This window comes from Micropruina sp. (assembly GCF_047602085.1).
Taxonomy (GTDB): Bacteria; Actinomycetota; Actinomycetes; order Propionibacteriales; family Propionibacteriaceae; genus Micropruina.
Map to the genome: position 1 here is coordinate 171,540 of NZ_JASGID010000005.1, position 114,253 is coordinate 285,792.

The 114,253-nt window shown below is 68.5% G+C and carries 112 protein-coding genes, 1 tRNA gene and 3 pseudogenes (2 of these 116 only partly in view); 35 read left to right on the plus strand and 81 right to left on the minus strand.

What is annotated here, in order from left to right; all coding sequences use genetic code 11:
* Positions 1-217, minus strand: partial view of a hypothetical protein gene (locus QM721_RS09685; protein ID WP_415121364.1) — the start only. The gene continues 386 nt to the left of window position 1, outside the view; 217 of the gene's 603 nt are visible here — the first part of the coding sequence; its start codon is at positions 215-217; the stop codon falls past the left edge of the window.
* Between the two features lie 236 nt (positions 218-453).
* Here QM721_RS09685 and QM721_RS09690 point away from each other — a divergent pair, with 236 nt between their 5' ends.
* Positions 454-1,044, plus strand: coding sequence for a Clp protease N-terminal domain-containing protein (locus tag QM721_RS09690; RefSeq protein ID WP_415121367.1), 591 nt, complete (start codon positions 454-456; stop codon positions 1,042-1,044).
* 250 nt (positions 1,045-1,294) lie between these two features.
* On the opposite strand, the gene nusA is transcribed toward QM721_RS09690, so the two are convergent.
* Together nusA and rimP are read right to left on the minus strand one after the other, a co-directional pair.
* The gene (gene nusA / locus QM721_RS09695) at positions 1,295-2,263 is read right to left on the minus strand and encodes a transcription termination factor NusA (RefSeq protein ID WP_415121369.1); all 969 of its coding nucleotides are present in this window, start codon (positions 2,261-2,263) and stop codon (positions 1,295-1,297) included.
* A 2-nt stretch (positions 2,264-2,265) separates the two neighbouring features.
* A complete protein-coding gene (gene rimP / locus QM721_RS09700) occupies positions 2,266-2,742 on the minus strand; it encodes a ribosome maturation factor RimP (RefSeq protein ID WP_415121371.1) in 477 nt (158 codons plus the stop codon).
* Positions 2,743-2,823: 81 nt separating this feature from the next.
* Here rimP and QM721_RS09705 point away from each other — a divergent pair, with 81 nt between their 5' ends.
* Positions 2,824-3,768, plus strand: a complete 945-nt coding sequence (locus tag QM721_RS09705; RefSeq protein WP_415121373.1) for a hypothetical protein — start codon at positions 2,824-2,826, stop codon at positions 3,766-3,768.
* A gap of 244 nt (positions 3,769-4,012) precedes the next feature.
* Here QM721_RS09705 and QM721_RS09710 read toward each other — a convergent pair whose 3' ends face one another.
* The 26 genes from QM721_RS09710 to rpsB form a co-directional block, all read right to left on the minus strand.
* Complete coding sequence (locus QM721_RS09710) at positions 4,013-5,416, minus strand: MFS transporter (protein WP_415121375.1); 1,404 nt, start codon at positions 5,414-5,416, stop codon at positions 4,013-4,015.
* A 159-nt stretch (positions 5,417-5,575) separates the two neighbouring features.
* Complete coding sequence (locus QM721_RS09715; RefSeq protein WP_415121377.1) at positions 5,576-6,664, minus strand: ABC transporter ATP-binding protein; 1,089 nt, start codon at positions 6,662-6,664, stop codon at positions 5,576-5,578.
* Positions 6,661-8,295, minus strand: coding sequence for an ABC transporter permease (locus QM721_RS09720; protein WP_415121379.1), 1,635 nt, complete (start codon positions 8,293-8,295; stop codon positions 6,661-6,663). Before QM721_RS09720 ends, QM721_RS09715 begins: the two co-directional genes overlap by 4 nt.
* Complete coding sequence (locus QM721_RS09725; RefSeq protein ID WP_415121381.1) at positions 8,292-9,320, minus strand: ABC transporter substrate-binding protein; 1,029 nt, start codon at positions 9,318-9,320, stop codon at positions 8,292-8,294. Before QM721_RS09725 ends, QM721_RS09720 begins: the two co-directional genes overlap by 4 nt.
* A complete protein-coding gene (locus QM721_RS09730; protein ID WP_415121383.1) occupies positions 9,301-10,014 on the minus strand; it encodes a response regulator transcription factor in 714 nt (237 codons plus the stop codon). The genes QM721_RS09725 and QM721_RS09730 overlap by 20 nt, the downstream gene beginning before the upstream one ends.
* Positions 10,011-10,865 (minus strand): sensor histidine kinase, encoded by an 855-nt coding sequence (locus QM721_RS09735; RefSeq protein WP_415121385.1) that lies wholly within the window; start codon positions 10,863-10,865, stop codon positions 10,011-10,013. Before QM721_RS09735 ends, QM721_RS09730 begins: the two co-directional genes overlap by 4 nt.
* Positions 10,866-10,915: 50 nt before the next feature.
* A complete protein-coding gene (locus tag QM721_RS09740; RefSeq protein ID WP_415121387.1) occupies positions 10,916-11,713 on the minus strand; it encodes a sulfite exporter TauE/SafE family protein in 798 nt (265 codons plus the stop codon).
* Positions 11,714-11,771: 58 nt separating this feature from the next.
* The gene (locus QM721_RS09745; RefSeq protein WP_415121389.1) at positions 11,772-13,529 is read right to left on the minus strand and encodes a proline--tRNA ligase; all 1,758 of its coding nucleotides are present in this window, start codon (positions 13,527-13,529) and stop codon (positions 11,772-11,774) included.
* A gap of 251 nt (positions 13,530-13,780) precedes the next feature.
* The gene (locus QM721_RS09750) at positions 13,781-14,746 is read right to left on the minus strand and encodes a hypothetical protein (protein ID WP_415121391.1); all 966 of its coding nucleotides are present in this window, start codon (positions 14,744-14,746) and stop codon (positions 13,781-13,783) included.
* Between the two features lie 844 nt (positions 14,747-15,590).
* Positions 15,591-16,586, minus strand: coding sequence for a Gfo/Idh/MocA family protein (locus tag QM721_RS09755; RefSeq protein ID WP_415121393.1), 996 nt, complete (start codon positions 16,584-16,586; stop codon positions 15,591-15,593).
* Complete coding sequence (locus QM721_RS09760) at positions 16,583-17,266, minus strand: isochorismatase family cysteine hydrolase (protein ID WP_415121395.1); 684 nt, start codon at positions 17,264-17,266, stop codon at positions 16,583-16,585. Before QM721_RS09760 ends, QM721_RS09755 begins: the two co-directional genes overlap by 4 nt.
* 4 nt (positions 17,267-17,270) lie before the next feature.
* Entirely contained in the window at positions 17,271-18,116 is an 846-nt protein-coding gene (locus QM721_RS09765; RefSeq protein ID WP_415121397.1) for a GNAT family N-acetyltransferase, read from the minus strand.
* 12 nt (positions 18,117-18,128) lie between these two features.
* Positions 18,129-19,280 carry a flavodoxin-dependent (E)-4-hydroxy-3-methylbut-2-enyl-diphosphate synthase gene (ispG, locus tag QM721_RS09770; protein WP_415121399.1) on the minus strand — a complete coding sequence of 384 codons (1,152 nt, stop codon included), beginning with the start codon at positions 19,278-19,280 and terminating at the stop codon, positions 18,129-18,131.
* 202 nt (positions 19,281-19,482) lie between these two features.
* Positions 19,483-20,700 (minus strand): pyridoxal phosphate-dependent aminotransferase, encoded by a 1,218-nt coding sequence (locus QM721_RS09775; RefSeq protein WP_415121401.1) that lies wholly within the window; start codon positions 20,698-20,700, stop codon positions 19,483-19,485.
* A gap of 287 nt (positions 20,701-20,987) precedes the next feature.
* On the minus strand, positions 20,988-22,277 hold the full coding sequence (locus QM721_RS09780; protein ID WP_415121403.1) for a M50 family metallopeptidase: 1,290 nt from the start codon (positions 22,275-22,277) through the stop codon (positions 20,988-20,990).
* Positions 22,274-23,431, minus strand: a complete 1,158-nt coding sequence (dxr, locus tag QM721_RS09785; RefSeq protein WP_415121405.1) for a 1-deoxy-D-xylulose-5-phosphate reductoisomerase — start codon at positions 23,429-23,431, stop codon at positions 22,274-22,276. Before dxr ends, QM721_RS09780 begins: the two co-directional genes overlap by 4 nt.
* Positions 23,432-23,826: 395 nt before the next feature.
* Positions 23,827-24,192: a fluoride efflux transporter FluC gene (locus tag QM721_RS09790; RefSeq protein ID WP_415121407.1), complete on the minus strand. Its 366-nt coding sequence runs from the start codon at positions 24,190-24,192 to the stop codon at positions 23,827-23,829.
* Positions 24,189-24,617 (minus strand): fluoride efflux transporter FluC, encoded by a 429-nt coding sequence (locus QM721_RS09795; protein ID WP_415121409.1) that lies wholly within the window; start codon positions 24,615-24,617, stop codon positions 24,189-24,191. Before QM721_RS09795 ends, QM721_RS09790 begins: the two co-directional genes overlap by 4 nt.
* Positions 24,608-25,144 (minus strand): universal stress protein, encoded by a 537-nt coding sequence (locus QM721_RS09800; RefSeq protein WP_415121411.1) that lies wholly within the window; start codon positions 25,142-25,144, stop codon positions 24,608-24,610. Before QM721_RS09800 ends, QM721_RS09795 begins: the two co-directional genes overlap by 10 nt.
* Positions 25,145-25,200: 56 nt before the next feature.
* Positions 25,201-26,769: a succinic semialdehyde dehydrogenase gene (locus QM721_RS09805; protein WP_415121413.1), complete on the minus strand. Its 1,569-nt coding sequence runs from the start codon at positions 26,767-26,769 to the stop codon at positions 25,201-25,203.
* Between the two features lie 21 nt (positions 26,770-26,790).
* Entirely contained in the window at positions 26,791-28,050 is a 1,260-nt protein-coding gene (gene rlmN, locus QM721_RS09810) for a 23S rRNA (adenine(2503)-C(2))-methyltransferase RlmN (RefSeq protein ID WP_415121415.1), read from the minus strand.
* Between the two features lie 7 nt (positions 28,051-28,057).
* The gene (locus tag QM721_RS09815; protein WP_415121417.1) at positions 28,058-28,936 is read right to left on the minus strand and encodes a phosphatidate cytidylyltransferase; all 879 of its coding nucleotides are present in this window, start codon (positions 28,934-28,936) and stop codon (positions 28,058-28,060) included.
* Entirely contained in the window at positions 28,936-29,490 is a 555-nt protein-coding gene (gene frr / locus QM721_RS09820) for a ribosome recycling factor (protein WP_415122073.1), read from the minus strand. Before frr ends, QM721_RS09815 begins: the two co-directional genes overlap by 1 nt.
* 32 nt (positions 29,491-29,522) lie before the next feature.
* Positions 29,523-30,233 carry a UMP kinase gene (gene pyrH, locus QM721_RS09825; protein WP_415121419.1) on the minus strand — a complete coding sequence of 237 codons (711 nt, stop codon included), beginning with the start codon at positions 30,231-30,233 and terminating at the stop codon, positions 29,523-29,525.
* 81 nt (positions 30,234-30,314) lie between these two features.
* Complete coding sequence (tsf, locus tag QM721_RS09830; protein WP_415121421.1) at positions 30,315-31,127, minus strand: translation elongation factor Ts; 813 nt, start codon at positions 31,125-31,127, stop codon at positions 30,315-30,317.
* Positions 31,128-31,167: 40 nt separating this feature from the next.
* Positions 31,168-32,112 carry a 30S ribosomal protein S2 gene (gene rpsB, locus QM721_RS09835; protein WP_415121423.1) on the minus strand — a complete coding sequence of 315 codons (945 nt, stop codon included), beginning with the start codon at positions 32,110-32,112 and terminating at the stop codon, positions 31,168-31,170.
* Between the two features lie 360 nt (positions 32,113-32,472).
* Here rpsB and QM721_RS09840 point away from each other — a divergent pair, with 360 nt between their 5' ends.
* Positions 32,473-32,670, plus strand: coding sequence for a hypothetical protein (locus QM721_RS09840; RefSeq protein ID WP_415121425.1), 198 nt, complete (start codon positions 32,473-32,475; stop codon positions 32,668-32,670).
* A gap of 163 nt (positions 32,671-32,833) precedes the next feature.
* The gene (locus QM721_RS09845; protein WP_415121427.1) at positions 32,834-33,775 is read left to right on the plus strand and encodes a peptidoglycan DD-metalloendopeptidase family protein; all 942 of its coding nucleotides are present in this window, start codon (positions 32,834-32,836) and stop codon (positions 33,773-33,775) included.
* A 39-nt stretch (positions 33,776-33,814) separates the two neighbouring features.
* Here the strand turns inward: QM721_RS09845 and QM721_RS09850 are convergent, their stop codons facing one another.
* Positions 33,815-34,729, minus strand: coding sequence for a tyrosine recombinase XerC (locus tag QM721_RS09850; RefSeq protein WP_415121429.1), 915 nt, complete (start codon positions 34,727-34,729; stop codon positions 33,815-33,817).
* A gap of 113 nt (positions 34,730-34,842) precedes the next feature.
* On the opposite strand from QM721_RS09850, the gene def reads away from it, so the two are divergent.
* Positions 34,843-35,427, plus strand: coding sequence for a peptide deformylase (gene def / locus QM721_RS09855; protein ID WP_415121431.1), 585 nt, complete (start codon positions 34,843-34,845; stop codon positions 35,425-35,427).
* Between the two features lie 22 nt (positions 35,428-35,449).
* Positions 35,450-35,932 carry a YbjN domain-containing protein gene (locus tag QM721_RS09860; protein ID WP_415121432.1) on the plus strand — a complete coding sequence of 161 codons (483 nt, stop codon included), beginning with the start codon at positions 35,450-35,452 and terminating at the stop codon, positions 35,930-35,932.
* Between the two features lie 229 nt (positions 35,933-36,161).
* Here the strand turns inward: QM721_RS09860 and QM721_RS09865 are convergent, their stop codons facing one another.
* Both QM721_RS09865 and QM721_RS09870 read right to left on the minus strand, forming a co-directional pair.
* The gene (locus tag QM721_RS09865; RefSeq protein WP_415121434.1) at positions 36,162-37,580 is read right to left on the minus strand and encodes a serine hydrolase domain-containing protein; all 1,419 of its coding nucleotides are present in this window, start codon (positions 37,578-37,580) and stop codon (positions 36,162-36,164) included.
* 115 nt (positions 37,581-37,695) lie between these two features.
* Positions 37,696-38,493 carry a TrmH family RNA methyltransferase gene (locus tag QM721_RS09870; RefSeq protein WP_415121436.1) on the minus strand — a complete coding sequence of 266 codons (798 nt, stop codon included), beginning with the start codon at positions 38,491-38,493 and terminating at the stop codon, positions 37,696-37,698.
* 56 nt (positions 38,494-38,549) lie between these two features.
* On the opposite strand from QM721_RS09870, the gene QM721_RS09875 reads away from it, so the two are divergent.
* Positions 38,550-39,527: a bile acid:sodium symporter family protein gene (locus QM721_RS09875; protein WP_415121438.1), complete on the plus strand. Its 978-nt coding sequence runs from the start codon at positions 38,550-38,552 to the stop codon at positions 39,525-39,527.
* A gap of 129 nt (positions 39,528-39,656) precedes the next feature.
* Here QM721_RS09875 and QM721_RS09880 read toward each other — a convergent pair whose 3' ends face one another.
* Genes QM721_RS09880 through fabG form a run of 5 tightly spaced genes read right to left on the minus strand, consistent with a single transcriptional unit; the run spans position 39,657 to position 43,611 of the window.
* Complete coding sequence (locus tag QM721_RS09880) at positions 39,657-40,835, minus strand: SPFH domain-containing protein (protein WP_415121440.1); 1,179 nt, start codon at positions 40,833-40,835, stop codon at positions 39,657-39,659.
* A gap of 5 nt (positions 40,836-40,840) precedes the next feature.
* Entirely contained in the window at positions 40,841-41,293 is a 453-nt protein-coding gene (locus QM721_RS09885) for an NfeD family protein (protein WP_415121442.1), read from the minus strand.
* Between the two features lie 7 nt (positions 41,294-41,300).
* Complete coding sequence (locus QM721_RS09890; RefSeq protein ID WP_415121444.1) at positions 41,301-42,086, minus strand: ABC transporter ATP-binding protein; 786 nt, start codon at positions 42,084-42,086, stop codon at positions 41,301-41,303.
* 17 nt (positions 42,087-42,103) lie between these two features.
* Entirely contained in the window at positions 42,104-42,874 is a 771-nt protein-coding gene (gene fabI, locus QM721_RS09895; RefSeq protein WP_415121446.1) for an enoyl-ACP reductase FabI, read from the minus strand.
* 14 nt (positions 42,875-42,888) lie between these two features.
* Positions 42,889-43,611: a 3-oxoacyl-ACP reductase FabG gene (gene fabG, locus QM721_RS09900; protein WP_415122075.1), complete on the minus strand. Its 723-nt coding sequence runs from the start codon at positions 43,609-43,611 to the stop codon at positions 42,889-42,891.
* 76 nt (positions 43,612-43,687) lie between these two features.
* Here fabG and QM721_RS09905 point away from each other — a divergent pair, with 76 nt between their 5' ends.
* From QM721_RS09905 to QM721_RS09930, 6 genes are all read left to right on the plus strand, one after another.
* Positions 43,688-44,011 (plus strand): DUF3099 domain-containing protein, encoded by a 324-nt coding sequence (locus QM721_RS09905; protein ID WP_415121448.1) that lies wholly within the window; start codon positions 43,688-43,690, stop codon positions 44,009-44,011.
* 21 nt (positions 44,012-44,032) lie between these two features.
* A complete protein-coding gene (locus QM721_RS09910) occupies positions 44,033-44,794 on the plus strand; it encodes an SURF1 family protein (protein ID WP_415121450.1) in 762 nt (253 codons plus the stop codon).
* Between the two features lie 400 nt (positions 44,795-45,194).
* Positions 45,195-45,953 carry an SDR family oxidoreductase gene (locus QM721_RS09915; RefSeq protein ID WP_415121452.1) on the plus strand — a complete coding sequence of 253 codons (759 nt, stop codon included), beginning with the start codon at positions 45,195-45,197 and terminating at the stop codon, positions 45,951-45,953.
* A gap of 19 nt (positions 45,954-45,972) precedes the next feature.
* Positions 45,973-46,788, plus strand: coding sequence for a putative RNA methyltransferase (locus QM721_RS09920; protein ID WP_415121454.1), 816 nt, complete (start codon positions 45,973-45,975; stop codon positions 46,786-46,788).
* A gap of 198 nt (positions 46,789-46,986) precedes the next feature.
* A complete protein-coding gene (locus QM721_RS09925) occupies positions 46,987-47,160 on the plus strand; it encodes a hypothetical protein (protein ID WP_415121456.1) in 174 nt (57 codons plus the stop codon).
* A gap of 69 nt (positions 47,161-47,229) precedes the next feature.
* Positions 47,230-48,432 (plus strand): M20 metallopeptidase family protein, encoded by a 1,203-nt coding sequence (locus tag QM721_RS09930; RefSeq protein ID WP_415121458.1) that lies wholly within the window; start codon positions 47,230-47,232, stop codon positions 48,430-48,432.
* A gap of 146 nt (positions 48,433-48,578) precedes the next feature.
* Here QM721_RS09930 and QM721_RS09935 read toward each other — a convergent pair whose 3' ends face one another.
* The 3 genes from QM721_RS09935 to QM721_RS09945 all read right to left on the minus strand — a co-directional run bounded on the left by QM721_RS09935 (position 48,579) and on the right by QM721_RS09945 (position 52,035).
* On the minus strand, positions 48,579-50,180 hold the full coding sequence (locus QM721_RS09935; protein WP_415121460.1) for an ABC-F family ATP-binding cassette domain-containing protein: 1,602 nt from the start codon (positions 50,178-50,180) through the stop codon (positions 48,579-48,581).
* A gap of 232 nt (positions 50,181-50,412) precedes the next feature.
* Complete coding sequence (locus QM721_RS09940; protein WP_415121462.1) at positions 50,413-50,892, minus strand: MarR family winged helix-turn-helix transcriptional regulator; 480 nt, start codon at positions 50,890-50,892, stop codon at positions 50,413-50,415.
* 159 nt (positions 50,893-51,051) lie between these two features.
* Positions 51,052-52,035, minus strand: a complete 984-nt coding sequence (locus tag QM721_RS09945) for an ABC transporter substrate-binding protein (RefSeq protein WP_415121464.1) — start codon at positions 52,033-52,035, stop codon at positions 51,052-51,054.
* Positions 52,036-52,133: 98 nt separating this feature from the next.
* Between QM721_RS09945 and QM721_RS09950 the strand changes: the two genes are divergently transcribed.
* From QM721_RS09950 to QM721_RS09965, 4 genes are read left to right on the plus strand one after another with little or no spacing between them, the layout of a single operon-like run.
* The gene (locus QM721_RS09950; RefSeq protein ID WP_415122077.1) at positions 52,134-53,117 is read left to right on the plus strand and encodes a FecCD family ABC transporter permease; all 984 of its coding nucleotides are present in this window, start codon (positions 52,134-52,136) and stop codon (positions 53,115-53,117) included.
* Positions 53,114-53,515: an iron chelate uptake ABC transporter family permease subunit gene (locus QM721_RS09955; protein WP_415121466.1), complete on the plus strand. Its 402-nt coding sequence runs from the start codon at positions 53,114-53,116 to the stop codon at positions 53,513-53,515. Before QM721_RS09950 ends, QM721_RS09955 begins: the two co-directional genes overlap by 4 nt.
* Positions 53,503-54,207, plus strand: coding sequence for a FecCD family ABC transporter permease (locus QM721_RS09960; protein ID WP_415121468.1), 705 nt, complete (start codon positions 53,503-53,505; stop codon positions 54,205-54,207). Before QM721_RS09955 ends, QM721_RS09960 begins: the two co-directional genes overlap by 13 nt.
* Positions 54,200-55,072: an ABC transporter ATP-binding protein gene (locus tag QM721_RS09965; RefSeq protein ID WP_415121470.1), complete on the plus strand. Its 873-nt coding sequence runs from the start codon at positions 54,200-54,202 to the stop codon at positions 55,070-55,072. Before QM721_RS09960 ends, QM721_RS09965 begins: the two co-directional genes overlap by 8 nt.
* A 235-nt stretch (positions 55,073-55,307) precedes the next feature.
* Here QM721_RS09965 and QM721_RS09970 read toward each other — a convergent pair whose 3' ends face one another.
* From QM721_RS09970 to QM721_RS10005, 8 genes are read right to left on the minus strand one after another with little or no spacing between them, the layout of a single operon-like run.
* Positions 55,308-55,685 (minus strand): metal-sulfur cluster assembly factor, encoded by a 378-nt coding sequence (locus QM721_RS09970; protein ID WP_415121472.1) that lies wholly within the window; start codon positions 55,683-55,685, stop codon positions 55,308-55,310.
* Positions 55,685-56,140: a Fe-S cluster assembly sulfur transfer protein SufU gene (sufU, locus tag QM721_RS09975; protein ID WP_415121474.1), complete on the minus strand. Its 456-nt coding sequence runs from the start codon at positions 56,138-56,140 to the stop codon at positions 55,685-55,687. The genes QM721_RS09970 and sufU overlap by 1 nt, the downstream gene beginning before the upstream one ends.
* Complete coding sequence (locus QM721_RS09980; protein WP_415121476.1) at positions 56,137-57,396, minus strand: SufS family cysteine desulfurase; 1,260 nt, start codon at positions 57,394-57,396, stop codon at positions 56,137-56,139. Before QM721_RS09980 ends, sufU begins: the two co-directional genes overlap by 4 nt.
* Before the next feature lie 34 nt (positions 57,397-57,430).
* Positions 57,431-58,198, minus strand: a complete 768-nt coding sequence (gene sufC / locus QM721_RS09985) for a Fe-S cluster assembly ATPase SufC (protein WP_415121478.1) — start codon at positions 58,196-58,198, stop codon at positions 57,431-57,433.
* A gap of 6 nt (positions 58,199-58,204) precedes the next feature.
* Positions 58,205-58,537, minus strand: coding sequence for a Rieske (2Fe-2S) protein (locus tag QM721_RS09990; protein WP_415121480.1), 333 nt, complete (start codon positions 58,535-58,537; stop codon positions 58,205-58,207).
* Entirely contained in the window at positions 58,534-59,682 is a 1,149-nt protein-coding gene (sufD, locus tag QM721_RS09995; protein WP_415121482.1) for a Fe-S cluster assembly protein SufD, read from the minus strand. Before sufD ends, QM721_RS09990 begins: the two co-directional genes overlap by 4 nt.
* A complete protein-coding gene (gene sufB, locus QM721_RS10000; RefSeq protein WP_415121484.1) occupies positions 59,682-61,124 on the minus strand; it encodes a Fe-S cluster assembly protein SufB in 1,443 nt (480 codons plus the stop codon). The genes sufD and sufB overlap by 1 nt, the downstream gene beginning before the upstream one ends.
* On the minus strand, positions 61,121-61,831 hold the full coding sequence (locus QM721_RS10005) for a helix-turn-helix transcriptional regulator (protein ID WP_415121486.1): 711 nt from the start codon (positions 61,829-61,831) through the stop codon (positions 61,121-61,123). Before QM721_RS10005 ends, sufB begins: the two co-directional genes overlap by 4 nt.
* A 614-nt stretch (positions 61,832-62,445) precedes the next feature.
* Here QM721_RS10005 and QM721_RS10010 point away from each other — a divergent pair.
* The 4 genes and pseudogenes from QM721_RS10010 to QM721_RS10025 all read left to right on the plus strand — a co-directional run.
* Positions 62,446-64,887 (plus strand): annotated as a pseudogene (locus tag QM721_RS10010) (sodium-translocating pyrophosphatase); the annotation flags it as partial.
* A gap of 326 nt (positions 64,888-65,213) precedes the next feature.
* Positions 65,214-65,915 carry an ABC transporter ATP-binding protein gene (locus tag QM721_RS10015; RefSeq protein ID WP_415121488.1) on the plus strand — a complete coding sequence of 234 codons (702 nt, stop codon included), beginning with the start codon at positions 65,214-65,216 and terminating at the stop codon, positions 65,913-65,915.
* Between the two features lie 61 nt (positions 65,916-65,976).
* Positions 65,977-66,672, plus strand: coding sequence for an ABC transporter permease (locus tag QM721_RS10020; RefSeq protein ID WP_415121490.1), 696 nt, complete (start codon positions 65,977-65,979; stop codon positions 66,670-66,672).
* A complete protein-coding gene (locus tag QM721_RS10025; RefSeq protein WP_415121492.1) occupies positions 66,660-67,529 on the plus strand; it encodes a COX15/CtaA family protein in 870 nt (289 codons plus the stop codon). The genes QM721_RS10020 and QM721_RS10025 overlap by 13 nt, the downstream gene beginning before the upstream one ends.
* 214 nt (positions 67,530-67,743) lie before the next feature.
* Here QM721_RS10025 and QM721_RS10030 read toward each other — a convergent pair.
* A pseudogene (locus QM721_RS10030) lies at positions 67,744-68,631 on the minus strand (heme o synthase); the annotation flags it as partial.
* Positions 68,632-68,837: 206 nt separating this feature from the next.
* Here QM721_RS10030 and tal point away from each other — a divergent pair.
* The 6 genes from tal (at position 68,838) to QM721_RS10060 (ending at position 74,508) form a co-directional block, all read left to right on the plus strand.
* Positions 68,838-69,953, plus strand: coding sequence for a transaldolase (gene tal / locus QM721_RS10035; RefSeq protein WP_415121494.1), 1,116 nt, complete (start codon positions 68,838-68,840; stop codon positions 69,951-69,953).
* 77 nt (positions 69,954-70,030) lie between these two features.
* Positions 70,031-71,491 carry a glucose-6-phosphate dehydrogenase gene (zwf, locus tag QM721_RS10040; protein ID WP_415122079.1) on the plus strand — a complete coding sequence of 487 codons (1,461 nt, stop codon included), beginning with the start codon at positions 70,031-70,033 and terminating at the stop codon, positions 71,489-71,491.
* Between the two features lie 16 nt (positions 71,492-71,507).
* Complete coding sequence (locus QM721_RS10045) at positions 71,508-72,437, plus strand: glucose-6-phosphate dehydrogenase assembly protein OpcA (RefSeq protein WP_415121496.1); 930 nt, start codon at positions 71,508-71,510, stop codon at positions 72,435-72,437.
* Entirely contained in the window at positions 72,434-73,165 is a 732-nt protein-coding gene (pgl, locus tag QM721_RS10050) for a 6-phosphogluconolactonase (protein ID WP_415121498.1), read from the plus strand. Before QM721_RS10045 ends, pgl begins: the two co-directional genes overlap by 4 nt.
* Before the next feature lie 381 nt (positions 73,166-73,546).
* The gene (locus QM721_RS10055) at positions 73,547-73,837 is read left to right on the plus strand and encodes a helix-turn-helix domain-containing protein (RefSeq protein WP_415117914.1); all 291 of its coding nucleotides are present in this window, start codon (positions 73,547-73,549) and stop codon (positions 73,835-73,837) included.
* 41 nt (positions 73,838-73,878) lie between these two features.
* Positions 73,879-74,508: an IS630 family transposase gene (locus tag QM721_RS10060; RefSeq protein WP_415117916.1), complete on the plus strand. Its 630-nt coding sequence runs from the start codon at positions 73,879-73,881 to the stop codon at positions 74,506-74,508.
* Between the two features lie 28 nt (positions 74,509-74,536).
* Here QM721_RS10060 and QM721_RS10065 read toward each other — a convergent pair whose 3' ends face one another.
* The 10 genes from QM721_RS10065 to uvrA form a co-directional block, all read right to left on the minus strand.
* Positions 74,537-74,893, minus strand: a complete 357-nt coding sequence (locus QM721_RS10065; RefSeq protein WP_415121500.1) for an RNA polymerase-binding protein RbpA — start codon at positions 74,891-74,893, stop codon at positions 74,537-74,539.
* Between the two features lie 57 nt (positions 74,894-74,950).
* Positions 74,951-75,214 (minus strand): preprotein translocase subunit SecG, encoded by a 264-nt coding sequence (gene secG, locus QM721_RS10070; RefSeq protein WP_415121502.1) that lies wholly within the window; start codon positions 75,212-75,214, stop codon positions 74,951-74,953.
* A gap of 74 nt (positions 75,215-75,288) precedes the next feature.
* Positions 75,289-76,071, minus strand: coding sequence for a triose-phosphate isomerase (tpiA, locus tag QM721_RS10075; RefSeq protein WP_415121504.1), 783 nt, complete (start codon positions 76,069-76,071; stop codon positions 75,289-75,291).
* A 1-nt stretch (position 76,072) separates the two neighbouring features.
* Entirely contained in the window at positions 76,073-77,284 is a 1,212-nt protein-coding gene (locus QM721_RS10080; protein ID WP_415121506.1) for a phosphoglycerate kinase, read from the minus strand.
* Positions 77,285-77,326: 42 nt separating this feature from the next.
* On the minus strand, positions 77,327-78,331 hold the full coding sequence (gene gap / locus QM721_RS10085; RefSeq protein ID WP_415121508.1) for a type I glyceraldehyde-3-phosphate dehydrogenase: 1,005 nt from the start codon (positions 78,329-78,331) through the stop codon (positions 77,327-77,329).
* Between the two features lie 166 nt (positions 78,332-78,497).
* Positions 78,498-79,484 (minus strand): DNA-binding protein WhiA, encoded by a 987-nt coding sequence (whiA, locus tag QM721_RS10090; protein WP_415121510.1) that lies wholly within the window; start codon positions 79,482-79,484, stop codon positions 78,498-78,500.
* 51 nt (positions 79,485-79,535) lie between these two features.
* Positions 79,536-80,486: a gluconeogenesis factor YvcK family protein gene (locus tag QM721_RS10095; protein WP_415121512.1), complete on the minus strand. Its 951-nt coding sequence runs from the start codon at positions 80,484-80,486 to the stop codon at positions 79,536-79,538.
* Positions 80,483-81,352, minus strand: coding sequence for an RNase adapter RapZ (gene rapZ, locus QM721_RS10100; RefSeq protein ID WP_415121514.1), 870 nt, complete (start codon positions 81,350-81,352; stop codon positions 80,483-80,485). The genes QM721_RS10095 and rapZ overlap by 4 nt, the downstream gene beginning before the upstream one ends.
* A gap of 163 nt (positions 81,353-81,515) precedes the next feature.
* The gene (uvrC, locus tag QM721_RS10105) at positions 81,516-83,462 is read right to left on the minus strand and encodes an excinuclease ABC subunit UvrC (protein WP_415121516.1); all 1,947 of its coding nucleotides are present in this window, start codon (positions 83,460-83,462) and stop codon (positions 81,516-81,518) included.
* Between the two features lie 161 nt (positions 83,463-83,623).
* Positions 83,624-86,554 carry an excinuclease ABC subunit UvrA gene (gene uvrA / locus QM721_RS10110; RefSeq protein WP_415121518.1) on the minus strand — a complete coding sequence of 977 codons (2,931 nt, stop codon included), beginning with the start codon at positions 86,552-86,554 and terminating at the stop codon, positions 83,624-83,626.
* A 197-nt stretch (positions 86,555-86,751) separates the two neighbouring features.
* On the opposite strand from uvrA, the gene QM721_RS10115 reads away from it, so the two are divergent.
* Together QM721_RS10115 and QM721_RS10120 are read left to right on the plus strand one after the other, a co-directional pair.
* The gene (locus QM721_RS10115; RefSeq protein WP_415121520.1) at positions 86,752-87,465 is read left to right on the plus strand and encodes a maleylpyruvate isomerase family mycothiol-dependent enzyme; all 714 of its coding nucleotides are present in this window, start codon (positions 86,752-86,754) and stop codon (positions 87,463-87,465) included.
* 4 nt (positions 87,466-87,469) lie between these two features.
* Entirely contained in the window at positions 87,470-88,084 is a 615-nt protein-coding gene (locus QM721_RS10120; RefSeq protein ID WP_415121522.1) for an MBL fold metallo-hydrolase, read from the plus strand.
* 3 nt (positions 88,085-88,087) lie between these two features.
* On the opposite strand, the gene QM721_RS10125 is transcribed toward QM721_RS10120, so the two are convergent.
* The 10 genes from QM721_RS10125 to QM721_RS10170 form a co-directional block, all read right to left on the minus strand.
* Positions 88,088-89,086 carry a TerC family protein gene (locus QM721_RS10125; RefSeq protein ID WP_415121524.1) on the minus strand — a complete coding sequence of 333 codons (999 nt, stop codon included), beginning with the start codon at positions 89,084-89,086 and terminating at the stop codon, positions 88,088-88,090.
* A gap of 241 nt (positions 89,087-89,327) precedes the next feature.
* Entirely contained in the window at positions 89,328-91,409 is a 2,082-nt protein-coding gene (uvrB, locus tag QM721_RS10130) for an excinuclease ABC subunit UvrB (protein ID WP_415121526.1), read from the minus strand.
* Positions 91,410-91,596: 187 nt separating this feature from the next.
* The gene (gene coaE / locus QM721_RS10135; RefSeq protein ID WP_415121528.1) at positions 91,597-92,226 is read right to left on the minus strand and encodes a dephospho-CoA kinase; all 630 of its coding nucleotides are present in this window, start codon (positions 92,224-92,226) and stop codon (positions 91,597-91,599) included.
* 82 nt (positions 92,227-92,308) lie between these two features.
* Entirely contained in the window at positions 92,309-93,766 is a 1,458-nt protein-coding gene (rpsA, locus tag QM721_RS10140; RefSeq protein WP_415121530.1) for a 30S ribosomal protein S1, read from the minus strand.
* Between the two features lie 291 nt (positions 93,767-94,057).
* Positions 94,058-94,522: an RrF2 family transcriptional regulator gene (locus tag QM721_RS10145; protein ID WP_415121532.1), complete on the minus strand. Its 465-nt coding sequence runs from the start codon at positions 94,520-94,522 to the stop codon at positions 94,058-94,060.
* 18 nt (positions 94,523-94,540) lie between these two features.
* On the minus strand, positions 94,541-95,578 hold the full coding sequence (locus QM721_RS10150; protein WP_415121534.1) for a sulfate/molybdate ABC transporter ATP-binding protein: 1,038 nt from the start codon (positions 95,576-95,578) through the stop codon (positions 94,541-94,543).
* Entirely contained in the window at positions 95,575-96,453 is an 879-nt protein-coding gene (cysW, locus tag QM721_RS10155) for a sulfate ABC transporter permease subunit CysW (protein ID WP_415121536.1), read from the minus strand. Before cysW ends, QM721_RS10150 begins: the two co-directional genes overlap by 4 nt.
* Entirely contained in the window at positions 96,450-97,355 is a 906-nt protein-coding gene (cysT, locus tag QM721_RS10160; protein ID WP_415121538.1) for a sulfate ABC transporter permease subunit CysT, read from the minus strand. The genes cysW and cysT overlap by 4 nt, the downstream gene beginning before the upstream one ends.
* Entirely contained in the window at positions 97,352-98,386 is a 1,035-nt protein-coding gene (locus QM721_RS10165) for a sulfate ABC transporter substrate-binding protein (RefSeq protein ID WP_415121540.1), read from the minus strand. Before QM721_RS10165 ends, cysT begins: the two co-directional genes overlap by 4 nt.
* A 236-nt stretch (positions 98,387-98,622) precedes the next feature.
* Positions 98,623-99,192 carry a YagU family protein gene (locus QM721_RS10170; protein ID WP_415121542.1) on the minus strand — a complete coding sequence of 190 codons (570 nt, stop codon included), beginning with the start codon at positions 99,190-99,192 and terminating at the stop codon, positions 98,623-98,625.
* 165 nt (positions 99,193-99,357) lie between these two features.
* Here QM721_RS10170 and QM721_RS10175 point away from each other — a divergent pair, with 165 nt between their 5' ends.
* On the plus strand, positions 99,358-99,924 hold the full coding sequence (locus QM721_RS10175) for a maltokinase N-terminal cap-like domain-containing protein (protein WP_415121545.1): 567 nt from the start codon (positions 99,358-99,360) through the stop codon (positions 99,922-99,924).
* Between the two features lie 71 nt (positions 99,925-99,995).
* Here the strand turns inward: QM721_RS10175 and polA are convergent, their stop codons facing one another.
* A complete protein-coding gene (polA, locus tag QM721_RS10180) occupies positions 99,996-102,677 on the minus strand; it encodes a DNA polymerase I (protein WP_415121546.1) in 2,682 nt (893 codons plus the stop codon).
* A 142-nt stretch (positions 102,678-102,819) separates the two neighbouring features.
* Between polA and QM721_RS10185 the strand changes: the two genes are divergently transcribed.
* Together QM721_RS10185 and QM721_RS10190 are read left to right on the plus strand one after the other, a co-directional pair.
* Positions 102,820-103,230 carry a PaaI family thioesterase gene (locus QM721_RS10185; RefSeq protein WP_415121548.1) on the plus strand — a complete coding sequence of 137 codons (411 nt, stop codon included), beginning with the start codon at positions 102,820-102,822 and terminating at the stop codon, positions 103,228-103,230.
* Positions 103,220-103,978 (plus strand): putative protein N(5)-glutamine methyltransferase, encoded by a 759-nt coding sequence (locus QM721_RS10190; protein WP_415121550.1) that lies wholly within the window; start codon positions 103,220-103,222, stop codon positions 103,976-103,978. Before QM721_RS10185 ends, QM721_RS10190 begins: the two co-directional genes overlap by 11 nt.
* A gap of 240 nt (positions 103,979-104,218) precedes the next feature.
* On the opposite strand, the gene QM721_RS10195 is transcribed toward QM721_RS10190, so the two are convergent.
* Positions 104,219-104,836: an ANTAR domain-containing response regulator gene (locus QM721_RS10195; RefSeq protein WP_415121552.1), complete on the minus strand. Its 618-nt coding sequence runs from the start codon at positions 104,834-104,836 to the stop codon at positions 104,219-104,221.
* A 108-nt stretch (positions 104,837-104,944) separates the two neighbouring features.
* Here QM721_RS10195 and QM721_RS10200 point away from each other — a divergent pair.
* The 3 genes from QM721_RS10200 (at position 104,945) to QM721_RS10210 (ending at position 105,590) form a co-directional block, all read left to right on the plus strand.
* Positions 104,945-105,027, plus strand: a tRNA-Leu gene (locus QM721_RS10200).
* A 93-nt stretch (positions 105,028-105,120) separates the two neighbouring features.
* Positions 105,121-105,282, plus strand: a complete 162-nt coding sequence (locus QM721_RS10205; protein ID WP_415121554.1) for a hypothetical protein — start codon at positions 105,121-105,123, stop codon at positions 105,280-105,282.
* Positions 105,279-105,590 (plus strand): hypothetical protein, encoded by a 312-nt coding sequence (locus tag QM721_RS10210; RefSeq protein ID WP_415121556.1) that lies wholly within the window; start codon positions 105,279-105,281, stop codon positions 105,588-105,590. The genes QM721_RS10205 and QM721_RS10210 overlap by 4 nt, the downstream gene beginning before the upstream one ends.
* Positions 105,591-105,763: 173 nt before the next feature.
* On the opposite strand, the gene pyk is transcribed toward QM721_RS10210, so the two are convergent.
* The 10 genes and pseudogenes from pyk to QM721_RS10260 all read right to left on the minus strand — a co-directional run.
* A complete protein-coding gene (gene pyk, locus QM721_RS10215; RefSeq protein ID WP_415121558.1) occupies positions 105,764-107,173 on the minus strand; it encodes a pyruvate kinase in 1,410 nt (469 codons plus the stop codon).
* Between the two features lie 228 nt (positions 107,174-107,401).
* Positions 107,402-108,319, minus strand: a complete 918-nt coding sequence (locus QM721_RS10220) for an RluA family pseudouridine synthase (RefSeq protein ID WP_415121560.1) — start codon at positions 108,317-108,319, stop codon at positions 107,402-107,404.
* A complete protein-coding gene (locus tag QM721_RS10225) occupies positions 108,316-108,933 on the minus strand; it encodes a signal peptidase II (protein ID WP_415121562.1) in 618 nt (205 codons plus the stop codon). Before QM721_RS10225 ends, QM721_RS10220 begins: the two co-directional genes overlap by 4 nt.
* Positions 108,906-109,340, minus strand: a complete 435-nt coding sequence (locus QM721_RS10230; RefSeq protein WP_415121564.1) for a TraR/DksA family transcriptional regulator — start codon at positions 109,338-109,340, stop codon at positions 108,906-108,908. The genes QM721_RS10225 and QM721_RS10230 overlap by 28 nt, the downstream gene beginning before the upstream one ends.
* Positions 109,341-109,463: 123 nt before the next feature.
* Positions 109,464-110,540, minus strand: a complete 1,077-nt coding sequence (locus tag QM721_RS10235) for a DivIVA domain-containing protein (protein ID WP_415121566.1) — start codon at positions 110,538-110,540, stop codon at positions 109,464-109,466.
* 95 nt (positions 110,541-110,635) lie between these two features.
* Complete coding sequence (locus tag QM721_RS10240) at positions 110,636-110,926, minus strand: YggT family protein (protein ID WP_415121568.1); 291 nt, start codon at positions 110,924-110,926, stop codon at positions 110,636-110,638.
* Between the two features lie 43 nt (positions 110,927-110,969).
* Positions 110,970-111,488: a cell division protein SepF gene (locus QM721_RS10245; RefSeq protein WP_415121570.1), complete on the minus strand. Its 519-nt coding sequence runs from the start codon at positions 111,486-111,488 to the stop codon at positions 110,970-110,972.
* A gap of 58 nt (positions 111,489-111,546) precedes the next feature.
* Entirely contained in the window at positions 111,547-112,278 is a 732-nt protein-coding gene (locus QM721_RS10250; protein ID WP_415121572.1) for a polyphenol oxidase family protein, read from the minus strand.
* Positions 112,279-112,477: 199 nt separating this feature from the next.
* A pseudogene (ftsZ, locus tag QM721_RS10255) lies at positions 112,478-113,459 on the minus strand (cell division protein FtsZ); the annotation flags it as partial.
* A 181-nt stretch (positions 113,460-113,640) separates the two neighbouring features.
* Positions 113,641-114,253, minus strand: partial view of a cell division protein FtsQ/DivIB gene (locus QM721_RS10260; RefSeq protein WP_415121574.1) — the 3' portion only. The gene runs 113 nt beyond the window's last position; the window shows 613 of its 726 coding nt (coding positions 114-726); the start codon falls outside the window, past its right edge; its stop codon occupies positions 113,641-113,643.

Below are 114,253 nucleotides of genomic sequence, written 5' to 3' on the forward strand. Positions count from 1 at the left end.
GGTCGGCCAGCGTGGACAACCCGATCTCGCCGACCAGGTCGACCAGACGTTCGGTCACCGACGGGTCCTGCGCGGCACGTCCGGTGCGCAGCAGCACCGCCGCGGTCTCGTGCGCGGCGTGTAGTTGGGCAATCGGGTCGGAGCCCTGGCCCATCAACTCCAGCATGGCGGGGTCATGAAAGGCCGGTCGACGGGGCGGACGATTCTCGGTTGGCATCGCAGGTCAGCGTAGTCGGCGAGCACGCCCGGTGACGCTGCCAGCAGCGGGTGGCCCGAGATTCACAGCCCGTCAGAGAAACGTCGATTGTCGTTGGCCGAGCTTGCCGAGACCTCGAGCAGGCCGTCGCGGCAACGGCTTTCGACAGGCTTCCCCAGCGATGGGCGCACTGCTCGCACAGCCAGTCCACAGCGGCCGCGCAGGCTCGGCTCAGGTCGGCCGGGCTCAATGTGACTATGAATAGCAAGCAGAAGACCGGGCTGGCGATCGGCGCGGCCGTTATCGGCGCGGGCGCCGTGTTCGGCGTCTCGTACGCAGTCGGAAGCAACACCGGCCAGGCGCAGAGCCAGCCCACCAGTCAGTCGTCCGAGGGCGGCGGCGGCGAAGGTGGCGGCCCGGGCGCCGGCATGGGTACGAGCAACCTGGCTGCGGCGCTCGCCGAGAAGCTCGGCGTTGACGAGACCAAGGTCTCCGAGGCGATCCAGTCGGTGATGCAGGCCAACCGGCCCAGCGGCGCCCCGAGCGGCATGCCGACAGACCAGCCCACCAACGGTGGCGGTGGCGGTGGCGGCAACGGTGGTGGCGGCAACGGCGGCGGTGGTGGTGGCGGCAACGGCACCCCGGGTGCACGTCCATCCATGGGCGGTGGCGGGTTCGACCAGTCCAGCAACGACGAGGCCATCGCCAAGGCGGTCGCCGAAAAGCTCGGCATCGACGAGGCGAAGGTGACCAAGGCACTCGAAGAAGTGCGCGCCGAGCAGCAGGCCAACCAACCCTCGGGCAACGGCAGCCAGGCACCACAACCCAGCGCGAGCGCCACGGCGTGACCCCCGCAGACCTCAATCCGGCCCTCTAGACCACCCGCCGGCCGCGCCGAAACCCGACCCTTTGGCGGTTCGGCCGCCGATCCCCTCCGGCGGGCCCCACGTGATCACCCGGCACTCGCCGCGACCGAGTGCCGGGTGAGTGGCGCGGGCCGGTCACGTCGTCCACCGCCGCGTGAGCCTGTCGAAACCCCTTGCCAGAGCACGGTGTCTGGGGTCTCGACAAACTCGACCAGCACAATCAGGCGGTTCCCTACGCCTGGGTGTCGGGGCGGATGTCGATACGCCAGCCGGTCAACCGGGCGGCCAATCGGGCGTTCTGGCCCTCGCGGCCGATCGCGAGCGACAACTGGTAGTCGGGCACGATCGCCCGGGCCGCCCGCGCCGTGGCGTCGGTGACGATCACCTGGCTCACCTTCGCCGGCGACAACGCCTCCTTCACGAACCTTCCCGGATCGTCGGAGTAGTCGATGATGTCGATCTTCTCTTCGTTCAACTCATGCATCACCGCGCGCACCCGCTGCCCCATCGGGCCGATGCAGGCACCCTTGGCCGAGACGTCCGGATTGTGCGACAACACCGCGATCTTGGTGCGGTGACCGGCCTCGCGAGCGATCGCCTTGATCTCGACAATGCCCTGCTCGATCTCGGGCACCTCGAGCTTGAACAGCTTCTGCACCAGGTTGGGGTGGGTGCGTGACACCACTACCTGCGGGCCGCGCAGCTCGCGCCGCACACTCACCACGTACACCCGCAGCCGCTTGCCGTGGGAGTAGTCTTCGCCCGGCACCTGCTCGGCCTGCGGCATGATCGCCTCGATGCTGCCCAGATCGACCCGCACGGTGCGCGAGTCACGGTCTTGCTGCACCACGCCGAGCAGAATGTCGCCCTCGACGGCCGAGAAATGCCCGTACTTCTGGTCGTCCTCGGCCTGCCTGATGCGCTGGTAGATCACCTGCCGCGCGGTAGTGGCGGCGACCCGTCCGAAACCGTCGGGAGTGTCGTCGTATTCGCCGATCTTCTGCCCGTCGGCGTCGAGCTCGGGGGCGAACACCGTGACCCGTCCGGTCTTGCGGTCGAGCTCGACCCGGGAACCGGGAACGGCGTGATCGGTCTTCTCGTAGGCGTTGAGCATGGCGTCTTCGAGCGCGCCGACCAGCACGCTCATCGGGATCTCGCGGTCACGCTCCAGGGCGCGCAGCGCCTGCATGTCGATGTCCATGATCACTCCTGTTCGTCATCGAGACTGCGGTTGAGTTCGAGCTGCACCTGGGCGCGTCCGATCCGCTGCAATGGCAGCGTACGTTCGGCGCCGTCCACGTCGAGGGTCAGGTGCTCGTCGGCGACGCGCACGATACGGCCGACCACCCGGCCCTCGTCGGTGGACAGTGCCACCAGCCGTCCGGTGTTGCGGCGAAAGTGCTTCTCTTCGAGCAGCGGACGGCTGGCGCCGCGCGAGCTGACTTCGAGCGTCCAAGGGTGACTGCCCATCGCCGGAGCGTCGTCGAGCACCGTAGAGATGGCGCGGGTCGCCTCGGCAATCTCGTCCAGGGAGGGACCACGCCCCTTGGGGCCGTCACCGTCGAGAAAGATCCGCACGACGCGACGAGTGCCGGCCGGGAGGATCTCGACCCGATCGACCTCCAGTCCGCACGAGGCGACAACGGGGGCCACCAACGAGGTGATGGTTGCCGATTCCATGGGGGCATCCTCTCGATCCGGTTTTTCGGTGCAGTTGTGGCGCACGGGCGCTGGGCAGAGTTTACCCGGTAGCGTCGGTACGTGATCGGACGGCGGGCGCTGCTGCTCAGCAGCAGTCTCACGTTGGCCGGGCTGGCCGGCTGCACGGTGGCGAACGTCACGATGCCCTGGAACCCACCGGAACCCCTGCCGATCGAGACCGCAGCCGAACTACCCGCCCAACTGGCGCGCGCCTCGGCCCTGGCCCGGCAGCTACTCGACCGGGCCGACGACTGGGCGCTCACTGGGCGCCAGGTGGCCTCGCTGAGCTGGTTCGACACCGCCATCGACGCCCATGCCCGGGTGCTGCTGTCGAGCGACCCGGCCCGGCGCCAGCAGGTGACCACACCGCTGCCGTCCGCCGCGCCGGTCACCCAGCGCACCGCGAAAGCAACCTATGCCGCGCTGACCGGTCTGCTGGCCACCCTGCAGCACCAGCACCGGGCCCGGGCGCTGCCGGCCGACGGCCCGGCAGCTCTGCTGTGGGCCTCGCTGGCCGCTTTCAGCGCCACGATGGCGGCGCGGCTGCCGTCCGGCCTGGCCAAGCGAAGCGACGACGACACCGGGCTGACCCCCGACCTGACCGCAACCACCCGCGAGCAGGTGCTGGAACTCAGCCTGCAGGCCGCCTACAGCTACGAGTTGGCGCTCGCCGCACCCTCGCTGAGCGCCGCCGACCAGCGCCGGTTGCAGGAACGGCTGCTCGGCTGGCGCACGCTGCGGCAGGACGTGCTGGCCAGCGCCCCGGAAGCCAGCGCGAGCCCGCCGCCGATCGGGTACGACGTGCGTCCGGCCACCGACCGGACTGGCGCCTTCGCCCTGGCCGTGCAGACCGAGAAGGCGGCGCTGCCGATCATCGGCGCCTGGCTGGCGGGCACCTCGTCGGCCGCCGAGCGCAGCATCGGCGTGGATGCGCTCGCGTCCACCAACACCGCACTGGTGGGCTTCGGCGGCCCGGCGCTGCGCTGGCCGGGCTGGCCGAGCTGAGCGGGGTGCGCCGGATGATCGGCGCTCAGCGGTTCGGCGCCACGTTCCGGCGGTCCTGAGCCGGGCACCCGGCCCGCATCGCTCACGCCAGGCTGCAGGATCAACCCGCGAACGCCGGCAGTTCTCGGCAGGAATGGCCGCGACGCGGCACAGGGCGGGAGCGGGAGCGGGAGCCGAAGCCCCAGGCTCCCGCTCCCACCCTGCTTGGTGGGGTGGAGCGGCGACGAAATGCGGAGGCGAGTGTCTACTCGGCGCCGCTGGCGAGCCGGTGCGACTCCATCAGGCGCTTCTCGTCGGGGGCGATCATGGCCAGCAGCACGATGGCGGCCACGACGCAGCCGGTCAGCACGCCGAAGGTGAGCCCCCAGCCGTAGTGCTGCACGAGGAAACCGACGCCGGTCGAGGCCACGGTGGCACCGATCACGTAGCCGAACAGGCCGGTGAAGCCTGCCGAGGTACCGGCGACGTGCCGGGCGGACATGTCGAGCGCCTGCAGGCCGATCAGCATGACCGGGCCGTAGATGAACGCGCCGTTGAAGAACAGGAACACCATGAGCAGCCAGTAGGGAGTGCCGACCGGGGCCAGCCAGTAGGCGATCAGAGAGACACCGACGCCCACCATGAAGGCGATGCCGGTCCAGGTGCGGTTGCCCTTGAACACCTTGTCAGAGACCCAGCCGCAGGCCAGCGTGCCGATCAGGCCGGCCAGCTCGAACAGCGAGAAGCCCATAATTCCAGCCGTCACCGACGCGTGGTGCACCTCGGACAGGTACGTCGGCGTCCAGCTCAGCACGCCGTAGCGCAGCGCGTAGACGAAGACGTTGGCCAGCGCCAGCAGCACCATGACGCGGTTCAGCAGCACATGCTTGAGGATGACCTGCCAGTAGCCCAGACCAGCCTCGTCGTTCTGGTCGACCTCGACCTTGGCCGGGTCGTTGCGGTACTCCTCGATCGGCGGCAGACCCACCGAGGCGGGAGTGTCACGAATGGCGATGAAGGCGACGACGGCCACCACCAGCGCGATCAGCGACGGGAACCAGAACGCGCTCTGCCAGGCACCCCCGGTGAAGGAGAGGCCGGCCGCGGCTGCGGCGCCGACGCCGAGTCCGCCGACGTTGTGCGCACAGTTCCAGATGGCGGTCTTCCAACCGCGCTCGTTCGTCGAGAACCAGTGCACCAGAACCCGGCCGCTGGGAGGCCAGCCCATGCCCTGCACCCAGCCGTTGACGAACATCATCATGGCGAAGATGCCGACCGAAGCGGTCAGCGCCGGCACGAAGGCGACGAAAAGGTTGACGACGGCTGACAGCGCCAACCCGATCGGCAAGAAGTAGCGCGCGTTCGAACGGTCCGAGACGGTCGCCATGAAGAATTTGGAGAAGCCGTACGAGATCAGCACGGCGTTGGCGATGAGGCCGATGCCCACCTTGTCTAGCTGGCCGTCCTTGAGCAGGATCGTGGCGACCAGCGGGATGTTGTTGCGAATCAGGTAGAAACCGGCGTAGCCGATGAAGATGCCCAGGAACACCTGCAGGCGCAGCGACGGGTACTTGGCGCTGATCTGGTCCTCGGGCAAGCGCGGGGCCGGCGCTGGGGAAGCGAGCCAGGCGAGCCCCTTCGGGCGCTCGGTGGGCAGGGGTGTAGTCACGATTGTGCGCTCCTTTGTGCGTTCGAGACGGGTGACAGTCGGGGTGTCTCCATCACAACCCCGAACGCGGCCGCGCTACGTGAGCGTGGGTCACACTCGGTAACGGTTCGGTTACCTCGGTCGGGCGCGAGCCACCCGCCCGGGGCAGGCCTCAGGACGTCACGGCGCCGGCAGCACCCACGCCCGGGATGCGGTCAGGGTGAGCGTGGCCACCTGATTGACGCGCAGCGGCGGCTCGTCCAGGTCGCCGGTGGCGATCACGCTGCCGTGCTCGGTCTCGACCGAGTACTCCATGCGTTCGCCCAGGTAGCGCACCTGTTCGACGACGCCGAGGTTACCGATCGGCTCGGCCCACGGCTCCGCGGTCACCTCAGCGACCCGGGCGGTCAGGGCGTGCGGCCGTACCAACACGATCGCCGGGCCCGGCAGCACCTTCGGGTGCGCCGGCAGGTCGACCACGGCGCCCAGCAGGCCGACCCGGGCCACCGGCCCGTCCGCACTAGCCCTGACCCGGTCGACAACGGCCTCGAGAAAGGCCGAGCGTCCGATGAACTGGGCGACGAACGCCGAGTCGGGGCGGTCGAACACCTGCCGCGGCGGGCCCTGCTGGGCGATCCGTCCGTTGTGCAGCACCACGATCCGATCGGCCATCGCCAATGCGGCCGACTGATCATGCGTGACCAGGACCATGGCCACCCCGAGCCGGCGCTGTGTGGCCCGGATCAGTTGCGCCCCCTCCGCGGCGAGCGCTTCGTCGAGGCCGGCCAGCGGCTCATCGAGCAGCAACAGCGGACGCCGCAGCACCAGCGCCCGGGCCAGCACCACCCGGCGCTGCTGTCCTCCCGAGAGCTCATCGGGGTAGCGATCCTCAAGCCCGGACAGACCCAGTTGCAGCACGGTGGCGGCGACGGCGTCCGCGGCCAACTCCGGCTCCAGCTCGGCGGCCCGCAGACCGAAGCCGATGTTCTGTGCAACCGTGAGCTCGGGGAACAGCACGTCGCGCTGGAACACCATCGCCGAGCGCGGCCGGTCCCCGGGGTGGACGGCGACCCCGGCCACCTCGATCTGGCCGGCGGCCGGCTCCAGGCCCGCAATGCAGCGCAATAGCGTCGTCTTACCACTGCCGGACGGACCCAGCACGCAGACCAGCTCCGGCTCGCGGATCGTCAGGTCGATGGCATGCAGCACCCTGCGTGCACCGAAGGCCTTGACCAGGCCCGCCACCCGAAGAACCGCAGAGTCGCTCACTGGGGCACCCTTCCGGCCGTGACGACGTCGGGCGTCCGACGCACCCAGTCCCGCTGCCACAACGCGTGCAGTCCGGTCACCGCCAGCACTGCGAGGGCCAGCGTTACGGTGGCTGCGGACGCGTCGCCGAGGCGTCCGGCATCAATATCGGCGAGCACACCGACCGGCAGCAGCGGCACCTGAGAGCTGGTCAGCAGAATCACCGACGACACCGCGGTCAAGACATCGGCGAAGGTGGCCAGCGATCCCCCGGCCAGCTCGGGCCGCACCCGGGGCCAGATCAACTGCCGCGCGACGTCGCGCCGCCGTGCCCCCAGCAGGGTCGCGGTGTCCTGCGCCTGCGAGCCCAGCGACTCCACCGCCAGCAGCGCCGGCAAGGCCCGGCGTGGCACGAACCTCGCCAGATGCACGGTGAGCACGGCACCGACGGCCAGCCACGGCAGCAGCGCGATCGAGAGCCCCCTCCCGAGCAGCACCGGCAGCACCATGGCCATCGTCAGGTAGGCGCCGAGGCCGAGCACCGCCGGCGGCAGCGTCGAGACGGCCGTCAGCACACGGCGCGCCCGGCGCAGCCGTCTGGGTTGCCCGGTGGCCGCAAGCACGATCGCGAACGCCAGCAACGTCACCAACGGGGCCGCCGTCAGGGCCACCAGCAGGCTCATGGCTAGACCACGCTGCTGATCGCCGGCCAGCACCCGGCCCAGATGGTCGAGCGTGAACGCCCCCGAGGTGCTGACCAGCGCGCCGGCCACGATGGCGGCCAGCAGAATCAGGACGCCGCCCGCCACAACCCAGGCGCAGCCCAGCAGCAGCCGGCCCACCAGGTCCGGCGGACGCCGCAGCCTTTGCCCGGCGCCACTGTGGTCGGTCGTCCGATCGCTCAGCCGGGACGCCCCCAGCCACAGCGCCGCCGCGGGAACCACCAGCACCAGCGCGGCCGCCCCGGCGGCGGCCGGGTCGGCCTCGACGGCGACGGCCTCGTAGATCCGGGTGCCCAGCGTCGGGTGGTCGCCACCGATGACCAGCGGGATCGCCACGTCGGCAATGGCGTCGCCGAGCAGAAACAGCAGGCTCGACAAGGCGGCCGGCAGCAACCGCGGAACCATCACCGCCATGGCGATGCGGTAGGGCGACGCGTTCAGTTGGCGGGCCGCCTCCAGCGCCTCGGGGTCGAGCCGCCGGTAGGCCCACGACAGGGCCAGGTAGGCGATCGGGAAACGAGACAGGGTGCCCGCCACCACCAACCCGCCGAAGCCGTATACCTCCAGGCCGGGCAGCAACCGGGCGGTCACCAGCCCGTTGTGCCCGAACAGGGTGATCAGCGCCATCGCGAAGGTGAACGAGGGCAGCATCAGCGGCGCGACGCAGGCGACCCGCAGAACACGATGTGCGCGCACCCGGTAGGTGTGCAGCAGGTGGGCGAACATCCAGCCGAACGCGGTGCCGCAGACCGCGGTAGCGACACCGTAGGCCATGGTGTTGCGCACCAGGCCGGACTGGGTGGTGAGCAGGTTGGCCAGAGCGGCCCAGCCCGACTCGGACAGCACAGGCACCAGCCAGCCCAGCCCCACGATCGCAGCCGGCACCGCGAACACCGTCCAAGCCAGCCATCGTGCACCCGGCCCGATCATCGCAGCAGTTCCTCGCCGAAGCGCTCCAGCAGTTGCTCGCGCGCCTGTGCGGCCTGCTGCGGCGTGTACTCCAGCAGCACGGCGTCCGCTCCGAGCCGTGGGTCAGCGGGCACGTCGGCGCGCGTCGGCAACTGCGCCGCCCAGGCCCCGCCGCCGGCCAACTGGCCCTCGCGCGAGACGGCGTAGTCCACATAGCGGTGAGCCGCCTCGGCGTCGTCGGTTCCGGCGAGCACCGCCACCGACCCCACCTCGTACCCCGTGCCGTCGGCCGGGTAGCTGATCACCAGATGGCTGTTTCCGCCGTCGATGGCGGCGGTGCAGTGCTGGGTGAAGCCGATTCCGACGGCCGCCTCACCGCGCGCGGCGATACCCGCCGGGGCGAGCCCCGAGGCCGTGTACTGCAGCACATTGGCGTCCAGGCGGGTCAAGAAGTCGAGCGCTGCCTGATCGGATCCGAGCCGGACGCGCTGGGTGAACACCAGGGTGTAACCGGTGCCCGAACGAAGCGGGTTGGGCGCCGACACCTGCCTGGAGAGCGCCGGCTGCAGCAGGTCCTCCCACGACGAAGGTAAGCGGGCACCGAGACGCTGCAGCGCGCGGGTGTCGGAGCAGAATCCGAGGACGCCGAGGTAGACCCCCGTCCAGTGGCTGTCGGGATCGCGGTACCTCTCCGGGACGGCGTCGGCCTCGGGTGACCGATAGGGGGCGAGCAGCCCGCGCTGGGCCGCCAGCACGTAGCTGTCGGCAGGCCCGCCGTGCCACACGTCGAACTCGCGGCGCCCCTCGGTGGTGCTCAACCGGGTCAGCGCCTCACCGGTCGACAGCCGGATCATCGTCACCTCGATGCCCGTGCGGGCGCTGAACCCGTTCGCCCAGTCACGGCACAACTGTTCGATCGACGAGCACAGCACCGTGATCGACCGATCCCCGGCTGTGCTGAGCAGTGCCGCAAGGCTGCCCGCCACGAGGCTGAGGTACAGCACCAGTGCCAGCAGGCTGCGCACCCTACGCCGACGGGGTGGCATCGGACTCGTGGTTCACCAGCAGATAGCCGGTGCCGCGCACCGTCACGATCAGTCCCTCGCCATCGTCGCCCAGTGCGTGCCGCAACCGATAGACCGCGGTCTTCACCATGTCGCGACCGCCCGCCAGCTCGGCGGTGTGCCACACCTCGTTGAGCAGCGTGCGCCAGTCGGTGGGTTCACCGGCTCGTCGGGCCAGCGCGACCAGCAGCCGCCACTCGGCGTCGCTGAGCGCCAGCGGACGACCGTGCAGCCGTGCGGTGCGGCGCCACTGGTCGATCACCAACGGCCCCCGGACCAGGTCGGCGGAGTCGGCCGTCCGACCCTGCGTGCGGCGCACGATCGCAGCGGCCCGCAACCCCAGTTCACGCGGCGAGAAGGGTTTGGTGACGTAGTCGTCCGCACCTGCCAACAGCCCCTTGAGCCGGTCGTCCTCGTCACCTCGCGCGGTGAGTAGCATGACCGGCACGTCGGAGCGCGAGCGGATGCGTTCGCACAGTTGCACCCCCGAGGCCCCGGGCAGCATGACATCGAGCACGACGAGATCGAAAGGTTCGGTGTTGAACAGTTTCCAGGCCACCTCGGCGTTGCGCGCGGCGTGCGGTTCGAAACCTTGGGCCTCGAGGGCGAAACTGACGATGCTGACCATCTGGGCTTCGTCATCGACCACGAGCACGCGCAGCGGGCGGGCGCTCATGGCAACGTCCGCGACAGCTCCGGGGCGTCGACCGCGGCGACGGATTCGCGCCACGGGTGCAGGGCGTCCAGCGGCAGCGTCACGAACACGGTGGTGCCCCGGCCCGGAATGCTGTCGACCAGCAGCCGCCCACGGTGCTGCTCGATGATCCGCTCGGTGATCATCATGCCGAGCCCCGAGCCGCCGCTCTCGGCACTTCGGACGAAGGGGGTGAACAGCTCACGGCGCTCGTCCGCTGTCATTCCACCGCCGTCGTCGCTGACGGCCAGGATCCCCTCCCCCTCCCCCCGGGTGGCCGACACCGTGATCGTCGCGTCGGCGCCGGCGTGCCGGCACGAGTTGTTGACCAGATTCCACAGCGCCTGGCCGATCAGTTGCCGGTCGCCATGCAGCACCAGGGGCGCCCCGGTGTTGTTCATCCTGATCGGTACCCGGTGCACCCGCCGGGCGTCGCGGACGGTCGTGCGCACCAGTTGCCTCAGGTCGATGCGTTCGACGTGCATGTTGAACAGGGGCGAGTCGAGCCGCGCCTCGGTGAGCATGTCCTCGGCCAGCCCGATTACCCGGCCGGCATTCGACCCGATGGTGGTGACGAACTCGCGCTGCCGCTCGTTGAGCGGGCCGGGCGCCTCGTCAGCCAGCAATTCGGCCGCCCCCTGAATGAGCGTGAGCGGCGTGCGCACCTCATGTGAGAACACGTGCGGGCGCTCCAACCGGCTGCGGACCAGTTCGCGCAACTGCTCGGCTTCGGCTCGCGCGTCTGCGAGTCGTCGACGCAGAACGACGGCGACGCTCAGCAATCCGGCGCAGATCACGGCCACGATGGCCGAGATCAGCTCCAACGCCGTCATTGCCGCATCATGGCATGAGCTACCTGCTCGCGCGATGAGGACGCGACAAGTCACCCGACGTAGCTCACCCAGGTGTCCCAGGCGAGCTTCAGCGCCAGCGCGCCGACCACCATCAGAAACACCTGGCGGACGAAGCCGTTACCCCTGGTCAGCGCCGTCCGGGCGCCCAGAAAGCCACCGGTCAGGTTCGCCACACCCATCGCCAGCCCCAGCCCCCACAGCAGGTTGCCGGTAATCGCGAACGCCACGATCGCGGACGCGTTCGTGGTCAGGTTCGCCAGCTTGGCCAGCGCGCTGGAGGCCAGAAAGTCGTGCCCGATCACCGACACCAGCGCGATCACGAAGAAGGTGCCGGTGCCCGGGCCGATGAAGCCGTCCCAGGCTCCGACGACCAGGCCGATGGCGGCCATCCGCAGCCGCGCGTCGTTTCCGGTGTGCTTCACCGCGCTGTGCAGCCCCAGGTGCGGCGTGCGCCAGGTGTAGAGCCCGACGCTGACCACCGCGAACAGCACCAGCGGCGTGAAGTGCTGCCGGGGCAGGAAGTGGGTGAGCTGGGCCCCGGTCCACGAGCCCGCGGCGGCCATCAGCAGCAGCGGCCAGGCCAGGCCCCAGTCCACCCTGATGCTGCGCAGGTAGGTGGCGCCCGCGGTCAGCGTGCCCACCAACGACGGGATCTTGTTGGTGCCCGCGATGGTGGCCACCGGGGTGTCGGACGGCAGCCCGATCAGCAACGCGGGCAACTGGATCAGTCCCCCACCGCCCACCACCGCGTCGACCCAGCCGGCAACGAAGGACGCCGCCACCAGCAGCGCCAGGGTGAGCAGCGGCAGTTCCAGGCCGGTGATCATCGCGGGCGGGAACCCGCCAGGGCACCGAGCGGCCGGACGGTGTCCGTGACCGTCCCGATCACGGCTTCAGCAGGGCGATCAGTTCGTCGGCGGCACCCTCGGCGTTCAGCTCGGTGCGCTCGCCGCTGGCCCGGTCGCGCACCTCGATCAGCCCGTCGGCCAGGCCGCGTCCGACCACCACCGCGGTGGGCACGCCCAGGATCTCGGCGTCGGTGAACTTCACCCCGGGGCTGGCCTTGCGATCGTCGAGCAGCACGTCGATGCCGGCCGCCGACAGCTCCAGCGCCAGCCTTTCGGCGTAGTCGACCACCGCGCCGTCCTTGCCGGTCGGCACGATCTGCACGTCGAAGGGGGCCAGTTCGCGCGGCCAGACCAGCCCGCGCTGGTCGGCGCGAGCCTCGGCAACGGCAGCCACCGCGCGCGACACGCCCACACCGTAGGAGCCCATCGTGACGGTGACCAGCTTGCCGTTGGCGTCGAGAACCTTCAGGCCCAGCGCCTCGGCGTACTTGCGGCCGAGCTGAAAGATATGACCCATCTCAATGCCGCGGGCCAGGCTGAGCGGGCCGGAGCCGTCCGGGGCGGGGTCGCCGGCGCGCACCTCGGCGACGTCGATCACCCCGTCGGGGGTGAAGTCGCGTCCGGCCACGAGATCGATCACGTGAGTGTCCACCTGGTTGGCCCCGGTCACCCAGCGGGTGCCGGTGACCACCCGGGGGTCGACCAGGTAGAGCACGCCCGATGCCGACTTCTCCCCCAGCACCTCCGGGCCGATGTAGCCCTTCTTCAGCACCGGGTTCGCGGCGAAGTCGTCGTCGCCGAACGGCTGCGGCTCGGCTGGCGAGACCGCGGCCTCCAGGCGCTTGACGTCCACGTCGCGGTCACCGGGCAGGCCGATCGCCAATGGCGTCCGCTTGCCGTCAGGGTGCTGCAGCATGAACACCACATTCTTCAGTGTGTCGGCGCCGGTCCACGGACGATCCGCCCGCGGGTACTCGGCGTTCACACGGTCGACCAGGGTGGCGATGGTGGGCGTGTCGGGGGTGGGAATGCGCCGCGGAGCAGCCGCGTCGCTGAAGTTGAGCGGCTCGGGCGGCACCACGGTGACCGCCTCGACGTTGGCCGCGTAGCCGCCCGGCGAGCGCACGAAGGTGTCTTCGCCGGAATCTGCCAACGCCAGGAACTCCTCCGAGGCCGAGCCGCCCATGGCCCCCGAGGTGGCCTTGACGATCACGAACTCGAGCCCGAGCCGGTTCATGATCGCGATGTAGGCGTCGCGGTGCTTGTGGTACGAGGCCCGCAACCCGGCGTCGTCGACGTCGAACGAGTAGCTGTCTTTCATCACGAACTCACGGCCGCGCAGAATGCCGGCCCGCGGCCGGGCCTCGTCGCGGTACTTGGTCTGAATCTGGTACAGGCTGAGCGGCAGGTCTTTGTACGAGCTGTACAGGTCTTTCACCAGCAGGGTGAACATCTCTTCGTGGGTGGGGCCCAGCAGGTAGTCGCCTCCCTTGCGGTCCTTCAGCCGAAACAGGCTGGGGCCGTACTCGGTCCACCGGTTCGTCGCCTCGTAGGGCTCGCGAGGCAGCAGCGCCGGGAAGCGCACCTCTTGGGCGCCGATGGCGTCCATCTCTTCGCGCACGATGCGCTCGACCTTGGCCAGCACCTTCAGCCCCAGCGGCAGCCAACTGTAGATGCCCGGGGCGGCGCGCCGAATGTAGCCGGCGCGCACCAGCCAGCGGTGGCTGGCGACCTCGGCGTCGGCCGGATCCTCACGCAGGGTGCGGACGAACAGCGTGGACAGACGGGTGATCACAGCGTGGGTGCCTCTCTGGAAGGACGAGCAGGGGCCAGCCTAGTGGCCCTGTCCCGATCGAGTCACCGGGCCGGTTGTGTCGGGGCGCACCATCGCGGCCGGCTGATGAAAAACTGGAGAAATACCGATTTCCGCGCTCGATCCGGAGCCGAGACGTTTCAGTAGGTGACTGTGACGAACTGAGCGCGGAATTCGGTATTTCTCCACGCGCCGATTTCTGGGAAGCGGCGATCAACGCAACCGACCGCCGCTCAGTAGAGGGTGACGGTGATCTTCGACCCACTGATCAGGGCCTGCACGCCCACGATCGAGACGTCTTTGTACCAGTACCGACTGGAGACCCGGGCGTCCCTGGCGTAGAAGTGCACCTTGGCCGGCGCCTTCGCCTCGATGAGGTTGGCCGAGATCAGCTTCGGCTTCATCGCGGCCCACTTCGCGCCGCTTCGGGTGGTCCAACTGATCGTGCTGGTACGCAACTTGACGCCGGTGGGAATGCGCACCGCGAAACCGCACCCGGACGGCTTGACCGAGTTCTGCTTCAGGCACCAGGAGTACTTCTTCTTGGTCGCACTGATCAGTGCCGACTTGCCCGACGAGCTGAGCGACAGCTTTGCCGACGGCGCGGTGACGTCACCGAGGTCGGCAACTCTGACGCTCGACGTGCTCAGCGCGTAGAACTTGTTGACCGGCTTCACCGGATAGACCCCGGGGAACAACTGCACCACGTCAGCGCCCGGCCGCAGCCCGGCCACGGTCACGGCCACCTCCGACAGCGACGACAGGTCCACCTCCGAGGCGATCTGGGTGAGACGGAACTGGCCGCCGACGTTCTTCACCGCGAAGGTGGCCCGAACCGGCTTACCGCCCAGGGTGTAGCTGGCCGACACGGTGGTGGCGTTCTGATCGGTCACCTCGGGTACCGAGATGTCGGCGAGCTTGCCTGCCGTCGACGTCGCCAGCACCGAGTTGGTCAGCAGGGTCGTGTCGCTCGGTGCGGCTGCGGCCAGGCTCAACGCCGTGGCGGCGTCACCGCTGCCGAGTGCCCGCAGGTAGGCCGTGACCAGGTCAGAGGCCTTCTGGGTGGACACGGAGGGGCCGGGCACGTTGACCGTGGACGACCCGCCGGGCTGCCGCGTGGTCGACTGGTTCTGTTGCACCGCGACGATCGTGCCGCCGATCAGCACCACGCCGACCACGCCGCCGACCACGCCGATCAACGCTTTGTTGGTCTTGCGCGGCTGGTTCGGGGCCGGCTGATACCCCCACGGCTGCTGCGGAGCCCCGTGGCCCGGGTGCTGCCCGTACTGCGGAGGCTGGGCCGGGTGCTGCCCGTAGGGCGGCTGACCCCCAGGCTGGGGTTGGGCACTGTAACCCGGCTGGCCGAACGCAGACTGGCCTGAGTAGCCCGCTTGCGAACCGCCGCCCCACGCGGGCGGCTGACCCTGAGACCACGGCTGACCTTGAGACCACGGCTGACCCTCGGGAGGCGTCGGCTGAGCCTGCGCCCAGCCCGGATTGGCGGGCTGCTGAGGCGGCCAACCTGGGGGTTGCTGGGGCGTCCAACCTGGGGGTTGCTGCGCGGCCGGGCCCGGTTCGACAGGTCGCTCGCCGGCCGGTGGGTACGCCGGGCCGCCCTGCCACGAGGCGCCCTGCTGATTATTCGAGTTGACCGGCGGTTGCTGCGGCTGTGATGTCGGGTCGCTGCCCGGGAGTGATCCTTCGTGGCTCACAGGTACCTTCCTTCCCCCTCGCCGAATTGTACGGGTGCGCCGGTCACGGGCGTCATTCGGCGTGCGGGTGGTCCGACCAGCGGCCTGGGCAGCGCCGCGGCGTTCGCCGGCAGTGCAGGCGACTTTTGCAACGCAGCGATGCCAGCAATAGTCACCACCCGCAGAAATACCACATTCCGCACCTCGCCCCGACGCCGAAACGATGTGCCGTGCCACACCGGCAAACGGAGCGCGAAATCACTGGTCGAACAAGTCGTGCCCTCTGATATGCCGCTGTGGCTAGGAGTTTCGACAAGCTCACCCAGCGGTGGGCGTAGTGATCAGTGCTTCGTCAGCGATTCTCTTGATCTTGCGGCAACACCGCACCCACCTGACGGCGCAACTCGTCGAGCACCTGCATCACCGCGATCGAGTCGTCGAGCGTCAGCCGCGGGCTCTCGGCCAGCCCCTCGCGCACGCAGCGCTCAAATTCGAGCGCCTGAAAGTGCATGCCTCGGGAGGTGCGCTGCGGCTCGAAGGTCTCGACCAGGTCGCGCCGGCCGGTGTAGCGGCGCACGGTGGTCCAGTTGTAGAAGGCGCCCTCGAGTTCGAGGTAGCCCTCGGTGCCGATCACCGCGCCGCGACTCGGCCCCGCGCTCAGCATGGTGGTGTAGCCGTCGCAGCGGGCGGCGCCATGGGTGAGCATCATCGACACCTCGGCGTCGACCCCGGTGTCGGTCAGCGACCCGCGCGCCACGATGTCGGACGGGCGGCCCAGCAGGTCAAGCGCGAACGACACGTTGTACACCCCCAGGTCGAGCAACGCCCCGCCGGCGAGCTCAGGGTTGAACAGCCGCCCCTGCGCGTCGGGGTTCAGCTTCTGGCTGTGGTCGGTGATCACCGCGCGCACCTCGCCCAGCGACCCGTCGGCGATCCGCTGCCGGACGAAATCGGTGGACGGCAGAAAGCGGGTCCACATCGCCTCCAGCACGAACACCCCGGCGGCGCGAGCGGCCTCAGCAACTCGGCGGGCCTCGGCGGCGGTGACGGTGAACGCCTTCTCGACCAGCACCGGCTTGCCGGCCTCGATGGCCAGCAGGGCGTGTTCGGCATGAAAGTTGTGGGTGGTGTTCACGTAGACGGCGTCGACCTCGGGGTCGGCGACCAGCGCCTCGTAGCCCTCGTGCGCGGTCGCGATGCCGAACCGGTCGGCGAATGCCTGCGCCTTGGCCCCGTCGCGGGCCGCGACCGCCTGCACGGTGAACCCCTCGGCGAGCAGGTTCTGGGCGAACACGCCGGCGATGCCGCCGGCCCCGAGCAGCCCCCAGCGCAGGTGGTCGTGCGTCACGGTCGTCCTCCAGGATCGATTCGACACTCAGACCGCGGCGCGGCCAGCTCGGCGAGCAGTTCGGACGCGCTGGCGCCCACGGCGCCGACCCCCAGCAGATCTTGCCACCGCTCCCCGCTGACCCGCGACAGGGCGTCAGAGACCATCACCACGCGGTAGTCCAAAGCTGTGGCGTCCAGAATCGTCGCCCGCGGGCAGTTCGGCAGATTACAGCCGGCCACCACGACGGTGTCGACGCCAAGCCGGCGCAGCCGCGCGTCGAGGTCGGTGCGGTGAAAGGCGCTCCACCGCGGCTTCCAGAGCAGCCATTCGCGTGCGCCGACCGGCTGTGCGGCGCCTGCGAGCAGGGTCTCGACATCGAGCGGTGCCGCGCCACCGAGCAGTTCGGCGGGCACCTCGGCGCCCGCACTGCCGGGCGCGACCGGGCCGCGACCGGCCAGGACGGCTGCGCGGCGCACCAGGTCGACGTCGCTGCCGGCGTACAACCGCACGACATGAAAGATCGGGAGCCCGGCGGCGCGGAAGCCCGACACCAGTCCGGTCAGGGTGGGCAGCACCGCGCTGCTGCCCGAGATCGGGGCAGCACCGCCGTCGAGAAAGTCGGCCTGCATATCGATCACCAGCAGGGCACTGGCATCAAGATGGGGCGTCGTCCACTCGTCGGCTGAGGGTGACTGCACGCGCTCAGTACAGCACAGTGGCGAACTCGCCGGCCACGGTAAAGCCGGTGCGCAGATAGGTGCGGACGGCCCGGGTGTTGAAGTCGTTGACGTACAACGACACCACCCGGTGCGATTCGAGAATCCGGCGGGTCGCCGCGCCCATGGCCGCCGCCGCCAGGCCCTGGCCGCGCAGGTGCGGCGCCAGCCACACCCCCTGCACCTGGGCGATCTCGCCACAACTGATCCCCACGTCGGCCTTGAACACCACCTGCCCGTCGGTGACGATGCCCCAGGCCCGTCCCGACTGCACGGTGGTCTGGCAGTGGGTGCGGTAGCCGGCCCGTCCCCCGCCGGCGAGCGGGTCGACGCCGACCTCTTCGGTGTACATGGCCACGGCCGCAGCGAAGTACGAGTCGAACTCGGCCATGCCGATCTGTCGGACCGGCGCGTCCGGCAGCTCCGACGGCACGGCGCGCGTGAGCATCAGCGGCTGCCGCGGCCGGACCTCTCGCTCGACGGCGTAACTGCGGCTGCGGCGGCGCAACTGCCGGTGCAGGCCCAGCGCGACGCCCGACTCGCCGACGATCGCCTGGCACAGCCGTTGCGGCCCGAGCGCGTCGGCGAAGGCCGCGATCGCGGCCTCTCGCTCACCCTCGTCGCACGGGCCGAACACCGGGGCCAGGTTTGATCCAGCATGCAGCAGGTGCCGCGGATTCTCGGCCGGCCACCCGAACAGCGTGGCCGGCGACCCCGGCCACAGCAGCCCGACCTCGACCCGTGAACTCACGAAGACGTTGGCCACCGGGTCGGCAGCCAGCAGGCTGCGCACCAACGGCGCGTCGCGCGTGCCCAATGACCGCGCGCGCATGAAGGGGCCGGCTCAGCTAACCGAGACCATGGGGGCGCCCTCCGGCGACCCCTCGGGAGCCTGTTCGGCGAGCCGGTTGGCCTCGGCGATCAGGGTCTCGACGATCTGGTCTTCGGGCACCGTCTTGATCACCTTGCCCTTGACGAAGATCTGGCCCTTGCCGTTACCGGACGCCACGCCCAGGTCGGCCTCGCGGGCCTCACCCGGGCCGTTGACGACGCACCCCATGACGGCGACCCGCAGCGGCACCTGCAGGCCCTCCAGGCCCTTGGTGACCTCTTCGGCCAGCGTGTAGACGTCGACCTGAGCGCGTCCGCACGAGGGGCACGAAACGATCTCGAGCTGGCGCGGCCGCAGGTTGAGCGATTCGAGGATCTTGATGCCGACCTTGACCTCTTTGGCCGGTGGAGCCGACAGCGATACCCGGATGGTGTCGCCGATGCCTTTGCCGAGCAGCGCCCCGAACGCGACCGCCGACTTGATCGTGCCCTGAAAGCTGGGGCCGGCCTCGGTGACGCCCAGATGCAGCGGGTAGTCGCAGGCCTCGGACAGCATCTCGTAGGCGCGCACCATCACGACCGGGTCGTGGTGCTTCACCGAGATCTTGAAATCACGGAAGCCGTGCTCCTCGAACAGCGACGCCTCCCACAGCGCCGATTCGACCAGCGCCTCGGGCGTCGGGGCGCCGTGCTTGGCCAGCAGCCGCTTGTCGAGCGAGCCGGCGTTGACGCCGATCCGAATCGACACCCCGGCGTCGGAGGCCGCCTGTGCGATCTGCTTCACCTGGTCGTCGAACTGGCGGATGTTGCCTGGGTTGACCCGGACGGCGGCACAGCCGGCGTCGATCGCGGCGAACACGTACTTGGGCTGGAAATGAATGTCGGCGATGACCGGGATCTGGCTCTTCTTGGCGATGATGAACAGCACGTCGGCGTCGTCCTGGCTGGGCACCGCGACGCGCACGATGTCGCAACCGGTAGCGGTCAGCTCGGCGATCTGCTGCAGGGTGCCGTTGATATCGGTGGTTTTGGTGGTGGTCATCGACTGCACCGAGACCGGCGCGTCACCGCCCACGAGCACCTTGCCGACCTTGATCTGCCGGGTGGGCCGGCGGGGCGCCAGCACGGGCGGCGGCGCGGTTGGCATGCCGAGGTTGACGGTCATGGACTCCTCGTTCGTGAACGCGTGCGCGGCCCGGACGACCGCCGCCAGACAGCCTACTCGTGCCGTGCTGTCGCGGCTTGCACCGGACGAAGCCCGGCGTCGCGACCTCGCGGTTGGCCCAGCCCGGCGATCCCCCGCTGGTGAAGCTCTCCGAGACCCGCTCGCGATTCAGCTCTCGGGCACCCCCACCGGCGAGGACGGCTCAGCCCCGCTGCGTGGCCAGGTGTTCGGCGATCCGTCCGATCGCCTCGGTGAGCACAGCCTCGTCGGGCAGGGTGACCAGCCGGAAGTGGTCGGGGGTGGGCCAGTTGAAGCCGGTGCCGTGGGTGACCAGCAATTTCTTGCTGCGCAGCAGGTCGATCACGAACGCCTCGTCGTTTTCGATCGGGTACACCGCCGGGTCGAGCCGTGGGAAGCAGTACAGCGCACCCATCGGCTCCACGCAGCTCACCCCCGGAATCTCGTTCAATAGCTTGGCGGCCAGCTTGGACTGGTCGTAGAAGCGTCCGCCCGGCACGATCAGCTCGGTGATCGACTGGTAGCCGCCGAGTGCGGTCTGAATGGCGTGCTGGGCGGGCACGTTCGAGCACATGCGCATATTCGCCAGCAGGGTGAGCCCTTCGAGAAAGTCCTCGGCCAGGTGCCGCGGGCCCGAGATCATCACCCAGCCGGCGCGGTAGCCGCACACCCGGTACGCCTTCGACAGCCCCGAGAAGGTGAGGCACAGCACGTCCTCCCCGGCGAAGCTCGCCGCGTGGTGGTGCACCGCGTCGTCGAAGATGATCTTCTCGTAGATCTCGTCGGCCATCACCACCAGGTCATGGCGCCGCGCGATGTCGATCAGCCCGCGCACCGTCTCTTTGCTGTACACCGCGCCGGTGGGGTTGTTCGGGTTGATGATCACCAGGGCGTGGGTGCGCTCGGTGATCTTGGCCTCGATCTCGGCCAGATCGGGGTTCCAGCCGTTGGCCTCATCGCACAGGTAGTGCACCGGAACGCCGCCACACAGCGTGACCGCGCCCGTCCACAACGGGTAGTCGGGGGCGGGCACCAGAATCTCGTTGCCGTCGTCGATGAAGGTCTGCAGCACCAACATGATCAGCTCCGAGACACCGTTGCCGATGTACACGTCGTCGACCGTGGTGTGGGTGAGCCCCTTCGATTGGTAGTACTGCGCCACCGCGGTGCGCGCCGAGTAGATGCCGCGCGAGTCGGAATAGCCTTGCGAATGCGGCAGGTGATGGCCGATGTCGGCCACGATCGCCTCGGGTGCCTCGAAGCCGAACGGCGCGGTGTTGCCGATGTTCAGCTTGAGAATCTTGTGACCCTCGGCCTCCAGCCGCTGAGCCTCCACCAGAATGGGCCCTCGCACGTCATAGCGGACGTGCTGCAATTTCTTCGACTGGACGATGCGACGCATGGGAAGCAGTCTGGCAGCCCGAGTGCCCGGTCGGCCCCGACGACCAGCCGCCAGAACGAAGAAACCCTGCCTGGACTCGACGCGGACGCCTTCAGCGGCGCCAATTCCGTCTTCGTTCGGGTCGGGCTGCCACAGTAACGAATCGCGAGAGTTGGAATGCCTGCGGCAATGCTGGAACGCCGACGCGACCAGTGGGCATGGGGGCAATGTGGGCCTACCCGAGTCGGCGGTCGAGGCCGTGCGTGCATGACGCGATGTCAGAACACGGGATGCCAGAACACGCGATGTCAGAACAGTTGCATCGGGCTGACGATGTCGGCCACGATCAGGGCCCCGCCGCTGAGGATCAAGAAGCCCATCACCGCGTAGGCCACGGGCAGCAGCTTCGCGGTGTCGAAATGCCCCGGGTCGGGGTGCCGGAACAACTTCGCCCAGCCGCTCCGGGCCGCCTCCCACAGCGCGCCGGCGATGTGCCCGCCGTCCAGCGGCGGCAGCGGCACGAAGTTGAACACGGCCAGGAACAGGTTCACCGCACCCAGCAGCGAGCCGAACAGCACCAGCTTGTCGGGCACCGTGATCGCGTCACTGGCCGCCACCTCACCGGCCGCCCGGCTGGCCCCGACGATACTCAGCGGCCCGTAGATGTCGCGCGGCTTGCCCTGCACCAGGTCGGCCACCACGTTGTAGACCTTCACCGGAAACTGGGCGATCGCCACCACGCTCTGGGCGGTCATCGTCCACATCTGCTGCACAGTCTCGACCGGCCCGCCGCGCACCAGCGCCGTGGTCGGGGTGATGCCGAACCAGCCCGCTGCGATGCGCTTGCCGGGGTCGAGGTTGTCGGACACGCCGCTGATCACAGTGTGCACTTCGGTCAACTCCACCCGCTGCCCGCCACGGTCGACGACCAGTTGTGCCGGGCCGTCCAGGTTGGCCCGAATCAGGCCCTGCAACTGGGCGTAGTCGGTGATCGGCACGCCATTGAAGGCAACCACCGTGTCGCCGGGCTGAATGCCCGACTTCGCCGCCGGCGTGTCGGGGGTGGCGCACGAGGTGTCGGGCGCCTGGTTCTCGCGCACGATGCACTGCTGCACGGCAGCCACCGTGGTCTGGGCCTGCCAGCTTCCGTGCAAGCCGAGAATCGCCCAGAAGATCGCGAAAGCGATCAGCACGTTCATCATCGGCCCGCCGGCCATCACGATCAGCTTCTGCCAGGTCTTCTTCTGGTAGAACAGCCGCTGGTTCGCGACATCGTCGGGGGTGATCTCGTGCCACTCATAGGCACGGGCCCCGTCGGCGAACCGGGTCAACCGGTTGCCCGGCCCACCGCGCGGCTGGGCCGGCGGATACATGCCGAGCAGCCGGACGAACCCGCCCAGCGGAATCCACTTGACGCCATACTCGGTCTCACCCCGGCGGGTTGACCACAAGGTAGGCCCAAAACCCACGAAGTACTGCGGCACCCGCACGCCGAACAGCTTGGCCGGCAGCATGTGGCCGATCTCGTGCAGGGCGATCGACAGCAGGATGAACCCGAAGAACAACACCGCGAAGATCACGGTGACCAGGATGTTCATGCCGCTCCCCCGATCAGTTCAGCGGCCCGCCGTCGAGCCCAGGCATCGGCGGCCAGCACCACCTCGACGCTGAGCACGGCGGCAGCGGCGCCGGCCAGATGCTCGTCGACCACGGCTGCGACGGTGTCGACGATCCCGAGAAAGCTCAGCCGGCCCGCGCAGAAGGCGTCGACGCAGACCTCGTTGGCAGCGTTGTACACCGCGGGCGCGGTGCCACCGGCGTGGCCGCAGCGGCGAGCCAGTTCGACAGCGGGGAACGCCTCGGAGTCGAGCGGCTCGAAACTCCAGGTGATCGGCCGGCTCCAGTCGAACCCACGACACACGCCCGGCAGCCGCTCGGGCCAGTTCAGCGCCAGCGCGATCGGCAGCTTCATATCGGGCGGCGAGCACTGGGCGATGGTCGAGCCGTCGTGAAACTCCACCATGGAATGCACGTCGGAGCTCGGGTGCACCACCACCTCGATGGCGTCGAGACTCACCCCGTACAGCAGCGCCGCTTCGAGCAACTCGAGGCCCTTGTTGATCAGGGTGGACGAGTTGATCGTGATGGTCCGGCCCATATTCCAGGTGGGGTGGGCCAGCGCCTGCTCCGGGGTTACGTGAGCCAGCTCAGCCCGAGACCGTCCACGAAACGGCCCGCCGGACGCGGTGAGCACCAGCCGGCGCACCTCGTCGGCGCGACCGGCGCGCAGGGCCTGGGCGAAGGCCGAATGCTCGGAGTCGACGGCGATGATCTGCCCGGGTGCCGCAGCCGAGGTGACCAGTGCGCCGCCGATCACCAGCGACTCCTTGTTGGCCAGCGCGAGCGAATTGCCCGCAGCCAGCGCGGCCAGTGTGGGCTCCAGGCCGGCGGCGCCGGTGATGGCGTTCAGCACCACGTCGCAAGGCAGTGCGGCCAGTCGCTGCGAGGCGTCCGGCCCCGACCAGATCGCCGTGTGCCGCGGCAGCCGGCCATGCAGCGCGGCGGCGGCCGACGGTGTGGGCACTGCCACCACGTCGGGAGCGAAGACCTGCGCCTGCTCGACCAGTAGGTCGAGATTGCCGCCACCGGCCGACAGTCCGACGACCCGGAACTGGTCGCGATGGACGTCGATCACCTCGAGGGTCTGAGTTCCGATCGAGCCGGTGCTACCCAGTAGAACGATGTCACGCACCGAGCCAGGCTACAGGCGGTGCTCACTCACCCCACTGCCCAGCGCGCGCCGGTTCGGTGCGAGACAAGAAGTTGCCAGCCTGCACCGGATCGCGGGCCGCACACCAGCCTCAAGGCCCGGACCGGATGGGGGTACCTGGCCACCATCGACCTGCACTCCCCGCGTAGTGATCGGCTGGTCGATCGCTGACCGCAGGCGCACCGACCTCGTCATCGGCGCCCGCACCACGACCCAGGAACACGACCCCTTGCCGAAGGCGCCTATTCGAAGTCTCGACGCGCCTGACCAGCGGTTAGCCGCGGTTAGCCGGCGTTCCCTGGGGAGTACTGATCTTTCGCCGGTTGAGCCTGTCGAGAGCTCAAACGAAGCGCCCTCGCCAGGGGTTTCGACGGTAGTCACAGCGCCAGCAGCCAGATGCCGAACGCGGCCGCCGACAGGCCGGCCAGCAGCCCGCCGCCGGCGTGCACCAGGCACGCGACCGGACGCCCCGCCCGCAGCAGCCGGACGCCCTCGGCACAGGCGGTACTGAAGGTGGTGAAGCCACCACAAAAGCCCGTGCCAGCGATCGCCACCCAGTCGGGCAGGCCCGACCTGAACAGTAGCCAGCCGGTGAGCAGCCCCAGAATCAGCGAGCCGAGCGTGTTGATGGCCAGCGTGCCCAGCGGCATCCGCGGGCTGTGCAGCCTGGCGATGGCGGCGTCGAGCCGAAACCGGGCCACCGACCCCAGCCCGCCCGCCAGTGCCACCAACAACGCGGTCATGCCCGGGCCCTCGGAACCAATCGCCCCGCCAGCAGCATGCCGGCCAGGGTCGCGATCAGGCCGAGCAGCACGCTGCCCAACGCGTAGCCGAGGCCGGCCAATAACGCGCCGTTGCCGACCAGCCGGACGCTCTCGACCGTGAACGTGCTGTAGGTGGTGTAGCCGCCCAGCACGCCGGTGCCCAGTCCGAGCCGCAGGTAGTGCCGCAGCCCGGTGTCGGGGCCACGCCGGCTGAGCGTCTCGAGCAGCACGCCGAGCACGAAAGCGCCGGACAGGTTGATCAGGAACGTCGCCCACGGCCAACTCCCCGGCTGGGCCGGGTAGGCGGCCTCGAGAGAGGCACGAGCTGCGGTGCCGATCGTGCCGCCGATCAGCACCACGGCGGTGCGCCGGCCGGGCAGCCGGCCGGGTGCGCTCAGGCCCACGGCATCGGCGCCTTCCAGTCGACCACGCTCAGCGGTACCGCCAGCACCGGACGGTGCTGGTGCCGGGCCAGCTTCAGGGCCAACGTGCCGTCGAGAAACTCACGCACCTTGGCATTGTGTTCGGGGGCCCGGTTGCCGACCCCGATCACCGCCGCGTCCACCGCCCGAGCGAGGTGGGTGAGCGCGCGATCAGGGCGTCCGGCCAGGTACCGGAACTCCCACCCGTGCCCCGGGTTGAGCAGTGCCCCGAGTTCGCTGAGTAGTCGCGCCTCGGTGCGCCGCCAGCCCTCGTTGTCGGAGTCGGGGTTGACCTCGCCGTGCCGAACGCTGCCGTCGGGAAACTCCTGTTCGACCAAGCGCTGCTCGTCGACGTAGGCGACGTACAGCCTGCCCCGGGTGGCGCGGGCGAGGTCGGCGGCAGTCAGTGCGACCAGCGGGTCAGTTCCGGGACGGACGCCCGCCACGACAGCCCCGCCCCCGAAGCGGGTCATTCGGTCGGTGTGTGGCTGGGGCACCTGCTGTGGCATGCCGGTCTCCTTACCGTGCGACGCCACGCTAGTGCCGCATCCCCGTTCGAGGAAGATCAGCGCAGCCGCGCCCGGCGCAACGCGACCAAAGCCCGACAGAACAGGCCGGCGAAGCGCTCCTGGGCGCCGCGAGCAACCCCCAGCGAGCCGGCCCGCTGCTCAGCGACGCTCTGCAGCACGGTGAACCGGAGCAGGCCCTCGGCGCCATGCCGTCCACCGGTGCCGCTGTGCCCCCGCGCCCCCATCGCGGCGCCGACCGCACCCCACGAGGCCAGAAAGGTCTCGTTGATGCTCACCGTTCCACTGTGCAGCCGTGGGGCCAGTTGCCGGGCCGCGGCGCGATCGGCGCTGACGATACCGGCGTGCAGGCCGTAGTCGGAGTCGTTGATCAGCCGTACCGCCGCCTCGTCGTCGCTCACCCGGTACACGCTGACCACCGGGCCGAAGGTCTCGGCGTCGCGGACGTCCATCGCCGCCGTCACTCCCTCGAGCACGGTGGGCGCGTACACCCACGGCCCGACGTCCGGACGCGGCCGGCCGCCGGTCAGCACGGTGGCGCCGTGCCGCACGGCGTCGTCCACGTGCGCGCACACCCGGCGCAACTGGTCATCACCGAACAGCGAACCCATGTCGTAGCCGTACCGAAGCGCCACACCCAGCCGCATCGCCTCGACGGCTGGCACGAAGCGGGCCAGGAAGGCGTCCGCGACAGCCTCGTGCAGCACCAGACGCTCGGTGTGCACGCACACCTGGCCGGCACCGGCGAACGAGCTGCGCAGTGCAACGTCGACGGCCAGGTCGAGGTCTGCGTCGGCCCGCACGTACAGGGCATTCTTGCCGCCCAGTTCGAGCGAGCAACCCACCATGCGCTCCGCGGCCACCTGGGCGACCTGCCGTCCGGTGGCGGTCGAGCCGGTGAAACAGACGAAATCGGTGCGCCGGGCTACCGCATCGCCGATCAGGTCACCGTCGCCCACCACCACCTGCAGCACCCCGGCCGGCAGCCCGGCCCCGATCAGCAGCCGCAACCCCCACAGCACCGACAGGCTGGTGCGTGGTTCGGGCCGCAACACGACGGCATTGCCGGCCAGCAGCGCGGCCAGCGCATCGCCCAGCGACAGCGCGAACGGGTAATTCCACGGCGTGATGATGCCTACCACGCCCCGGGGCAGGCGCTGTTCGCGGGCCGTTGCGATCATCGGCATCACTCCGCGCACCCGGCGCGGGGCCAGCAGCGCAGCCGCGGTGCGGGCGTAGTAGCGGGCCACGTTGGCCACCTCGACGACCTCTTCGAAGGCGTTGGCGCGGGTCTTGCCGGTTTCGAGCTGAATCAGGTCGAGCACCTGGTCGCGCGCGGCCAGCAGCCGGTCGTGAAAACCGAGCACCACCTCGGCTCGGCGACGGTGGCCCAGCCCGGCCCACACCCGCAGGGCCGGACGGGCCTGCTGAACGGCTAGCCCGACGTCTGAAACCCTCGACAGCGGCACCTGCGCCAGCAACTCACCGGTGAGCGGCGTAAACACCCGGCGCAACTCGGCATCGGGTTCGGCGACGATGCCGCCGACCAGCCAGGCCACGAGGCTGGAGTCAAGACCCTGACCCTGCTCCTCGACGAACGACCGCATGCTTCACCCTACCCGCGAGGGTCAGCCGGCGGCAGCGGCCGCAGCCAACTGGCCGCACGCCCCGTCGATCTCGCGCCCCCGGGTGTCGCGTACCGTCACGGCGACACCGCGCCGCTCCAGCACCTGCACAAAGGCCTGCTCGTCGCGGCGCCGTGAGGCGGTCCACTTCGATCCCGGGGTCGGGTTGAGCGGAATCAGGTTGACGTGCACCCAGCCGTACCCGCCGTCACGGCGCAGCACATCGGCCAGTCGGGCGGCACGCTCAGGCTGATCGTTCACGTCGCGGATCAGCGCGTACTCGATCGAGACCCGGCGTTTGGTGGCCACGAAGTAGGCGTGCGCGGCGTCCACCAGCTCGGCGACGTTCCAGCGCGTATTGATCGGGCACAACTCGTCGCGCAGTTCGTCGTCGGGGGCGTGCAGGCTGACCGCCAGGGTGACCGGCAGCCCCTCGCCGGCCAGTTGGTTGATCCGCGGCACCAGGCCGACGGTCGACACCGTGATACCGCGGGCGCTGATGCCCAGACCGTGCGGGCCGGGTCCGGTCAGCGCCCGAATCGTCGCCATGATCGCCGAATAGTTCGCCATCGGCTCACCCATGCCCATGAACACGATGTTGTTCACCCGGCCCTGCCCGCCCGGAATCAGCCCGTCGCGCAGCGTCCGTGCCCCGGCAATCACCTGGGCGAGAATCTCGGCGGCGCTCAGGTTGCGCTGCAGGCCGCCCTGACCGGTGGCGCAGAACGGGCAGGCCATACCGCAACCGGCCTGCGAACTGATGCACAGGGTGGCCCGGTTGCGCCCCTTGCCGGACGCCCGCACGCCGGGCACGCCGTAGCGCATCAGCACCGATTCGATCAGCGACCCGTCGTGCAGCCGCCACAGCGTCTTGAGCGTGGTGCCGCCGTCGCAACTGAGCGGACGCACACTGGTCAGCAGCCGTGGCAGGAACGCCGCTGCCACCCGGTCACGATCGGACGCCGGCAGGTCGGTCCAGCCGGCCGGGTCCAGGTCGAGCCCCTCGAAGACGTGCCGGCTGATCTGGTCGGCGCGAAATTTCGGCAGGCCAAGGTCGTCCACCGCGACCCGGCGCTGGGCGACGCTGAGGTCGAGCCAGTGCCGCGGCGGCTTGCCACGCCGCTGCGGGGCCAGGGTCAACGGCACCGTGGCACCGGCCCGCACCCGGTCTTCGAGGGCGGCGTAGGCGCTCACCTCGTCGGGCCGCAGCTCGTCGGTGGCAGGCAGTTGCGCGTCGGCGCGAGGCAGTTGCTCGTCGGTCATGGCCTTCTCAGTTCGGAATCAGCAGGAACATGATCAGCCACGCCACCGGGGCGGCCACCAGAATCGAGTCCAACCGGTCCATGATGCCGCCGTGACCAGGCAAGAACGACGACATGTCCTTGATACCCACGTCACGTTTCACCAGTGACTCGATCAGGTCGCCACAGGTGCCGGCTGCCACGATGCACAGGGCCAGCAGCAGCCCGACCCACCAGCTCGACCCCAGCCACCACACGGTCAGCGGCACGGCAACGGCGCTGGCCAGGCCCACCGAGCCGGCCAAGCCCTCCCAGGTCTTCTTCGGGCTGATCTGCGGCGCCATCGGGTGCTTGCCGAGCCGGGCGCCGACGGCGTAGCCGCCGGTGTCGGTGCCCATTACGATCAACAGGATGACCGCCATCTTCGCCGCGCCGTTCGGCGCGGCCAGGATCAACCCGCCGAACGAGCCCAACAGCGGTATGTAGCAGATGGTAAACATGCTGGCGGCCGCGTCCTTCACGTAGCCGGCCGAGCCGCCCGGCATGCGCCAGATCAAGGCCGCCAGCACCGTGGCACCCAGAAACCCGAGCAGCACCGAGTGCCACGGCAGGGAGCCTTCCGGCACGGTGGCGGCGGCATACGAACCGCAGAGCACGGCGATGGTTCCCGCGCCGATCGGCCACACCGCCGAGTTCATGCCGATGCGCTTGAGCGCATCGTGCACTTCGACCGTGCCCAGGGTGAGCATGGCGGTGATCACCAGCACGAAACCCCAGTGCCAGAACACCAAGGCGAGCACCACGATGGCGGCGAGCGTCACCCCGACCACGATGGCGGCAGGCAGATCCCGGCCGGCGCGTGATTTTCTGGCGGCCGGCTCGACGGGCATCTGCTGCTCGGCTGCCATCAGACCTCCAGCAGCTCGGCTTCCTTGGCCTTCAGCAGCTCGTCAATGCTGTCGACGTACTTCTTGGTGGCGACGTCGAGGGTCTTCTCGGCGCCGTGCGCCTCGTCTTCGCCGATCTCTTTGTCTTTCACCAGCTTGTGCACCGCATCGTTGGCGTGACGACGGATGTTACGCACCGACACCCGGCCCTCCTCTGCCTTGCCCTTGGCGAGTTTGACGTAGTCACGACGCCGTTCCTCGCTCAGTTGCGGCATCACCACACGAATCACGTTGCCGTCGTTGGCGGGGTTGACGCCCAGGTCGGAGTCGCGGATCGCCTTCTCGATGCCGGCCATCGACGAACGGTCGAACGGGCTGATCAGCACGGTGCGGGCCTCGGGCACCTGAAAGGTGGCCAGTTGCTGTAGCGGCGTGGGCGCACCGTAGTAGTCGACCAGCAGCCGATTGAACATGGCCGGGTGGGCGCGTCCGGTACGAATCGCCGCGAACTCTTCACGGGCGTGCTCGACCGCGCCCTTCATCTTGCTCTCGGCATCCGAGATGATGTCGGGAATCATCTGGAGCTCCTTTCGGTGGTTGGGCTCGGTCAGCGGTGAACGGTGGTACCGATCTTCTCACCCTGCACCACGCGCAGAATGTTGCCCTCGACCCCCAGGTCGAAGAAGATCATCGGCAGCTTGTTGTCACGCGCCAGGCTGATAGCGGTGGCGTCGGCCACCTTGAGATTGCGGGCCAGGTAGTCGTCGTAGGTCAGTTCGTCGAAGCGCTGGGCGTTCGGGTTGTGCTTGGGGTCTGAGTCGTACACCCCGTCGGTGCCCTGCTTGCCCATCAGCAGCACGTCCGCGCCGATCTCGAGCGCTCGCTGCGCCGCGACGGTGTCGGTGGAGAAGTACGGCATGCCCGAACCGGCGCCGAAGATCACCACTCGGCCCTTCTCGAGGTGCCGCTCCGCGCGCCGGGGAATATAGGGCTCGGCGACCTGACCCATGGCGATGGCGCTCTGCACCCGGGTCTGCACCCCGGCCTTCTCGGTGAAGTCCTGCAGCGCCAGGCAATTCATCACCGTGCCCAGCATGCCCATGTAGTCGGCACGGTCGCGGTCCATACCGCGCTCCGACAACTCGGCGCCGCGAAAGAAGTTGCCGCCACCGATCACCACGGCCACCTGAATGCCTTCGTCGACCACCGCCTTGATCTGGCGGGCCAGGCTGGCCACCACGTCGGGGTCGACGCCGATGCCGCGGACGCCGCCGAACATCTCGCCGGACAGCTTGAGCATGATGCGGTGATAGGTCATGGGTCTCCTCGGGGCTGATAGCGCCGTGCGCCACGAGTCGATGCTCGTGGCGCACGTCACTCTAGTTGCTATTGCGCGTGGTCAGGCTCCGGCCGAGAAACGCACGAAGCGCTTCACGGTGACGCCGTTCTCCTTCAGAAGCTGGCCGACGGTCTTCTTGTCGTCCGACACCGAGGCCTGCTCGAGCAGCACCACGTCCTTGAAGAAGCCGCCCAGCCGGCCCTCGACGATGCGGGGAATGATCTTGTCGGGCTTGCCCTCTTCCTTCGCGGTCAACTCGGCGATGTGCCGCTCGTGGTCGAGCACCTCGGCCGGGACCTCCTCGCGGGTGACGTACTGCGGCGACATGGCGGCGATCTGCATGGCGATGCCGCGCACGAAGTCTTCGTCGCCGCCGTCGTACTCGACCATCACGCCCACCTGCGGCGGCAGGTCCGAGCTGCGCTTGTGCAGGTAGATGCTGACCTCGCCGTCATAGCTGGCGGCGTTGGCCACCTCGAGCTTCTCGCCGATCTTGGCGGCCAGCTCGGCCACGGTGTCGCCGACGGTCTTGCCCGACGCGAGCACCACTGCGTTGGCGGCGGCCACGTCGTTGGCCCCTGCGCTCTCGACCGCCTGGGCAATCTCGTCGGCCAGGGCCACGAACTCGGCGTTCTTGGCCACGAAGTCGGTTTCGGCGCCCAACTGGATCACGCTCTTGCCGGCGGCGGCGACCAGGCCGTTGCTGGCCTCGCGGTCGGACCGCTTGGCCATCTTGGCCTGGCCGGTCACCCGCAGGATTTCGACGGCGGCCTCGAAGTCACCCTCGGCCTCGGTGAGAGCCTTCTTGGCGTCCATCATGCCCGCGCCGGTGGCGTCGCGGAGCTTCTTCACATCAGCGGCAGTGATTGCCATCTTCTTCAGCTCTTTCGGTTCTGTTCGGTGGTGAATCGCGTCACTGGGCGTCGGACGCGGCGGGGGCCTCGGCTTCGACGGCAGGGGCGACGGTCTCGGCCACGGCGACCTCGGCGGCGTCGGCCACCTCGGCGGGGGCCTCCTCGACGGGGGCCTCCTCGACGACGGGAGCCTCGGCAAGCACGGTCTCGGCCACGGGAGCCTCGACGGCGGGAGCCTCCTCGGTGGCACCGAGCAACTCACGCTCCCAGTCGGCCATCGGCTCGGCCTCTTCGCCGGTGCTGCCGGCGGCGCGGCTACGGGCCAGCAGCCCGTCGGCGACGGCGTCGGCGACCACCCGGGTGAGCAGGGCGACCGAACGGATCGCGTCGTCGTTGCCCGGAATGGCGTAGTCGACCTCGTCGGGGTCGCAGTTGGTGTCGAGAATGCCGACGATCGGGATCCGCAGCTTGCGAGCCTCGTCGATCGCCAGGTGCTCCTTCTTGGTGTCGACCACCCAGACGGCCTGCGGCAGCTTGCCCATGTCGCGGATGCCCGACAGGGTCTTGGCCAGCTTGTCCTTCTTGCGGCGCTGCTGCAGCAGCTCCTTCTTGGTCAGGCCCGAGGCAGCGACGTCGTCGAAGTTGAGCCCTTCGAGCTCCTTCATCTTGCCGATCCGCTTGCTGATGGTGGCGAAGTTGGTCAGCATGCCGCCCAGCCAGCGCTGGTTCACATACGGCATGCCCACCCGGGTGGCCTGCTCGGCGATGGCCTCCTGGGCCTGCTTCTTGGTGCCGACGAACAGAATCTGCCCGCCCCGGGCGACGGTGTCGCGCACGAACGCGTACGCCTGGTCGATGTAGGTCAGCGACTGCTGCAGGTCAATGATGTAGATGCCGTTGCGCTCGGCGAAGATGAATTTCTTCATCTTCGGGTTCCAGCGACGGGTCTGGTGCCCGAAGTGGACACCGCTCTCGAGCAGTTGACGCGTGGTCACGACGGCCATGGTCGTTTCCTTTCTGCGCGGGTCGCGCACCGGCGCGTACACCCGCATTGGGTTGTTCGGGCCGAAACCTTCGGGCCCGCCTGATGCGTCCGTTGCGGCCCAACCCCTTGCGGGGACCTCGGGAGCAACCCGTCGAGCGCGACGGTTCGAGGAGCATGCGAAGTCGACCCAGGTCTGCCGGGTCGCTGGTGCGATTGTACGTCGGGTCGGTCTGGGTTGTCGAAATGACGCCAGCCGGCCGGAAAAACCGTAGTGAAGGGCTCCGGTTGCGGTTGCGGTTGCGGTTGCGGTTGCGGTTGCGGTTGCGGTTGCGCCCGATGATCGAACGGCGGCCACCAACGAATCGACGACTCGCTGCGCGTGCTACCCGAAGCGGACGTTGCCCAGCAGCGGGAGTTCGGTGGCGAGCTTGTCGGCGTCCGGGTCGGGATCGACCCCGCGCGCACCACCGCGGCCCGGTGGTCGCACGTGACCGCATCGGCGAGCACCGGCGCCGGGTCGAACCAGCTGTCAGCCAGCCGGTTGCGGGCGATCGCCTGGTCGTGCAGCAGTACCTGATCCGATCGAGCAATTCCCAGGTGCTGCGCGCCATGCCGACTTCCGGCGAACGACCTCCCGCCGGGCAGGCTGCTGCGGCAGCGATCCCACGCCACCGCACCCCGAGTCGCACGACTTTGAACACTTTCGTCCCTGCGGTCGGTAACTGATGGGTGGAGGGGTGATGAGCATGGTCCGCGAGTTGGCACGAGCGCTGGGGGCACTGGTGCTCGCGGGCGTGCTGCTGGTGATGACCGCGGCACCGGGCCGGGCCTTCGGGTCTGCGCGCCCGGTGCCCGGCCCGGTGGTGCGAGGCTTCGATCCCCCCACCGAAGACTGGCTGCCGGGCCACCGGGGCGTCGACCTGGCCGCCACCGCCGGCAGCCCGGTACGGGCGGCGGCCGCGGGCCGGGTCAGCGTGGCACAGACGATCGCCGGACGCGGGGTGGTGACCATCGTGCACGGCGACCTGCGCACCACCTACGAACCGGTACGGGCCAGCGTGCGGGTCGGTCAACAGGTGCGGGCCGGCGACGTGATCGGCACCGTGCAGGCGGGCCATTGCGCCGGCGGCTGCCTGCACTTCGGGCTGAAACGCGGCGATCAGTACCTTGACCCGCTGGGCGACGAGTTCGGCTCGTCCGGGCCCGTGCGGCTGCTTCCGGCCAGCGCGGTGGCACTGGCCCGCAGGTTGGCCGCGCAACGGGCTGCCGCTTTGGCGTCCGGCGACCACGGGTCTGGGTCGGGGGTACTGCTCAACCCGGTCGGCGGACGCATCAGCTCACCCTTCGGCCGCCGCTTCCACCCGATCTTCCACGAGTGGCGCCTGCACGAGGGGGTCGACCTGCACGCCTCCTGCGGCACCCCGATCAGGGCCGCCGCCGATGGGGTGGTTCGGTCGGTGAGCTATGACTCCTCGGGCGGTCACCGGCTGGTCATCGCCCACGGCGGTGGGCTCACCACGCACTACCTGCACGCCCAGGGCTACAACGTTCGGCGCGGGCAGCACGTGCGGCGCGGGCAGGTGGTGGGCCGTGTCGGATCAACCGGATGGTCCACCGGCTGCCATCTGCATTTGACGGTGAAGGTGAACGGACGCCTGGTCAACCCGTCCCGCTACCTGTGAACTCGCGGATGCCTGATCGCCGGTTGCCTCCGCCATGGGTCAGGCTCGGGGGTGCGCCTGGGTGTACGCGGCCCGTAGCCGTTCGTTCGACACATGGGTGTAGATCTGCGTGGTGGCCAGGCTCGAGTGACCCAGCAGCTCCTGCACGCTGCGCAGGTCGGCCCCGCCCTCCAGCAGGTGGGTGGCCATCGCATGGCGCAATCCGTGCGGCCCCAGGTCGGGAGCATCCGGCACCCGGGCGAGCGTCCGATGAACCAGGCGACGCACCACCCGCTGGTCGATGCGGGCGCCACGATCGCCCACGAACAGCGCGCCCCCCGCCGCGGGCGCAGCCAGCAGGTGCCGCTGGGCGAGCCACGCCTCCAGCGCACGCACCGCCGGCCCACCCAGCGGAACAGTGCGTTCCTTGTCACCCTTACCGCGCACCCGCAGCACCTGCCGGTCGCGATCCAGCGAATCGACATCGAGCCCGCACAACTCCCCGACCCTCATGCCGCTGGCGTACAACGCCTCGACGATCGCGACATCGCGGTGCGCGGCGGCCCGGCCCACACCCTCCTCCTGGCTGAGCGCCCAGGCTGACAACGCCTCGAGAGCCCGTCGGGCCTGGTCGACCTCAAGCGTGGCGGGCAGGGTTCGGTCAGCCTGGGGCGAGCGCAACCCAGCCGCCGGGTCGTGCGGCACGTGCCCCGCGGCGTGCGCCCAGGCGTAGAAGACCCGCACCGCGGCCGCCCGTCGCTGCATGGTCGCCCGCTCGGCCCCGGCCGCGTGCATGCCGGCCAGCCATCGGCGCAAGGTGCGCACGTCGACCTGCTGCAGTCCGCCGCTGCCGGTGCGCTCCAGGTAGTCCGCCAGGTGGTTCAGGTCGCCCAGGTAGGCACGCGTGGTGTGCGGCGACGCGTTACGCGCCACCCGTAGGTGATGCTCCCACTGCGTGACCAGCTCCGGCTGCATGCCGGTGAGCCTATGTCGCTGTCGCACGGGGAAGCGTCCCGACAAGCACGACCAGCCAAATCCTCCTGCGTGGCTCCTGCGGCTAGGCTGGTCGGCCGTAGAGAAAGGTGGCCATGGCTGACGACCTGAGCACCGGCGGGACTGTTCTGCCGATCACACGCTGGGGCACCCCGGTGATGCACGCGGCGACGCGTCCGGTGACCGAATTCGACGACGCCCTGCGCACCTTGGTGCGCGACATGTTCGCAACCATGCACGCGGCACACGGGGTCGGCCTGGCCGCCACGCAGGTGGGCGTCGATCTCGCGGTATTCGTGTTCGAATGCCCCGACGCCGACGAACTGGTGCAGCGGGGAGTGGTCTGCAACCCACGGGTGACGGTGCCCGAAACCCGCGATCGCGCTCTCGACTCGGCCGAGGAAGGGTGCCTGTCGTACCCCGGCGCCTACCAGGTGTTGGCCCGGCCCGACCATGCGGTGTGCACGGGCCAGGACGCGCAGGGCAACCCGGTGCGGGTCGAGGGCACCGGGTTGCTGGCTCGCTGCCTGCAGCACGAGACGGACCACCTCGGCGGCATCGTTTTCGGCGACCGGCTCTCGACCCGTTCGCGCCGGCTGCTGTCACGCCAGCACGAAGAGTTGGCCCACCTGTACCCCGACGACTGGCCGGTGACCCCTCGCCGAACCTCTGCGGGTTGACGTCGACGAAAGGAAAACCACGATGACCATGTTCAACTGGGGCACCTCCGAACCGTCCGGCCCGATTCCGTTCGACAAGGAACGCTGGGACGGCGTGCTGCGCAGCCTGGAGGTCAACTTCGCCATCGACGACGACGGAGACCGGTTCGGCGATTGGGAATCGATGCGCATCTGGTTCTTGGTGGCGGGTGAGCACAACGACCTGATGGCGATTCGCTCCATGTGGGACGTCCGCCCGCCGATCCAGAGCTACGACTTCTTGGTCGAAGCCATCAACACCTGGAATCGCGACCACTTCTGGCCCAAGGCCATCGTCACCCGGGGTGAGCAGTACCTGGGCATCTTCGGTGACCTGGTGATCGACATCGAGACGGGCGTCACCGACGACTTTCTGCGCCAGCAGGTGCGCTGCATGATCGGAATGTCGGCGGAACTGTACAACTACCTGGCCGAGGCCTTCCCCGAGTCGAAGAATTGGTTCAACGCCGGCAATCCGCCCGCATGAACGTTCACCGCGCTCCACTACCCAAACCCCGGGAGCGCTGATTCTCGCTGGTCGAGCCTGTCGAAACCTCAAACAGACCGCCCCCACAAAGGGTTCCGACACGCTCAACCGACGCTGATCGATCCTGTCGAAACCTCGTTCATCACGCTGCGGCAAAGGGTTTCGACGTCAACCAGCGGTAGGCGCCTTGATCAGAACTCGTCGGGTCTCGACTTTCCGAACCACCTCATCAGAACGGGAAAGAGACGGCCTGCAGGGGGTCTGGTCCGGTCAGGGGCTCCATCACCCAGTTCAGCCGCACACTGCCGTCGGCCACCGTCACGGTCATGGTGTGGGGCGTCTCGACCAGCCGCAGCTCGGCGGTGAACGCCTCCCCCTGCCAACCACCCGAGGCCGCAACCGCCAGCGGTTGGCCCGCCGGAGTCGGCCAGGTCGATTCGAGCCACGTGCCGTCGCCGACCACCGTGACCAGGTCGCCGTCGCTGCGGTGCAGCACCAGCCGATGGTGGCCGGCCGTCGTGGTCTGCACGGTGACCGACTGATAGACCGGCGGCAACTGCGACTGCTCATGCCGCGTGGCGGTCAGCACACGGTGCGGCGCCGCACCACCCGACCGGGCAGGGTGTCGCAGAGCGCCCAATCGGTAGTCGAGTTGTTCGTCGGCGTCAGGGTCGGTGGCACCGACCATCGCGGGCAGCAGGTGTGCCCACAGGTGATCCAAGGTGACCTGCATGTCGACGACCTCGGACGTGATGGCAACAGCCACGTCGTACTCGGGCAGCACGATCGCGTACTGGCCGTAAGCGCCGTCGCCGCGGTAACCGTGGCTGGCACCCCAGAACGACATGCCGTAGCCATGGTTCCAATCGCCGAGCATGCCGGACGCCCGCAGCGAGGCCGGAGTGGGTCGGGGCGCGGCGGCGGCGAAACTGGACGGCACGAGCTGCTCCCCCTGCCAACGGCCCCCGTCGAGCCAGGTCTGGGCCAGGGCGAGAATCGTCGGGGTGGTGACGTGCATACCGCTGAACCCGAGATCGCGGCCCTGCGGTGTGCGCTGGGCGCGCGCCGAGTCACCGGTCAGCGGGTCGATCACCAGCCGTCGGACCTGGTCGGTCAGTGACCGTCCGGTAGCCGCAGCGACCGCCTGCGCGACCAGATAGGTGGCCACCTGGTTGTAGGCCCACACCTCACCCGGCTCGCCGTCCGGCACCCGGGTGGTCAGAATCGCACCCAAAATCGGGTCGCCCTCGCCAGCATCCGGCGGCACGCTATCGCCGCGCCAGTCCCAGGCCTCGGCGCTGTGCCCGGCTGTCATCGAGATGCAATGCCTCACCGTCACCCGGCGCCACACCTCATCGACCGTGTCGAGGTCGACCAGGTACGACAGCACCGGGGCGTCCAACTCGATGGCTCCCTGCTCGGCCAGCACCCCCAGCGCGGTGGCCGTGAAGCTCTTGCTGAGCGAGTACCCCAGATGCACCCGATCGCGCGCATACGGCGCCCACCAACCCTCAGCGATCACCGCACCATGCCGGGCGATCATCAGCGAGTGGGTGCCGTGACCCGGCGGCTCCAGGGCGTCCAGCAGCCTGAGCAGGCCACGGGCGTCCACCCCCTGCTCGGACGGGCTACTGCGAGGCATCATCATGCGCGCCACGCTACTAAGGAAGCGCTGACTTTCGCTGATCGAAGCTTGTCGAGCCCTCGGTCACCACACTGCGACAAGGGGTTTCGACAAGCTCAACCAGCGGTGGCCGTATCAATCAGCGCAGCACGTAGCCGGCGATCGCGCTGGCCGCGGCCACGTTGAGCGAGTCGATGCCGGCCCGCATCGGAATCGTCGCCACCACGTCGGCCTGTTCGATCCAGCGCCGCGACAGGCCGGCACCTTCGGTGCCCAGCAGCACCGCGACCCGTACCTGTTCACCCAGCGATGCCGCCACGGCGTCCAGTTCGACGGCGTCGTCGGCCAGGGCGAGCGCCACCACCGTGAACCCGGACGCCCGCAGGGTCGGAACCGCTGTGGCCCAATCGTCCAGCCGTGCCCAGGGCAGCGAGAAGACCGCGCCCATCGAGGTCTTGATCGCCCGCCGGTACAGCGGGTCGGCGCAGCGGGGCGCCAGCAGCACGCCGTCCCAGCCCAGCCCGGCGGCGTTGCGCAGAATGGCACCGACGTTGGTGTGGTCGACGATGTCTTCGCACACCATCAACCGGCGAAAGCCGAGCAGGCCGGTCGCCGTGTGGCGGGTTTCGCGATGCAGCGACGCCAAGGCCCCGCGATGCACGTGAAACCCACTGACCGCCTCGGCGGTCGCCTCGCTCACTCGGTACACCGGGGCCTCGTGCAGGAGATCGCGCAACGAGTCGAGCCAGCGCGGAGCCAGCATGAACGATCGCGGCCGGTACCCCGACTCGATCGCCCGGCGAATCACCTTCTCGCCCTCGGCGATGAACAGCCCGCGCTCAGTCTCCAGATGTTTGCGCAGCGACGAGTCGCGCAGCGCCACGTAGTCGGCCAGCCGCGGGTCGGTCGGGTCTACGACGTCGATCACCTGGGTCACGGTCACAGTCTGGCGCACGTATGGCCGGGCGAGCGGCCACCACTAGGGTGGGCGCCATGGGCTGGCTGAAGCGACTGGACCGATTTCTGCTGGCCATCGTCTCTGCCGCCGTGATCGCCAGCCTGCTGCCCGCCCAGGGCGCGATGGTCACCGTGCTGGACTGGGCCACCAAGGTCGCCGTTGCGGTGCTGTTCTTCGTGTACGGCGTGCGGCTCAAGCCCGACCAGGCGCTCGCCGGGTTGAAGCACTGGCGGCTACACCTGACCATCTTGGCGTTCACCTATGTGCTGTTCCCGCTGCTCGGCTGGGCACTGCAGGTGGTGTCGCCGTGGCTGCTCAGCTCATCACTGTACGGCGGTGTGCTCTACCTGACCCTGCTGCCCTCGACGGTACAGAGCTCGATCAACTTCACCTCGATTGCCAAGGGCAATGTGGCCGGGGCGATCGTCAGCGCGTCGGCGTCGAACATGATCGGCGTGTTCGTCACGCCGGTGTTGTGCTGGGCGCTGATGACCACCTCGGGGGGCATTGCGATCGACCCCTCGTCCATTCTCGACATCATCGGCCAGTTGCTGGTGCCGTTCGTGCTCGGCCAACTGTCCCGGCGCTGGACGGCCGACTGGGTGGCCGCTCGCCCCCGGCTCAAGCTGTTCGACCAGGGCGTGGTGGTGCTCGTGGTCTACTCGGCATTCTCGGCCGGCATGCGCGAGAACATGTGGCAGCAGGTCAGCATCACCGACCTGCTCGGCCTGCTGGTGGTCTGCCTGGTGCTGCTGGCAGTGATGCTCTGGTTCAGTTGGTGGCTGGCCAAACGGCTGGGCTTCAACCGCGAGGACGTGATCGCCATTCAGTTCTGCGGCACCAAGAAATCGCTGGCCACCGGCCTACCGATGGCGAACGTGCTGTTCGCCGGCTCGCCGATCGGTCTGCTGGTGCTGCCGCTGATGGTGTTTCACCAGGCGCAACTGATGGCCTGCGGGTCGCTGGCCGCCCGATACGCCAAGCAGGTGCCGGACGACTCCCAGCCCGGCTGAGCGCCCACCGGCCAACCCCGTCGCCCACCGGCGAACCCCGTCGCCCTGCGGCTGCCGGCGCAGCACGGGTGGGCCGGGGAAGCGCTGATCAACGCGACCCTGCTGCGAATGCCTGGTCCTCGGCGTCGGCTACTGCTCGGCGTCGGTTACCGGCTGCTCCTGCTGCTGGCCAAGCGCAGCGACATCTGTCTGCTCGGACGCCGGGGCGCCCAGTTCGGCCGGGGCGTTGATGCTGGCCCGCCGTGCGGCGCGGCCCTGCTCCAACTGCTGCGCCTCGGCGATCGCCTGCTGCACCGCCCGTCCGGCCTCGCCCTCTGCCTCGATCTTCTGCTGCTCGATCTCGGCGAACACGTCCACCGGCTCGGGCGCCTGAAACTCGCCCGCGGACGGGGTCACGTACCCCGCGCCCGACAGCAGGTCGCCGGCCGCCTTGCCCAGGCCCTTGAGGGCGTCGTTCAGCTCCGACGGCACGATCCACACCTTGTTCGAGTCGCCGCGGGCCAGGTTGGGCAGCATCTGCAGGTACTGGTAGGCCAGCAATGACTGGTCGGGTTTGCCGGCGTGAATCGCCCCGAAGACCGTGGTGATGGCCTGCGCCTCACCCTCGGCGCGCAGCATCTGCGCCTGCCGGTCGGCCTGCGCTCGCAACACCGCCGACTCGCGGTCGCCCTGCGCCCGCAGAATGGACGACTCGCGGTCGCCCGAGGCCGACAGAATCTGGGACTGCCGCTGGCCCTCGGCCAGCAGAATCTGGGCCCGCTTGTCGCGCTCAGCCCGGGCACCCTTCTCCATCGCGTCGCGAATCGTGGCCGGCGGCTCGATCGACCGCAACTCGACCCGGTTCACCTTGATGCCCCACTTGCCGGTGGCGTCGTCGAGCACCGCCCGCAGCTTCTGGTTGATCTCTTCGCGGCTGGTCAGCGTCTGCTCCAGGTCGAGCCCGCCGATGATGTTGCGCAGCGTGGTCATGGTGAGCTGCTCGATGGCCTGAATGTAGTTCTGTGCCTCGTACGCGGCCCGCACCGGGTCGACCACCTGAAAGTAGATCACCGAGTCGATGCTCACCATCAGGTTGTCTTCGGTGATCACGCCCTGCGGCGGGAACGGCACCACCGCCTCGCGCATGTCCATCGTGTAGCGCACGCTGTCGATCAGCGGCACCAGCAGGTGCGGGCCCGGGTCGAGGGTGCGGCGGAATTTGCCCAGCCGCTCGACGATGCCAACCTGCTGCTGTCGGACCACCTTGAGCGACTGGGTCAGCAGCGCCACGGCCATGATGATGACGACGATCGGGACGATGTACTCCATACCGCTCACGGCTCCTTGGGGTAGACAACGACGGTGGTTCCGTCGACTTCGAAGATTTCGACCGCGGTGCCCGCGTCGATCGGCTCGTCGTTGAAGCTGCGGGCGCGCCAGACCTCGCCGGCCACCTTCACCTCGCCGGACCCGCCGTCGATGGCGGTCAGCGCCTGGCCGGTGCTGCCGACCAGGCGCTGCAGCGCCGAGCGATAGCCGGGCGCGTTGCGCACCTTGGCCAACAGCGTCGGACGCAGCAGCAACAGCAGCGCGAAGGCCACCACCACCGCGAGCGCGACGTGCACCAGCACCAGTCCGGGGAACAGCGCCGCCGCGCCCGCGCCGGCCAGTGCGCCGGCGGCGAGCATCAGCAGGGTGAAGTCGAGGGTGAGCGACTCACAGACGGCCAGCAGCGTGGCCGCAATCAGCCAGACTGCCCACCAGTTCGCACTCAGCCACTCCCCCATGCATCCATCATGCCTTGCCGCGGGCGCTCCACCGGCTGTTCGTGCGGGTCACCTCCAGCGGCAGGTCGAAAGTCTCGCTCAGCTTGTCGGCGGTGAGCACCTCATCGATGGGGCCGGCGGCGAGCACCCGGCCCTGCTTGAGCAGCAGAGCGTGGGTGATGCCGGCCGGAATCTCTTCGACGTGGTGCGTGACCAGTACCGTGGCGGGGGCGTCCGGGTCGGTGCAGAGTTCGCTCAGCGTGCCCACCAGCGCCTCGCGTCCGGCCAGGTCGAGCCCGGCCGCGGGCTCGTCGAGCAGCAACAGTTCGGGGTCGGTCATCAGCGCCCGGGCGATCTGCACCCGCTTGCGCTCGCCTTCGCTCAGCGTGCCGAACGTGCGGTAGGCCAGGTGCCCCACCCGCAGTTGGTTCATCAACTCGACGGCGCGTTCGAGATCGGCCAGCTCGTAGTTCTCGCGCCAGCGGCCCATCACCGCGTACGCCGCCGACACCACCACATCGGCCACCCTCTCGCTGCGCGGAATGCGGTCGGCCAGTGCCGCCGACGCCACCCCGATGCGAGGCCGCAGCTCGAACACGTCCACCGCACCGAGCACCTCACCGAGCACCTCGGCGAGGCCGGACGACGGGTGCAACTGGGCCGCGAGAACCTGCAGCAGGGTGGTCTTACCGGCCCCGTTGGGCCCGATGATCACCCAGCGGTCGGCCTCGTCGACGCGCCAGTCAACCCGGTCGACCAAAGTGGCCTCGCCACGGACGATCGAGACCCCAGCCAGCTCAGCAACAACCGCCATGGCGCCAACCTATCCGTTCAGGCTCCCGTGGAATGCAGGCCGCCGTCGACGTGCACCATCTCGCCCGTTGTCGATGGGAACCAGTCCGAGAGCAACGCGACGACCCCCTTGGCGGTGGGGTCGAGATTCCTCTCGTCCCAGCCCAACGGTGCCCGCTGACCCCAGATGTCGTTGAAGTCGGTGGCACCCGGGATGGCCTTCTTGGCAATGGTCTCGAGCGGGCCGGCGGCGACGATATTGCTGCGAATGCCGTCGGGGCCGAGGTAGCGGGCCAGGTATCGCGAGGAGCTCTCCAGCGCCGACTTGGCCACCCCCATCCAGTCGTAGTGCGGCCATGACTGCCGGGCGTCAAAGGTGAGCCCCACGATCGAGCCACCGCGCCCCATCAGCGGCCGGCAGGCCATCGCCAGTGACACCAGCGAGTACGCCGAGACGTGGATCGCGGTCTTTACGTCCTCGGCCGGGGTGGTCAGGAATTTTCCGCCGAGCGCCGTCTCGGGGTTGGCGAAGGCGATCGAGTGCACCACGCCGTCCAAGTGGTCGACGTGTTCACGGACGGCGTCCGCCAGCCCGGCGAGGTGCTCGTCATTGGTGACGTCGAGTTCGATCACCGGCGGTTCGGGGTCGAGACGCTTGACGATGCGCCGGGTGAGGCTGAGTGCCCGGCCGAAGTTCGACACCAACACCGTGGCGCCCTCCTGCTGGGCGATCTCGGCCACCCGGTAGGCGATTGAGGTGTTCATGGTCACGCCTGCGACCAGAATGTTCTTGCCCTCGAGAATCCCCATCTGTTTTACCTTCCTCAGTGACCCATGCCGAGGCCGCCGTCAACCGGAATCACGGCCCCGGAGATGTAGCCCGCCTGCTCGCTGGCCAGAAAGGCCACGGTGGCGGCCACTTCGTCGACAACGCCCAGACGTCCGGCGGGAATGGACGCCCGGTACCCGGCCACCACCTCGTCGGGCAGCACCGCGGTCATCTCGGTTTCGATGAAGCCCGGCGCCACCACGTTGGCGGTGATGTTGCGGCCCCCGATCTCACGGGTCAACGACCGGGCCATGCCGACCAGAGCCGCCTTCGACGCCGAGTAATTTACCTGGCCGGGTGAACCGTACAGGCCCACCACCGAGCCGGTGAAGATGATCCGCCCCCAGCGGCGGCGCAGCATCGAACGGCTGGCCCGCTTGGCGCAGCGAAAAGCGCCCTTGAGATTGGTGTTCATCACCAGATCCCATTCGGCGTCGTTCATTCGCAAAATCAGGGTGTCTTTGGTGACCCCCGAATTGGCGACCAGGATCTCGGTGGGGCCGTGCGCGGCCTCGGCGGCCTTGAACGCGGCCTCGACCTGGTCACCGTCGGTCACGTCACAGGCGATGCCCAACACGCCCTCGGGAGCGTCGCCGCCGCGTGAGAAACTGGCCACCCGGTGGCCCTGCGCCAGGAGAGCCTGCACGATCGCGGCACCGATCCCCTTGTTGCCGCCGGTGACGACGGCGCTACGGCCGCTCACGGCTTCGGTTTCGATCACGCAGCAGACCCTAGCGGAGGAGGCCGAGTGGCGGCGCCACGACATACAGTGTCTGTGTGACCGGGGTGTACGCGTGACGGGCTCACGGGGGCAGGCCGCCCGCCGTCCGGTGCTGATCACGAGCGCGCACCGGGCCCGGTCGCTTGATGCCGAGCAGCGCAACAAGCGCTATCTGGCCACGATGGCCGTGCGCGTGGTGTGCTTCCTGGGCGGCGTTGTCGCCCCGACACCGTGGAACTGGGTGCTGTTCGTCGGCGCCGCGGTGATTCCCCCGATGGCGGTGATGCTGGCCAACGCGGTCGACCTGCGCCGGCCGCCCGACAGTGACGACGAGCCGGCCTCGGATCGTCCGGCGATCGAGCAGGGCCCCGTGATTCACGGCTCGGTGGAGGACTGAGCGGTGCCAGTGCTGGGCACGATGGGCCAACCCCGCCCCGGACGGCTGTGGGTGCGCTGGGTCACCGTCGGCGTGATCGTCGCCTGCCTGGCCGTGGCCTTCGTCAATCTCGGCCGCTGGCAGCTCGACCGGCTGCAGCAGCGGCGCGACAACAACGGCGTGGTGGTGGCCCACGAGAACGCGCCGGTGCTCGACTGGACGACAGTGTTCACCCACGTGCTCACCGACGCCGACCAGTGGCAGCGGGTCACCGTCACCGGCACCTTCGATGTGGATCACTCGTTCGTGGTGCGGTATCGGTCCAATGCCGACGCCACCGGCTGGGAGATCGTGACGCCGCTGCGCACCGCGGCCGGCAATGTGCTGGTGAGCAGGGGTTTCGCGGCCCGTCCGAGCAACCAGGACTTTCCGCGGACGGCGCCGACGGCACCGGCCGGCGAGGTGACCGTAGTCGGCTACGTGCGGCGCAACGAGCAGGGCGGCACCGACGCGATCACCCCGGTGGACGGTTCGATGCGGCTGATCAACTCCGACGCAGTGGCGTCGGTGGTGGGCTACCCGCTGGTCAACGGCTACATAGGCGCGGTCACCATCACGCCGGTCCCGACGGACGCCCTGGTACCGGTGGACCCGCCCGAACTCACCGAGGGTAACCACTTCAGCTACGCCCTGCAGTGGTTCGCGTTCGCCGGCATCGCGGCGGTCGGGCTGGTGGTGCTGATTCGCTCCGACCTGCGCGACCGGCGCCGGGCCCAGGCCGAGACAGGCGCGCCGGCCTCGTGAAATGACGACGGATCGGGCCGTCTGCTTGCTCGGGGAGCGTTCGGCATGCCCACATCGGTCGTCATTTCGCGACCCGGGGCGTCCGAGGGGGTCGACCTTGATCACAGGCACGGGGTCAGCAAAGTCTTTTCCGAACGGGTCGCAACAGGCCGCGAGAGCTGGTGGTGGCTGGCCCAGGGCCGGCTCACACCAGCCCGCGCCCGCTGAACCGGCCGGAAGCGTCCCGTGAGGAACGCTGATCAATCGTTGATCGAGCGTGACGAGACCTCAGATGTACCGCGGCGGCCAGGGGCGCCATGATCGAAGTCTCGACAAGCTCGACCAGCGAAAAGTCGGCCTTTCCCTGAACCAAGCGGAACCGTCCCCTGAACCAGGCGGAACCGTCCCCTACGCTGGCGGCATGGACCTGGGACTGACCGATCGAGTGTTCGTGGTCACCGCGGCCAGCGGCGGGCTCGGACGTGCCGCCGCCCGGCAACTGGTTGCCGAGGGCGCTCGGGTGGCGCTGGTCGCCCGGCGGGCCGACGTGCTCGCCGAGACCGTCGCCGAACTGGGGTCCGCCCAGGCCGTTGGGCTGGCTGCCGACCTCGGCGACGCCGGCACCGCTGCTGCGGCGACCGACCTGGCCCTGCGCACCTTCGGACGCCTCGACGGCGCCCTGATCAGCGTCGGCGGGCCGCCGCCGGGCGGCGTGCTGCACAACTCCGACGAGCAATGGCTGGCCGCCTTCGACTCGGTGTTCCTGGCCGCGCTGCGCACGATTCGCTCGGTGCTCGCCTCGGCCACCGGCCCAGCGGCCCTCGGGGTGGTGCTGTCCACCTCGGTGAAGGTGCCGATCGCCGGCCTGGCCATCTCGAACGGGTTGCGGCCGGGCCTGGCCATGCTGCTCAAGCAACTCGCCGACGAGGTCGGACCCGACGGCCACCGGGTGTTCGGCCTGATGCCGGGCACGGTGCTCACCGAACGGATCAGCTTCCTGCATGGCCGAAGCGGCGATCCCACAGCCGCCCGGCAGGCCGCCGAGGCGTCAATCCCGCTGCGCCGCCTGGGCGAACCGGACGAGTTCGGCCGGGTCGCGGCCTTCCTGCTGTCGCCGGCCGCGTCCTACGTCACCGGCTCGGTGATCGCAGTCGACGGCGGCGCACTGCGGGCACTGTGAGCCCCCACTCGGCCGTCCGATGAGCCTGCACGCCGCGCACGACCTGCTGCGCTGCCCGCACTGCGCCGCCGACCTGACCGCCGACGGCCCGCGCTGGCGCTGCCCCGCCGGCCACTCCTTCGACGTGGCCAAGCAGGGCTACCTGAACCTGGCGAACGGCCCCGAGCCGGCCAACGCCGACACCCCCGCGATGCTTGAGGCCCGGGCGCGGGTGCAGGCGTCCGGGCTTTTCGACGTCGTCTCCGAGGCCCTCGACCAGCAGGTTCCGCTGACCGGGGCGACCACGCTGCTCGAGGCCGGGGCCGGCACCGGCCACTACCTGGCCGGCCTGGTCGAGGGACGACCGGGTGCCCGTGGCCTCGCCCTCGACGTGTCACGGGCGGCAGCCAGACGAGCGTCCCGCGCGCACCACCGGGTGGCGTCGGTGGTCGCGGACGTGTGGCGGGGCCTGCCGGTGCGCACCGCCTCGCTCGACGTGGTGCTGTGCGTCTTCGCGCCCCGCAATCTCGCGGAATTCGCCCGGGTGCTCCGGCCGGACGGCACGCTGCTGATCGCCACCCCCACCGCCGGCCACCTGGCCGAGCTGCGCGAGCGGTACGGGCTGCTCGGCATTGATGACGACAAGCACGACCGGCTGCTGGCGGCGGCCTCCGAATATTTCGCTCACGAACACACCGCGGTCGCCAAGAGCCTGACGAGCCAGGTCGCCGCGGCGGTCGTCGACGACCTGATCGGCATGGGCCCCAACGCCTTTCACAACCCACCCCGGGCAGCGGGCGCCGAGACCGTCCGGCTGGCGGTGCGGGTCTCGCGATTCACCCCGCTCGCCGCCTGACGCGAGCAACACTGTTTGTCACTGGTCGAAGCTGCCGAGACCTCGGACCGCAGGGTGGCGTTGATCAACACAGCCAGGAACGCCGCGGCGTCGAAGCCACGACGCCGGACCAAGCAGTCGTAGCGGACGAGCGCGCTGGCTGGGGGCGCTGCGTCGGCGCGCTGGCCGCAACCAGCGCCACCACGCCGATGGTGGCCTTTGACCCGTGGGCAGACCGGACCACCCGTCCGGCCACGGGCGCCCGCCGGGACGACGCTCGACGAGGTCTTGGCCGTGCTCCCGGGCTGGGCCCTGATCGCCGACGAGCTGATGCCGGACGCCCACCGTCCGGTGCCGCAGCCCGCGCACTACTACCGGCTGGGGAGAGGCTGAGCATGTCGGCCGGTCCCATCCATGGCCGTCGCGCGACACCGTAACAAGGAGGCCGTAAACTCCGGCACCGTGACGTCCGCCTGGCCCACCCCTGCAGCAGCAGCCCTGATCGAGCAGTTCATCAGCGGAATCGACGCCGCGCTCCCCCAGGCCCAGGCCCTGCGCCGAGCGATCCACTCCGACCCCTGCGTCGGCGGTTTCGAGCAGCCCACCGCCGACCTGCTGCGGGCCGCGCTGGGGCGTGGGACCACACCGGTCGCTGACACGGGCTTCTTCACCAGGCTGGGCCCGGCGGGCCCGTGCGTGGCGGTACGCAGCGAACTGGACGCCCTGCCGATCAGGGAGAAGACCGGCGTCGACTGGGCCTCCGGCAACGGAGCGATGCACGCCTGCGGGCACGACGTGCACATGGCCGCGGTGTGGGCGTTGCTCAAAGCGGCCGAGACCATCGAGCTACCAATCGGGCTGCTCGGCATCTACCAGCCTCGGGAGGAATGCCAGCCGTCCGGGGCGCCGGACGTGCTGCGCACCGGCCTGCTCACCGACCAGGACGTCCGCTGCGTGATCGGCGCCCACGTGCAGCCTCGGGTGCCGGCGGGCTTGATCAGCAGCGGCATCGGCGGGGTGAACGCGGCCGCGGATGCCTTCGACATCGTGGTGCGCGGGCACGGCGGGCATGGTGCCTACCCGCACGTGACCATCGACCCGGTGCCGATTCTGGCGTCCATCGCCTCAGGGCTGTACGAACTAGTCGGTCGGCTGATCGACCCGACCCACGCCGCCCTGATCAGCATCGGACGCCTGGAGGCCGGCGCCACCCACAACATCATTCCCGACTCGGCGATGCTGCAGGGCATCATTCGCACCATGCACGAGGGCGACCGGAAGGTGCTGCACGCCGAGGTTCGCCGGTTCGCCGAACACACTGCCGCCGCCCGCGGCGCTGTCGCTGAAGTGTCGCTGCTGCGTGGCGACCCGGTGCTGGCCAACGACCACGACCTGGTGGTTGCCCTCGACCCGCTGCTGCACGCGGCCGGCCTGCCGGTGGCCGAGGAACCGTTCCGATCGCTGGGCGCCGACGACTTCAGCCACTTCGGCCAGCACGTGCCGATCGCGATGATGTTCGTCGGCACCGGCGAAGAGGCCGACACCCGCCACGACGTCGGCCTGCACCATTCCCGATACCTGCCCGGTGAGCACACCATTCGCACCGTGGCGGTCGCCCTGGCATCGGGCTATCTGGCCGGCGCCCACCTGGCCGGCGCGATGTAGATCACCACCTCGCTGCCCGGCATCGGCCGACGTTGCGCAGGTTGTGGCTCATTGCGCATGCTGCACCCTGCGCAATGAGCCCTTGCCTACGCAACGTCGCGCAGAGGTCGTCGGCGGCAGGGGCGCTGGCGGCAGGGGCGCTGGTGTCAGGCCAGTGAGATCAGGTCGGCGTAGTCGGGGGTCCAGAGGTCTTCGTCGCCGTCGGGGAGGAGGACCACGCGGTCGGGCTCGAGGGCCTCGACGGCGCCCTCGTCGTGGGTGACCAGGACGATCGCGCCGGTGAAGGAGTGAATCGCGGCCAGCACCTCGGCGCGCGAGGCCGGGTCGAGGTTGTTGGTCGGCTCGTCGAGCAGCAGCACATTGGCCGCCGAGACCACCAGCATGGCCAGCGCCAGCCGAGTCTTCTCACCACCCGACAGCACCCGGGCCGGCTTGTCGACGTCGTCGCCGGTGAACAGAAACGACCCGAGAATCTTGCGGGCGTCGGTGGGCGACATGTCGTCGGGGGCCGCGGTCATCATGTTCTCGAGCACGCTGCGCGACACGTCCAGGGTTTCGTGCTCCTGGGCGTAGTAGCCCAGCCGCAGCCCGTGCCCCGGCTGCACCTGCCCGGTGTCCGAGGTCTCGATGCCGCCCAGAATGCGCAGCAGCGTCGTCTTGCCGGCGCCGTTCAGGCCCAGCACCACCACCCGGGAGCCCTTGTCGATGGCCAGGTCGACGTCGGTGAACACCTCCAGCGAACCGTAGCTCTTCGACAATTCGGACGCCCGCAGCGGCACCTTGCCGCAGGGCGCCGGAGTGGGGAACCGGATCTTCGCCACCCGGTCGGCGACCCGCTCGCCCTCGACCGAGGCCAGCAGCCGCTCGGCCCGTTTGGCCATGTTCTGCGCGGCCGTCGCCTTCGTGGCCTTGGCGCGCATCTTGTCAGCCTGGGCGAGCAGTTGTTCGGCCTTGCGTTCGGCGTTGACCCTTTCGCGCTTGCGCCGCTTCTCGTCGGTCTCGCGCTGCAGCAGGTACCGCTTCCAGTCCATCGCGTACTGGTCCATCTCGGCCCGGTTGGCGTCCAAGTGAAACACCTTGGTGACGATCGCCTCAAGCAGCCCGACGTCGTGCGAAATCAGGATCACCCCGCCCGGGTAGGCCTTCAGGAAGTCCCGCAGCCACACGATCGAGTCGGCGTCCAGGTGGTTGGTCGGCTCGTCGAGCAGCAGGTTGTCGGCGCCAGAGAAGAGAATCCGGGCCAGTTCGACCCGGCGACGCTGGCCGCCCGACAGGGTGCGCAGCGGCTGGCCGAGCACTCGGTCGGGCAGGCCCAGGTTGGCCGCGATCCGGGCGGCCTCCGCCTCGGCCGCGTACCCCCCGGCTGCGGCCAGTTCGGCTTCGGCGCGGGAGTACGCGGCCATCGCCGTGTCTTGCGCGTCACCGGTCTCAGTGGCCATCTCGACCGAGTAGCGGGTCAACCGCCGCAGAATCGCGTCGAGGCCCCGGGCCGACAGAATGCGGTCTTTGGCCAGGGTGTCGAGATCCCCGGTGCGCGGGTCTTGCGGCAGGTAACCGATCTGGCCCTGCCGGGTGATTTGGCCGGCGGCCGGCAGCGCCTCGCCGGCCAGGATCTTGGTCAGCGTGGTCTTGCCTGCCCCGTTGCGTCCGACCAGACCGACCTTGTCGCCGGGCCCGACCTGAAACGACGCCGGCGACAACAGCAGCCTGGCTCCCGCCCGAACCTCGACTTCTCTCGCCACCAGCACGAGGGACCACTCTACCGGGCGGGCGCTGCTCCCTTTACGCCTGGGACTGCTGGCAGGCCTTGCCCTTCACGCCGATGGCCAGATTCGCGGCACCCAGGAATCCTGCGGCGACCTACGGGTTTCGACAAACTCAACCAGCGGGCTAAGGCATTGATCAGCACTTCCCCAACGCCCATTCCGTGCCCGGGCCGTGCCTGTGAGAGGTCAACGGTCGCCGACCATGAAGCTCGGATCAGGACAGGCCGGACAGCGGCGGCCGATCGGGAGTGATGGCCTGCGTTACTCGTTCGAAGACCGCACGCAGTACCGCCTGCTCCTCGGCAGTCATCAGGTCGAAGAAGTTCGCCCGGACGGTGCACACATGGCCGGGGGCCGCGGCCCTGATCCGGGCCAGGCCCTCATCGGTGATCGTCACCAGCGTGCCCCGGCCGTCCTCGACGGCCGGGCTGCGGGCCACCAGGCCACGCTTCTCCATGCGCCGCAACTGATGGGCGAGCCGGCTGCTCTCCCAGCCGATCCACTGCCGCAACCGCCCCACCCGGATGCCCTCGCCACCACTGCCGCTCAACCCCACCAGCACCGCATAATCGGCATGCGACAAGGCGCTACCGGCAAGGTCTGCCGAAATCACCCGGTCGAGATCCTGCTGGGCCAGGACGAAGCTCTGCCACAGGGCTTGTTCGTCCATAGACAGCCAGCGCACCTCACTCACAGCCGTGATCGTAGGCCAGCGACCCGCCAACCCTCAACGCCGTCCCGGTCACCGGGCCCATCGTGGACGGGCGGGGGCCAGCCGCGACGGGAGGAGCCTTCGCTCGCCCCTCCCGCCGCGGGTGGCAGCTATTCGGGTGCCGGGCCGGCACAGCCTGGTTCAGCCCTTGGCCGCAGCGATCTTCTCGGCTGCCGCCTTGATGTCGTCGGCCATCTTCTGTGCCCCGGCGAGGGTGTAGACGGTGCCAGAGCTGATCGGCAGGGCGAGGCCCGCCTTGGTAGCCGGCAGCGCCTTGAAGGACGCCGAGTCGAGCACCTTCTGGGTGTCGTCGGGCACCGTACCGATGAAGGCAGTGTCGTAGAACAGCGCGTCCTGATCGGCCAGGTCGGGCAGGTTCTCCAGCGCCAGCGCCGTCACGTAGCGCTCCGGGTTGTCGGTGTAGGTGGGGTTGTAGCCGAAGCCGGCCGCAGCCAGCCGACGGTAGGTGAGCGACTTGGAGGTGTTGACCCAAAGGCCATCCGCCGAGCCGTTGAAGGCAGTCACCTGCAGCTTGCCGAGGATGTCGCCGTACTGGGTCTTGACGTCGGCCAACTGCTGGTCGATCGCTGCATTGCGAGTCTCGAAGTCGGTGGACTTGCCGACCAGGTCGGCCACGGTCGGGTAGTTGTCCCACACGTCGGTCGGTTCGGAAATCTTCAGGATGACGGTCGGTGCCACCTCGGACAGCTCGTCGTAGTCGATCTGCAGGCCGCCGTTGTCCATCCCGATGATCAGGTCGGGCTTGGCCGCGATCACCTTCTGAATGTCCACGCCGTCGTAGGTGCCGACCGTGGGCACGTCCTTCACGTTCGCATACACGTCGGCGCCCATCTCGCTCTCCAGGAGCTCTTCCTCGAGCGCGGCCACCGGGACGACGCCGAGATCGGCGAGTTCGCCGCCGACCCGCCACAGAGCCAGCACGCGCTGCGGGTTCGTGGGAATCTCCACCTGCTTGCCGGTGAACGTGGATTCCACCGTCCGGGTGGCTGCGGCGGCAGTGCTTGAGTCGGTGGCGGACGGGCTCGCGGCGGTGTTGCTGCCGCAGGCGGCCATGGCGAACGCCGCGGCGGCGGCGACCGTCCAGCGCAGGGCTCGGGTGAGCATCAGGTGATCCCTTTCGTGATTACACATTTAGATAAGGCGAGGCTAGCCTAAATGGCATGCCAGCCCACGACCGCCGTCCGGGGAATCGGGCATACCGCATGCTGGCTGTCACTTTGATACTGTTTGCGCTTGTCATTGCGGCTTTCACCGTGAGTCTCCTGGTCGGAGCACGGGCCATCTCACTCCCCGAGATTCTGTCCGGACTTCTGGGCCGCACCGGGTCAGCGGACGCCCTGGTGATCGCCAGCCAACGGCTGCCACGCACCGTGATCGGCTTGGCGACCGGGCTGGCATTGGGTGCGGCCGGTGCCCTGATGCAGGGCCACACCCGCAACCCGCTGGCCGAACCCGGCCTGTTCGGCGTCAACGCCGGCGCGGCGCTGGGGGTGGCGGCGCTGGTGTACCTGTTCGGGGTGGACGCTCCCCTGGCGCTCCCGGTGGCGGCGCTGCTGGGCGCGGCGATTGCGACCGCGCTGATCTTCCTGCTCGGCCTGGGCCAGTTGCGCGGCGCGGCGTTGGTGATGCTCGCCGTGATCGGCACGACGGTCAGCCAGCTTCTTGGGTCTTTCACCTCGGCCCTGGTCCTGCTCGACAAGCAGACCCTGGACACGCTGCGGTTCTGGCAGGTCGGCTCGCTGCAGAACCGTGACGTCCAACTGCTGTGGCTGTTGCTGGTGCTGGTCAGCGCGGGCCTGGTGCTCGCCCTGGTGAACTCGTTCGCGGTGAACTCGCTGTCGCTGGGCGAGGACACCGCCCGGGCACTGGGCACACGAGTGGCCTCCGCCCGGGTCACCGGCATCGTGGCCATCACCCTGCTGGCGGGCGCGGCAACCGCCCTGTGCGGCCCGATCGCCTTCGTCGGCCTGGTCGCACCACACCTGGCAAGGCTGTTCAGCGGTCACGACTACCGCTGGCTGATCCCGCAGGCGGCGCTCGCCGGCGCCGCACTGCTCCTGTCCGCCGACACCCTGGGGCGGGTGATGGCTCCGCCCGGCGAATTGCAGGCGGGGGTGGTGATGGCGCTGCTCGGTGGTCCCGTGCTGGTCGCCATCACCAGGCGCCGACGGCTGGTGGCGCTGTGATCGCGACCGTGCCCGCCCGCACCGAAACGCCGCCAAGCACACCCCGGCGTTTGGGCGTCACCCTCGGACCGATCGGCCTGCTGGTGCGTCGGCGGGCCATCATGGCCATGCTCGGCTGCCTGCTGCTGCTGGCCACGCTGGCCACCGTGGCGTTGACGACCGGAGCCCTCGACCTGCCGCTGGATCGAGTGCTGGCCGCCCTGCGCGGCCACGGCACCCGCATCGAGAACCTGGTGGTGATCGACCACCGGCTGGTCCGGCTGCTGCTCGGGGTGTTGGTCGGCTTCGCGCTCGGCTGCGCGGGAGCGCTGACCCAGACGATCACCCGCAACCCGATCGCCACCCCCGACATTCTCGGCGTCACCGCCGGCGCGGGGCAGCTGCGGTGCTGCTGCTGACCAACGCCGCCTGGGCCTGGGCCACCTTCGGCATCGACGCCCGCACCCTGCTCGGTCCGGCCAGCATCGTCGGCGGGCTGCTCGCCACGGCTGTGATCCTGGCCACGGCCTGGCGAGGCGGCTTCGACGGCTACCGGCCGATCCTGGTCGGTCTCGGCTTCAACGCGCTGCTGATCGCCGCCACATCCTGGATGCTGACCCGGGCCTCGATCGAAGATGCCGCCATCGCCGCCCGCTGGCTGATCGGTTCGCTCGAGGGTGCCGAGGCGTCCAATCTGCTCGTGCTGGGCCCGCTGCTGGTGGCCGCCTCGGTGGCCTGCGTGGCGCTGGCGCCCAAGCTGGGGACGTTGCGGTTGGGTCGCGACGTCGCCACCGCACTGGGCACCCGGACGGCAGCCGTCGAAACCTCCGCCCTGGTCATCGCGGTGTTGATCGTCTCGGCCGCGACCGCAACGGCCGGCCCGATCGGGTTCGTCGCTTTCGTCGCCCCCCAGGTCGCGCTGCGGCTGTTCGGCACGGCGGGGCCACCGCCTCTGGCGGCCGGTCTGGTCGGCGCGGTGCTGCTTCTCGGCTCCGACCTGGTGGCCGAGCGGCTTCCGGTCTCACTGCCAGTCGGCATCGTCACCACCATCGTCGGCGCCCCGGCGCTGCTGTGGTTCATGGTCACCAGGCTGAGGAGATCCAGTGTCTGAGCATTCCCACCCCGAACCGTCACCGCTGGCGTTGCGTGGCGTCCAGGCCGGCTACGGGGAGCGCACCGTCCTGCACGGCATCGACCTGGCTGTGGTCGCGCACGGGGTGACCAGCGTGATCGGCCCGAACGGGTGCGGCAAATCCACCATGGTGCGCACCATGGGCAGGCTGCTGCGCCCCACCGCGGGCGACGTGCTGGTCGACGAGCGACCGATTCGCACCCTGTCGACGCGGGACGTGGCGCGCCGGATCGCGGTGCTGCCGCAATCCCCACTGGCGCCCGAAGGGCTGACGGTGGCCGATCTGGCGGCCCGCGGCCGGCAACCGCACCAACCCTGGTACCGGCAGTGGTCGATCGGGGACGAACGGATTGTTGCTGACGCGCTGCGGCTCACCCGACTCACCGACCTGGCCGACCGGCCGCTGGAGGAGCTCTCCGGAGGACAACGGCAGCGGGCCTGGCTGGCGATGGTGCTGGCGCAGCAGACGCCTGTCATTCTGCTCGACGAGCCCACCACGCACCTCGACCTGGCGCACGCCGTCGAGGTGCTCGACCTGGTTCACCAATTGGCTGCCGAACAGGGCAAGACCGTGCTGGTGGTGCTGCACGACCTGGGGCTGGCGGCTCGCTACAGCGACCGGTTGGTCGTGATGAAGCAGGGCCGAATCGTCACCCAGGGCAGCCCGGCCGAGGTGCTGGACGACCGGTTGCTGGCTGAGGTCTTCGGCCTGGCCGCACACGTCTTCCCCGACCCGGTGGACGGCCTGCCCACGGTCGTACCAGCCCGGAAGCCGACGTCTTCAGCGCCCAGAGACCCCGCAGGCGGAGCTGTCGAGTTGGGCGTCGCTCCAGTGCGTAGCTGAGTGCCGCCGACCAGCGAAGACGTGGCGCAGTCACGTGAAGTGAGAAGAAGATGCCCAGTCGAGTCAGAAGAAGGTGCTCAGCTACGCGCCGGGGTGGCAACCAGCCGACTCCGCCCAACCGCGGAACCTCTTAACCCCACGACGAGATTTCGACGAGCTCAACCAGCCCACCCGGGATTCGACGAGCTCAACCAGCCACCCGGGATCGGCTCAACGAACGCGACCGGCTCGGGGCTCAGACGTTGTAGCCGATGGCCCGCAACTGCTCGCGACCCTCGTCGGTGATGTTGTCGAGCGTCCACGGCGGCAGCCACACCCAGTTGATCAGCACCGAGTTCACCAGACCGTCGAGCGCCATCTCGGTGTCGAATTCGAGCCGGTCGGTGAGCGGGCAGGTGGGCGAGGTGAGCGTCATGTCGATGGTGCAGTTGTTGTCGTCATCGAGATGGATCCCGTACACCAGACCCAGGTCGACCACGTTGACCATGAGTTCGGGGTCGACCACGTCACGCATCGCCTCGGTCAGGTCGTCGAGCGACGGACGGGCCGTGGGCGGCGCGGTGCTGTCGGGAAAGGTGTCGTCCACCAGGTCGGACGGCCGTTGCTCGGTCATCAGTGCTCCTTCGTAGCGTCGGGGGCCAGCGCCTGCGCGACGGCGTCCTTGAACGCCGACCAGCCCAGCAGTGCGCATTTCACCCGGGCGGGGAATTTCGCTACCCCGATGAACGCGATGCCGTCTTCGAGGGTGTCTTCGTCGGGTTCGAGCTCGCCCCGGCTGTGCATCATCTCGGTGAACTTCTCGTGCAACGCCAGCGCCTCGGCGACGCTGCGGCCGATCACCAGGTCGCTCATCACCGAGGTCGAGGCCTGTGAGATCGAGCAGCCCACCGCCTCGTACGACACGTCGGCGACCGTGTCACCGTCGAGCGCGACCCGCAGCAGCACCTCGTCGCCGCAGGTGGGGTTCACATGCTGCACCTGGGCACCGTACGGTTCGCGCAGGCCGCTGTGATGCTTGGCCCGGTAGTGGTCCAGGATGATCTCGGCGTACATCGCCTCGACGCTCACGCCGCCCTCCCGAAGAAATCCCTGGTGTAGGCCAGTGCGTCGACCAGTTGGTCGATCTCGCGCTCCACGGTGTACAGGTAGAACGACGCCCGGGTCGACGCGGTTATTCCCAGCCGCTCGTGCAACGGACGGGCGCAGTGGTGCCCGCCCCGCACCGCCACGCCGCGCGAGTCGAGGAAGGTCATCACGTCGTGCGGGTGAATGTCGAGCCCGTCGGGGGTGGCCAGGGTGAACGAGACCGCCCCGCCGCGGCCCTCCGGCCCCACCTCGGTGGTGCCCAGCACCCGCAGCCCGTCCAGTTGTTGCAGGGTGTGCAGGGCGTAGCCGGTGATCGCCCGCTCGTGCGCCGCGACGTCGGCCATGCCCAGCTCGGCCAGATAGTCGGCGGCCACACCCAGCCCGACCGCCTCGGCGATCGGTGGCGTGCCGGCCTCGAACCGGTAGGGCGGCGGGGCGAACGTCGAGCCGGTCATCCTCACGATCTCGATCATCTCGCCGCCGCCCATGAACGGCGGCAGTTCGGTGAGCAGGTCGTGCCGGCCCCACAGCCCGCCGATGCCGGTGGGGCCGAGCATCTTGTGCCCGGTGAACGCGACCAGGTCGGCGCCCGAGCCGGCCACGCCTGTGGTCAGGTGCGGCACCGCCTGTGCGCCGTCCACCACCAGCAGCGCGCCGACGGCGTGGGCCCGGGCGGCGATCTCGGCGATCGGGTTGACGGTGCCGAGCACGTTCGAGACCCAGCACACCGACACGATCTTGGTGTTGGCATTGATCAGGTTCTCGGCTTCGGCCTTGGCCAGGTCGAGACGGCCCTCGTCGGTGATGTCGAACCAGCGCAGGGTGGCCCCGGTGCGGGCGCACAGCAACTGCCACGGCACGATGTTCGAGTGGTGCTCCAGCACCGTGATCACCACCTCGTCACCCGGCTTCAACCCCGCACCCAGGGTGTGCGCGGCCAGGTTGAGCGCCTCGGAGGCGTTCTTGGTGAACACCAGCTCTTCAGCTCGGTTCGCGCCGATGAACGCCGCCACCTTCTCGCGGCCGCCCTCGTAGGCCGCGGACGCCTCGGCGCCCAGCGTGTGCATCGCCCGGGCCACATTCGCGTTGTGCCGCTCGTAGTGGTCGACCAGGGCGTCGATCACCACCTGCGGCTTCTGCGAGGTGTTGGCCGAATCGAGGTAGGCCAGCGGATACTCCCCCACTCGACGGTCCAGAATAGGGAAGTCCGCTCGAATCAGATCGACGTCGTAGCTCACTGGCTCTCCTGTCGCCACACGGCCGCGCTCGGCCTCAGTTGGCCGCTGCGGCAGCCTTGATGAACCGCTCGTAACCCTCGATCTCGAGGTTCTGGGCCAGCTCGGGGCCGCCCTCCTCAGCGATCCGCCCGTTCACGAACACGTGCACGAAGTCGGGCTTGATGTAGTTCAGAATGCGGGTGTAGTGGGTGATCAGCAGCACCCCGCGGTCACCCTGGGCGGCGAACCGGTTGACGCCTTCGCTGACGATCCGCAGGGCGTCGATGTCGAGGCCCGAGTCGGTCTCGTCGAGAATCGCAAATTTGGGGTTGAGCAGTTCCAACTGCACGATCTCGTTGCGCTTCTTCTCACCACCGGAGAAGCCCTCGTTGAGGGAGCGGGCCGAGAAGGTCTGGTCGAGACCCAGCCGGTCGAGGGCGGCGTTGACGTCCTTGACCCAGGTGCGCACCTTGGGCGCCTCACCGTCCAGGGCGGTCTTGGCAGTCCGCAGGAAGTTCGCCACCGAAACGCCGGGCACCTCGATCGGGTACTGCATGGCCAGGAACAGCCCGGCCCGGGCCCGCTCGTCGACGGTCAGGTCGGTGAGTTCGACGCCGTCGAGGGTGACCGACCCACCGGTGATCGTGTACTTGGGGTGGCCGGCGATCGAGTAGGCCAGGGTCGACTTGCCCGAACCATTGGGCCCCATGATGGCGTGCACCTCGCCCGAGTTCACCGTGAGGTCGACGCCCTTGAGAATCTCTTTGGGGCCCGACTCGGTGGCAACCTCGACGTGCAGGCCGTTGATGGACAGTGTGGACATGGCGGTTCAGTTCTCCTGGTTGATCGGGTTGTCGATGTCGACGTAGATGTCGTCGCCCTCCAGCTTCACCGGGTAGACCGGCACGGGCTGGGTGGCGGGTAGTTCAAGGGGCTCGCCGGTGCGCAGGTCGAAGCGGGAGCCGTGCAAGTAGCACTCGAGCGTGCACCCGTCGACCTCACCCTCGCTGAGCGGCACCTCGGCGTGGCTGCAAACATCGCGAATGGCGAAGATCCCGTCGACGGTGTTCACCACTGCCACCTCGGCGTCACCGCCGAGGTCGACCGGAATGGACGTGCCGACAGGAACCTCATCGAGCGTGGCGGCATGCCGAAAAGTCATGCGTAGCTGCCCATGGTGACCGCAAGCTCGCGCTCGACGGCCGCCATCATGTGCTCCTCGACCGCGGGCACGCCGATGCGGCGAATGATGCCGGCGAAGAAGCCGCGCACCACCAACCGGCGGGCCTCGGCCTCGCTGATCCCCCGCGAGCGCAGGTAGAACAACTGCTCGTCGTCGAAGCGTCCGGTGGTCGAGCTGTGCCCGGCGCCTTCGATCTCACCGGTCTCGATCTCGAGGTTGGGCACCGAGTCGGCCCGGCAGCCGTCGGTGAGCACTAGGTTCTTATTCGACTCATAGGTGCTGATGCCCTCGGCGATCTTGCGAATCAGCACGTCACCGATCCACACCGACCGGGCGCCCTCACCCTGCAGCGCACCGCGGTAGTCGACGTTGCTGTGGGTGTGCGGGGCGTTGTGGTCGACGAAGAGCCGGTGCTCGATGTGCTGGCCGCCGTCGACGAAGTACAGCCCGAACTGCTCCAGCGAACCGCCGGGGCCGGCGAATTTGGCGGTCTCGGCCAGCCGGACGACCTTGCCGCCCAGGCTCACCGTCACCGTGCGCACCTGCGCGTCACGGCCCACCAGCACGCTGTGCTGGCCGCCGTGCACGGCGTCGTCGGCCCAGTCCTGAATCGACACGAAGTTGACCCGGGCACCGTCGCCGACCAGCACGTCCACCTTGGTGGCGTAGCTGGCCGAGCCCTCGTGACGCACCAGAATGGTCGAGGTCGAGTGGGCACCGACGTTGAACACCAGGTGGCCCCAGACGTGCTCCCCGGTGCCGGTCAGGGTGATGGTGACCGGCTCGGTGAGTTCGGCGCCCGCGGGAACCTCGATCACCTGGGCGCCGCCGCAGCGCGCCGCGGCCAGCGCCGAGACCCGGTCGATCGGCGGCTCGGCCACCAGCAGCTTGGCCTCGGTGGTGCTGACGCCGCGGCTGGTCACACCGGCCGGCAGCGACTCGTCCCAGCTCAGGTGACCCTCGCTGGGCGTGTCGGTGAGCAGCGCCTTCATCGCGCGCAGCGGGCTGAACCGCCAGATCTCCTCCTGGCCCTTGGGGTAGGGGTGATCCTCGATGTCGAACGAGGGCGTCGGGTGCAGGTGGCTCTCAACGGCCTCAACGGCCTCCATAACGGGTGCGGCCATCAGCCGACGGCTCCTTCCATCTGCAATTCGATCAGTCGGTTCAGTTCGAGCGCGTATTCCATCGGCAGTTCGCGGGCGATGGGCTCGACGAAGCCGCGGACGATCATCGCCATTGCCTCGTCTTCGCCCATGCCGCGCTGCATCAGGTAGAACAACTGGTCGTCGCTCACCTTCGACACGGTGGCCTCGTGGGCCAGCGACACGTCGTCTTCGCGGACGTCGACGTAGGGGTAGGTGTCGGAGCGGCTGATCGTGTCGACCAGCAACGCGTCGCACTTCACCGTGCTGGCCGAATGATGAGCACCCTCCTGCACCTGCAGCAGGCCGCGGTAAGAGGAGCGTCCGCCGCCCCGAGCCACCGACTTAGAGATGATCGACGACGAGGTGTGCGGCGCACAGTGCACCATCTTCGATCCGGCGTCCTGGTGCTGGCCCTCGCCGGCGAAGGCGATCGACAGGGTCTCGCCGCGCGAGTGCTCGCCCATCAGGTAAACCGCCGGGTACTTCATGGTGACCTTCGAGCCGATGTTGCCGTCGATCCACTCCATGGTGGCGCCCTCTTCGCAGGTGGCGCGCTTGGTAACCAGGTTGTACACGTTGGTCGACCAGTTCTGAATGGTGGTGTAGCGCACCCGGGCGTTCTTCTTCACGATGATCTCGACCACCGCCGAGTGCAGCGAGTCCGACGAGTAGATCGGCGCGGTGCAGCCCTCGACGTAATGCACGTAGCTGCCCTCGTCGGCGATGATCAGGGTGCGCTCGAACTGACCCATGTTCTCGGTGTTGATCCGGAAGTAGGCCTGCAGCGGAATGGTGACGTGGACGCCCTTGGGCACGTAGACGAACGAGCCGCCCGACCACACCGCGGTGTTCAGCGAGCCGAATTTGTTGTCGCCGACCGGGATCACCGTGGCGAAGTACTCCTGGAACAGCTCCGGGTGCTCCTTCAGGCCGGTGTCGGTGTCGAGAAAGATGACGCCCTGGCGCTCCAGCTCTTCGTTGATCTTGTGGTAGACCACCTCAGACTCGTACTGGGCAGCGACGCCGGCCACCAGCCGGGCCTTCTCGGCCTCGGGGATTCCGAGCCGGTCGTAGGTGTTCTTGATGTCGTCGGGCAGGTCGTCCCAACTGGCCGCCTGCTTCTCGGTGGAGCGCACGAAGTACTTGATGTTGTCGAAGTCGATCTCGTCGAGCGACGCACCCCAGGTCGGCATCGGCTTGCGATCGAACAGCTTCAGGCCCTTCAGCCTGGTCTCGAGCATCCATTCCGGCTCGTTCTTCAGCGCCGAGATGTTGCGCACCACGGCCTCACTGAGGCCGCGCTGTGCGGCGGCACCGGCGACATCGGCGTCGTGCCAGCCCCACTGGTACTTGCCGAGTGCCTCCAGGTGTTCTTCCTGAGTGGCGCCCAGGCCGGGGGCCTGGGGTGCGGTGGTCGTCATGGAACGGCCTTTCTGATCGGATGGTCGGCAGGCTGCACCGGGCGCGGCACGTGGGTGGTGCACACCCCGTCGCCGTGGGCGATGGTCGCCAGCCGCTGGACGTGGCTGTCGAGGAGGTGCGCGAAGGCCTTGGTCTCGGCCTCGCACAACTCGGGGAACTCGGCCGCCACGAGGGCGACCGGGCAGTGATGCTGGCACAACTGCTTTCCGCTGGCCACGGGGTGCACCGAGGCCACGTAGCCGGCATCGTTCAACGCTTTGACCAACGCGTCGGTGGGATTGTCGTATTCCCCGCGCAGCTCTTCGAAACGTTTCGCGACGCCCGCCACGAAGTCGGCGGCGAACTGTTCGACGCCCTGCTCGCCGATGGTCTGGCGCAGAAAAGTGAGGGCGTCGATGGCGAGGGCGTCGTAGGCGTGCGGAAACTCCGCCCGGCCGGCGTCGGTGAGGGCGAACACCATGGCTGGACGACCTCGGCCGCGGGCTCCGTACACCCGCTGTTCGCGTGCGGTCAGGTGTCCGGCGCCGGTCAGCACCGCAAGGTGGCGCCGGACGGCCGCAGCCGTCAGGTGCAGTCGTTCCGCGAGTTCGGAGGCGGTAGACGGCCCGTGCTGCAAAATCGACCGGGCGACCCGGGCGCGGGTGGACGCCTCCGACTCGACCATCGGCGCCGGGGCACCGTGGGCTCGGGTCGCGTCCGTTTTCACAAGCCCATTCTTGCTGAATGATTTGCGGCGTTCCAAGCGTGCTTAGGGTCGCCTACCCCCCAAGTGAGCCAACAGTGCAACAATTTGTCTTGCACTGTGATACAGGGCACGACGGTGTCGCCGAGCAGGCCAGGCCCGAGGATGTCGAGGCGACGGAGGAACAATCCCTGGCGTTGGATTGCCCGCCGAAGCCCCGGGGGTACGAGCCGGCACCGGGTCTTCGCCAGTCCGGTGGTGCCGGCAGGCCAGCCCGCCCGGGTCGTCGGCGTCCGGGTCGTCGGCGTCCGGGGCACAGGTGGGGCCGGGCGCCCAGGCCTGGTCCGCGAGGACGGCCGCTGCGCTTCACGCGTTCATCGGCTAACTGGGAACGCTGAAAGATCTCACCTTGCTCGGGTCCAGCATCGACCGGTTGGTTCGGCCCGTGGGTCGTTCTGGCCGCGCCGGCGAGTGACGGCACCCAGTGGGTGGCGGCCGACGACGTCCTGGATTCCGAGACGCGCAGTGTCACCTGGTGACCCTCTTCAGCCATGCCGCAGCATCTACGACACCGAGTAGTAGGTTGGGAGTCGTTGCGGCCACGGACGACCGCACGTCATCTCGCGAGGACTTTCGTGATCACCGCACCAGGCTCACTCCAGCACCGGACGCGCGTAGCCGCCGTCCTGTTCGTCGCCACAACCCTCGGCCTGGCCGGCTGCTCGGGCAGTTCCACCGCTCCCCCGGCCCACGCCGGGGGCGGCGAGGCCAACCTGACCCTGCCCGACCTCGACCAGGTCACCTTTCTCGGCCTGCTCAGCGGCAAACAGCTACTCGGCATCGGCCTGCTGATCGCGGTGGCCGGGCTGGCGTTCGGCATCGTCCGGTTCGCCCAGGTGCGCAACCTGCCGGTGCACGCCTCGATGCGCGAGATCTCCGAGCTGATCTACGAGACCTGCAAGGCCTACCTGATTCAGCAGGGCCGCTTTCTGCTGGTGCTGTGGGCCTTCATCGGCACGGTGATCCTGGTCTACTTCAAGCTCCTGGCCGGGCTGAGCTGGGGCCGGGTGGCCGTCGTGCTGGCGTTCAGCGTGCTGGGCATGGCCGGGTCGTACGGCATCGCCTGGTTCGGCATCAGGCTCAACACGATGGCCAACAGCCGCACCGCGTTCGCCGCCCTGCGCGGGCGTCCGCTGCCGCTGCATCAGATTCCGCTCAAGGCCGGGATGAGCATCGGCATGGTGCTGATCAGCGTGGAACTGTTCATGATGCTGTCGATCATGCTGTTTCTGCCGGCCGAGATCGCCGGCTCGTGCTTCATCGGCTTCGCCATCGGCGAGTCACTGGGGGCGTCCGCGCTGCGCATCGCCGGCGGCATCTTCACCAAGATCGCCGACATCGGCTCCGACCTGATGAAGATCGTCTTCAAGATCAAAGAGGACGACGCCCGCAACCCCGGCGTGATCGCCGACTGCGCCGGTGACAACGCCGGCGACTCGGTCGGCCCGTCCGCCGACGGCTTCGAGACCTACGGCGTCACCGGCGTGGCTCTGGTCACCTTCATTCTGCTGGCCGTGCCCGACCCGATCGTGCAGGTGCAGTTGCTGTGCTGGGTGTTCTTCGTGCGCGCGGTGATGGTGCTCGCCTCGGCCGCCTCATACGAGGTGAACGCGGTGATCACCGCCGCCAAGTACCGCACCGCCCGGCGTATGGACTTCGAGCGTCCGCTGACCAATCTGGTCTGGATCACCTCGGTGGTCTCGATCGTCGCCACCTACTTCACCAGCTATCTCCTGATCGCCGACCTGGGCGACGGCACCCTGTGGTGGAAGCTGGCCACGATCGTCAGTTGCGGCACCCTGGCAGGGGCACTGATCCCCGAACTGGTCAAGGTCTTCACCTCGACCAGCGCGGTACACACCGAAGAGGTGGTGAAAAGCTCCCACCAGGGCGGTGCGTCGCTGAACATTCTGTCGGGCCTGGTCGCGGGCAACTTCTCCGCGTTCTGGGTCGGACTGTCGATCATCGCCTTGATGTTCGCCGCCTTTGTGATCTCGAGCCTCGGGGTGGGTGTGCTGATGGTCGCTCCGGCGGTGTTCGCCTTCGGCCTGGTCGCCTTCGGCTTTCTCGGCATGGGCCCGGTCACCATCGCCGTCGACAGCTACGGCCCGGTCACCGACAACGCCCAGAGTGTGTATGAGCTGAGCCTGATCGAAGAGCGCCCCGGCGTGGCCGACGAGCTCGCCACTGAGCACGGCTTTCGCCCATTCTTCGGCCGGGCCAAAGAACTGCTGGAACAGAACGACGGCGCCGGCAACACCTTCAAGGCCACCGCCAAGCCGGTGCTGATCGGCACCGCAGTGGTGGGCGCCACGACCATGATCTTCTCGATCATCATGGGCCTGACCAACGGCATGACCGCCAACCTCGACAAGCTGTCGCTGCTGCACGCGCCGTTCTTGTTGGGGCTGGTGACCGGTGGCGCGGTGATCTACTGGTTCACCGGGGCGTCCATTCAAGCGGTCACCACCGGCGCCTTCCGGGCGGTGGAGTTCATCAGAGGCACAATCAAGCTCGACGGTGCGACCAAGGCCTCGGTGGACGACTCGCGCACGGTGGTCGAGATCTGCACCCAGTACGCCCAGCGGGGCATGCTGAACATCTTTCTCGGCGTCTTCTTCGCGACCTTGGCCTTCGCCTTCGTCGAGCCGTACTTCTTCATCGGCTACCTGATCTCGATCGCCATCTTCGGGCTGTACCAAGCGATCTTCATGGCTAACGCCGGCGGCGCCTGGGACAACGCGAAGAAGATCGTCGAGACCGACCTGGCGGCCAAAGGCACCGCACTGCACGATGCATCGGTGGTCGGCGACACGGTCGGCGACCCGTACAAAGACACCAGTTCGGTGGCGCTCAACCCGGTGATCAAATTCACCACGCTGTTCGGGCTGCTGGCCGTCGAATTGGCGGTGAGCATGACCGCACAGGGCAACCACGTGCTCACCTGGGTGCTGGCCGGGGTGTTCTTCGTGGCGATGTGCGTCATGGTGTGGCGCTCGTTCTACGGCATGCTGATCGACCGCGAGATGCTCACCCGCGCCGATTTCGAGCAAGGCCCTGCCCCGCTGGACGAGTCAGCGCCGGACGAATCATCGCCGGACGAATCAGCGCCGGACGAATCAGCGGCTGTCGTCGAGACCTCCACAATGCCCCTTTGGCAAGGGGTTACGACACACTCGACCAACGGCTCGTGCGCTTCACCGCTGGTCGAGCGTGTCGAGACTTCGAATCTGGCACCGTGACAAGAGGCTGCGGCATGCTCGACCAACGACGCGGGGGCTGATCGGTGCCCAGCGAGGCGAGCGATGTCGTCCGGGCACGCGTGGAGGCGTCCTATGCTGAGCGGGTGACCCCAGCCGCCGCAATCGAGTTGCGCGCGGTCACCCTCAGCCTCGGCGGCACTCGGGTGCTGGACGCCCTCACCTGGGCCGCCGCCACCGGCGAACTGACCGCGCTGCTGGGCCCCAACGGCGCCGGCAAGACGTCCACGATCCGCTGCATCACCGGGCTGCTCACCCCCGACGCCGGCACCGTCACCGTGCTGGGCGGGCCGCCCGGCGGAGCCAACGAGCGTCTGGGCCTGATGCCGCAGTCAGTGGGCGCCTGGTCGGCCGTCCGCCCCGGTGAACTGCTGCACTACCTCGCCTCGTTGTACCCACACCCGCTGCCGGTGTCCGATCTGGTGGACGCCCTCGCCCTGGGCCCGCTACTGAACCGGCCCTACCGGCGACTCTCGGGCGGCGAACAGCAGGCGGTGAACCTGGCCGGCGCCCTGGTCGGACGGCCCGAGCTGGTGCTGCTCGACGAACCCACCGCGGGCATGGACCCGCACGCCCGACGCCGCACCTGGCAGTTGATCGCCGACCTACGCCGCGACGGGGTCAGCGTGCTGCTCACCACCCACGACATGGACGAGGCCGCGCGACTGGCCGACCGGGTCTGGATCATGGACGCCGGCCGGGTGGCCATCTCGGGCACGGTGGCCGAGCTGACCGCCGAGGCGTCATTGGAGGACGTATTCCTGCGCCACACCGGCGGTGCGGCATGACGGGCCTCAACGAGTTCGACCGGCAGATTCCTCGCCCCTGGCCCCATCGGCGGAGAGGAGCATGAACCTCGCGCGGGTCGTCCGGCACGCGGCCATGGAACTGCGCATGCTGCTGCGCAACGGTGAGCAGTTGCTGTTGGCGTTCGCGATCCCGCTCGGTCTGCTGGTGGCGGGCCTGGCATGGGGCACCGGGTTCGGGCTTGACCGCAGCACGTTTCCGGCATCGGTGATCGCGGTGGCCGTGTGGTCGACCGCCTTCACCGCGGTGGCGGTCGCCACGGGCTTCGAGCGCCGCTACGGCGTGCTGGAGCGACTCGTCGCCACCCCACTGACCCGGGCCGACCTGATCGCCGGCAAGGCGCTGTCGGCGTGCGCCCTGGTCACGATCCAGGCCCTGCTGCTGCTCACTGTCGCCGGTGTGCTGGGCTGGCGTCCGCAGGTCAGCCCACTGGCGGTGCTCAGCGCTGTGGCCGCCATGGCGCTGGGCATCGGCGCCTTCGCCGGGCTCGGCCTGCTGCTGGCCGGCACGCTGAAGGCCGAGGTGACCCTTGCGCTGGCCAACCTGATCTACCTGGTCGGCCTGGCGCTGGGCGGGCTGATCGTCGATCAGCCGCCGCTGCTGCCCACCGCGGCACTGGGCTCGGCGCTGCGTGGGGCGGCTCTGGGCACTCCCGCTCCCCTGCCCCTGCTGGTGCTGGCGCTATGGGCCGCGGCCCTCACCGTGATCGCTCGAAAGGCATTCCGTTGGACATCTTGAGTGGTCGGCGCAGCCTTCGCCGGTGGGCACTGGCGAACCTGATCGCCAACATGGTGATCGTCTGGACCGGCGCGCTGGTGAGGCTGACCAAATCGGGGCTCGGCTGCCCGACCTGGCCGCAGTGCGACGCTGGCTCGTACGTGCCGCAGCCGGAAGCGGAGTGGCACGCGTTCATCGAGTTCGGCAATCGGACGCTCACCTTCGTGCTGATGATCATCGCGCTGGGTACCGCCATCACCGCCTTTCGCACAGTCCGGGCAGGGCGGATCCGGGTGCTGACGATCGTGATCGGCCTGGGCATCGGCTTTCAGGGCGTGATCGGAGGGCTCACTGTGCTCACCGAACTGAACCCGTGGGTGGTCGGGCTGCACATGGTGCTCTCGATCGGCCTGATCGTCGCCTCCGTCACCGTTGCGCACGACGCGTTCGAATCACTGCCTACCGTCGCGCCGCGCCGGTTGCAGCTCGCCGTTCAGGCGGTGTTCTGGCTGTCGCTGGTGATGATGTACCTCGGCACGGTGGTCACCGGAGCCGGCCCGCACTCGGGCGACGGGGCGGCGCAACGCAACGGCTTCGAACTCAGCGAGATAGCCCGCGTTCATTCCGTCACGATGTGGATCACGCTGGCGCTGGTGGTCTGGCTGGCCTACGCCGCGCGGGGCATCTGGCCAATCCAGCGGGCGGCGCTGCTGGTGATCGGCTGCGCCGCCCTCCAGGCGCTGATCGGCTACACGCAGTACTTCACCCATCTGCCCATGGGGCTGGTGTTCGCCCACATGGTCGGCACCACCCTGTACACGGTGGCGATCAGCCATCTGTGGCTCTCTGCGGCCCCGGAGATTCAGACGATGCGCTGATTCCTCGCCGGCCGAGCTTGTCGAGACCACAAACGAAGTGCCCCCACTGGGGGTTTCGACACGCTCAACCAGCGGTCGCGGGGCAACTGGTCGACGACTCTCCGGGCAAACGCTGATTCCTCGCCGGCCGAGCTTGTCGAGACCACAAACGAAGTGCCCTCACTCGGGGTTTCGACACGCTCAACCAGCGGTGGGCGCTTTGATCAGCGCATCGCTAGAAGATCAGCGGGTCGACGGCAGCGGCGAGAAACACCACGGCCAGGTAGCTGTTGCTCAGGTGGAACAGCCGCATGGGCTTCAGCGCCGCCTCGGTGAGCCCGGCCCTGGCCCGGACCAGCAACTGCAGCGACTCGACGGTGAGCCAGGTGCCGGCCAGCAGCGCGACCGCCGGGTACAGCCAGCCGGTCTGGGCCACCGGCCACAGCAGCAGGCTCACCGCCACCGTGATGATCGTGTAGACGACGATGCGCCACGCCACCGCCGGGGGCTCCATCACCACCGGCAACATCGGCACGTGGGCCTGCTTGTAGTCCTCTTTGTAGCGGAATGCCAGCGCCCATGTGTGCGGCGGCGTCCAGAAGAACACGATTGCGAACATCACCAGGGGCGTCCAGTCGACGCTGCCGGTCACGGCCGTCCAACCGATCAGGGGCGGAAAGCAACCCGCGATGCCGCCCCAGACGATGTTCTGCGAGGTGCGGCGCTTCAGACCCATCGTGTACACGAACACGTAGTAGGCGTTGGCCGCCAGGGCCAGCATGGCCGACAGCCAGTTGGCGCCGAAGCCCAGAATCAGCGCCGACAACACTCCCAGTACGGCGCCGAACACATATGCCTTGCCCGTCGGCACCCGGTGCAGCGCCATCGGACGACGCCGCGTCCGCCTCATTTCAGAGTCGATGTCGGCGTCGAGCACCGAGTTGAACACGTTGGCCGAGCCGGCGGCCAGGGTGCCGCCGAGCAGCGTCCAGACCACCAACTGCCACTGCGGCACACCGCCGGCCGCCAGGAACATCGCGGGCACCGTGGTCACCAGCAGCAACTCGATGATCCGCGGCTTGGTCAGGGCCAGGTAGGCACGCAGCGTTCCTGGGGCCGCGGTATCAACCGCCGTGACCGCCTGATGCATCCCCGCCCACTTCCGTCGTTGCCCGGATCGCGAGCAGTCTAGCCCGATCGATGCCCGGCGCACACAGAGGTGTCGTCGACGGTGCGCCCGAGCGGTGGCCGACGGTGCCGGCCCACCCCACTAGAGTGGAACGGGCCGCACCGCAGCGGCGTGAACCACGACGAGGAAGTGGAGCGCACATGAACGATCGACTGAAGGCCCTGTCGGACGCCGGCGTGTCGATCTGGCTGGACGACCTGTCCCGGGCTCGGCTCACCAGCGGAAACCTGGCGAGGAAGATCGCGGACGATTCGGTCTCGGGCGTGACCACCAACCCCACCATCTTCGCCGCGGCCCTCACCAACGGTGCCGACTACGCCGAACAGCTCAAATCGCTGGGCGACGAGATCGACGTCGACCACGCGATCAAGCAACTCTGCAGCGCCGATGTGCGCAACGCCTGCGACCTGTTCGCCGACGTGTTCACCGCATCGAACGGCTACGACGGCCGGGTCTCGATCGAGGTGGCCCCCACCTTGGCGAACAACACGGGCGCGACGATCGCGCAGGCCGCCGAACTGCACGAGCTGGTCGGCCGCGAGAACGTGCTGATCAAGATTCCCGCCACCAAACCCGGCCTGCCGGCCATTCGGCAGACCATCGCCGACGGCATCTCGGTCAACGTCACCTTAATCTTCTCGCAGGAGCGCTACCGCGAGGTGATGGACGCCTACCTGTCCGGCCTGGAAGCCGCCGATGCTGCCGGCAAGGACCTGTCGACGATCCACTCGGTGGCCTCGTTCTTCGTGTCCCGGGTCGACGCCGAAGTCGACAAGCGGCTGGCCCTGGTCGGCCGCGACGACCTGAAGTCGAAGACCGCCATCGCGAACGCGCTGGTCGCCTACGGCGCGTTCGCGGACGTGTTCGGCTCCGATCGGTTCAAGGCGCTGGCCGCCAAGGGCGCCAACGTGCAGCGTCCGCTGTGGGCCTCGACCGGCACCAAGGACCCCACCCTGCCCGACACCCTGTACGTCACCGACCTGGTCGCCGACGGCGTGGTGAACACCATGCCCGAAAAGACCATGGACGCCTTCGGTGACCACGGTGAGGTTGGTCCGTCGATCGTCGGCAAGTCCGCCGAGGGCAAGGCTGTGCTCGAACAGGTCAGCGCGGCCGGGGTCGATCTGCCCGCAGTGTTCGAGGTACTCGAGAACGAGGGCGTCGAGAAATTTCGTCGTCTCGTGGAACGAACTCGTTACGTCGGTGGAGAAGGCGATTGCTTCCGTCAACTGATCCGCGAAACGATGCGGGAGTGAGTGACCCCGAGCAGTTCGTCAATCCGCTGCGCGATCCCCAGGATCGCAGGCTGCCGCGCATCGCTGGGCCGTGTGCCCTGGTGCTGTTCGGCGTCACCGGCGATCTGGCGCGCAAGAAACTGATGCCCGCCGTCTATGACCTGGCCAACCGGGGGTTACTGCCGCCCGGCTTCGGTCTGATCGGCTTCGCCCGCCGTGACTGGGAGCACCAGGACTTCGCCCAGATCGTCCACGACGCCGTCAAGGAGCGGGCCCGCACCCCCTTTCGCGAAGAGGTGTGGAGTCAGTTGCTCGAGGGCATCCGGTTCGTGCCCGGCACCTTCGACAGCGACGAGTCGTTCGAAACGCTGAAGAGCACATTGAATGACCTCGACCAGGCCCAGGGCACCGGCGGCAACCACGCGTTCTACCTGTCGATTCCGCCCAAGGCGTTCGACCAGGTGATCTCGATGCTGAAGAAGCACGGTCTGGCCAAGCGCGATCAGCCGGACTCCTGGAGCCGGGTGGTGATCGAGAAGCCGTTCGGGCACAACCTGGCCAGCGCCGAAGAGCTCGAGCGCCGGGTCAGCTCGGTGTTCCACTCCCAGTCGGTGTTTCGCATCGATCACTACCTGGGCAAAGAGACGGTGCAGAACCTGCTGGCGCTGCGCTTCGCGAATGAGCTGTTCGAACCGATCTGGAACCGCAACTACGTCGACCACGTGCAGATCACGATGGCAGAAGACATCGGCGTCGGCGGGCGGGCCGGCTACTACGACGGGGTCGGTGCGGCCCGTGACGTGATTCAGAACCACCTGTTGCAGTTGCTGGCACTCACCGCGATGGAAGAGCCCACCTCGTTCGAGGCCGAGCAATTGCGGGCCGAGAAGCGCAAGGTGCTGGCCGCGACGAAACCGCCCAAAGATCTGGCGGCGCACACAGCCCGCGGCCAGTACTTGGGCGGCTGGGCCGGTGGCAAGCAGGTGCTCGGGTATCTCGAGGAAGACGGCATCAGCCCGCACTCGCAGACCGAGACCTACGCCGCGATCCGCGTCGATATCGAGAACCGGCGCTGGGCCGGGGTGCCGTTCTACCTGCGCTCCGCCAAGCGCATGCCGCGCCGGGTCACCGAGATCGCGCTCAACCTGCGCCGAGCCCCGCACCTGCCGTTCAGCCACACCGACACCGAGGCACTGGGCAGCAACGCCCTGGTGCTGCGCATCCAGCCTGACGAGGGCATCACCCTGCGGTTCGGCGCCAAAGTGCCGGCCACGCTGATGGAGATTCGCGACGTCACCATGGACTTCGCCTACGGCACCTCGTTCGCCGAGTCGAGCCCTGAAGCCTACGAGCGGCTGATTCTCGACGTACTGCTCGGCGACCCACCGCTGTTCCCGCAGCACGAAGAGGTGGAATTGTCGTGGAAGATCCTCGACCCGATTCTCGACTTCTGGGCCGACCTCGACAGCCAACCCGAAGGCTACCCGTCCGGAACCTGGGGTCCGTCCAGCGGCAATGCCATGCTGGCCCGTGACGGTTTCGTCTGGCGCAGGCCATAACTGGGAGGGAACGACCATGATCATCACCATTCCCGACACCAACGCCACCGGCATTCACATGGCCCTGGTGAAGGCCAGGCACAACATCGGCGTCGCCTCGTCGATGGTGTTCACCATGATCGTCGTCGCCGATATGCGGCACTACGACAAGGCCCTTGAGGCCTGCCAGGACGCGGGCCGTGAGCACCCGTCCCGGATCATTCTGGTCACCAACGGCCAGGCCGAGGCCGACCGGGTCGACGCCGAGATCAGGCTGGGCGAGGAGGTGCCCGGCGAGATCATCTCGCTGCGATTCCACGGCCAGCTCGCACAGCATCGCGACTCGGTGGTGCTGCCCCTGCTGCTGCCCGACTCACCGGTCGTGGCCTGGTGGCCGGCGAGCGCCCCCGAGAAGCCCGGCCAAGACCCACTCGGCAAGCTGGCGGTGCGGCGGATTACCGACGCCATGGGTTCGTCACGGCCGTTGGCAGCCATCGAACGCCGCGCCTGCAACTACTACCCCGGCGACACCGACCTCACCTGGACCAGGCTGACCCCGTGGCGGGCCTTGCTGGCCGCGGCGGTCGACTCGTACCCGGCCGAGATCCTCGACGTGCGCGTCGAAGGCGCCCCCGAGAACGCCGGCAGTATGCTTCTGGCGGCCTGGCTCGAGAACCGGCTCGACCTTCCGGTCGAACGCAGTGAGGCGGGGACCGGCATCGGTATCACCCAGGTCACCTTGAAGACCGCAAACGGTGACATTCGCATTGATCGCGAGGACGGACGCATGGCCACCTTTTCGGCACCCGGGCTGCCCCGCCGTCAGATCGCCCTGCGGCGGCGCGACCTCAACGCTCTGATCACCGAAGAATTGCGGCGGCTCGACGTCGATGACATCTTCGCGGCAACGATGAAAACCCTCGTCCAGCGTTGTGAGCGGCGGGACGCGGAGAAGGCGGGCAAGTGACCGATCAGGTGCTGCGGTTCGCCGATGCCGCAGAACTGGTTGAACGGACGGCCGCCATGCTGGTCGCCCAGATCGCCGAGTATCAGCAAGATCCCGAGCGCGTCGTACACCTGTGCCTCACCGGCGGACGCATCGCGCTACGCGTGTACGACAGCTTCGGCAGCAAGCTCGAAGCGGCCGGCGCCGACCCGGGGCGCATGGAGCTGTGGTGGACCGACGAACGATTCACCCCCACCGACGACCCGGCCCGGCACGCCGGCCCGGCGCTGGCCCTGATGGCCGGCAAATTTCAACTCGATCCGTCGCGCACTCACCCGATGCCCGCAGCCGACGGCGTGGCGGACGCCGATGCCGCCGCCGCCACCTACGCCAAGGAACTCGACGACGTGCACTTCGACATCTGCCTGTTGAGCATCGGCCAGGAGGGGCACGTGGCCGGCATCTTCCCCGGGCACCCCTCGTTCGAGCCGCAGACGTCCACGGTGATCGGCCTGGCCGGGTCACCCAAGGGTGAGGTCGATCGCATCTCGCTGACCGTGCCGGCACTGGAGCGCTCGGCCGAGGTGTGGCTTCTGGCGAACGGCGCCGACAAGGCCGGCGCGGTTGCCTCCGCGCTCGCCGGATCGCCCGACACCCCAGCAGGGGTGGTTCGCGGACGTCACGCCACCAAGTGGTTCATCGACCGCGAAGCCGCTCGCCACCTGCCCTGGTTCGACTGCGCGCTTTAGCGAAACGCTGGTCGAGCGTGTCGAGACCCAGACACGGCAGTCTCACCAGGGGTTACGAGAGGCTCAACCAGCGCTGGCCGCATTGACCAGCGCTTCCTTTAGCCGCAGCTAGGCCCGGCTAGTGGAGTGTCGCTCCTAATAGTTTGGTAATGGGTGGGATTGGCTTGTCCTGATTGATGCTTGATCGGGAGGAGTCGTATCGTGCCCAGGCTGAAGGATCATGTCGTCGCGTTGACGGCTGAGGATCGTGTGAAGCTGACGAGGGTCGTGTCGCGGGGGACGCATCCGGCGCGGATGATTGCGCGGGCGAGGGTTCTGCTTGAGCTGGATGAGAACGCGAGGGTCGTGCCGGGTCGGCGGGTTGTCGCGGAGCGTGTCGGGGTGTCCGAACAGACGGTGTATCTGATCGCGAAGCGGTTCGTCGAGTCCGGTGGGGATGCCGATGAGGTGATTCGCCGCCGCAAACGGGTCACGCCGCCGGTGCCACCGAAGGTGACCGGGGATGTCGAGGCGCGGGTGATCGCGCTGGCGTGCACGAGACCGCCGGAGGGGTTCGACCGGTGGTCGTTGCGGCTGCTGGAGAAACACGTGGCCCTTACCGACGGGCTGCCGCCTCTGGATCACTCCACGATTGGGCGGGCCCTGAAAAAGGGGGGCTTCGTCCTCACTTAAAGAAGTGCTGGACGATCCCGCCGAAAGCCAACGCCGAGTTCGTGGCGCGGATGGAGGATGTTCTGGAGGTCTACCACCGGCCCTTCGACCCGGCAGTGCCGGTGGTGTGCATGGACGAGAAGCCGTACCAGCTGCTCGGCCACGCTCGTGACCCGATCCCGGCGCGCCCCGGCCACGATCTCAAAGAGGACTCGGAGTACGTCCGTCACGGCACCTGCTCGATCTTCGTCTGGGTCGAGCCGCTCGCCGGACACCGCCACGTCGACGCGAAGCCGCGGCGGACCCGGATCGACTGGGCCGCGGGCGTGGACCGGCTACTGACCATGGACTACCCCGACGCCAAACGCGTCGTCCTCGTCATGGACAACCTCAACACCCATACCCTCGGCTCGCTCTACGAGGCGTTCGAGCCCGCGAAGGCCCGCGCTCTCGCCGAACGGCTCGAGATCCACTACACACCCAAGCACGGCTCCTGGCTCAACATCGCCGAGATCGAGCTGTCCGCCCTCAGCCGGCAATGCCTCACCCGCCGCATCGACGACCTCGACGTCCTCAACGCCGAACTCGCCGCCTGGCAGAAAGCGACCAACGACGACCAACGGCAAGTCGACTGGCAGTTCACGACAAACGACGCCCGCATCAAACTCCGACACCTATACCCAAATATTTAGACACGACACACTACTAGGCCGGGTTCAATCAGTAGATGACTTCGCCCGCCGCGCGCCGGGCCCGCAGGCCCTCCAGCGCCTCGGTCAGGATCGCAGCCGCCTCGGCGTCGCTGCGCCGCTCCTTCACGTAGGCCAAGTGGGTCTTGTACGGCTGAATCTTCGGCGGTGGGGGCGGGTTCTCCGAGTCGAGGTTCGCCGGCATGCCGCAGCGCGGGCAGTCCCAGGTTTCGGGGACCACCGCGTCCGCGGCAAAGGCGGGACGAGTCTCATGCCGGTTCGAGCAGAAGTACGACACGTACAGCCGCGGCGCCGAATCGCCCCGCTCCGCCTCGCCCATCGGCCCGGCGCCGACCCGGCTCCCCCGAATCGCGCTACCACCAACCACGTGTATTTCTCCTTGTCAGATCGCCCAGCCCCGGGCGGGAATATGCCGACCAGGCCCTCAGAGGGTGCCGTAGTCGGGGAAGAACCGGTACAGCACCAACAGCCCGAAGATCGTCGCCAACCACACCAGGCCGATCACGACGGTCAGCCGGTCGAGCGCGCGCTCGGCCGCCGACGACCCGCCCATCGAGGTGGACATACCGCCACCGAACAAGTCGGACATGCCGCCGCCACGACCCTTATGCAGCAGCACGAACATGGCGAGCACGACGCTGGTGAGGATCAGGACGATCGACAAGGTCAGAATCGGCCACGTCAACATGGGCACAACAATCACAAGGTGAATCCTAACTCACCAGCAACGAAGCGCCGATTCGGGCGAACCGGCACGGCCGTTCAGGCGCGCTGGTAGAAGGTGACGATCTTGGCGAACTCGGCAGCATCAAGGCTGGCACCGCCCACCAGGCCCCCGTCGACATCCGGCTGCGCCATCAGCTCGACGATGTTGGACGCCTTGGCCGAACCGCCGTATTGAATGCGCACGGCGTCCGCGGCGGCCTGGCCGACCAGTTCGGCCACCCGGCCCCGGATCGCGCCGCAGACCTCTTGGGCATCCTCGGGGGTCGCAACCTCGCCGGTGCCGATCGCCCAGACCGGCTCGTAGGCGATCACCAAGGCACCGACCTGTTCGGCGCTCAGGCCGGCCAGCACCTTGTCGACCTGCGCCAGCACGAACGGCACATGCTCGCCCGCCTTGCGCACGTCGAGCTTCTCGCCGACACAGACGATCGGGGTCATGCCCGCCGCCTGCACCACCTTGGCCTTGGCGTTGACGATCTCGTCGGTCTCGCCGTGGTAGTCGCGGCGCTCCGAATGCCCGACCACGACGTAGCTGCAGTTCAGCTTGGCCAGCATCGCGGCCGAAACCTCACCGGTGTAGGCGCCCTTGTCGTGCAGCGACACGTCCTGCGCACCGAAGGCCAGCGGCAGCTTGTCGCCCTCGATCAGGGTCTGCACGGTGCGGATGTCGGTGAACGGCACGATCACCGCCGCCTCCGACTTGCTGGGGTCGTACTTCAGGTCGTCCAGAGTCCAGGCCAGCTTCTGAACCAGGCCGGTGGCCTCGACGTGGTCGAGGTTCATCTTCCAGTTGCCGGCCATGATGGGCGTACGGGTCATCTCAGTTGCCTTCCTCGAGCACCGCGATGCCCGGCAGTGTCTTGCCTTCCAGATACTCCAACGAGGCGCCGCCGCCCGTGGAGATGTGCCCGAAGGCACTGTCGTCGTGACCGAGTTCGCGCACGGCGGCGGCGGAGTCGCCACCACCGACGACGCTCAGCCCGTCGACCTCGGTGAGAGCCTGGGCCACCGCTGCGGTGCCGTTGGCCAGCTCGGCGATCTCGAACACACCCATCGGGCCGTTCCAGACCACGGTCTTCGCCGCCTTGATCGCGTCGGCGAACAAGGTTTCCGTCTCGGGCCCGATGTCGAGGCCCATCTTGTCGGCGGGAATCGCGTCGGCCGCGACCACGTCGACGTCACCGTCGACGGTGCGGGCGGCGAAATCCATGCCGGAGGCGATCCGAACGTCGACCGGCAGCAGGATCTGCTTGCCTTCGGCCGCCGCGGTCGCCAGGTACCCCTTGCAGGTCTCGATGCTGGCCTCGTCGAGCAGCGACGTACCGATCTGGTAGCCCTTGGCCGCCAGGAAGGTGTACGCCATGCCGCCGCCGATCACCAGGGTGTCGGCCAGCTTCAGCAGGTTCTCGATGACGGCCAGCTTGTCGGCCACCTTCGCCCCGCCCAGCACGACCACGAACGGACGGTCCGGGTCGGAAAGCACCTTGGAGAAGACGTCGACCTCCTTCTTCACCAGGGTGCCGGCGGCGTGCGGCAGCAGCTTGGCCACGTCGTAGACCGATGCCTGCTTGCGGTGCACGACGCCGAAGCCGTCGGAGACGAAGACGTCGGCCAGAGCGGCCCACTTCTGCGCCAGCGCCTCGCGCTCGGCGTCGACCTTGGAGGTCTCCCCCGGCTCGAAGCGGACGTTCTCGAGCAGCGCGATCTCGCCGTCGGCAAGTCCGGCGACGGTTGCTTCGGCGCCCGGCCCGGCGGTGTCGGAGGCGAGTTTGACCTCGGCTCCGATCAGTTCGCCGAGCCGCTTCGCCGCGGGGGCCACCGAATACTTCGCTTCGGGGGCACCCTTGGGGCGGCCGAGGTGAGCCAGCACGATGACCTTCGCGCCCGCGTTCTTCAGTTGGGTCAGGGTCGGCAATGCCGCCTTGATCCGTCCGTCGTCGGTGATCGTGTCGCCGTCGAGCGGCACATTGAAGTCACAGCGGATTAGCACCCGCTTGCCCTTCAGATCACCAAGGTCTGCTACTGACTTCACCGTCGGCCTTTCCTGCTTCAGTTGTGGATTAGTTGGGGTCGATCAGAGCTTCGAGCCGACCAGAACGGTCAGGTCGACGAGGCGATTGGAGTAGCCCCACTCGTTGTCGTACCAGCCGACAACCTTCACCTGGTCGCCGATCACCTTGGTCAGACCGGCATCGAAGATGCAGGAATGCGGATCGGTCTCGATGTCCTTGGACACGATCGGATCCTCGGTGTAGGCCAGGATGCCCTTCAGCGGGCCCTCGGCAGCGGCCTTGATCGCGGCGTTGATCTCTGCCACGGAGGTCTCCTTGCCGGCCTGGAAGGTCAGGTCGGTGGCCGAACCGGTGGGGGTCGGAACCCGCAGCGCGTAGCCGTCGAACTTGCCCTTGAGCTCGGGCAGCACCAAGGCTACGGCCGCAGCCGCACCGGTCTTGGTCGGCACGATGTTCAGCGCGGCGTTGCGGGAGCGACGCAGGTCGCTGTGCGGGCCGTCCTGCAGGTTCTGATCGGCGGTGTAGGCGTGCACCGTGGTCATCAGGCCACGGACGATGCCGACGGTGTCGTTCAGCACCTTGGCCATCGGGGCCAGGCAGTTGGTGGTGCAGGACGCGTTGGAGATGACCGTGTCGGTCTCGGGGTTGTAGTCGCCCTCGTTGACGCCCACGACCACGGTGATGTCTTCGTTCTTCGCCGGAGCGGAGATGATGACCTTCTTGGCGCCCGCCTCGACGTGGGCCTTGGCCTTGGCGGCGTCGGTGAAGAAGCCCGTGGACTCGATCACGATGTCGGCACCGATCTCGCCCCAGGGCAGGTTCTTCGGGTCGCGCTCGGCGTAGGCCAAGATCTTGTGCCCGTTGACCGTGATCGACTCTTCGTCGTAGCTGATCTCGCCGGGGAAGCGGCCCAGGATCGAGTCGTACTTCAGCAGATGGGCCAGCGTCTTGTTGTCGGTCAGGTCGTTGACGCCGACGACCTCGATGTCGGCTCCGGACGCCGTCAGCGCGCGGAAGTAGTTGCGGCCGATCCGGCCGAAACCGTTGATACCAACCTTCACCGTCATGTGATGGTTCCCCTTCGTTTGGTTCTTTGCCCGCTTCAGGCACAGGCAAGGGTGGACAACGCCCACTCTATAGAAAAAGCCCGCCGCGAAAAGGTCGTTTGCAAACCACGTATCGGTGGCTGGTCAGCGCCGGTGCCGTGCCACCACCGCAGCAGGTCGTACCGGATCAGTCTCGGTCGTCGAGCATGTCGGGCGACAGGTTGGCCTCGGTGCCGGGAATTCCCAGCTCGGCCGCGCGCTTGTCGGCCGTGGCCAACAGCCGCCGGATGCGGCCCGCGACGGCATCTTTGGTCAGCGGAGGCTGATGCAACTGTCCGAGTTCCTCCAACGAGGCCTGCTTGTTCTGCAGCCGGAGCAGACCAGCCACCTTCAGATGTTCGGGAATGTCGTCGCCCAGAATGTCCAGGGCCCGCTCGACCCGGGCCCCGGCCGCGACCGCCGCGCGCGCGGAGCGACGCAGGTTGGCGTCGTCGAAGTTGGCCAGTCGGTTGGCCGAGGCCCGCACCTCGCGCCGAATGCGGCGCTCCTCCCAGGCCAGCAGCGATTCGTGCGCGCCCAGCCTGGTGAGCATGGCGGCGATCGCGTCACCGTCGCGAATCACCACCCGGTCGACCCCGCGCACCTCGCGCGCCTTGGCCACAATGCCCAGCCTGCGCGCCGCCCCCACCAGCGCGAGGGCCGCCTCCGAGCCGGGGCAGGTCACTTCGAGCGCCATCGAGCGGCCCGGTTCGGTGAGCGATCCGTGGGCCAGAAAGGCGCCGCGCCAAGCGGCCACCGCAACGTCGAGACCGCCGCTGACGATTCCGCTGGGCAGCCCGCGCACGGGTCGTCCGCGGTTGTCGATCAGCCCGGTCTGCCGGGCCAGCGACTCACCGTCACGAATCAGCCGGACGATATAGCGGCTGCCGCGGCGCAGGCCGGACGAGGTGACCACGACGAACTCCGAGGTGAAGCCGAACAGGTCCGAGATCGCGGTGCGCAGCCGACGAGCGGCTGGCCCCGTGTCGAGCTCGGCCTCGACCACGATGCGGCCGCCGGCCAGGTGCAGGCCGCCGGCGAAACGCAGGGTGGCCGCCACCTCGGCTCGCCGGCAGGCCGGCTTGGTCACCACGACGGTGGCCAGTTCTGCCTTGACCTGCGGGGTCATCGCCATGCTTGCTTCCTTACGTGATCGGGGTGGGTGCCGAGGCTCGAACCTCTGAGGCTAGCGGGTCATGAGTGCGGCGTAGACGGCGGCGAGGCGGTACGGGTCATGCCTGGGGGTTCCGTCGTGCATCCGCACATTGTCCACCACGAGCCGCGCTCCCAGCGAACGCGCATACCGCTCCAGCGGTGCATCGTCGGCGGCGAAGCTCGGGTCGATGATCACGACGTCGAGCCGCAGCCGGGGGCAGTGGTCGGCCAACACCTCGAGGTGACGTGACGCGGGAAAGCCGTGCGTCTCGTCGGCCGGCACCAGGTTCATGGTGAGTATCCGCTGCGCCGGCGAGGCCACGATCGCCTCGGCGAGTTCGGGCACCAGCAGGTGTGGAATCACCGACGTGAACCACGACCCCGGCCCGAGCACCAAATGATCGGCGGCCAGCACGCTCTTCACCACCTCGGGCCTGGCCGGCGGGTCGGCCGGCACCAGCCGGACGGCCCGCACGTCACCGTTGGTCTTGGCCACGGTGGCCTGACCGCGCAGCACCGACTCGTCGTCGGGGTGGCGGGGGTCGGCGCCCACCACATCGGCCTCGATGGTGAGCGGCACCGCCGCCATCGGCAGCACCCGGCCGCGGATCCGCAGCAGCTCCCCCACCATGTCGAGCCCCGCCACCTGGTCGGGCAGCCGCTGCCACAACCCGGCGATCAGCAAATTGCCAATGGCGTGCCCGGCCAGCGGCCCGGTGCCGCCGAACCGCGACTGCAGCACGTCGGCCCATAACTGGCCGATCTCGTCGTCGGCGCAGAGCGCGGCCAGCGCCATGCGCAGGTCGCCCGGCGGCAAGATGTCGAACTCCTCGCGCAGCCGACCGGATGACCCGCCGTCGTCGGCAACGGTAACCACCGCGGTGAGCCGTGGGGTGAGGCGGCGCAATGCACTCAGTGCTGCCGCGAGCCCATGCCCACCCCCGAAGGCCACCACCGCAGGGGACGTTCGACGGGAACTCACTCCTTGCCCAGATCGCGATGCAGCACCTGCGTGACGATGCCCGCGTTACGCAGCCGGCGGGCCAGCTCGACCGCCATGGCGGTGCTGCGGTGCTTGCCGCCCGTGCAGCCGACGGCGACCGTGGCCAGCCGCTTGCCCTCGCGCACATAACCCGGCTTCACCACCGTCAGCAGCTCTGTGGCGTGGTCGAGAAAGGCGGTCGCCTCGGCATGCCCGAGCACATAGCTGGACACGGCCTGCGACAACCCGGTCTGCGGCCGCAGATCGGCCACCCAGTGCGGGTTGGGCAGAAACCGCACGTCGAACACCATGTCGGCGTCGATCGGCACGCCGTTCTTGAACCCGAACGACATCAGGGTGAACTGAATGTCGGGGTCGTCGCCCGAGCCGAACACATGGGCCACCCGGTCGGACAACTGGTGCACGTTGAGGTTCGAGGTGTCGATCACCAGATCGGCGGACGCCCGGAGGGTGGCCAGCAGCCGACGCTCACGGCCCGCCCCGTCCAGCAGCCCACCCTCGCCCTGCAACGGCAACGGACGACGCACCGACTCCTGCCGGCGCACGATGGCCGCATCGTCGGCGTCCAGGAACAGGATCTGCGGCACCACACCGTTGCGGCCCAGCGCGTCGAACGCGGTGGGGATCTGCTGAAACGCCGACCGGGTGCGTACGTCGAGGCCGACGGCGACCTGCGCGAAGTCACGCTCACGGGCGATCTGAGCCAGCTCGGGCAGCAGTTGCGGCGGCAGATTGTCGACCACGTACCAGCCGAGATCCTCCAGCGTGTGGCAGGCGGTGCGCCGTCCGGCCCCCGACATGCCGGTGACGATCACGAAACGCAGCGCTGAGGTGGGCGTGGTCATGGGGGCCATTATCGTCGATCAGCCGGTCGCGGCGTAGCCAGCGGCAGCGGCTGGGTACAGGGCCACGGCGGTTGCCCGCAGCCGCACGGGGTGGCCTGCCCAGCTCGGACGGTGCCAGGGCGCCGGATCGGCGCACCGGAGGCGCGGATCGACGCAGCGAGGATCACAGCGCCTGGTCGATCACCTCGCCCGTGGTGAGGTTGACCGCCTCGGGGGCCGGGCCGGCCAGCGCCTCGACGATGGCGGCGGCCAGTCTCGGGCCGATGCCCGGCACCGCGGCCAGATCGTCGGCCGAGGCGGCGCGCAGTTTCTTCAGCGACCCGAAGTGCTTCAGCAGGGTCTTGCGGCGCACCTCGCCCAGCCCGGGCACGGCATCGAGCACCGACTCGACCATCGAAGCGCTGCGCCGTCCGCGGTGATGAGTGATGGCGAACCGGTGGGCCTCGTCGCGCACCCGCTGCAACAGGTACAGCCCCTCGCTGGTGCGCGGCAGAATCAGCGGATACTCCTCCCCCGGCAGCCAGACCTCTTCGAGCCGCTTGGCCAGACCGATCACCGGAATGTCGCTGATGCCCAGTTCGGTCAGCGCCTGCACCGCAGCAGTCACCTGCGGCGCACCGCCGTCGACCACGACCAGACCCGGCACGTAGGCGAATTTGCGGGGCGCACCGGTGCTCGGGTCGACCAGCAACGGCCCATCGTCGGTGGTGCTCTGTTCATCGAGCAACCGGCGGAACCTGCGGGTGATCACCTCGTGAATGGCCGCTACATCGTTGGAGCCGTCGACGCCGCGAATGACGAACCGCCGGTAATCGCCCTTGCGGGCCAGCCCGTCTTCGAACACCACCATCGACGCCACGATTTCGGTGCCCTGCAGGTGTGACACGTCGTAGCATTCGATCCGCAACGGCGCGGTGGGCAGACCCAGCGCCTGCTGGATCTCTTCGAGTGCCCGGTTGCGAGTGGAGAGATCGCTGGCGCGCCGGGTTCGGTGCAGCGCCAGCGCCTCGGCGGCGTTGCGGGCGACCGTCTCCATCAGCGTCTTCTTGTCGCCGCGCCGCGGGGTGCGGACCACCACCCGGCTGCCGCGCGACTCGGTGAGCAGTTCGGCGATCAGGTCAGCGGTGGCCGGCACCACGGGAACCAGAATCTCGGGCGGCACCTCGGTGCCGTCCACCTCGCCGTAGAGCTGCAGCAGAAAGCTCTCGATCAGGCCGTCGGTGTCGGTGTCGTCGGTACGGTCGGCCACCCAGGCACGCTGGCCGCGCACCCGTCCGTCACGGACGTGGAAGATCTGCACCGCCACCTCGAGCGGGTCTTCGGCCAGCGCGATCACGTCGGCGTCGGTGCCATCGCCCAGCACGATGGCGTTGGAGTCGGTGGCCTGGTGCAGCGCGTGCAACTGGTCGCGCAGCACCGCCGCCTTCTCGAACTCCAGATTCTGGGCGGCCTCCCGCATCTGGCGCTCCAGGCGCTTGAGCAGGCTGTTGGTGCGCCCGGCCAGGAAGTCACAGACGTCTTGGGCCAGCGCCCGGTGCTCGTCGGGGCCGATCCGTCCGACGCACGGGGCGGCGCACTTGCCGATGTAGCCGAGCAGGCAGGGCCGTCCGGAGGCCGCCGCGGAGCGGAAAACGCCGTTGGTGCAGGAACGCATCGGGAAGGCCCGCAGCAGCGGATCGAGCGTTTCGCGAATCGCCCAGGCATGAGCGTAGGGGCCGAAGTAGCGCGTGCCCTTGCGCTTGGTGCCGCGGCCCACGAAGACCCGGGGGTACTCCTCCGACCAGGTCACCGCCATCCACGGGTAGGACTTGTCGTCGCGGTACTTCACGTTGAACCGCGGGTCGTGCTGCTTGATCCAGGTGTACTCGAGTTGCAGCGCCTCGAGTTCGTTGCGCACCACCGTCCACTCGACCTTGGCGGCAGTGTGCACCATGGTGCGGGTGCGGAAATGCAGCAGGGCGGGGTCGGCGAAGTAGGACGTCAGTCGCTGCCGCAGGTTGACCGCCTTGCCGACGTAGATCACCCGCCCGGCGGGGTCGCTGAACCGATAGACCCCCGGCTGCGTCGGAATGGTGCCGGTGGCCGGACGGTAACTCTCCGGTTCAGCCATGGCGGCCAGCATAGGTCGGGGCACCGACAGGATTGGCTCGTGCCCGCTCCCCACAGCATCGGCCCGTTGCCCGATCCGGGCCCAGATGGTTGCGCACCCCGATCGCTTGTCGAGACCTGGGTCTCGCTTGTTGTCGAACCAGGTCGGGCTGTCGGCTGAACTCAGCCGGCCTTGCGGCGCCGGCGGCTCGACGCCGGCGGCCCCTCGATCAGCGGCTCGACCGGCTTCGCAACCTGGATGTCGTGCCCGCGCAGCACGTCACGCAGGAACTCGCCGGTGTGCGATTCGGGCGTCGCGGCGATCTGCTCGGGGGTGCCTTCGGCGATCACCGTGCCGCCGCGTGAGCCGCCCTCAGGGCCCATGTCGATCACCCAGTCGGCGGTCTTGATCACGTCGAGGTTGTGTTCGATGACCACCACGGTGTTGCCGGCGTCGACCAGCCGGCCGAGCACGCCGAGCAATTTCCGGATGTCTTCGAAGTGCAAGCCGGTGGTGGGCTCGTCGAGCACGTACACGGTGCGTCCGGTGGACCGCTTCTGCAATTCGCTGGCCAGCTTGACCCGTTGCGCCTCGCCGCCCGACAGCGTGGTGGCGGGCTGTCCGAGCCGCACGTAACCCAGCCCGACGTCGACCAGGGTGCGCAGGTGCCGGGCGATCGCCGGGATCGCGGCGAAGAACTCCACCGCCTCCTCGATCGGCATGTCGAGCACCTCGGCGATGGTCTTGCCCTTGAAGTGCACCTCCAGGGTCTCGCGATTGTAGCGCGCCCCGTGGCACACCTCGCAGGGCACGTACACGTCGGGCAGGAAGTTCATCTCGATCTTGATCGTGCCGTCGCCGGAGCAGTTCTCGCAGCGTCCGCCCTTGACGTTGAACGAGAACCGGCCCGGCTGGTAGCCGCGCACCTTGGCCTCGGGCGTCTCGGCGAACAGCTTGCGCACGTTGTCGAACACGCCCGTGTAGGTGGCCGGGTTCGACCGCGGGGTGCGTCCGATCGGCGACTGGTCGACGTGAATGGCCTTGTCGATGTGCTCGACCCCGGTGATCGATCGGTGCCTGCCGGGCACTGCCCGGGCGCTGTAGAGGTGCTTGGCCAGCGCGGTGTACAAAATGCCGTTGACCAGGGACGACTTGCCCGAGCCCGACACCCCGGTGACGGCGATGAACTGGCCGAGCGGGAACGCCACGGTGACGTCGCGCAGGTTGTTCTCGCGGGCGCCGTGCACGGTGATCGCCCGTCCGGTGGAAGGCCGGCGACTGCTCGGCATCGGAATGCTGCGCCGGCCCGACAGGTAGGCACCGGTGAGCGAGTCGGGGTGCGACAGCAGCTCCGCCACGGTGCCCGAGACCACCACATGCCCGCCGTGTTCGCCGGCGCCCGGGCCGATGTCGACCGCCCAGTCGGCGGTACGAATGGTGTCTTCGTCGTGCTCGACCACGATCAGGGTGTTGCCCAGGTTGCGCAGCCGCACCAGGGTGTCGATCAGCCGCCGGTTGTCGCGCTGGTGCAGGCCGATGGACGGCTCATCGAGCACGTACAGCACGCCGACCAGGCCCGACCCGATCTGGGTGGCCAGTCGGATGCGCTGCGCCTCGCCGCCCGAGAGGCTGCCGGCCGACCGCGACAGGGTCAGGTAGTCGAGGCCCACGTCGAGCAGAAACCGGAGTCGCTCGTTGATCTCTTTGACCACCCGCTCGGCGATCTGTGCCTCGCGCACGCTGAGCTCGAGCGAACCCATGAAGGTGGCCACGTCGCCGATCGACATGCCGGCCACCTCGGCGATGTTGCGCCCGCTCACGGTGACCGCCAGCGAACTCGGCTTGAGCCTGGCCCCGTTGCAGGTGGGGCACGGCACCTCACGCATGTAGCCCGCGAAGCGTTCGCGGGAGTTCTCCGACTCGGCCTCGTTGAATCGCCGCTTGATGTACGGCACTGCACCCTCGAATTTCGCCCGGAACGAGTGCTCACGACCATGACGTGAGCGGGTGTGTACCTGCAGCGACTCCTTCTGCCCGTTCAAGATCACCGACTGCACCCGTGGCGACAACTCGCGCCACGGGGCGTCGAGGTCGAAGTCGTAGTTCTCGGCGAGGGCTTTGAACAGGGTCTGGAAGTAGCCCGAGACGTACACCGAGGTCCAGCACGAGACCGCCCCATCGGTCAAGCTCTTGTTCACGTCGGGCACGATCAGCTCGACATCGACCTCGCTGGTGGTGCCCAGCCCCGAGCAGGCTGGACAGGCGCCCCACGGCCCGTTGAACGAGAACTGCCGCGGCTCGAGTTCTTCGATCGAGATGTCGTGCTCGTTGGGGCAAGCCAGCTTCTCGGAGTAGCGCCGCTCCCGGGCCGGGTCACTGGCCGGCAGATCGACGAAATCGACCGCCAGCACACCCCCGGCCAGGCCCAGTGCGGTTTCGACCGAGTCGGTGAGCCGCTGCTTGGCCGACGGCTTGGCTGCCAGCCGGTCGACCACCACCTCGATGTTGTGCTTCTTCTGCTTGTCGAGCACCGGCGGGTCGGTGAGTTGGTGGGTCTGGCCGTCGACCCGCACCCGGCTGAGCCCCTGGGTGGCCAGTTGCCGGAACAGGTCGACGTACTCGCCCTTGCGGCCGCGGACGACCGGCGCCAGCACCTGGAACCGGGTGCCGTCGGGCAGCGCGAGCAGCCGATCGACGATCTGTTGCGGGCTCTGCCGGGTGATCGGCTCGCCACACACCGGGCAATGCGCCCGACCAGCCCGGGCGTACAACAGCCGCAGGTAGTCGTAGATCTCGGTGATCGTGCCCACTGTGGAGCGCGGGTTGCGGCTGGTCGACTTCTGGTCGATCGACACCGCGGGCGACAAGCCCTCGATGAAGTCGACGTCGGGCTTGTCGAGCTGACCGAGAAACTGGCGGGCGTAGGCCGACAACGACTCGACGTAGCGCCGTTGGCCCTCGGCGAAGATGGTGTCGAAGGCCAGGGACGACTTGCCCGAGCCCGACAGCCCGGTGAACACGATCAGCGCGTCGCGCGGCAGGTCGAGGCTCACATTGCGCAGGTTGTGCTCGCGCGCACCCCGGACGATCAGCCGTTCATTCACGGCGCTCATGCTATGCGGTGATCCCGACAGTTCCTGCGCCGAGCCGCTGCGCGGCCCCCGACGGCACCCATGACCGATCTGGGCCGCTGTGCGACCCCAGTCAGGCGCGCTGCCTGCGCCGCTCGCGTGCGCCGCACGACCCGGTACCCGCCGGACGGCGGCCAGCCGACTTTCGCCTGCCTGCGGAACCTCTTAGGGTGGCCACCATGACCGCGCAGACGTTCTCAGCACCGCTGGAGACCCTGCGTAAACGGGTACAAGAGGCCACGCAGCGGCTGCTGGGCGACACGATCGGCATCTCGGACGACGCGTGGAACGCGCTCAGCAAGCTGCCCGGCTGGTCGCGGGCACACGTGGCAGCCCACCTGGCGGCCGGAGCCGACGCCCTGGCCGGGGTGATCGTAGCGGCCGTGGAGGGCCGCAGCGTCCCCCTCTACCCCGACGCCGAGAGCCGCCGCGCCGGCATTGAACGCGGGTCGAGCCTGACCGGCCTCGAACTGCAGATCTGCCTCGACACGTCCGCCGGGCGGCTCGAACGCGCCATGGACACCGTCGACGACTGGAGCGTGCCCGTGCAGTTGCTGGGCCGTCCGATGACCCTGGCCCACCTGCCCATGGCGCGGCTGTCGGAGGTGGTCGTGCACCACCTCGACCTGGACTGCGACTTCGACGTCGACCGCATCGATCCCGGCCCGGCCCGTTGGCTGCTGCAGTGGGCGCTGCTGTGGCAACCGGAGCACGCCGACCTGCCCGCGCTGCGGGTGGCGAGCGACTCGGGTGTGGTCGCCGACCTCGGCGAGGGCGAGCAGCGGCGCCCGATCAGCGGCCCCGACGCGTCGCTCTGGGGCTGGCTGATGGGTCGTTCGGTGCCGGTCGCGCCGCAGGGTGCGGACGATCTGGCGCTCCCCCTGCGATCATGAACGCGTGCTGATCGGTGACGACGTGCGGCTGGCCAAGACCTCTGTCGGCCCGATGGACAACAACGCCTACCTGCTGACCCATGGCGAGCAGGCCCTGTTGATCGACGCAGCGGCCGAGCCGGACGTGCTACTGAGCCAGGTGGCGGGCCTGACCCTGGTGGGCGTGGTCACCACCCACCGGCATCACGACCACATCGGCGCGCTGGCCGAGTTGGTGGCCGCCACCGGCGCCCCCGCCTACGCCGGCCGTCCGGACGCGGCCGCGATCGCCGAGGCCACCGGCGTCCTCTGCCGCGAGGTATGGGACGGCGACACGATCGCGTTGGGCCCGCTGCGACTGCGAGTGATCGGCCTGGTCGGCCACACCCCGGGGTCGATCACACTGGCCCACGCGCCATCCGGACGGCCGGTGCGGCTGTTCACCGGCGACAGCCTCTTCCCCGGCGGGGTAGGCAAGACCTGGCGGCCCGACGACTTCGACAGCCTGCTGGGCGACGTCGAGGCCAAGCTGTTCCGGCACTTCGGTGACGACACCATCGTGCACCCCGGCCACGGTGCCGACACCACCCTCGGCACCGAACGCCCGCACCTGGGCGAGTGGCGCGCCCGCGGCTGGTGAGGGTCAGGCCGGCGGTCGGCCGGCGCGTTCATTCTCGCGCTGGTCGTCGCGGCGTGACTTGATCAGGCTGGCGACGGTGGTGATCACCAACGTGCCGATGATGACCATCAGCGACAGCCAGATCGGCACGTCGACACTGAAGCCCCAACGCTCGTCCACGTGGTACTCATGCATGGCGTGCAGGACCAGCTTGACGCCGATGAAGGCCAGAATGAATGACAGGCCCACCGACAGGTAGACCAGCCGCTGCAGCAGGCCGCCGATCAGGAAGTAGAGCTGCCGCAGGCCCATCAGCGCGAACACGTTGGCGGTGAAAACCAGGAACGGTTCCTGGGTCAGGCCGTAGATGGCCGGGATCGAGTCGAGCGCGAACAGCAGGTCGGTGCTGCCCAGGGCGATCACCACGAACAGCATCGGGGTGATCAGCCGCTTGCCGTTCTCGACGATGGTCAGCTTGGTGCCGTGGTACTCGTCGGTCGAGCGAAACGTGCGCTTCACCCAGCGCATGGCGAAGTTCTCGGTCTTCTCGTCGTCGTCGGCGGGGTTGAGGTAATCCATCAACAGCTTCCACGCCGTCCAGATCAGGAAGGCGCCGAATACGAAAAAGATCCACGAGAAGCGTTCGATCGCGGCGGCGCCCAGGGCGATGAAGATGCCGCGAAAGAGCAGGGCGAGCACGATGCCGACCATCAGCGCGTACTGCTGATACTTACGCGGCACCCGCAGATTGCTCATGATGATCACGAAGATGAACAGGTTGTCGATGCTCAGGCTGTACTCGGTGAGCCAGCCGGCGAAGAACTCCCCGGCGAACCGTGGCCCCGACACGCTCCAGACCCCGACGCCGAACATGACGGCCATGGCTACGTAGATGCTGATCGCGATCGAGCATTCCTTCATGGACGGCTCGTGGGGCCGTCGGCCGATCACGATCAGGTCGAACGCCAGCAAGGCCAGCGTGGCCAGAATCGTGACGGTCCAGACGGTGGGTGTGACGTGCAAGAGAGGGCCTCCTCAGGGTCCAGTCGTCTGAGGTCTCCTGCCACTGTCGCCAGCCGAGACGCCGGAGCGGATGACCGCCCGTGTTGACGACGCCTCGCTATGGGAGTACTCCCCTCGTCGCCAACAATCATTCCATCCCGGCACCGGCGAACCAAAACCTCACCGTCGGTGCTGGCTGGTGCCGGCGGGTGCGTGAAGGCGATCGGGGCGGACCGCACCGGCGCCGCCCTCCGTCAGGGCGCTACTTCGTGGCGGCCAGGGTCTGCCGGATCATCTTCTTCAGATCGGCGATTTCGTCACGCAGCCGAGCGGCCAACTCGAACTGCAATTCTGCCGCCGCGACGTGCATCTGCTCGGTGAGTTCCTGCACCAGGCCGGCCAGCTCGCTGGCCGGCAGTCCGTCGGTGTTACGCGACTCGTGGCTGCCCAGCGGCACCGGTGAGACCGGACGACGCCCGCCCGCGCGAGTCATCAGCCCGGCCGTGTCGGCGTCTTCTCGGGCCAGCAGGTCGGTGATGTCGGCGATCTTCTTGCGCAACGGCTGCGGGTCGATGCCGCGTTCGGTGTTGTACGCCACCTGCTTGGCCCGCCGCCGGTTGGTCTCGTCGATCGCGGCCGCCATCGACGGGGTGATCTTGTCGGCGTACATGTGCACCTGGCCGCCCACGTTGCGGGCCGCGCGGCCGATGGTCTGAATCAGCGACCGTTCGCTGCGCAGAAACCCCTCCTTGTCGGCGTCCAGAATGGCCACCAGGCTGACCTCGGGCAGGTCAAGCCCCTCGCGCAGCAGGTTGATGCCCACCAGCACGTCGTATGCGCCCAGCCGCAGTTCGCGCAGCAGTTCGATGCGTTTCAGGGTGTCGACTTCGCTGTGCAGGTAGCGGGTGCGGATGCCATTCTCCATCAGGTAGTCGGTCAGGTCTTCGGACATCTTCTTGGTCAGCGTGGTGACCAACACCCGCTCGTCGCGCTCGGTGCGCTGCCGGATCTCGCCGATCAGGTCGTCGATCTGGCCCTTGGTGGGCTTGAGGATCACCTCCGGGTCGACCAGGCCGGTGGGCCGGATCAGCAGTTCGACCGGACTGCCGGAGCGCGCCAGTTCGTAGGGCCCGGGCGTGGCCGACAGATAGACGGTCTGGCCGATGCGGTCGGTGAACTCTTCGAAGGTGAGCGGACGATTGTCCATCGCACTGGGCAGCCGGAAGCCGTGCTCGACCAGGGTGCGCTTGCGCGAGGCGTCCCCCTCGTACATGCCGCCGATCTGCGGCACCGTGACGTGCGACTCGTCGATAACCAGCACGAAGTCGGACGGAAAGTAGTCGATCAGGCAGTTCGGAGCACTGCCCGAGTCGCGGCCATCGATGTGCCGGGAGTAGTTCTCGATGCCCGAGCAGGTGCCGATCTGCCGCATCATCTCGATGTCGTAGCCGGTGCGCATGCGCAGCCGCTGCGCCTCGAGCAGCCGCTGCTCGCCCTCGAGCTGCGCCAGCCGAACCTCAAGCTCGGCCTCGATGCCACTGATCGCGCGCTCCATGCGCTCGGGGCCGGCCACATAGTGCGAAGCCGGGAAGACCGCGACCTCCTGGTCGACCGAGATGACCTGCCCGGTGAGCGGGTGCAGGGTCGATAGCGCCTCGATCTCGTCGCCGAAGAACTCCACCCGCACGGCGTTCTCTTCGTACATCGGAAAGATCTCGACGGTGTCGCCGCGCACCCGGAAGGTGCCGCGGGTGCCGGCCAGGTCGTTGCGGGCGTACTGAATGTCGACCAGCCCGCGCAGCAACTGGTCGCGGTCGCGCACCTCGCCCACCCGCAGCCGCACCATGCGATCGACGTACTCCTGCGGCGTGCCGAGGCCGTAGATGGCCGACACCGTGGCCACCACGATGACGTCGCGCCGGGTGAGCAACGAACTGGTGGCCGAATGCCGCAGCCGCTCGACCTCTTCGTTGAGCGAGGAGTCTTTCTCGATGTAGGTATCGGTCTGCGGCACGTACGCCTCGGGCTGGTAATAGTCGTAGTACGAGACGAAGTACTCCACCGCGTTGTCGGGGAAGAAATTGCGCAACTCGTTGGCGAACTGCGCGGCCAGGGTCTTGTTGGGCTGCATCACCAGCATCGGACGCTGCAGCCGTTCGGCCAGCCAGGCCACCGTCGCGGTCTTGCCGGTACCGGTGGCACCGAGCACCACGACGTCGCTCTCACCCGCCGTGACCCGTTGCTCCAAGGCGTCGATCGCCGCCGGCTGGTCACCGGAGGGTTCGAAGTCGGCCTGCACCCGAAAGGGTGCCACCCGGCGCTGCAGATCGGTGGTGGGACGCATGGCTGCCAGCCTAGGCGCATCCGGTGACAGTTCTCGGAGCGGAGGCGATCGGCAATCGGCACCGATCAACCCAGTTGTTCGAGAAATGCCTCGCGCCTGCGCCACACCGCGGCGCGCACGGTCGGCGAGTGGTGGGGGTTGCCTTCGACGATGTGCGCCTCTTTGCTCGTGCGCAGCTCGGTCATGATCACCCTGAGCCACGAGGCGGTTGTGGCGCCGAAGAAGTCGACCATCGCCGCCACAACTCGTCCACCGCCGCGACAAGCTGCTCGGGGGTGCCGTTGTTGTCGATCACCTCGTCGGCGGCCGCCAACCGCTCCCACCGCCCGGCCTGGGCGCCAACCCGCGCCAGGGCCTGCTCGGCAGAGAGCCCCGAACGGGTCATCAGCCGGCGCAACTGCACCGGCGGTTCGACGTCGACCACCACCACGCGGTCGAAGCCGCGTTGCTGGCCGGTCTCGACCAGCAACGGAATCACCTGCACCACGATCGAGCCGGGCGGTGCCGCCCCGGTGAGTTCGGCGGCCCGGGCCCGCACCGCGGGGTGCACGATCCGCTCCAGGTCGCGCCGGGCGTCCGGATCGGCGAAGACCAGCGCCCCCAGCGCGCCCCGATCGAGTTCGACCCCGCCGTCGGGGCCGGGTTTCAGTACCGAGGCCCCGAAACGCTGCTCGATCGCGGCCAGCCCGGGGGTGCCGGGAGCGACCGCGTCGCGGGCCAGCAGATCGGCATCGATGATCACCGCACCCAACCGCGCCAGCCGGTCGGCAACGGCGGTCTTGCCCGACGCGATGCCGCCGGTGAGGCCGATCAGCATGCAACAGCCCTGGTCATGCCTCGATTGTGACGCGAAACGGCCCCCACCGAACAGGTGGGGGCCGTTTTCGGATCTACCGGATTCAGCGGCTGCCGGTGAGCCGGTCGCGCAGGGCCTGCAGCGCCTCGTCAGAGGCGAGTGAACCCTCGGCCGCAGAGTCATCGACGCCACCCGCGGAATACGCGGCGGTGCTGGCCTCGGTGACGGCCGCCTCGACGCCCGCCGCCTCGGCCTCCTTGACCTGCTGCTTATGCGCCTCCCAACGGGCCTGAGCCTCGGCGTACTGCCGCTCCCACGCCTGCTGCTGCTCCTCGTAGCCGGGCTTCCACTCCTGGGTCTCGGGATCGAAGCCCTCGGGGTAGATGTAGTTGCCCTGCTCGTCGTAGGACGCGCTCATGCCGTACAGCGCCGGGTCGAAGTCGTCGGCATGCATGTCGACACCCTCGTTGGCCTGCTTGAGCGAGAGCGAGATCCGGCGACGCTCCAGGTCGATGTCGATGATCTTGACCATCACCTCGTCGTTGACCGAGACGACCTGCTCGGGGATCTCGACGTGACGCTCGGCGAGCTCGGACACGTGCACCAGGCCCTCGATGCCCTCCTCGACCCGGACGAACGCGCCGAAGGGCACCAGCTTGGTGACCTTGCCCGGCACGATCTGCCCGATCTGGTGGGTGCGGGCGAAGGTCTGCCACGGATCTTCCTGGGTCGCCTTCAGCGACAGCGAGACGCGCTCGCGGTCCATGTCGACGTCGAGCACCTCGACGGTGACCTCGTCACCCACGCTGACCACCTCGGAGGGGTGGTCGATGTGCTTCCAAGACAGCTCCGAGACATGCACCAGGCCGTCCACGCCGCCCAGGTCGACGAAGGCGCCGAAGTTGACGATCGAAGACACCTGACCCTTGCGGATCTGGCCCTTGGCGAGCTGGTTGAGGAAGGTGTGCCGCACCTCGGACTGGGTCTGCTCCAGCCAGGCCCGGCGTGACAACACCACGTTGTTGCGGTTCTTGTCGAGCTCGATGATCTTGGCTTCGAGCTCCATGCCCACGTAGGGCTGCAGGTCGCGCACCCGGCGCATCTCGACCAGCGACGCGGGCAGGAAGCCGCGCAGGCCGATGTCGATGATCAGGCCGCCCTTGACCACCTCGATCACGCGGCCGGTGACGACGCCGTCGGCCTCTTTGACCTTCTCGATCGTGCCCCAGGCGCGCTCGTACTGAGCCCGCTTCTTGGACAGGATCAGGCGACCCTCCTTGTCCTCCTTCTGCTGAACGAGGGCCTCGATCTCATCGCCGACGGCGACGACCTCGAAGGGGTCGACGTCATGCTTGATGGAGAGTTCCTTGGAGGGGATCACGCCTTCGGTCTTGTAACCGATGTCGAGCAGGACCTCGTCCCGGTCGACCTTGACGACGGTTCCGGTGACGATGTCGCCGTCATTGAAGTACTTGATGGTTGCGTCCACCGCGGCGAGAAATGCCTCGGGGGATCCCAGGTCGTCGATCGCGATCTGGGGCGCCTCGGGAGAGGAGGTCATGTAGTAGGGCTCCGATATGTCTGACAGGGATGACGTGGGCGCATCGCAATCCCGCACCTTCAGGATTCACTTCGCCGGAGAGGTCCGAGAACGTCATCATGCAGGGGCACGCGGAACCTGCTCGGTCTGAGGACCCACAGATTGCGAGGCTTCACCAGCCTACCTAGCGCCCGCGGAAAGGGTCAATTTCTCCACGGCCGCACCCAGTGGCCCGTTCGGCTGACGAGAGCCGGGGCCCCAACTCGAGCGGCTGGACGGGCCTCGACCAGCGGGTAGCTCGGCCAGCGGCAGTCAGCGACTCAGCCAGGCGTCCGGCTCCTCGGCCAGGCCGCAGACCTGCGCCGGCAGGTCGCCCGAGCGCAACTGCTCGAGAGAGGTCCCGTCGAGCACCTGACGCAGGCTGGAGCGCACCGCAACCCACAACACCGGCAGGTGCCGCGCCACCCCGTCGTACGACGTCTGGTGCGGACGGCGTCCGCGCACCTCGGCCAGCGGGCCGTCGACCGCGCGGAACACTGCCCCGATCGGGATCTCGGTCGCCGGCCGGGCCAGCCGGTAGCCGCCGCGCGCCCCTTTGGTGCTGACCACCAGCCCGGCCCGGCGCAGGTCGGCCAGAATCGCCTCCAGAAATTTCCGCGGCAACCCCTGCCCGTGGGCGAGCACGTCCACCGAAATGGGCGCGGACGCCGGGTCAGATGCGTCCGCCAGTTCGAGCATGGCCCGCACGGCGTATTCGGTCTTGGCCGAGATCTCCACGGTTTCTATTGTGTCGGGTCACACGGCGATCGCGGGGAACTCCTCCTCGCCGGTCAGCTCGGATTTCTCGAATTCGTCGCGGGCGAGCGTCCGAGTGGGCCGCACCCACACCGTGTCACCCACCTGCAGGCCGAGATCGGACGCCTCGGCCCGGGTGAGCTGGGCGAAGAACTGCTCGCCCGCCACCCCGTGGCTGAGTTCGACGCGCACTTCGAAGCCGAGCCGCGCCAACCGCTCGACCTTCGCCTCGGTGACCCGGACGCCCGCACTCTCGGCCGCGGCGATCGCACGCTGCCGGTCACGCTCGATGCGCAGATCGTGCGGGCGAGCCACTTCGCCGTTCAGTCGCGACACCGAGCCCAGGAACGACATCACGAACGGGTTGGCGGGCTGCTCGTACAACTCGTCGGGACTGCCCACCTGTTCGATGCGGCCAGCGTTCAACACGGCGATTCGGTCGGCGACGTCGAGCGCCTCCTCCTGGTCGTGGGTGACCAGCACGGTGGTGACGTGCACCTCGTCGTGCAGCCGGCGCAACCAGCGGCGCAGGTCGTCGCGCACCTTGGCATCCAGGGCGCCGAACGGCTCGTCGAGCAGCAGCACCTGCGGGTCGACGGCCAGCGCCCGGGCCAGGGCCATCCGCTGGCGCTGACCGCCGGACAGCTGAGCCGGGTAACGGTGCTGAAAGCCGGCCAACCCGACCACCTCGAGCAGCTCGTCCACCTTCTTGGAGATCTCGGCTTTGGGTCGCTTGCGAATGCTGAGCCCGAACGCCACGTTGTCGCGCACGGTCATGTGCTTGAACGCGGCGTAGTGCTGAAAGACGAACCCGATCCCCCGGCGTTGCGGCGGCAGGTGCGTGACGTCGTTACCGGCGATCACGACCGCACCCGAGTCGAGGTCTTCGAGCCCGGCGATGGCACGCAGCAGGGTGGATTTGCCCGATCCGGACGGCCCGAGCAGCGCGGTGAGCCCGCCGGAGGGAATCTCCAGCGACACATTGTCGAGGGCCTTGAAGGTGCCGTAGGACTTCTCGGCGTTGGTGACGGAGATCATGATTTGCTCCCTGAGGTTGCGTCGGCGAGTGCGCCGGGTTCGGTGGCCGGGGCCGGCACGGCGGAGGTGTGCACGGAGGGCCGCTTGCGGTCGAGCACGGTCATCAGCAGCAGCGTGACCATGGCCAGGAACATCAGCAGGGTGGCGGCCGAGTAGGCGCCATGAATGTTGTGGTCGTCGATGTAGCGGGAATGCACCAGCAGGGTGAGCGTCTGCGAGACCCCGGGGAAGCCCGAGCTCACCATGATCACCGCACCGAACTCACCCAGCGAACGGGCGATGGTCAGCACGATGCCGTAGGTCAGGCCCCAGCGGATGGCCGGCAGGGTGATCCGAAAGAAGGTCTGCCAGCCCGACGCACCCAGCGTGGCGGCCGCCTGCTCCTGATCGGTACCGATCTCGTGCAGCACGGGTTCGACCTCACGCACGACGAACGGCAGGGTGACGAACAAGGTGGCGATCACCATGCCGGGCAGCCCGAAGATCACCTGAATACCCAGATTCTCGATGCCACCGAACCAGCCGTGCGCACCCCACAGCATGATCAGCGACACGCCGACCACGATCGGCGAGACGGCGAACGGCAGGTCGACCACGCCAGAGAGCAGGCGACGGCCGGGAAACCGCCCACGCACCAGCGCCAGCGCGGTGATCACGCCGAAGATGACGTTGAGTGGCACCACGATCGCCACGATCAGCAGCGACAGGTTCAGGGCCGAGATGGCCGCGGGGGTGCGAACCGACGCCCAGAACGCCCCGAAGCCCGGCTCGAACGTCCGCCAAAGAATGGCGACGATCGGCACCGCGAGCAATACGGTCAAATACAGCAGCGCGATGGTGCGCAGCCCGATCCGGGTGGGGGTGGAGATTCTCATGCCGACCGCTCCTCACGCTCTTGGCTGCGCGAGGCGAAGAAGCGCAGCACCAGCAGCGTCGCGAACGAGATGGCCAGCAGCGCCACCGACACCGCGGCCGCGTTCACCGGACGGTCGATCTCGATCTGCTGCTGAATGTACTGCGACGCCACCTGCGTCTCACGCGGAATATTGCCGCCGATCAGCACCACCGAGCCGTACTCGCCGATCGCCCGGGCGAAGGCCAACCCGCCACCGGAGATGATGGACGGCGCCAGGGTGGGCAGCACCACCCGCCGGAAGGTCGTCCAGTTGTTGGCGCCCAGCGACGCGGCAGCCTGTTCGACATCGCGGTCGACCTCGATCAGCACCGGCTGCACCGAGCGCACCACGAAGGGCAAGGTGACGAATGCCAGCGCCACGATCAGGCCCCAGCGGGTGGCGTTGAGCTCCACGCCGATCGGGCTGTTCGGCCCGTACAGCGACAGCAGCACGATGCTGGCCACGATGGTGGGCAGCGCGAACGGTAGGTCGATCAGGGTGTCGATGAAGCGCTTTCCCCAGAACTCGTCGCGCACCAGCACCCAGGCGATCAGGGTGCCGAACACCACGTTGAGCAGTGCCACGATCGCGGACACCAGAATGGTCGTCCACAGGGCGGCCAGGGCGACCGGCGCGGTGACCGCGCCCCAGAAGCCGGCCCAGCCGTCGGTGAACGAGGTCACCGTGAGTGCGGCCAGCGGGAGCAGCACGATGATGCTCAGCCAGAGCACCACCACGCCGAGGGTCAGGCCGTTGACGTGCCCCATCCCGCCCCCGCGAAACAGCGGCGGCAGCGATCGGGACGACCCACGCGCCGCGGCGGCCTTCCCGGGGGCCGCCGCCGCAGCGGCGACCCCCGGCTGTTCAGTGGCGATTGTCATGACGTCGCCTTGTCGTAGATCACGGCGATGGTGCCGGTGTCCTTGGCGAACAACTCGGTGTCGACCTTCGGCCAGCCACCCAGATCGTCGATCGTCCACAGCTTCTTCGGCGCCGGGAATTTGCTGGCGTACTGCTTGGCCACCGCGGTGTCGACCGGACGGAAGCCGGCCTCGGCCCAGAGCTTCTGCGCCTCGGTGGTGTACAGGTAGTCGTTGAATGCCTGCGCGGTCTCAAGGTTCTTGCTGCCCTTGAGCACCGCGACCGGGTTCTCGATCTTGAAGGTGGTCGGCGGCGTGACGTGCTCGACCGGATCGCCCTGCGACTCGGCGAACAGCGCCTCGTTCTCGTAGCTGAGCAGCACGTCGCCGGTGCCCTGCAGGAAGGTCTCGGTGGCCTCACGACCCGACTTGGGCTGCACCTTGACATGCTCCGAGACCAGCTTCGAGATGAAGTCGAGGCCGGCCTGCGGGTTCTTGCCACCGTCGCTGAAGGCGGCGTAGGGGGCCAGCAGGTTCCACTTGGCCGAACCCGAACTGAACGGGTTGGGCGTGACCACCTCGATGCCCGACTTCAGCAGGTCGTCCCAATCCTTGATGCCCTTGGGGTTGCCCTTGCGCACCACGATGGTGACCACCGAGCCGAACGGAATGCCCTTGTGCTCGCCGTCGGCCCAGGTGGAGTCGACCAATCCGGCGTCGACCAGCCGGGTGATGTCGGGGGTGACCGAGAAGTTGACCACGTCGGCCTCGGCTCCGTCCGCGACCTTGCGCGACTGGTCGCCCGAGGCACCGTAGGACTGCTGGAACTCCACGCCGGCACCCTGCGGGGTCGCGTTGAAGGCCGGAATGATCTTGTCGAAACCCACCTTCGGGACGGCATAGGAGTACAGGTTGAGCACCTTGCCGCTGCTCGCGACAGCCGAGGTGGTAGCGCCGGCGACGTCGCTGGCCCCACCCCCGGCGCAGCCGGTCATCGCCAAGGCAACGGCTGCCGAGAGTGCGGTGAGAACGGCTCTGCGTGCGTGGGTCATCAGACGACTCCTTCTCGTTTCATCCCGTGCCCGGTCGGCACGGGGCTCTCTTCATCCCTCTTCATTCCTGCAATCCCCACAGGAGTAGTAGGAGTTTGGATCAGGGATGGATTCCCCGTCAATTCGTCTCGGCATCCGGACGGCCGATCGTCGGCCACAGAACATGCAGAAGCGAGCGGAGAGACTCCGCCCGCTTCCACCGCGCCAGCTGACCGCCGGCGCGAACCCGCCCGGCCTCAGACCGTAACCGGCACCGCCGCGCGATCCACGGCGGTCGGCGGCACCTCGGCGTCCGGCTCATGGGCGATCCGGTTGCGGAGATCGCGCCGGACGATCTCGATCGACCACATCCACACCACATGCCCCAGCGCCTCGGAGAAATGCTCCTGCCACGGCTGATCCCACGGCGCCGGCACCGTGCCCATCGCGGGCATCAGCAGCAGGTGGAAGAAGACCCAGATCAGCAGACCGAAGGCTGCCCCCTGCCACAGCTTGATCGTCGGCCACACCTCGGCGACCAGGCAGTAGACCACGCCGACCGCGATGGCGAATCCGAAGTGCACCACGAAGGACGAGATCGGCAGATCCCAGCCGTTGAACTCGACGGTCGCCCGGGACACCGAGGTCGGGAAGCCGAGTTGCTCCAGCAACGTCTGCGGCGGATTCACTGCGTTCCGCTCGGGCGTCCGGGGCGGGAAGGGAACTTCCCAGCCGAATTTGACGATGGCCGAGAACACGCCGGCGATGAAGCCGACGAGCGTCGCGACCGCGAACCGGCGGCGGGCCGGATCGGTGACCTGAAACATGAGCTCTCCTTGCGAGTGGGATGATCGTGATGCCGAGAATCCATCAACGGATCACGTAGTACTACGAATCGTAGTAGATTTATTAGTGGAGCGCACCATAAATGCCCGGCAGGGCGGGGGCCCCACTCCACAGACCAGCTCCACACACCACCGGAGGAGAGACCGATGACCGGCACCGCAACGATTCACGACGTCGAACTGAAGCCCACCAAGCTGGAGCTGCTGGCCGACTGGCTACCGAACCAGTCATGGTTCGAAGGGACCGGCGACGACCTGCACCGGGTAGCCGCCTACCGCTTCGTCGACCCGGACGGCGAGGTGGGCATCGAGACGCTGCTGGTCTCGTCGGCCGGCGCCACCTACCAGGTGCCGCTCACCTACCGCGACGAGCCGCTGGACGACGATTTCGCCATCCTGGTCGGAACCTTGGAGCACGGCGCGCTGGGTACCCGGTACTGCTACGACGCGACCTCCGACCCGATCTACGTCGCCGAGTTGATCCGGGTGATCCACGAGGCCGACAACGAGGCGGAGCTGTCGCGCGGCGAGAAGTCGATGACGGTGCGTGGCAGCGGCATCACCGTGGTCTCGAACGCCTCGATGGAGGCCGTTCGGCTGGTGCGCGTACTGGACGGCAGCCACGTCCACACCGCCCAGCCGCTGGGCACGCTCACCGGCACCTGGACCCAGGACGGCGCGGAACGCACCGAGGTGCTGGCGACCCTGCGCTGACCGGCACCCCACCGGTACCAGCGGCTCAACGCCGGACGTGGCCGAGGCCACCCCCACGAGCTGACCAAGGATCAGTGCGCCGCCTCGTGCCAGGACCGGCCGATACCGACCGAAACCTCCAACGGCACGGTCAGCTCGACGGCGTGGCCCATCTTTTCGCGCACCAGGGCGTCCATCGTGTCAGCCTCACCGGGGGCGATTTCGAAGACCAGTTCGTCGTGCACCTGCAGCAGCATCCGTGAGCGCAGGCCCTGCCCGGCCAGCGCCGACTCGACATCGAGCATCGCCACCTTGATGATGTCGGCCGCCGAGCCCTGAATGGGTGCGTTCAGCGCCATCCGCTCGGCCATCTCACGGCGTTGCCGGTTCGACGAGGTCAGGTCGGGCAGGTAGCGCCGCCGGCCCAGCAGGGTTTCGGTGTAGCCGGTCTTGGCGGCCGTCCGGACGATGTCGTGCAGGTAATCGCGGACGTTGCCGAAGCGCTCGAAATACTCCTCCATCAGCCCCTGGGCCTCGGAGCGGGTGATCGTGAGCTGCTGGGAGAGGCCGAACGCGCTCAGCCCGTAGGCCAGGCCGTAGTTCATCGCCTTGATCCGGGCCCGCATGCCGGTGTCGACCTCGTCGGGCGCGACGCCGAACACCCGGGCCGCCATCACGGTGTGAAAGTCCTCACCCGAATGGAACGCCTCGATCAACCCGACGTCGCCGGATGCATGCGCCATGATGCGCATCTCGATCTGGCTGTAGTCAGCGGTCATCAGCGTTTCGTAGCCCGGCCCGACCACGAAGGCACGACGAATGCGCCGCCCCGCTTCGGTGCGGATCGGAATGTTCTGCAGGTTCGGGTCGGTCGAACTGAGCCGTCCGGTGGCGGCGATGGTCTGAATGTAGGTGGTGTGCACCCGGCCGTCGTCGGCGATGGACTTCTGCAGGCCTTCCACGGTCTGCCGCAGCCGAATCTGGTCGCGGTGGCGCAGCAGGTGGGCCAGGAACGGGTGCTCGGTCTTGGCGAACAGACCTTCGAGCGACTCGGCGTCGGTGGTGTAGCCGGTCTTGGTGCGCCGCGTCTTGGGCATGCCGAGTTCGTCGAACAGCACCTCCTGCAACTGTTTGGGCGAACCCAGGTTGATCGGACGCCCCAACACCGCGAAAGCGTCGCTCTCGGCCGTGCGCACGGCGGTGTCGAAGTCGCGGTGCAGCCCGTCGAGGTAGTCGGCGTCGACAGCGATCCCGTTGCGCTCCATCACCGCCAAGGTGCGCAGCAGTGGTAGCTCGACATCGGCCAGCAGCGACCCCTCGCCGCGTTCGTCGAGTTCAGCCTCCAGCGCGACCGCGAGGTCGATCACCGCCCGGGCCCGGATCATCGCGTCCTGGCCCAGGTCTGGATCGTCGAAGTCGAACGCCAACTGGTCGGACGGCTGCGCGGCGGGCGCCTCGGCGCTCAGCTCGCGCTGGAGATGCCGGGCGGTCAGGTCACCCAGGTCGTAGACGCGCTGATCGGGACGCAACAGGTAGGCGGCCAGTTGGGTGTCGCAGGCCAGGCCGTTCAGTTGCCAGCCGCGGTCCCAGATCGCCAGCAGCGGCCCCTTGGCGTCGTGCAGTGCCTTGGCGACCGATTCGTCGGCCAGCCACGCGGCCAGGGCGTTGTCGTCCGGAGGGGTCAACGTGGTGACGTCCAGCCAGCAGGCGGCCCCGTCGGCGGCTGCGAGCGCCAGCCCGGTGACGTCACCGGAGCCGGCGCGCCAGTGACCCGAGACGTCGACGCCGGTGAGTTCACCCTGCCCGTGGGCTGCCAGCCAGTCAGCCAGCGCGCCGGGTGCGAGCGTGTCGCCGACCACTTCGAAACCCCCGGTCGGGCCGGCCTGTTCGGCGGGCAGGGTCTCGATCAGCCGGTCACGCAGCACCCGGAACTCGAGCCCGTCGAACAACGTGTGCACCGCCTCGCGGTTCCAGTCGCGGCGCGCCAGGTCGGCCACCGCCACCGGCAGCCCGAGATCGCGCACCAGCGCGTTCAACTCACGATTGCGCACCACGTCGTCGAGGTGGCTGCGGAACGACTCGCCCGCCTTGCCGGGAATCTCGGCCGCCCGCCGCACCACGTTCTCAAGCCCGTCGTAGGCCTCGATCCACTTGGACGCCGTCTTGGGGCCGACCCCGGGCACCCCGGGCAGGTTGTCGGACGTCTCCCCCACCAGCGCCGCCAGCTCCGGGTACCTGGCCGGGGGCACGAAGTAGCGTTCCAGCACTGCCTCGGGGGTCATCCGGGCCAGATCACTGACCCCCCGGCGCGGGTACAGCACTGTGACCTGGTCGGTGACCAGTTGAAACGCGTCGCGATCACCGGTGCAGATCAGCACCTTCATGCCCAACCCCTCGGCCTGGGTGGCCAGCGTGCCGATGATGTCGTCGGCCTCGAACCCGTCCAGCTCGACGTGGGTGACGTTGAGCGCGTCGAGCACCTCTTTGATCAGTGCGACCTGGCCAGTGAACTCCTGCGGCGATGTGGAGCGATTCGCCTTGTAGTCGCTGTACAGGTTGCTGCGGAAGGTTTGCCGCGACACGTCGAAGGCCACCGCCAGATGGGTGGGCTGCTCGTCGCGCAGCACATTGATCAGCATCGAGGTGAAGCCGTAAACGGCGTTCGTGTGCTGGCCCGTGGTGGTCGAGAAATTCTCAACTGGCAGGGCGAAGAACGCCCGGTAGGCCACCGAATGGCCGTCGATCAGCAGCAGTGTGCCCGGCTCGTCACTCACCCCAGCGAGATTAGCGGAGCACACCGACAAATCGTGACGGGGTTGCCGGCCGCTGCACCGGGCGCGCAGGGCCGGGGCGCGGGCCCACTATCGATGATCGGCCCTTGCCGCACGCCCCGGCCGATGTGGAATCGTGACCCCCATGAGTCTTCCCGAATGGGCCGCCTTCGCGCCCAGTGCGCTGGACCACAAGATGGGCCTGGAGCTGATCGAGGTGTCGGCCACCCGCACCGTGGGCCGGATGCCCGTGCAGGGCAACACCCAGCCTTTCGGGTACTGGCACGGCGGGGCGTCCTGCGTGCTGGCCGAGACCCTGGCCTCACTGTCGGCCTTCGCCGAGGTCGGCCCGAGCGGGGTGGTCTTCGGCATCGACATCAACGCCACCCACCACCGCTCAATCCGCGACGGGTGGGTGAACGGCGTCGCCACCGCACTGTTCGTGGGCGGCCGGCTGGGCACCTGGGAGGTGGTGCTCAGCAACGACGCCGGCGAGCGGCTGTGCACCGCCCGGGTGACCTGTGCCCTGCAGCGTCCGAGCCGCCGTGACACCTGACCAACTGGTCGCCGCGCTGCGAGCGGCGGGCTGCGTGTTCGCCGAGGAGGAGGCCGGGCTGCTGCTGGCCGCTCCTGGGCCGCTCGACGAACTGCTGGCCCGCCGGGTGGTCGGTGAGCCGTTGGAGCAGGTGCTGGGCTGGGCCGCGTTCGACGGCCTCCGGATCAGCGTGCGTCCGGGCGTGTTCGTGCCCCGGCGCCGCTCCCAACTCTTGGTGCGGCTCGCGGCCGAGGGGCTGTCTGCCGGTGCGGTGGCGGTGGATCTGTGCTGCGGCAGCGGCGCCCTGGGCGCCGCCCTGCAACGACGGGTTGCGGGCATCGACCTACACGCCTGCGATCTCGACCCGGTGGCGGTCGAGGTCGCGCGAGCCAACCTGCCCGAGGCGAGGGTGTACTGCGGCGACCTGTGGTCGGCACTGCCCGACGACCTGCGCGGACGGGTCGAGGTGATAGTGGCCAACGCGCCCTACGTACCGTCCGAGGCGATCGCGCTGATGCCATCCGAGGCCCGCGACCACGAGCCTCGGATGGCGCTGGACGGCGGCCACGACGGGCTGGAGGTGCACCGCCGGATCGCCGCCGAGGCGGGTGACTGGCTGGCTCCCGGCGGGCGACTGCTGATCGAGGTGGCTGCCGGCCAGGTGGGGGTGGCCACCGCATTATTCAACGGCCGCGGGCTCAGCCCAACGGTGCACACCGACGACGATCTCCACGCGACGGTGCTCGTCGGCACTGTCGAGCGCCGCTGACCCGAAGTACCGGCGGCGCCGTGCGGCCTGCCTGGTCCGCCCGGCCCGGACATGCCGATGCGCCGGCCCCACCGACGATGCGGCGGGACCGGCGCAGTTCCAAATCTCAGTTGCTCAGGCTCCCGGGCGAGGCCCGGACGACCGAGCGGTCACGAAAGTGCCGCGGAAACGCTGATTCCCTAGGGAGAGCACTCTGTTTGAGGTCTCGACAAGCTCGACCCGCGAGAAATCAGGGCTCCCCTAGCGCTTTGGCTTCTTGCCGGCCTTCGAGTGGTCGATCACCCCCTCGGCCACCTCGCGCATCGACTTGCGCAGGTCCATGGCGGTCTTCTGAATCCAGCGGAACGCCTCCGGCTCCGACAGCCCCAGCCCCTCCATCAGCAGCCCCTTGGCCTGCTCGACCAGCTTGCGCGACTCGAACCGCTCCTGAAGGTCTTCGACCTCTTCCTCCACAGCCCGCAGTTCCGCGTACCGGGCCATGGCCAGCTCGATGGCCGGCACCACGTCCGATGCGTCGAACGGCTTCACCACGTAGGCCATCGCGCCGGCCTCCCGCGCGCGTTCGACCAGTTCGCGCTGCGAGAACGCGGTCAGCATCACCACGGGCGCGATGCGCTCCTCCGCGATCACCGACGCCGCTGAGATGCCGTCCATCTTGGGCATCTTGACGTCCATCACGACCAGATCGGGTTCGAGTTCACGAGCCATCGACAGGGCCTGCTCGCCGTCGCCGGCCTCGCCCACCACCTCGTAGCCCTCGCCGATCAGCAGTTCGACCAGGTCGAGGCGAATCAACGCCTCATCTTCGGCGACCAGGACTCGGGCTCTGCCGGACGTGGCTACGGCTTCGGACGTCATTGTCTGCACTCTTCTGTCGTGGGTCGGGTAGCCAACGGCTGCGGCACAGGACGTACCTTACTCCGACAAGCACGGCCAACCAGAATGTGGCATGATCGTAGAGCCCCAGCCGGGGTGGCGGAATGGCATACGCGGACGGCTCAAACCCGTCTGCCCGCAAGGGCATAGGGGTTCGACTCCCCTCCTCGGCACTGGTTCGTCGCCCCCTCGGCGACTCCCGCCACGGGTCGCGGCTCTTTCGGCACGTTGCATGCTGCCCGGTCTACTCGCCGAAGGAGACCCCGTTGGCCAAGCAATCGACCTTCACGATCGCGGCCGATGCCGTGCACAAACCTCTGTGCAACGCCATCCTGAGCGCGGACTACCGCCCGAACCACCGGCTCGTCGAGCAGGAGTTGTCGACCCAGCTCAACGTCAGCCGGGCACTGCGGCTTGAGCCTCGATGAGCGCCGGGCCATTGCCGCTGACCTCGTCGTACAGCCACCTGTTCCGCGGCGTCCGGTTGAGCGTGCCCCGTGCCGCTGTCGCCCTACCGCTGGGTCCGGCGGACGTACGGCTGGCCTTCAGCGACGGCATCGAAGTTGCCGGCGAGTTGCTCGCCACGTCCGCCGATGCAGACCTGGTGCTGTCGATCAGCGGCTACCGCACCGCGGCCGGCCAGACCATCGACGCCGCACTGTGGCCGGTGTCGGAGGTGGCGGACGACGCCGACCCCGAGTTGCTCACGCTGCGTCTCGGCCAGCGGATTCGCTGAGCTGGCCGCTCCGGGCGCAGCGTAGACACACCGAACCACGCCACCCCGACCAGCACGATGCCGATGCCCAGCCAGAGCATGCCGAAGCCGAGTTGGTGCGTGCGGTTGAACCAAAAGGAACCGTCCCCGATGATTCAGGGGACGGTTCCTTTTGGTTCAACCGCGTCTTCGGGTTACGCGTGCAGTTCGTAGATGCGAATGGCGTTGGTCTGACCACCGGTGCGCGCCGGGTTGCCCGACACGATCACGATAAAGTCGCCCGGCTTAACCCAGCCGGTGCCCATCAACCCGTCCTGCACCGACTGAATCATCGCCTCGGTGGTGCTGAACTCGGGCGTCACGTACGACTGCACCCCCCAGCACAGGGTGAGTTCCTGCGCAGTGCGCGGCTTGGGGGTGAAGGCCATGATCGGAATCTCGCTGCGCAGCCGGGCCAGCCGGTGCGGGGTGTCGCCCGAGACGGTGAAGGCCACCAGGTATTTGGCACCAACTCGGGTGGCGATATCGACCGCGGACTTCGAGATGACACCCGAGTGGGTGTGCGGATCCCAATCGATGCCCCGAATGTTGTCGAGACCCTGTTCCTCGGTGTAGTTGATGATCCGCGACATCACCTGCACCGCTTCGGTCGGGTACTCACCCATCGCGGTCTCACCCGACAACATCACCGCGTCGGCACCGTCGAGAATGGCATTCGCCACATCGGACGTCTCGGCGCGGGTGGGCTGTGGCGCGCTGATCATCGACTCGAGCATCTGGGTGGCCACGATCACCGGCTTGGCCCACTTGCGGGCGCTCTCGATGATCATCTTCTGCACCGACGGCACCTGCTCGGGCGGTAGTTCGACACCGAGATCACCGCGCGCCACCATGATCGCGTCGAAGGTGTCGACGATCTCTTGCAGGTTGGCCACCGCCTGCGGCTTCTCGATCTTGGCGATCACCGGCACGTGGCGGTCTTCGGCGTCCATGATCTCGCGCACCCGGTCGTAGTCGGACGCGCTGCGCACGAACGACAGCGCCACCATGTCGACGCCGTGCCGCAGCGCCCAAGCCAGGTCGATCTCGTCCTTCTCGCTGAGCGCGGGCACCGAAACCGCGACGCCCGGCAGGTTGATGCCCTTGTTGTTCGACACCCGGCCACCCACGATCACCTCGGTGATCACCTCGTTGTCGGTGACCTCGGTGGCCCGCAGGTGCAGCTTGCCGTCGTCGATCAGAATCTGGTCGCCGGGCTTCACGTCGTCGGTCAGGGTCTTCAGCGTGGTGCCGGCACGTTCGGCGGTGCCCAACACCTCGTCGGTGGTGATGATGAACTGTTGCCCAGGCACCAGCACCGCCGAATCGTTCTCGAAGCGGGTGAGCCGAATCTTGGGCCCCTGCAGGTCGGCGAACACCCCGACGGGGCGTCCGACCTGATAGGACGCGTCGCGCACCAGCTTCAGCCGCCGCATATGGTCGCGGTGGTCGCCGTGCGACATGTTGAGGCGAGCCACGTTCACGCCCGCTTCGATCAGTTCGATCACCTTCTCGAGGGTGTCGGTAGACGGACCCAGCGTTGCCACAATCTTTGCTCTACGCACACCATCACCCTACCCAATCCGGGTGACGAAGAAGTTTCGTCACGATGCATAGACCGCCACCACACGATGACATTGCCCGTGCAGACTCATCGGCCGACGCATCGGCACCTGGTCGACCCCCGATCCCGCCGGCCCCACCTCGACAACGCGGCCCCACCTCGACAACGCGGCCCACCTCGACAACGATGCCCAGCGGTTTCGACCCGGCACGGACCCCGTGCCCGGCGGTCAGCTTCGCCCGACGAGGTCGAGCGCGTGCTGCAGATCGTCCGGGTAGGGCGAGGTGAACCGGACCGGCTCACTATTGCCGGGGTGTTCGAAGCCGAGCTCGACCGCGTGCAGCCACTGCCGCCGCAGCCCGAGCCGGGCAGCCAGGGTCGGGTCGCCGCCATACAGCGGATCACCCACGCACGGGTGACCGATCGCCTGGGTGTGCACCCGGATCTGATGGGTGCGCCCGGTCTCCAGATGCACCTCCAGCAGGGTGACGCCCCGGAACACCTCCACGGTGTCGTAGTGGGTGACGCTGTGTCGCCCGCCGTCGATGATCGCCATCTTCCAGTCGTGGCCCGGGTGCCGGGCGATAGGGGCGTCGATCGTGCCGACGTGCGGGTCGGGAAAGCCCTGCACCAGCGCGTGGTACACCTTGTCGACCGTGCGGTCGCGAAAGGCGCGTTTCAGCAACGTGTAGGCGCGTTCGCTCTTGGCCACCACCATCAGCCCCGAGGTACCCACGTCGAGACGCTGCACCACGCCCTGCCGCTCAGGCGCCCCCGAGGTCGAGATGCGAAACCCGGCCGCCGCTAGGTGCTCGGTGACCGAGGGCCCGTCCCAGCCCAGGGAGGGGTGTGCGGCCACTCCGGCGGGCTTGTCGACCACCACGATGTCGGCGTCGTCGTGCACGATGCGCACCCCGGCCACCTCGCGAGGCACCACCGGCACGCCCACCGGGCGCTCGGGCAAGCTCACCTCGAGCAGTTCGCCGCCGCCGACCCGGGCGGACTTGCTCACGGTGCGTCCGTCGAGTTGCACCAGCCCCTGGCCGATCAGTTCGTCGATGCGGCTGCGCGACAGGCCCGTCATGCGGGCCGCGGCGGTGTCGACGCGTTCGCCGGCCAGCCCGTCCGGCACCAGGTGGACGCTCACGTCGCCGTCGGGCCGATGTCGTCGGCCCCCCGCCCGGACGACTCGCGCTGCCCGGACGACTCGCGCTGCCCGGACGAGTCGCGACCCGCACGCGCGACCCGCACACCGGCCAGGTTCACCTGAGTGATCATGGTCAGCCAGATCACGGCGACGGCGGCGAAGGTGATCCAGATGTCGGCCACGTTGAACACCGCGAACCATGGCACCTGCAGAAAGTCGATCACGTGGCCGTGAAACGGGCCGGGTTCACGAGTGAGCCGGTCGCACAGGTTGCCCGAGACACCCGCGATCAACAGGCCGGTGGCCACCGCCCAGCCGGGGTGCCGCACCCGCGGCACCATCCAGAACAGCAGAAAACCGGTAGCCGCAATCGCCAGGCAGGTGAGCACCACGGTGAAGCTCTCGCCCATGCTGAAGGCCGCTCCAGGGTTGCCGATCAGGTGCAGGTAGAGCTGGCCCTCGATCAACTGGATCGGGGACGTGGGGTCGAGATGGGCCAAGGCCCACTGTTTGGTGGCGAAGTCGGCGGCGAATCCGAGCGCGCCCAACAGCAGCGCCCAGAGGCCGTAACGTGGCTGCGCGCCGGCTATCGCCGTTCCTCCCGCTGCTTGCACGGCATGCACAGGGTCGCCCGCGGGAACACCTGCAGCCGGTCTTTGCCGATCGGCTGACCGCACGACTCGCAGGTTCCGTAGTCCCCCGACTCGAACAGCCGCAGCGCCAGTTGCGCCTGGTCGAGCATCTCGCGGGCATTCTGTGCCAGCGACATCTCTTGGTCCCGCTCGAAGTTCGACGAACCGACGTCGGCCGGGTCGCGTCCGGCGCCCTCACTGCCGTCGGAGAAGAGGTCTTTCAACCCCGCCTCGGCCACGGCGATGGCACGTTCGAGCCGAGCCACCTCACCGGTGAGTTCCGCACGCACCTCGGCGAGTTCTTCGGTCGTCCAGGGATCTTCGCCCTCGGCCACCGGAATGGTCGGGGACTGGTCAGAAACCCGGTTCGCGTTGCGAGCCGTAGGCATGGAGGTGCTCCTTATGTCGTGTTCGAGCGCAGACAGTACCACCCGGCGGGCAACTGTCGAAGTGCAAAGCCCGGCTACACCGAGCCTGCTATGACCACGACCACTCAAGCCGCCGACCCGGGGTCAGTTCTGGTCGTCGAGCAGCGCGTCCAGCCGAGGGGTGGCCGACGTGCCCGCCGGCTCGCCGAGCACGTCCGGAACGTCCTCGGGCTGGGCGTTGCCGGCCAGCGAATCGAGGTGCGCCTTGAGCTGCGACGACAAGCTCTGGCGGTAGCGATCCTCGAACGACCGCAGCTGGTCGACCTTGGCGCGTAGGTCGTCACGCTCGGTCTCGAGCACGGTGAGCAACTCGGCACGGCGCTGACCGATCTCGGACTGCAACGCCTCGGCCTTCGCCTGCACCTCACTGGTCAACGCGTCGGCTGCGCTACGCGCCTGGGTCTCGATCTCTTCGGCGCGCGAGCGGGCTCCGCTGAGCGTCTCGTGAGCCTGGCTGGATGCCTGTTCGACGGCCGCGTCGGCACGAGCACCTGCCTCGCCGGTGATCCGCTGCGCATCTTCCTCGGCCTCGGTGACCAAGCGTTCGGCCTGCTCGGTGGCCATCTGCAGCAGCTTGGTGACGGCTGGGGCCGCATCGGCAGCCGCGGTCACCACGATGTTCTCGACCTTGCTGGTGCGCTCCTCCACGGCCGCCTGCGCTGTCTGCAGCTCACCCTGGGCCGCCGACAACTGGCCCTCGAGCTCGGCGATCCGCTGGTCACGGCCGGCCAGTTCACCGCGCACCTGGTCGAGTTCACCGCGCACCTGGTCGAGTTCGCCCTGCAGCTTCTCGACCGCGCCGGTCTTATCGCCCTCGGCCAGCGCCGAGCGCGCAGAGTCGAGTTCGCCCCGGACTCCGGTCAGCTCGTTGCCCCGAGCCTCCAGTTCGCCGCGCAGCCGCTCCACCTCGAAGTGCGACTCGTCGAGCTGGCGGCGCAATTCGTCGGTGGCACCGGAATCCAGTGGTTGGGCCGGCTCGCCGCCCTCACCGGCGGTGGTCAGCGCGTCCACCTGCTTCTTGAGGGTCTCGTTCTCGTCGCCCAGTTGCTGCAGCGTCACCTCGACCTTGTCGACGAAGTTGTCGACGTCAACCGGCTCGTAGCCGTTGCGGCGGGCCAGATGGAATCGGGTCTGACGTACCTGCTCGAGCGACAAGGTCATGCTTCACCTCACGGAAAGACGGAAAGGGCCAACGCCGAGGCTAGCCGGTTCGACTGCGCCACGCCAAAGCTGGGCCAGCCACGCCGGAACACCGTTCAGGCGAACACGTAGGGAATCATTCGCTGCACGAACGACAACCCCAAAAACAGCACCAGAAAGCCCAGATCCCAACTGGTCGACCCGATTCGCACCGGCGGAAGGATCTTGCGCATGAACCGCAGCGGCGGGTCGGTCAAGGTGTACACGAACTCGGCGATCACCAGCATCAGGCCACGTGGCTGCCAGCCGCGCACGAACAGCGGAATGAACGACAACACCGCACGCACCATGAGAACGGTGAGGAACGCCCACAGCACGTACCACAGAATCACCCCGACCAACTGCACGGTACTCCTTCGCGTGAGGGAGCCTCGGCCGCGGCGGCCAGGCTCAACTCTGGTTGTAGAACCCTCCGGCGATGCGTTCCTTGTCTTCGGCCGTCACATTCACGTTCTGCGGCGAGAGCAGGAACACCTTGCTGGTGATGCGTTCAATACTGCCACGCAGTCCGAAAATCAGGCCCGCGGCGAAATCGACCAGACGCTTGGCGTCCACGTCTTCCATGTCGCTGAGGTTCATGATCACCGGCACGCCGTCGCGGAAGTTCTCGCCGATGGTGCGGGCCTCGTTGTAGGTGCGCGGGTGCACGGTGATGATCCGGCTGATGTCGGCGGTGCGCGGCGCAGGGGCGACCGGACGGCGCGACTCGAGCTCGGTGACGGTCGCTGCGGGCACCGGAGCGGCCGGAGCAAAGGCCGGCGCACCGTGTTGTTGGCCGTGGGCCTGCTCACGATCGTCGTCGCGCGGCACCTGCTGGGTGACGTCGTCGGCGCCGTACTCGGACTGGGCATAGTTGTTGTCGGACACCAGCCCCAACCACACGGCGGCCTTCTTCAGTGCGTCAGCCATTTCTAACCCCTCGTCAATCCAGCGGTACCACCTGCAACGTACCCATGGTGGCAGGCGGTCACCCGGCGACCCGATTTCGACACGCACCGGTGCGCCAGATGATGCCGGCCTGACGTCCCGACGCCGCCCCGTCGCGCCGGTAGGAATGCAGCCCCGGGTTTTCCAGCGTGCACGCCGAGACGTCGATCACGGTGACGCCCAGGCCCCGCAGCACCCGGGACGCCCCGGCGCCCAGATCGAGCGCCGGCGTGCCCCACGACGTGGTCGAGCGGGTGCCCGGAACCTGCTGGCCGACCTGCTCGGCCAAGGCCGGTGGCACCTCATAGCAGGCGCCGCACACGTGCGGGCCGATCCAGGCGGTGATGGCGCCGGCTCCCTTGGCCCGCAGCGCGGCGACGGTGGCCTGCAGCACCCCGGTGGCCAGCCCCACCCGGCCGGCGTGTGCGGCGCCGATCACGCCAGCGGCGGAGTCGGCCAGCAGCACCGGCACGCAGTCGGCCACCCGCACCGCCAGGGCAATGCTCCGACGGGTTGCCACCAGAGCGTCGGCCTCGGTGTGGGCCAACTCGGCCGGCGACGTGGTGTCGGCGTCGGCCACCCGCACCCCGTGCACCTGGCGCACCACGACCAGCGGCACCCCGAGGTCGGCCTCGATGACCGCCAGTCCGGGAGCCCGGCCGGCGGCCCCGTGCGCACCGCCCAGGCTGAGCAGCGACCCGTCCGGGGCGGTGGCGTCCGAAAACGCGACCCCGACGCCGTCGGCGCCGGGGTCGCGGTGAAACCGGTACATGACTACTTCAGGAACTCCGGCACGTCGAGGTCGTCGTCGGGCGCGGCCGGGCGCGGCGCGTAAGGAGCGGCCGGACGTTCCTGAACCTGCTCCTGGGGCCGGGCGACCGGCTCGGGCGCGGGGGTGGGCTCCGGACGGCTGAACGTCGGCTGAGTGACCGGCGGCGCGGTGACCGGACGGCTCTGCCGCAGGTCGGGCGCCCGAGTGATGCCAGGCTGGCGCCGCGGCGGCTGCCCGCCGTCGAAGCCGGCGGCGATCACGGTGACCCGTACCTCATCGCCCAGCGCGTCGTCGATCACGGTGCCGAAGATGATGTTGGCGTCTTCGTGGGCGGCGTTCTCGATCAAGTTGGCGGCGGCCGACACCTCGAACAGCCCCAGGTCGCTGCCACCCGCGATCGACAACAGCACGCCGTGGGCACCGTCGATGCTGGCCTCCAGCAGCGGCGAGCTGACCGCCATCTCGGCGGCGGCGCGGGCCCGGTCTTCGCCACGGGCCGAGCCGATGCCCATCAAGGCCGAGCCGGCGTTGCTCATCACAGCCTTCACGTCGGCGAAGTCGAGGTTGATCAGGCCGGGAGTGGTGATCAGGTCGGTGATGCCCGACACGCCCTGCATCAGCACCTGGTCGGCCTGCTTGAACGCGTCGAGGATCGCCACCTGGTGGTCGGTCATCTCCAACAGCTTGTCGTTGGGAATCACGATCAGCGTGTCGACCTCTTCGCGCAGGCTGGTGATGCCGTTGTCGGCCTGGGTGGCCCGGCGCTTGCCCTCGAAGCTGAACGGACGGGTGACCACGCCGATGGTCAGTGCGCCGAGCGAGCGGGCGATGCGGGCCACTACGGGTGCGCCGCCGGTGCCGGTGCCGCCGCCCTCACCGGCGGTGACGAAGACCATGTCGGCGCCCTTGAGCACCTCTTCGATCTCGTCGGAGTGGTCTTCGGCCGCCTGACGCCCCTTGTCGGGGTCGGCTCCGGCACCGAGGCCGCGGGTGAGGTCACGACCGATGTCGAGCTTCACGTCGGCGTCGCTCATCAGCAGCGCCTGTGCGTCGGTGTTCACCGCGATGAACTCGACACCGCGAAGACCGGAGTCGATCATCCGGTTGACGGCGTTGACGCCTCCGCCCCCGACCCCCACGACCTTGATGACCGCCAAGTAGTTCTGGGATGCACTGCCCACGAAGATTCCTACCTCAATACCGCTCATGCGGTTGCCGAATACAAGTCTCAAGTCGCGGTGTAGACCCGGGGAAGGCAACTCCTGACGTCGGCTCAAAGGCTACGCAGAGGGGCTCACCCGCGTCCAACGCAGCCCATGTCTTCGGCGCGTCCCTCAACCACAACTTCAGGGTTGCTTGAAATCATCGAACTGTGGGATTCGACGGGGCCGACACGTCGTAGGTCGAACCCTTCTGCTTGAGCAGCGCAACGATCACCTGCGCCTTCAGGTCGGACTGTTCGGCACTGCCCCAGATGACCCGGGTGCTACCGGCCAGGTACACAGTGATGCTGTCGCCGGTCTCGGCGCTCACCTGCTTCACTTGGCTACGCAATTCGCTCGGCAGCGCGCTCAGCACCGTGCCCAGGTCGCGCACCAGAGCGGGGTCGTTGCCGGCCACGCTGGCGACCATCAAACCCTTGGGAGCCTCCGTCGCCGACTGGAAGATCACGCCCTGCGCGTCGGCGATCCAGTAGCCGCCGGGAGTCTCGATGGCGAACAGCGGGGTGCGTTCGACGACCTGAATGCTGATCGTGTTCGGCCAGGACCGGGCCACCGTCACCCGGTCGACGGCGGGCAGCCCACCCACCCGGGTGGCGACGCCGTCGAGATCGACCCGCACCAGCGGAGTGCCGTTCGGCACCTCGGCCAGCCGGCGCACGTCCTCGGCGTTCACGATGCGGTTGCCCTGCACGTCGATGGTGCGCACGCCCAGCACGTCCGACCAGAACACGAGCCAGCCCAGGCCGGCGAGC

What these genes read in the sequence shown, in the direction of transcription:
- rpsA (WP_415121530.1), bottom strand. Translation starts at nt 93,766, where the DNA reads ATGACCTCCTCTCCCGAGGCGCCCCAGATCGCGATCGACGACCTGGGA.
- QM721_RS10230 (WP_415121564.1), bottom strand. Translation starts at nt 109,340, where the DNA reads ATGCCTACGGCTCGCAACGCGAACCGGGTTTCTGACCAGTCCCCGACC.
- rlmN (WP_415121415.1), bottom strand. Translation starts at nt 28,050, where the DNA reads ATGACCGACGAGCAACTGCCTCGCGCCGACGCGCAACTGCCTGCCACC.
- QM721_RS09920 (WP_415121454.1), top strand. Translation starts at nt 45,973, where the DNA reads ATGAGCCTGCACGCCGCGCACGACCTGCTGCGCTGCCCGCACTGCGCC.
- QM721_RS10245 (WP_415121570.1), bottom strand. Translation starts at nt 111,488, where the DNA reads ATGGCTGACGCACTGAAGAAGGCCGCCGTGTGGTTGGGGCTGGTGTCC.
- QM721_RS10115 (WP_415121520.1), top strand. Translation starts at nt 86,752, where the DNA reads ATGACCGCGCAGACGTTCTCAGCACCGCTGGAGACCCTGCGTAAACGG.
- QM721_RS10165 (WP_415121540.1), bottom strand. Translation starts at nt 98,386, where the DNA reads ATGACCCACGCACGCAGAGCCGTTCTCACCGCACTCTCGGCAGCCGTT.
- QM721_RS09725 (WP_415121381.1), bottom strand. Translation starts at nt 9,320, where the DNA reads ATGCCACCCCGTCGGCGTAGGGTGCGCAGCCTGCTGGCACTGGTGCTG.
- coaE (WP_415121528.1), bottom strand. Translation starts at nt 92,226, where the DNA reads ATGCTGATCGGCCTCACCGGCGGCATCGCGTCGGGCAAGACCGCCGTT.
- QM721_RS10185 (WP_415121548.1), top strand. Translation starts at nt 102,820, where the DNA reads ATGAGTCTTCCCGAATGGGCCGCCTTCGCGCCCAGTGCGCTGGACCAC.
- rpsB (WP_415121423.1), bottom strand. Translation starts at nt 32,112, where the DNA reads ATGGCCGTCGTGACCACGCGTCAACTGCTCGAGAGCGGTGTCCACTTC.
- rimP (WP_415121371.1), bottom strand. Translation starts at nt 2,742, where the DNA reads ATGGAATCGGCAACCATCACCTCGTTGGTGGCCCCCGTTGTCGCCTCG.
- def (WP_415121431.1), top strand. Translation starts at nt 34,843, where the DNA reads ATGGCTGACGACCTGAGCACCGGCGGGACTGTTCTGCCGATCACACGC.
- rapZ (WP_415121514.1), bottom strand. Translation starts at nt 81,352, where the DNA reads ATGACCACGCCCACCTCAGCGCTGCGTTTCGTGATCGTCACCGGCATG.
- QM721_RS09910 (WP_415121450.1), top strand. Translation starts at nt 44,033, where the DNA reads ATGGGCCAACCCCGCCCCGGACGGCTGTGGGTGCGCTGGGTCACCGTC.
- QM721_RS09915 (WP_415121452.1), top strand. Translation starts at nt 45,195, where the DNA reads ATGGACCTGGGACTGACCGATCGAGTGTTCGTGGTCACCGCGGCCAGC.
- QM721_RS10175 (WP_415121545.1), top strand. Translation starts at nt 99,358, where the DNA reads ATGACCGGCACCGCAACGATTCACGACGTCGAACTGAAGCCCACCAAG.
- QM721_RS09970 (WP_415121472.1), bottom strand. Translation starts at nt 55,685, where the DNA reads ATGACCGAGCAACGGCCGTCCGACCTGGTGGACGACACCTTTCCCGAC.
- QM721_RS09775 (WP_415121401.1), bottom strand. Translation starts at nt 20,700, where the DNA reads ATGCGTCGCATCGTCCAGTCGAAGAAATTGCAGCACGTCCGCTATGAC.
- QM721_RS09815 (WP_415121417.1), bottom strand. Translation starts at nt 28,936, where the DNA reads ATGGCAGCCGAGCAGCAGATGCCCGTCGAGCCGGCCGCCAGAAAATCA.
- QM721_RS10210 (WP_415121556.1), top strand. Translation starts at nt 105,279, where the DNA reads ATGAGCGCCGGGCCATTGCCGCTGACCTCGTCGTACAGCCACCTGTTC.
- QM721_RS09800 (WP_415121411.1), bottom strand. Translation starts at nt 25,144, where the DNA reads ATGCCACAGCAGGTGCCCCAGCCACACACCGACCGAATGACCCGCTTC.
- sufD (WP_415121482.1), bottom strand. Translation starts at nt 59,682, where the DNA reads ATGGCCGCACCCGTTATGGAGGCCGTTGAGGCCGTTGAGAGCCACCTG.
- QM721_RS10235 (WP_415121566.1), bottom strand. Translation starts at nt 110,540, where the DNA reads ATGACCTTGTCGCTCGAGCAGGTACGTCAGACCCGATTCCATCTGGCC.
- QM721_RS09950 (WP_415122077.1), top strand. Translation starts at nt 52,134, where the DNA reads ATGCTGGCTGTCACTTTGATACTGTTTGCGCTTGTCATTGCGGCTTTC.
- tsf (WP_415121421.1), bottom strand. Translation starts at nt 31,127, where the DNA reads ATGGCAATCACTGCCGCTGATGTGAAGAAGCTCCGCGACGCCACCGGC.
- QM721_RS09780 (WP_415121403.1), bottom strand. Translation starts at nt 22,277, where the DNA reads ATGAACATCCTGGTCACCGTGATCTTCGCGGTGTTGTTCTTCGGGTTC.
- uvrA (WP_415121518.1), bottom strand. Translation starts at nt 86,554, where the DNA reads ATGAGCGCCGTGAATGAACGGCTGATCGTCCGGGGTGCGCGCGAGCAC.
- QM721_RS09945 (WP_415121464.1), bottom strand. Translation starts at nt 52,035, where the DNA reads ATGCTCACCCGAGCCCTGCGCTGGACGGTCGCCGCCGCCGCGGCGTTC.
- QM721_RS10170 (WP_415121542.1), bottom strand. Translation starts at nt 99,192, where the DNA reads ATGTTTCAGGTCACCGATCCGGCCCGCCGCCGGTTCGCGGTCGCGACG.
- secG (WP_415121502.1), bottom strand. Translation starts at nt 75,214, where the DNA reads ATGTTGACGTGGCCGATTCTGACCTTGTCGATCGTCCTGATCCTCACC.
- cysW (WP_415121536.1), bottom strand. Translation starts at nt 96,453, where the DNA reads ATGAGAATCTCCACCCCCACCCGGATCGGGCTGCGCACCATCGCGCTG.
- QM721_RS09805 (WP_415121413.1), bottom strand. Translation starts at nt 26,769, where the DNA reads ATGCGGTCGTTCGTCGAGGAGCAGGGTCAGGGTCTTGACTCCAGCCTC.
- QM721_RS09690 (WP_415121367.1), top strand. Translation starts at nt 454, where the DNA reads ATGAATAGCAAGCAGAAGACCGGGCTGGCGATCGGCGCGGCCGTTATC.
- uvrC (WP_415121516.1), bottom strand. Translation starts at nt 83,462, where the DNA reads ATGGCTGAACCGGAGAGTTACCGTCCGGCCACCGGCACCATTCCGACG.
- QM721_RS09845 (WP_415121427.1), top strand. Translation starts at nt 32,834, where the DNA reads ATGAGCATGGTCCGCGAGTTGGCACGAGCGCTGGGGGCACTGGTGCTC.
- QM721_RS10250 (WP_415121572.1), bottom strand. Translation starts at nt 112,278, where the DNA reads ATGTACCGGTTTCACCGCGACCCCGGCGCCGACGGCGTCGGGGTCGCG.
- ispG (WP_415121399.1), bottom strand. Translation starts at nt 19,280, where the DNA reads ATGACCGTCAACCTCGGCATGCCAACCGCGCCGCCGCCCGTGCTGGCG.
- tal (WP_415121494.1), top strand. Translation starts at nt 68,838, where the DNA reads ATGAACGATCGACTGAAGGCCCTGTCGGACGCCGGCGTGTCGATCTGG.
- QM721_RS09730 (WP_415121383.1), bottom strand. Translation starts at nt 10,014, where the DNA reads ATGAGCGCCCGCCCGCTGCGCGTGCTCGTGGTCGATGACGAAGCCCAG.
- QM721_RS09885 (WP_415121442.1), bottom strand. Translation starts at nt 41,293, where the DNA reads ATGGGGGAGTGGCTGAGTGCGAACTGGTGGGCAGTCTGGCTGATTGCG.
- sufC (WP_415121478.1), bottom strand. Translation starts at nt 58,198, where the DNA reads ATGTCCACACTGTCCATCAACGGCCTGCACGTCGAGGTTGCCACCGAG.
- QM721_RS10045 (WP_415121496.1), top strand. Translation starts at nt 71,508, where the DNA reads ATGATCATCACCATTCCCGACACCAACGCCACCGGCATTCACATGGCC.
- nusA (WP_415121369.1), bottom strand. Translation starts at nt 2,263, where the DNA reads ATGGACATCGACATGCAGGCGCTGCGCGCCCTGGAGCGTGACCGCGAG.
- QM721_RS09865 (WP_415121434.1), bottom strand. Translation starts at nt 37,580, where the DNA reads ATGATGATGCCTCGCAGTAGCCCGTCCGAGCAGGGGGTGGACGCCCGT.
- pyrH (WP_415121419.1), bottom strand. Translation starts at nt 30,233, where the DNA reads ATGACCTATCACCGCATCATGCTCAAGCTGTCCGGCGAGATGTTCGGC.
- QM721_RS10020 (WP_415121490.1), top strand. Translation starts at nt 65,977, where the DNA reads ATGAACCTCGCGCGGGTCGTCCGGCACGCGGCCATGGAACTGCGCATG.
- QM721_RS09890 (WP_415121444.1), bottom strand. Translation starts at nt 42,086, where the DNA reads ATGGCGGTTGTTGCTGAGCTGGCTGGGGTCTCGATCGTCCGTGGCGAG.
- tpiA (WP_415121504.1), bottom strand. Translation starts at nt 76,071, where the DNA reads ATGACCCGTACGCCCATCATGGCCGGCAACTGGAAGATGAACCTCGAC.
- fabI (WP_415121446.1), bottom strand. Translation starts at nt 42,874, where the DNA reads ATGGGGATTCTCGAGGGCAAGAACATTCTGGTCGCAGGCGTGACCATG.
- QM721_RS09880 (WP_415121440.1), bottom strand. Translation starts at nt 40,835, where the DNA reads ATGGAGTACATCGTCCCGATCGTCGTCATCATCATGGCCGTGGCGCTG.
- QM721_RS09790 (WP_415121407.1), bottom strand. Translation starts at nt 24,192, where the DNA reads ATGACCGCGTTGTTGGTGGCACTGGCGGGCGGGCTGGGGTCGGTGGCC.
- QM721_RS09850 (WP_415121429.1), bottom strand. Translation starts at nt 34,729, where the DNA reads ATGCAGCCGGAGCTGGTCACGCAGTGGGAGCATCACCTACGGGTGGCG.
- QM721_RS10195 (WP_415121552.1), bottom strand. Translation starts at nt 104,836, where the DNA reads ATGACGTCCGAAGCCGTAGCCACGTCCGGCAGAGCCCGAGTCCTGGTC.
- gap (WP_415121508.1), bottom strand. Translation starts at nt 78,331, where the DNA reads ATGACGGTGAAGGTTGGTATCAACGGTTTCGGCCGGATCGGCCGCAAC.
- QM721_RS09765 (WP_415121397.1), bottom strand. Translation starts at nt 18,116, where the DNA reads ATGCGCGCGCGGTCATTGGGCACGCGCGACGCGCCGTTGGTGCGCAGC.
- QM721_RS09990 (WP_415121480.1), bottom strand. Translation starts at nt 58,537, where the DNA reads ATGACTTTTCGGCATGCCGCCACGCTCGATGAGGTTCCTGTCGGCACG.
- sufB (WP_415121484.1), bottom strand. Translation starts at nt 61,124, where the DNA reads ATGACGACCACCGCACCCCAGGCCCCCGGCCTGGGCGCCACTCAGGAA.
- QM721_RS10150 (WP_415121534.1), bottom strand. Translation starts at nt 95,578, where the DNA reads ATGATCTCCGTCACCAACGCCGAGAAGTCCTACGGCACCTTCAAGGCC.
- cysT (WP_415121538.1), bottom strand. Translation starts at nt 97,355, where the DNA reads ATGACAATCGCCACTGAACAGCCGGGGGTCGCCGCTGCGGCGGCGGCC.
- QM721_RS09735 (WP_415121385.1), bottom strand. Translation starts at nt 10,865, where the DNA reads ATGACGGCGTTGGAGCTGATCTCGGCCATCGTGGCCGTGATCTGCGCC.
- QM721_RS09860 (WP_415121432.1), top strand. Translation starts at nt 35,450, where the DNA reads ATGACCATGTTCAACTGGGGCACCTCCGAACCGTCCGGCCCGATTCCG.
- whiA (WP_415121510.1), bottom strand. Translation starts at nt 79,484, where the DNA reads ATGGCGATGACCCCGCAGGTCAAGGCAGAACTGGCCACCGTCGTGGTG.
- QM721_RS09740 (WP_415121387.1), bottom strand. Translation starts at nt 11,713, where the DNA reads ATGATCACCGGCCTGGAACTGCCGCTGCTCACCCTGGCGCTGCTGGTG.
- QM721_RS09720 (WP_415121379.1), bottom strand. Translation starts at nt 8,295, where the DNA reads ATGATCGGGCCGGGTGCACGATGGCTGGCTTGGACGGTGTTCGCGGTG.
- QM721_RS09875 (WP_415121438.1), top strand. Translation starts at nt 38,550, where the DNA reads ATGGGCTGGCTGAAGCGACTGGACCGATTTCTGCTGGCCATCGTCTCT.
- uvrB (WP_415121526.1), bottom strand. Translation starts at nt 91,409, where the DNA reads ATGCGTCCCACCACCGATCTGCAGCGCCGGGTGGCACCCTTTCGGGTG.